The organism is Stenotrophomonas sp. TWI809, from assembly GCF_039673205.1.
In the GTDB taxonomy this organism is placed as follows: Bacteria; Pseudomonadota; Gammaproteobacteria; order Xanthomonadales; family Xanthomonadaceae; genus Stenotrophomonas.
Map to the genome: position 1 here is coordinate 1 of NZ_JBDJLE010000007.1, position 115,343 is coordinate 115,343.

Here is a 115,343-nt window from a genome sequence, read left to right on the forward strand (position 1 = left end):
CTCCTCCACATGCCGATCGACACTGTGCAGAGCCGGCCAGCGGCCGGCACTACCGACACGTGTCGATCGAGATGGTGCAGAGCCGGCCAGCGGCCGGCACTACCGATGCGGGCGGGGGTAGCCGGGCAGATCCGGCTTTACTTCAACCGGTTCAACACCTCGACCAGCTCCTCGGCCAGCGGTGCATTGATCAGATACGGCGTCTTGCCTGCATCCAGCGCGAACTCCAGCGAGGCGGCGTGCAGGAACAGTCGTTTCAGGCCGATCTGCTCACGAAGCCGCTTGTTGACGTCCGGATCGCCGTACTTGTCGTCACCGGCCACCGGGTGACCCAGATGCTGGGCATGCACGCGGATCTGGTGGGTACGGCCGGTTTCGATGCGGACCTCGCAGTACGAATGCCCACCCTTGCGCTCCAGCACCTTGAAGTGGCTGATCGATTCCTTGCCGATCGGATTGACCTGCACGTGGCGCTCGCCGCCCTGGCGCAGACCCACGTGCAGCGGGGCATCCACGGTCATCGTGCCATCGGGCATGCGGCCGGCCAGCAGGGTCAGGTAGCGCTTGCGGATGCCGGCGCCGTGGTCTTCGCGCAGCAGTGCCTGCAGCTCGCTCAGCGCCGAGCGCTTCTTGGCCACGATCAGCAGGCCCGAGGTATCCCGGTCCAGCCGATGCACCAGCTCCAGGGTCTTGCCCGGGCGCAGGGCACGCAGCGTTTCGATGGCGCCGAAGCTGATGCCGCTGCCGCCGTGGCTGGCCACGCCCGACGGTTTGTTCAGGGCCAGCAGCCGATCGTCTTCGAACACGATGGCATCTTCCAGCCTTTTCATGAACGCCGCGGGCGGACCGGCCTTGTCGCCTTCCTCGTTGAGACGGACCGGCGGGACCCGGACTTCGTCGCCGCCCTCGAGCTTGCGCTCGGCCTTGGCGCGGCCGCCATTGACGCGGACCTGGCCACTGCGGACAAGCTTGTAGATCAGGCTGCGCGGTGCACCCTTGAGCTGGCCGAGCAGGAAGTTGTCCAGGCGTTGCCCGGCGCGGTCGGCCGGGACAGTGATGATACGTACGCTGGTCATGGCTTCAGCGGCTTTGGGGGTGGGCTCGGTAACGGTCATTGGCCTTTTATTCTGTTACACTCGGCGGGCGAGATAAGGGATTGATTTCGTTGGAAGTTGTTCTGGGCCAGAAGCCCGACTTCCCGCGATTCCGGCACAGTGCGCAGCCACCGCCCCCGGGGCGGCCATGTTAGCGGCTCACCGGCGGTCCCGGCCATCGCCGGATGTCTGACACGCATTCGCGCTGAACATGTCCCTGTGGCGCTCCAGCCTGGCTGAAAGCTGCCTCCGGCCCCGTTACACCCAAACCAAAACAAATGAAGCGCTCCCGCGGCCTGCCGTGGTGTTGTAGCGCTGGAAACCCAAACCGCCCTCCCCGCGCATGCGCGATGGGCGGTGAAGCGTGACCAGAAGCGAAACCCCATGGCGTTCCGCGCGGTAGCAGCGCGCGAGGAACGCAAGAATGAAGCGAATGCTGATCAATGCCACGCAGGCTGAAGAGCTGCGGGTAGCCATCGTGGATGGCCAGACGCTGTACGACATCGACATCGAACAGCCGTCCAAGGAACAGAAGAAGTCGAACATCTACAAGGGCCGCATCACGCGCCTTGAGCCTTCGCTGGAGGCCGCTTTCGTCGAATACGGCGGCGAGCGCCATGGCTTCCTGCCGCTGAAGGAAATCTCCCGCGATTACTTCCAGGCCGGCGTCGACCACAACAAGGCCGGCATCCGCGAGCTGCTGCGTGAGGGCCAGGAAGTCGTGGTCCAGGTGGACAAGGAAGAGCGCGGCAACAAGGGCGCTGCCCTGACCACGTTCATCTCGCTGGCCGGCCGTTACATGGTCCTGATGCCGAACTCGCCGAGCGCCGGTGGCGTCTCGCGTCGCATCGAGGGCGAAGACCGCGCCGCGCTGAAGGAAGCGCTGGACAAGCTGAACATCCCCGACGACATGGGCGTGATCATCCGCACCGCCGGCGTCGGCCGCGATGCCGAAGAGCTGCAGTGGGATCTGGATTACCTGCTGCAGGTCTGGAAGTCGATCGCCGAAGCGGCGCTGACCAAGCCGGCCTCGTTCCTGATCTACCAGGAATCGCGCCTGATCGTGCGCGCCCTGCGTGACTACCTGCGCGCCGATGTCGGCGAGATCCTGGTGGACACCGAAGAGCTGTACGAGACCGCCCAGGAGTTCATGCAGCAGGTGATGCCGCAGACCCTGCGCAAGCTCAAGCATTACAAGGACGACATCCCGCTGTTCAACCGCTTCCAGATCGAATCGCAGATCGAAGGCGCGTATGAACGTAACGTCCGCCTGCCGTCGGGCGGCTCGATCGTGGTCGACCAGACCGAAGCGCTGACCGCCATCGACGTCAACTCCTCGCGCGCCACCAAGGGCAGCGACATCGAGGACACCGCCTTCCAGACCAACCTGGAAGCGGCCGAAGAAGTGGCCCGCCAGCTGCGCCTGCGCGATCTGGGTGGCCTGGTGGTCATCGATTTCATCGACATGGCCTCCAACAAGCACCAGCGCGAAGTCGAGAACCGCCTGCAGAACGCGCTCAAGTACGACCGTGCGCGCGTGCAGCTGGGCCGCATCTCGCGCTTCGGCCTGATGGAAATGAGCCGCCAGCGCCTGCGTCCGAGCCTGGGCGAATCCAGCCAGATCGTCTGCCCGCGTTGCGACGGCCATGGCCGCATGCGCAGCGTCGAGTCGCTGTCGCTGTCGATCATCCGCGTGGCTGAAGAGCATGCGATGAAGGAGAACACCGGGCAGGTGCTGGTCCAGGCCCCGGTCGAGATCGCCAACTACCTGCTCAACGAAAAGCGCAGCGCGCTGCGCGAGATCGAACAGCGCCATGACGCGCCGATCGTGATCGTCGCCGACGAGCAGCTGCACACCCCGCATTACGAAGTGACCCGCCTGCGTGAGAACGAGCTGGGCGAAGAAAGCGGCAAGCCGAGCTACCAGCGCGGCACCCCGCGCAAGCTGCCGGTGCACGCGCTGACCAAGGCCCAGCTGAACATCCCGGTCGCCCCGGTGGTGACCCAGGTCAAGCACAGCCAGCCAGCCCCGGTGCGTGAAGCGCCGGAACCGGAAGCCGCACCGGCCCCGGTCGCCACCCCCGTGGCCGCCCCGGCGGCAACCGGCGTGGTGGGTTGGCTCAAGCGCATCTTCGGTGGCGAACCGGCCCCGGCCGCCGCACCGCAGCCGGGCAACCGCCCGGGCCAGGACGGCAACCGCAACGGTCGCAACAAGGACCGCAACGGCAAGGACCGCAACGGTCGCCGCGATGAGCGTGGCGAGCGTGGTGGCAACGGCAATGCGCAGGCTCAGGGCCGTGGCAAGGACCGTGGTGAGCGCGGCGAACGCGGCCCGAAGGGCGAGCGTCGCGACGAGCGCCGCCAGGACACCGCCGCACCGGCCAACGGCAATGCGGCACAGGTGCAGGCACCCGCCCAGGGCAAGCCGCGCAACGAGCAGCAGCCGGCCAAGCCGCGCAATGAAGCGCGCAATGACCAGCAGCAGCCGAAGCTGAAGCAGAAGCAGGGCCAGAACGGCCAGGCCAAGCCGCAGCAGAACGACGGCGACAAGCCGGCCGTGAGCGAGAAGCCCGCGCGTCAGCCACAGGCCGATGCACCGAAGCCGACCACCACTGCACCGGTCGCTGCCGACGCCGCCGTGATCGCTGCGGCTGCCGTGGTCGCCACCGATGCCGCCGCGCCGGCCGCCCACGTCCAGGAAACGGCCAAGGCCGCTCCGGCCGAGGACGCACAGCTGGGCGACACCGACGCCACCGAACAGGGTGACGCGCCGGCCAATGCCGAAGACGGTACCGGTGAAGGCGCTTCGCGTCGTCGTCGCGGCCGTCGCGGTGGCCGCCGTCGTCGTCGTGGCAATGGTGAGCAGGCTGCCGGCAGCGATGGCCTGAACGGTGACGACAACGGTCTGGATGACGAGGGCGACGACCAGGACGGCGATCAGGACGGCGATACCGCCGCCCCGGCCGAGCGCCAGGTCGCCAACAACGGTCAGCCGCAGCCGGAGTTCGAGTTCGACGACGAATCCGGCAACGCGCCGGCCGCCGCGCCTGCGCCGGTCCAGGCCCCGCGCCCGGCCCCGGTGGCGGCAGTGGCTGCCGCCGCTCCGGTCGCCGTGGTCAGCAGCCCGGTCGTGACCGCGGGTCATGCCGAGCCGACCCCGGCACCGGTGGCCGACAAGGCCCCGACCCCGGTCGTCGAGAAGGCTGCTTCCCCGGCCGTCGAGCCGGTCGCCGAGAAGGCCCCGGCCTCCTACAACGACCCGGTGCCGTTCGTGGAAAGCCCGAAGCCGACCCCCGCCGCTGCCCGGCCGGCTGCGCCGGTGGAAGCCGCGCGTCCGGTTGAACCGGTCGCTGCTCCGGCAGCCCCGGCCCCGGTCGCTGCTCCGGTGGCGCCGGCTCCGGTCGCGGCTCCGGCGCCGGTCGCTGCTCCAGTGGCGCCGGCCCCGGTTGCTGCTCCGGCGGCCCCAGCCCCGGTCGCTGCTCCGGCGGCGCCGGCCCCGGTTGCTGCTCCGGCGGCTCCGGCTCCGGTTGCTGCTCCGGCGGCTCCGGCTCCGGTCGCTGCTCCGGCGGCTCCGGTCGTTGAGACCACCCCGCAGGAAGTGAAAGAGCCGACCGTCGCACCGGTGCAGACCAGCATGCTGGATGCCGTGGATGCGACCCAGGCCCCGGCACAGCCGGCAGCCCCGCAGGCCCGCACCGAATCGGCCCCGGCAGGCCCGGTCGTGCACAACGGTCAGCTGTTCGGTTCGGCCGCCAGCGAAACCCCGGCGGCGACCAACGCTGCCGAACAGGCCGCGCAGGCCGAAGCCCGCGAGGACATCCCGACCGATGCCCCGCAGGCCGAGGAAGGCGACAAGGCCGACCAGGAAAAGAAAGACACGCTCTGATCCTGAGTGACTGACGCAACAAACAGACAGCGGCCTTCGGGCCGCTGTCTGCGTTTGGGTTGTTGGATGGCGCAGCAAGCGGCGTGCGTCACGCGGTCATGAGGGCGGCACTGAGAGCAATCCACGCATGGCGTGGATCTACACACGCCATCGGACGCAACAAGGGTAGACCCACGCCACGCGTGGATCCTGCACGGGATACATCAAATGCAGATCCACGCCATGCGTGGATGCGGCCGTTTGCGTGCTACGCCGTCACCGACGACGCGGCGCGCACCTCAGGGCGTCGTCGCGCCGGCGTTTCCGGTGCCCGGCGCGAACTGCAGCCGGGTCCACACGCCGTAATGATCCGACGCCCAGCGGCCGTCTGCGTACGGTTGGTCGAACAGGATCTTCGCCTCACGGGCGAGCAGTCGATCCTGCTGGAAGAAGATGTGGTCGATGCGCGAGGGCGCGTCGTAGTAGTGCCGGTTGAGCGTGCTGACCTGGGCCAGTTCGTTGTTGACGTGCACGCTGCCGTAGCTGTCCCCGTAGTGGTTGCGCAGCTCGCTCAGGTCACCGGCATCCACCAGTGCATTGAAGTCCCCCGCCACGACCACCGGCGCGTCACCTGCGCTCTGCGCGACGAAGGCCAGCAGATCCGCCACCTGCTCTCCACGGATGCGGCTGCCCACCTCGTCCGAACGCTCATTCAAGTGCGTTGCGTAGACGTTGACCGGGCGACCCTCCACATCGATGCGCAGATGCGCCACGGTGCGGTAATCGCCCAGCGGCGCCAGCAGATGGTCGTTGCGCGACAGCACCGGCCGCCGGGTCAGGAGGGCATTGCCGTAACGTTTGAAACGCCCCGGCGGATCGGTCGAGACGAACTGATACTCATAGCCCAGCTTGCGCGCCAACCATGCGGCCTGGTTACGCACATGGGGTTTCTGGATCACTTCCTGCAGCGCGATCGCATCGGGCTGCAGTGCCTGCAGTTCACGCAGGATCACCTGGCGGCGGGCCGGCCAGTTCTCGCGATCGTGGTGAAGATTGAAGGTGACCATGGTCATCTCCTGCGCGGGTGCCGCCACGGCGCTCTGCGCCGGCGCAACCAGGGGCGCGGACGCCAGCACCGCGGCCAGCAGGCCGCGCATCATCATCTTCCTCATTACGGTGCCTTGCGTTCCGCCCGGCGTACCGACGCCGGAATCTCGATCTCGACCTTGGCCGGCACCTGCATCACGCGCAGTTCGCCGCCCACCCATTCCGCCGGCTCACCATTGACGGTGGTGGCGCCCGGCTCGCCGCTGTACGGCCAGGGCAGCACCACGCCACCGACCGGCGGCACCAGGCCGGCCGACACGGTCAGGGTGAGCTGCTTGTCGTTGCGGATCAGCGCGTAGTTGAGCTGCCCGTTCGGGGTGCGCAGGCCCTGCACGCCGACCCCCTTGCCTTCCAGCCAGCGCGACGGCACGCCCGCGGCCAGCACCAGGCTGTCGTCGATATCGCGGCTGTAGGCGAACATGTCCAATGCCGAACGCACGAAGTCCGAGGCCACCCACGCATGGGGCAGGTCCCCCAGGAAGAACGGTTTGCGCGGCGTGCGCGAGACCACTTCGGCCCACTGGTTCCACGGCTGCGGTGCACGGTCCTTGAAGAAGAACTCGGTCGCCTGCCAGGCGCGGTCGCGCCAGCCCAGGCGCACGAAGGCGGCCACGTTGCGCCACTCGTACGGGGTGTAGTCCTTCCACTCGCGCTTGCCATCGCGGCGCGCTTCGAACTCGCTCCAGTAGCGCTCGAACGTGTTGTTCAGGTAGGGCTGCGGCAGGCGCCCCTGCTCACCGGCCGGCGCCAGTGCGATGGTGGTCGATGTGGCATCGAAATCACCCAGCTCGGCCGAGCCGGGCAGGTAGTCGATCTTGTGCTGCGCGGTCGCCGCCAGCAGCGAAGCCTGCAGGTCGTCACGGAACTGATCGCGCGACTCACTGATCTGCATCGCTTCGGCCTTGCCGAGCGTGCTGGCGATGATCGCCGCGTCCTTGTAGCCGCGCAGCGCCCAGAAGTTGTCCCAGTACGAATGCATCGGCTTGGCCGAATAGCCTTCGTGGCTGATCGAGACCGGCATCATCCCGTAGAAGGCGGGGTTGCGCGCCCGATTTTCTTCGGTGCGTTCGCTCAGGCGCAACTGCTCCATGTACTGGTAGGCGCCCTGCACGTGCGGCCACATCACCTCCAGGAAGGTGGTGTCACCGGTGTAGCGCCAGTACTCGGCGATGTTGAAAATGAGCTCGCCATGGCTGTCGTTCTCCGGCACCGGATCGCTGCCGCGCGAATCGACGCAGCACGGCACCTTGCCATTGTCGAACTGATACGGCGCATACCAGTTCACGTACTGCCGCACCGCATCGCTGCGGCCCATGCGCAGAAGCCCTTCGGAGATCATTGCGCCATCGCGGATCCAGCTGCGCGAATAGGAACGCGTGCCCGGCTGCAGGCTGGGGCCGATGCGCGAGATCAGCATGTGCGCCAGCGCGGTGCGCAGCGTATCGGCCAGCGGCTTGCCGGCCGCCGGGACCTGCAGCGTCACCTGGTCCAGCTTGGTCCGCCACATCGAGGCGACCTGCTGCTGCGCCTTGGCCGCATCGAAGGCCTTGGGCATCACCCAGTTGCCGGTCTGCGGCAGCACGATGGCGACCTCGCGGCTCTGGCCAGGCTCCAGCTTCCAGCGGTACAGCAGCGCGCCCGAGGCCAGGCCGGTGCTGTCCTTCACTTCGGTGGTGCCCGGCAGCTTGCCGCTGGCCAGGTGGACCACGTCGAACTTGCTGTCGAACGCGGTGGCGAAGGCCGCGTCCGGTGCCTGTGCCGGGTACAGGCGCGGCGTGCCGTTGACGTCGACATGGGTCGGGTCGAAGGACAGGTTGTTGATCGGGCTGACGCCGCCGACGGTGTTGAGGAACTGGGTCGGCGGGTTCACCTGCCACGGGCGCACGGCCAGGGCCAGGGTGTACTCGTGGGCGACCTTGTCGGGGTTGCGCAGGGTGTAACGACCGACCAGCTGCGCGTTGTCCGGCGTGCCCTGCACGAAGCCGGTCACCTGCAGGCCAGCCTTGTCGTGGGTCCAGCCGACGTTGGCGATCGGCAGGTAATCGTCCTGCAGCGACTGGTCGGTCTTGACGTCGGCCCAGCTCAGCAGTTTGTTGTCCACCAGCACGAACGGTTCGACGCTGAAGCTGGCCTTGGCCACTTCCAGCGCACCGTCTTCGCCGATCAGGGCCTGCTCGCGGCCGCCATCCAGACCCAGCAGCGTCCAGTACGGCTGCTCGCCGGTGAAGCCGCGCGGCACCGAACCGCGCGGCAGGTCGGCACCGACCGAACGGACGAAATCATTCGGGGTATCGGCGAACTCGAGCGGCTTGAGCGTGATATCGCGGATACCATAGCGCCAGCTCGGGCCGCCCTTGAGGTCGAAGCGCAGATAGCGCGCGTCCGTATCCGGCAGCGCCAGCCAGTCGCGGCCACCGCCGCCGGCGGTCACCTCACGCAGCGTATTCCAGCTGCGCCCATCGGCCGAGGAACGCACCACGTAGCGGGTGGCCTCCAGTCCGGGCAGCCATTCGATCACCGCCCCGCCAAACTCGCGCACCTTGTGCAGGTCCAGGCTGATGGTCTGTTCGGCCACGCCGCCGCTGATCCAGACCGTGTCCGGCTTGCCATCGACGATGCGGTTCTGCAGCGCGGTGGCGGTATCGGCGATCACCGACGGGCTCAGTGAAGACGTATCGGCCGGCGGCAGTCCCTGCAGCGTGAGCCGGTCGAAACAGACCGTGCCCTTGCCGCCGACCTTGCTGTAGATCGTGAATTCCACGGCCGCGCTGCGCTTGAGCGTCTTGTCGGTCTCCGGGCCCCAGGCCTTGTCGATCTGGCGCTTGCGGTACTGCACCGGCGTCCAGGTTTTGGGGAACGCATAGCCGGGGCGGTTGACCCACCACACGTTGTCGCCGCTGGCGTCGATCAGCTTGAACTGCAGATCGTTGGCAGGGGAATCGCCGCGCAGCTGGAAGCCGAACTGGTAATTCTCCGGGTACTGGATGCCCAGCTCGCGGCGGATGCCGACATAGCCGGACACGTTGTGGAAGTCGTAATCCACGCACAGCGCGCGGCCACCCCCACTACCGGCCACGCTGCGCAGCGAGCCGCTGACCTGGTCGGAGACGACCAGCTTCCACGGCGACATGTCATCGAAGCTGTCCAGCACCTTGGGTGCGGGCAACACCGGCGTCGCCGGCGGTGCGGCTGAGGCCGCCAGTGACCAGACCAGACCCAGACCCACCGCGACGACGGCATGCTTCACCCTTTGACACTCCCCAGCAACAGACCTTGGATGTAATAACGCTGCAATGCCAGGAACAGCAGCAGCACCGGAACCACCGTGACCACCGCGCCGGCCATCATCATTTCAACGTCCATGATGTGCTCGCGCGAGAGCGTGGCCAGGGCCACCGGGAGAGTGTAGTGCTCCTGGTCGGTCAACACGATCAAGGGCCACATGAAATCGTTCCAGGCAGCCATGAAGGTGAAGATCGACAGGGTCACCAAAACCGGCTTGAGCATCGGCAGCACGATCTGGAAGAAGATCCGCAGCTCCCCTGCCCCGTCGATGCGGGCCGCTTCGAGCAGCTCGTCCGGGATCGAACGGGCGTACTGGCGGACCAGGAAGATGCCGAACACCGTCGCCAGCGCCGGCACGATCACGCCACCGAAGTTGTTGACCAGGCCCAGCTGCTTCATCAGCAGGAACAGCGGCAGCATCGCCACCTGCGCCGGGATCACCAGCGCGGCCAGCAGCAGCTGGAAGATGCGCTCGCGGCCGGCAAAGCGCAGCTTGGCGAACGCATAGCCGGCCATGGTGTTGAGCAGCAGCGAGCCGAAGGTGATGGCCAGCGACACCATCAGGCTGTTGACGAAGTTGTTGGCCATGCCGGTGCGCGCGAACAACTCATGGTAGTTCGCGGTGGTCAGCGAGGACGGCAGCAGCGGCGGCGGAAAATGCGCCGCTTCGCCGGTCGGCATGAACGACACCGACAGCATCCACAACAGCGGCGCCAGGCTCAGGACCGCCAGCACCACCAGGCCACCATTGACCCACCAGGCATGCCAGCGCGATTGACCGATTTCACGACTCATACCAACTGCCTCTTGCGGCCGAAACGCAGCATGATGCTGGTCACGCCCAGGATGATCAGGAACAGCAGGAACGCCACCGCGGAGGCGCGCCCCAGGTTCCACCACTTGAAGCCTTCTTCAAACATGAAATACAGCACGCTGACGGTGCTCTGCAGTGGGTCGCCACGCGTCATCACGTAGGGCTCTGCAAACAGCTGGAAGTAGCCGGACACCGTGATCACGCCGACTACCAGCAGCACCGGGCCGAGCATCGGCAGGGTGATGTGCAGGAACTGCTTCCAGCGCGAGGCACCGTCGATACGCGCGGCCTCGTACAGGTCATGCGGAATCGCCTGCAGGCCGGCCAGGAAGATCACCATGTTGTAGCCGAAGTTCTTCCACACCGCGAACAGCATGATGGTCGGCATCGCCCAGTTCGGGTCGCCCAGCCAGTCGATCGGGCTGATGCCCAGATGGCCCAGGCCGTAGTTCACCAGGCCGTAGCTGGTATGGAACAGGTAACGCCAGATCACCGCCACCGCGACCAGGGTGGTCACCACCGGAGCGAACAGCGCGGTACGGAACAACGCTTTGAAACGGGCGGCCGGTGCATTGAGCAGGATCGCCGCACCCAACGACACCGCGATCGACAGCGGCACACCGACGATCACGAAGTACGTGGTATTCCACAGCGACTTCCAGAACATCGGGGTCTGCAGCAGATCGATGTAGTTGCCCAGGCCGACGAAGCGCAGGTTGTCACCGTCGGCCAGTGCGTACAGATCGAAATCGGTGATGCTCAGCGCCAGCGCCGAGAACACCGGCAGGCCGAAGAACACCGCAATGACCAGAATGGCCGGACCGGCGAACATCCAGCCGGCAAGCGAACGCTGCTTCATGGTGCCGCCTCCGTGGCCACCGCACTGGAGTGCGCCGTGTCGCTCGCCCCGGAGGATTCCTGCCGGTGCTGCTCATGCATCCAGCGGCGTTTGGCGAGGACCTTGTCCACGCGTTCGTCCAGCTCTTTCACTGCTTGATCCTGGTCTAGGCCACCACGCACCACCTGTTCGGTGGTGATCCGCATTTCCTGGGCGATCCGCTCCCACTCCAGCACCTTCGGGGTCGGCTTGACCCGCTCGAGCTGGTCGCGGAACGGCTGCGCCAATGGGTCGTTGGCCAGCGAGGGGTATTCCCAGGTGCTGCGCCGCGGCGGCAGGTCGCCGATGATCGAATGGAAGCGCTCCTGGATCGCCGGGCGCGACAGGAACTCGATCAGTTTCCACGAGGCTTCTTTCTGCTTCGAATCGCGGAAGATCACCAGGCTGGTCCCGCCGGCGATGCCCGCGCCCGGGCCATCCGGACCCGGCAGTGCGGCGGTGCCCCACTGCCCTTCCAGTTCCTTGGGCTGCAGCTTCTTGAACTCGCGGATGTTCCAGGGGCCGGACACGTAGAACACATTGAAGCCGCGGAAGAACTCGTCCCAGACGTTGGAGATCTGCGTCTCGGACATGCGCGGGGCCCAGCCCTGCGCGAACATGTTCTCGTAGAAGCCCAGCGTCCTGCGGAAGCCCGGGCTGCTGAAATTGCCACGGGTGTCTTCATCGCGCAGCAACGGATCGGGCTGCTGCAGCGCGAAGGACAGCTGCTGCTCGAACTCGTTGATCGGCATCAGTACCGCGTAGCGGTTCGGGCCCTGCATGGCCTTGATCGCCGCCATCATCTCGTTCCACTCGGCCCAGCTGCGCGGCGGGTGGTCGTAGCCGGCCTTGGCAAGCAAGTCCTTGCGGTAATACAGCAGGCGCGTATCCACGTACCACGGCACCCCGACCAGTTCGTCGTGGATGACGTTGGTATCCCAGATGCCCTGGAAGTAGTCGGCCGGGTCCACCACCTTGGACTGCGCCACGTAGGGCTGCAGCGGGGTCAGGGTATTGAGTTCGGCGAACTCGGGGATCCAGGTATTGCCCAGCTGGCACACGTCCGGCAGCCCTTCGGCGGCGAACGCGGTCAGCAGCTTTTCATGCGCGGCCGTCCACGGGATGTTCTGCACATCGACATGGATGCCGGGATTTTCCGCTTCGAACTCACGGACCAGGCCGGTGACGACTTCGGCCTCGCGGCCCATCGCCCAGAAACGCACGGTGACCCCTTCCGGTTCTTTCCGGCAGGCACTCAACAACAGACTGCCGGCAATCAGCAGCAACAGACTCAACCCCAGCTTCGGGCGCGACGACAATGGCACTGCTTACTTCCCCTGCTGCTGGTTGCGGTTCGAATTGGAATTGTTCTTCTGTTCCTGGGCGGCCGCCGCGCGCGATTCGGCGATGCCGACCGAGCGGGCCGAGGCCGCCTTTTCATCTTTCTGCAGTTCCATCGGCTGATCCTCGCCTTCCGGGGTCAACCAGCCACCGCTGAAGCCGGCACGCTCCAGACCCTTGCGGATATGGGCGTTCTTCTTCATCACATCCCAGACGAAATCGTTCCGGTAGTTGGCGATCATGGTCAGGATCGGGCCCTGGTCGATACCGATGTAATCGCTGGCCACCCAGCCGCGATCCGGCACCAGGCGACCGGTCTTGATCGGAATGTCGTAGTTGAAACTCGGGTTGAACGAATCCAGGAAGCCGTAGCTGGAATAGATGTAGTCGCCGTAGCGCTTGTGCATCTCCACCGCGGCCGGGATGACTTCTTCCGGCGCGAACACGATCGAGGCGATCGCCGCGGTCGGCGCGATGGTGCCGTCATCGAAATTCTCGCGCAGGCCCGCGCCGCGCGAGGAGTAATGGCGGAACTGGCGCTGCTCGCCGCGGTATTCCTGGGTGGTGTTCTGCGGGCCATCGCTGGCGGTCAGGCCCCACACGTTCTGGCCGTAATCCTTCCAGTTCATCGGGTTGGCGATCGCGTACTCGCGCTGCGCCAGGGCAGCCGAACGGCTGTTGAGGAAGTAGGTGCTGCCCCGCTCGCGCATGTAGGCATCCTGGATGTCGCGGAAGTCCACCCAAACATGCGTGTACTGGTGCCCGAACAGCGGGCCGAAGGACAGGTATTCCTGGCCCTGGTAGACGCCCCAGTCGTTGTCGTAGGTACGCGTCCAGACCGTCCAGGCGTCCGGGCTGACCGGGTGGGTCGGCGAGCCGAGCGCGAGGATGTAGACCATCATCGCCTCGTTGTAGCCCATCCAGTCGTGGTCGATGAAGCCGCTCTCCGGGAACCAGCCCATCGAGATCAGCGGCGCGCGCTGCTGCAGCCACGGCCAGTCCACGCGCTTGTACAGCGTATCGGCGATCTCGCGGATCTCTTTTTCGCGTGCGTCGTCACCATCGTAATAGGACTGCGCGAACAGCACGCCCATCATCAGCAGCGCGGTATCCACGCTGGACAGTTCCACCCAGCTGTCGTAGCGGCGGCCTTCCTGCATGTCCAGGAAGTGGTAGTAGAAGCCTTTGTAGCCGCCCTTGCCGGTGCGCTGCGGGCCCATCGGCAGGTCGCGGAAGAATTTCAACGTCAGCAGGGTGCGGTCGATCGCCTGGTTGCGGCTGACCCAGCCGTTCTCGATGCCGATCGGATAGGCGGTCAGCGCATAGCCCACCGAGGCGATGCTGGCGAACGGGCGCGACGGGTAACGGTCCGGGCTGAGCCCGTTGACCTCGTTGGTGGTATCCCAGAAGAACTGGAAGGTGCGGCGCTCGATATCGTCGAACAGCGGCGGCAGCTCCGGCTTCATCGGCCGCGGCGGCACATCCGCCTCGACCAGGATCACGGGCGGCTTGGGCTTGGCCGGCTCCTGCTGGGCCTGCGGCTGGCAGGCAGCGACGGCGAGACTGATCGTCGCAGCGGTCAACAGGTGGCGTGCCTGCATGGGCCAACTCCTTGTGCGTTGTTCGTGACTGGGAAGCATAACGTCCAATGACCTGAAATCGTTTACAGAACGCGTCCTTAAAAAACCACGCAGGCGTGGTCCAGAGCCGCGGGTCATTGCCCAGGCCGCTGCCACCCTCCGTGGCACCGGCCTGGACAATGGACTGGCCCGAAGGCCAGCCATTGCCATGAAACCGGCCCCGTCCGAAGACGGGGCCGTTGTTGCATCAGAAGCGGAAGCCGACTTCTGCCTTCACCTGACGCGGCGTACCGATGATGTCGCCGGTCTCGTTGTAGCTGGCCTGCAGCTTGCCGTTGGTCTTGACGTAGTTGTAGGTGGAGAAGTTGTCGAAGTTGAACACGTTGATGATGTCGATGCGCGCGTACAGCTCGGTCTCGCCCGGCATCTTGAACGTCTTCGTCGCCTGCAGATCGACCGAACGGTAGCCGAAGATCTTGCCACCCAGCAGGAACTTGCCATTGGCGTTGGGCACCGCGGCCTGCGGGGTCGGCAGGTTGTAGCCACTGGCCTGCGGCACGCCGTACCAGTCATTGACGGCAGTCGGGGTGGCCAGGGTGACCTTGCCACCGAAGGTGATGCCCCAGAAGCCCGCGTACGAACCGGTGACCACCAGGCGGTGGCGCGGCGCGCCGTTGGAACGGATGGTCGGGTAATCCTCGATCAGGCCGCGGTCGAACGCGTACTTCTCGTTGATGTCGCGGTTGTGGCGCGCGGTGGTCCAGGTGTAGGCCACCGAGGTACCCCAGCCGCTTTCCTGGGTGAACGGCTTCTGCGCCGACAGCAGGACCTGGGTCGCACGGGTCTTGATGCCCTGCTGACCGATGATCAGGCTGCCGAAGCCCGGCACGTTGCAGCTCCAGGCCTGGCTCAGGCCCGGGTCGGTGCCGCCGCACAGGCGCGGGTCATCGAAGAACTGGCCGGTCGGGTAACGGTTGCCCAGGGTGAAGGCGAAGCCGTCGTAGCTCAGGGTGCGGGAGATGGTGGCATCGGTCAGCCACTCACCCACCTGGTTGCTCATGCCGAAGCTGAACTGATCCGAGTACGGCACCTTGAGGTTGTTGTTCAGCAGATCGACTTCCAGACCGGCATTGCTGGTCGAGCCGACCAGGGTCTGCAGGTTGCCGATCCCGTTGAGCAGGTTCGGGTTCCAGTCGTAGCAGGCGGCCTGACCGTTGATGCAGGTGCCGGTCGACGGATTGCGGAAGTAGATGGTCGGCTGCGGCAGGGCCAGCTTGGTGGTTTCCAGCTGCAGGTTGTCGAACAGGTCGCGATCGTACGAACGACCGGCACCACCGTGGAACACGTGCTGCTCGTCGGCGTTGAGGTCATACGAGAAGCCCAGGCGCGGCTGCCAGGCATCCTTGAACGCCTTGCGGTTCTTGCCGGTGCTGATGTAATCGCCGATGTTCAGGCCACCCAGCGCCAGCGAATCGGCGTAGGTCTGGCCAGCGGCCGCACGCGGATCCTGCGAGTAGATCGCGTCGACCACCTGCTGCGGGGTGACGAAGTCCAGGTACGACGGGGTCTTCTCGTAGTCCCAGCGCAGGCCGAGGTTGAGCTGCAGGTGATCGTTGACCTGCCAGTCGTCCTGGATGAACAAGCCGATCTGCTTGGACTTCGAACGCACTTCGCCCGACACGCCCGACACGCCGGTCACCGGCTTGACGAACTGCGCCTTGTAGGGGATGGAATCCGGGAAGTCCGGATCGCCCAGGGTGTAGGTGAAGGTCGGGTTGATCTGCGCCGCGTCAGATGCGTACAGGTCGATCTGCTTGTACTTGGCGCCCATCTTGATGGTGTGATCGCCGGCCCACTGGATGCCATCCAGGGTCAGGTTGTCTTCGATCGACCAGCCCTTCTGGCCCTTCACCTGCGAATCCAGCGCCGATGCGCCACCGATCTTCACCACGGTGCGGTCTTCGGTGCCGTCCGGTGCGGTGTAGGTGATGCCGTTGGCCAGGGTCAGCGGGGTCGGGTTGTTGAACGAATCTTCATGGGTGACCATCAGTTCGTTGTAGTAACGCTCGCCGCTGTGGTTCCAGCGCAGGGCGTAACGACGGTCGGTGTTGACCACTTCACGGCCGGCTTCCGGCGCGGTCTGGCCGCTGAACTGCGACTGGGTTTCATCGCGATCCTGGAAGGTCAGCTCGATGCGATCGTTGTCGGTCGGCTCGAAGTCGACCTTGGCGAAGATCAGATCCTGCTGGAACGGCTGGCTGGCCGGGCCGAGACCGGCGGCGCCTTCCGGCGGCAGCAGGGCGGCAGCACGGCCGACCGCGCCGTCAGGCGCGATGGTGACCGGCAGGTCGAAGCGCTTGGCTTCATAGGTCACGAAGAAGTGGGCCTTGTCCTGGATGATCGGACCTCCCAATGCAAACCCGTATTCCTTCTCGGCCGATGCCTCCTTCGTCTGGCCAGCCTGACGCTCGGCCGGGGTCTTGGCGCGCATGTCTTCGTTGGTGTAACGGTAGAAGGTTTCACCCTTGAACTCGTTGGTGCCGGACTTGGTGGCCGCGGTCACGGCCGCGCTCGACACCTGGCCGTATTCGGCCTTGTAGTTGCCGCTGATGACCTTGTATTCGCCGATCGCCAGCTGCGGGAACGGGTTGCCGGCGCTGCCGGACTGGCCGGCCACGCCGCCGCCCTTGACGTAGCTCTTCTGGCCCACGCCGTCGATGTAGACGTTGGTGCCGTCGGAGTTGGTGGCACCGCCACGCAGGGAGGTGTTGCCCTTGGCATCACGGGTGAAGATCAGGCCCGGCACCGCATCGGCGAATTCCAGGAAGTTGCGCGACACCTGCGGGGTGGTCTGGATCTGCTGCAGGCTGACGGTCTTGCCCACTTCGGAGGTACGCACTTCCTGCAGCAGGGTCGGTGCAATGACGTTGACCGTGTCCAGGTTGGTGGCGTTGGCGGTGCTGCCGTTGGCCGGCGCGCCGCTGAAGTTCAGGGTCGCGGTCGAGGCCACGGTGACGGTCACCTTCTGCGTCTGGCCATTGGCCACGACGTTGTAGGTGCCCGGGTCCAGGCCCATCAGCGAGTAGCTGCCATCGGCACGGGTGGTGGCGCGGCGCACGGTGCCGCTGGCCACGTTGGTGGCGGTGACTTCGGTGCCGGCGGCAGCCTCGGCGACCTGGCCGCGCAGCGACGAGGTGGCCGACTGCGCCATCACGCTCGGGGCGGCGCCCAGCATCAGGCAGGTGACCAGCGCGCTGGACAACAGACTGCGGGCGGGCGCGCGGTTGCGGTGATTGGAATACGTCATGTAACTCTCCGGGTGGTGGTGGCCGTCTTTGCGGCCCCTGTCGTTTTATGTGGTGCGTTGTTTTAGGGCGTCACGACCAACGGTCGTGACCTACTGCTAGGTTCTGGCTTTGCTCGAATCACGCACGATCAGGGTCGGCACGAGCGTCTGCTTGTCGCCGGCCCCTTCTGTGTTGTTGCCATCCATCAACTGCAACAGGCGCGTCGCGGCCTTATCGCCGAGGTCGGCGATACTCACCTGCATCGTTGTCAACGATGGGTGAACGAAACGTGCCAGCGGAATGTCATCGAAACCCGCCAAGGCGACATCGGTCGGCACACGGACACCTGCCTGCGCGAACGCATACAGACACCCCAGCGCCATCATGTCGTTGGCGGCGAACACCGCATCGGGCAGCGTGCCGGCTGCCAGCAACTCCTGTCCGGCGCGATGGCCGGAAGCTTCGTCAAAGTCACCGGGCAACTCGATCCCTTCGGCAGCATCGCCGAAGGCCGCCAGCGCATCGCGGAAACCGCGCAGGCGCTCACGGGCGTCGTAGTTGAGATCCGGACCGGAAATGAAGGCGATGCGCCGATGCCCGACGTCCAGCAGGTGACGGGTCATGGCCATCGCGCCGGCATGGTCATCGATGCTCAGCACCGGATGATCCTGCTCGGGCAGGTACGTGTTGATCAGCACCGTGGGCAACGACTGCGGCAGGTTGTCGGTCAGGAAGCCCGGGCTCTCGGCATACGGCGAAAGCACCAGCAACCCATCGACACGGCCGCGCATGGCCCGCAGGGCCGCGCCCTGCTGCTCCTGGTCACCGTGGTAACTGGACACGAGCAGATGCTGGCGACGCTCGCGGGCCACCCCGTCGATGCCACGCATCAGTTCGGAAAAGAATTCGCCATAGAGATCGGGCAACACCACGCCAATGGTGTTGGTCCGCCGGCTGCTCAGGCTCCGGGCCGCTGCATGCGGGGTGTAGCGCAGTCGCGCTGCCACCTCCAGCACCAGCTTGCGCACGGGCTCGGCAACATTTTCATGGCCATTGAGTGCGCGCGAGACCGTGGCAACAGAGACACGGGCCTCACGGGCGACATCTTTGATAGTGATCGCTGCCTTGTTCACTTCGCCGCCCTCCACGGCTTAGAGATCTGGGCTTGGCGCGGAATGTAAGCGTTTTCAAACCCGGATGTAAACACTACGTTAGCCTCATGTCGTACGGCGGTAACCAAAAGCTGTCCATGGCGGCCCCTTTCGGGACTGGCCAGGACAAGGCGGGACAAGGGTTTCAGCGGTTTTTGACCGGTGTCTCGGCTCGGATGGACAACGCATGGATATCGGTCTCCATCATCGTCCCCAGGGCCGCATAGACGGCCCGGTGGCGCGCCAGCGGGAGCTTTCCCTCGAAGGCGGCGCTGACCACGTGCACCTTGAAGTGCCCCCGGCCGTCACGCGCGCCCTCATGGCCGGCGTGGCGGTGGCTGTCGTCCTTGACCTCCAGCAGCTCCGGATCCAGTGCCTGCTGCAGCGCCTCGCGGATGCGCTCGACCCGGTTCACGGCAGGACCTTGCGGAACGGACGCACCTGGACGCGAACATAGACGCCCACCTCTACATAAGGATCGGCGGCGGCCCAGTCCTGGGCGTGGGTCAGCGAATCGAACGCGGCGATCACCACGCTGCCACTGAAGCCGGCCGGGCCGGGATCTTCGCTGTCGATGGCCGGGCACGGGCCGGCCAGCAGCAGCCGCCCCTCGTCCTGCAGGGCCTGCAGCCGGGCCAGGTGAGCCGGGCGCGACGCCAGACGGGCCGCCAGCACATCCGTGCCGTCATAGCCTTCAATCACATACCACACGGGCAACTCCGAGGTCTTGTTGAATCAATCCCGGGCATTCTAGCGGGCTGGCTGGACACTGGCGCGGCAACCCCGTAGTCTTATGTCCATTGCACGTGGCTGGATGCAGCGCCCCGTCGGCAACCGGCTCCACCGCCAGCCGACGACCGATCCACTGCCCCACACCAGCACACGTAGACGACCTCCCCGTAGTTCTGTCGCTGCCCATCGCGGCGCGCCTTGCTGTTTGAAGTGTGGAATCGCGCCGACCCAGGCGTGTCATGGCTTGCCATCCTGCCGCCCGGGACCGTTCCGGACGCTGGCATGGTGCGGCGACCGGTCCGTTGCAATACTGACGTCTATTTGATGACTGCCGAACTCGCGCCCGACGCGAACCCGCCAATCCGAGTGCCCGCCCCACAGCAGCAGGAAATGCCGCTGGCCGTGGTGCATGGACAGCCGGTCCTGCAGATTCCGCAGGACCTGTACATCCCGCCGGACGCGCTGGAAGTCATCCTGGATGCGTTCGAGGGTCCGCTGGACCTGCTGCTGTACCTGATCCGCCGGCAGAACCTGGACATCCTGGATATCCCGGTCGCCGAGATCACCCGCCAGTACGTCGAATACATCAACGTCATGCAGGAGCTGCGCTTCGAACTGGCGGCCGAGTACCTGGTGATGGCGGCGATCCTGGCCGAAGTGAAGTCGCGGATGCTGTTGCCGCGGCCGCCCAGCATCGAGGGCGAGGAAGCCGATCCGCGCGCCGAGCTGGTGCGCCGGCTGCAGGAGTACGAACGTTTCAAGCAGGCCGCCGAGGACATCGACAGCCTGCCCCGCCAGGACCGCGACACCACCGTGGTCCACGCCTTCGTCCCCGACCGCGCGGCCGTCAAGCTGCCGCCGCCGGTGGATCTGAAGGAAATGCTGATGGCGCTGCACGACGTGCTCAAGCGCGCCGAGCTGTTCACCGGCCACGCGATCAAACGCGAGGCACTGAGCGTGCGCCAGCGGATGGGCGACGTGCTGGGTCGTCTGGAAGACGGCAGGTTCTACCGGTTTGAAACGCTGTTCACCGCCGAAGAAGGCAAGCTGGGGGTGCTGGTCACCTTCCTCGCCCTGCTGGAACTGGCCAAGGAACAGCTGCTGGACATCGTCCAGGAAGCTCCGCTGGCGCCGATCTATGTCAAGTCCCTGGCCGCCGGCAACACCAACGAACCGCTGCAGTTCAACAGCGAGTTCGACGACAACGACGCCGCCAACGCATCCGACTGAGCACCCGACCCACGTATGGATCAACCGCTGATCAACCGTATTGTCGAAGGCGCCCTGCTGGCGGCCAGTGAGCCGTTGACGCTGGCGCAGCTGCAGGGCCTGTTCCCGGAAGAGGAGCCGGCACCGCCGGGCAGCATCGAACGCGCGCTGGAACTGCTGCGCGAGGGCTGTCAGGACCGTGGCGTGGAACTGGTCGAGGTGGCCTCCGGCTTCCGCTTCCAGGTCACCAGCGAAGTGCATGGTTACATCACCCGGCTGTGGACGGAGCGCAAGACCCGCTACACCCGTGCCACGCTGGAAACGCTGGCATTGATCGCCTACCGCCAGCCGATCACCCGCGGCGAGATCGAACAGGTCCGCGGCGTGGCGGTCAGCAGCAACATCATCCAGGCCCTGGAAGAGCGCGAATGGATCCGCGTGATCGGCCACCGCGACGTGCCCGGCAAGCCGGCGCTGTTCGGGACCACCAAGGGCTTCCTGGATTATTTCGGTCTCAAGCGCCTGGACGAACTGCCGCCGCTGTCCGAGCTGCGCGACCTGGGTGAGCTGGAACCGCAGCTGCCGCTGGACAGCGAAGGCCAGCCGGCTGGTCGCCTGCCCGCCGGCGCGGCGACCCCGGAGGCCGAGCGGGATACGGACGCGGCCATTGACGACGCCACTCCGGCGCCGTCAGGTCCGTCAGACCCGGCAGACCCGCCAGGCCCGATGGACCCTGTTGCCGCCCGGCTGGCCGCCCGCGTGGCGCTGGCCTCGGCGAGACTGGCGGAGCAACCGGCAGAACCGGACAATAGCGAGGCGGCCGATGCTTCGGACGCCTCCGACACCCCATCCCATGCGCCGTTGCCGCTTGCCGACGACGACGCGGATACGACCGCCAGCGATGGCGAACCCGATACCGCGCCGGGAGAGCGCGCGGCGCCCCAGAACGAAACCGAAAACAACGCCGTCGCGAAGACGACCGTGGCTGTTGACGAAGCCGATCCCGAACCAGAGGCCGACGCATCCGTTGCCGGCCGGAGCCAAGTAAATGAGTGACACCCCCCGCAAGCCATCGTTGAACAAGCTTTCGCTCAAGCGCGAAACCGCCTCCGAACAGCCCAAGCTCGAAGAGCGCCTGCACAAAGTGCTGGCGCAGGCCGGCCTGGGTTCGCGCCGCGCGCTGGAACAGCGCATCGCCGATGGCCTGGTCAAGGTCAACGGTGAAGTCGCGCAGACCGGCCAGTCGATCAAGAGCGGCGACAAAGTCGAACTGGACGGCCGTGGCTTCGTCGCCACCGCGCTGACCGAAACCTCCCGCGTGCTGGCCTACAACAAGCCGGAAGGCGAAGTGACCACGCGCGAAGATCCCGAAGGTCGCCCGACCGTGTTCGAAGCGCTGCCTGCCCTCAAGGGCGCGCGCTGGATCGCGATCGGCCGCCTGGACATCAACACCACCGGCCTGCTGCTGGCGACCACCGATGGTGAGCTGGCCAACGCGATGATGCACCCCTCCTACGAGGTCGAGCGCGAGTACGTGGTGCGCGTGCGCGCCCCGGAAGGCGAAGAGAAGGTGCCCGACAACATCGTTGACCGCCTCGCGCGTGGCGTGGCGCTGGAAGACGGCCCGGCCAAGTTCGACGAGATCGAACGCATCGGCGGCACCGATTCGCACGACTGGTTCCGCGTGGTGGTCAAGGAAGGCCGCAACCGCGAAGTGCGCCGCCTGTGGGAATCCCAGGGCTGCCAGGTCAGCCGACTGAAGCGCACCCGCTACGGCAAGGTCAGCCTGCCGCGCGAACTGCTGCGTGGCCAGTCGGTCGAACTGCCGGCCAAGCAGGTTGAAGCGCTGCGCGCCGAACTGAAGCTGGAAGAAGGTGCCCCGTCGGCACTGACCCTGCAGCCGGTGATCGGCCAGCGTCGTGCCGCCAAGACCACCGTGCGCGTGTCGCGCGACGGCGGCCGTGGCAACGCCTACGTCAACGGCCACAACTCGGCCGATGAAGGCCGCGAACTGCGTCGTTTCGACAATGTGCGCGAAGAGCGTGGCCGTGGCCGCGGTGGCAAGGGCGGCGGCTTCAAGGGTGGCCTGACGGTCAGCGGTGAAGCGGCGGCCAAGCAGTCGCAGCGCCCGTTCAAGGCGCGCCCGGACAAGGGCAACCGCGCGCTTCCGGAAGGCAACCCGGCCGCGTTCCGCAGCTGGTACGTGCCGGACGGTGTCAGCACCGGCCCGAGCGGCCACCGCAATGCCGGCCCGGGCGCAGCCCGCGGCCCGGGCGCGCGTGGTCCGGGCGCTGGCGCAGGCGCCGGTGGCCAGGGCCGTCCGTACGGCAAGCCGAAGGGTCCGGGTGGCGCAGGCGGCCCGGGGCGCGGCAGCTACGGCGGCGGTGCTGAAGGGCGTGGCGGTTACGCCGGCGGTGGCGGTGGTTACGGCGGCGAGAACCGCGGTGGCGAAAGCCGTGGCGGCTACGGCGGCCAGGGCCGTCCGGCCGGCGCCGGTGCCGGTGGCAACCGCGGTGGCCAGAGCGGCCAGGGTCCGTCGCGTCATCCGTACGGCCATCCGGGCAATGCCCCGAGCTTCCCGTCCGACCACGCCAATCCGGGCAGCAGCCCGTACGGCAGCGCGCGTCCGGCGGGTAACCGCGGTCCGGGTGGTCCGGGTGGTCCGGGTGGCAATCGTGGTCCGGGTGGTCCCGGTGCGCGTGGCCCGGGCGCCAATGCGCGCGGCCCCGGCGGCCCCGGTGGCAACCGCGGTCCCGGTGGCCCGGGCGGCAACCGTGGCCCGGGTGGCCCCGGCGGTCGTGGTCCCGGCGGTCCGGGCGGTCGCCCGGGTGGCAACCGCGGCCCGGGTGGCGGCGGTCACCGTGGTGGCGGCCCGCGCGGCGGCTGATCAGTGAGATAAAAAAACCCCGGCTTCGGCCGGGGTTTTTTGTTGGGGCTGAGCGGTGCAGCCACGCAAGGCGTGGCCCTACCCCCTCAACGGCGTTCGATGGTGAACCGCCCCACGCCCACGCCCAGATCCCAGCCCTTGCCGGTTCCGGCCAGGGCCAGCGATACATCGCCCTTGGTCATCACCTGCGCATTGCTGGATTTGTCGGCGCCGGCGTGCGCTTCAACAGCCGCGTAGGAACCGATCAGGTCGTTGACCGAGTAGGCGCCGGAGAACTTGCCCTTGCCGTCGACGATCTTCGACTTGCCCACGGTGAGCCCGCCGCCCTTGGCGGTGATCTTGACCGGGATGCGGGTGCCGTTGTCGCACTGGATGGTGCCGGTACCCGAGGCGGTCTTGTACAGCACCGACCAGCCGGCCAGGTTGTAGTGCAGCTCGCAGTCAATGTTGCCGGCGGCCTGCGCGGCCGGGACGGCCGAGATGCCGGCCAGTGCGATCAATGCCAGGGAGAACTTCTTCATGCGGGTCCGCTCGTACTGAAGGGGTAACAAGCCAAATCTAGCAGCGCGCGCGTGTGGCGCGGATGATGCGCATCGCGCGCATCCGGCATCCGTTCAGCACGAGCGGCCCGGGTAGTAGTGCCGGCCGCTGGCCGGCTCCAGGCAATCCTGCAACGCCCATGAGTGCCGGCCGCTGGCCGGCTCCAGGCAATCCTGCAACGCCCATGAGTGCCGGCCGCTGGCCGGCGATGCGCACCGCCAGCAACGTGCAGAGCCGGCCAGCGGCCGGCACTACCGTTTCAGCTGCGTTCCTGCAGGCTGAAACTGTCGGCATCGAGCATCGCCGGGAAGCGCGCGCGGTGGGCGGCGAGTGCCGCGGCCGAGATCGTGGTGGTGACCACCTGCTCGGTTTCGCGCACTTCCACCTGCGGCTGGCCGAGGAAATCGATCACCGCACTGTCGCCGGCGTAATGCAGATCGTTGCCGTCCACACCGATCCGGTTCACCGCCGCCACAAAGCAGAGGTTCTCGATCGCACGCGCACGCAGCAGCGTCTTCCACGCATAGGCGCGGGCCGATGGCCAGTTGGCCACGAAAATCTGCAGATCGAAATCCAGCTGATCGGCGCGCTCGACGTTGTAGCGGTTGCGGCAGAACACCGGGAAACGCAGGTCGTAGCAGACCTGCGGATTGATCCGCCAGCCTTTCCACTCCACGCACAGGCGCTCGCGGCCGGCGGCGTAGCGCTCGTGCTCGCCGCCGTAACGGAACAGGTGGCGCTTGTCGTAGTACTGCAGCTCGCCCTCCGGCGTGGCCCACAGCAGGCGGTTGTAGACGCCCTCGCCCACCCGCAGCTGCACGCTGCCGGTGACCGCCGCGCCCAGCCGCACGGCCTGCTCCCGGATCCAGGCGACGGTGGGGCCGTCCATGCCCTCTGCCTTGTCGATGGCATCGTTGGAGAAGCCGCTGGTGAAGGTCTCCGGCAGGATCACCAGATCGGTCTGCCCGGCCAGCGGCGCCAACAGCGCACCGTAATGCGCGCGGTTACCCGCCGGGTCGTGCCAGCGGGTGTCGCCCTGGATCAGGGAAATGCGCAGATCCTGCAGCTCGGTCACGGCACCCATCACAGTGCCCGCAGGCGGTCGATCGCCGCGTCCATCGTGGCGTCGTTCTTGGCAAAGCACAGGCGGACCAGACGCTGGCCGGCCGGGGCGGTCTCATAGAACGGCGACAGCGGGATCGCCGCCACGCCCTTCTCGATCGTCAGCCATTTCACGAATTCGTGGTCCGGCAGATCGCTGACGGCCGCGTAATCCACCAGCTGGAAGTAGCCACCCGGCACCGGCAGCGGTGTCAGGCGCGTGGTCAGCAGCTGCTCGCGGAAGCGGTCGCGCTTGGCCTGGTAGAACGCGCCCAGTTCCAGATGGTGTTCGGGCTCGTCACGGATCATCGCGGCGAAACCATACTGCGCCGGGCCGAAGCTGGTGAAGGTGTTGTACTGGTGCACCTTGCGGAACTCGGCGGTCATCGCCGGCGGCGCGATCGCGTAGCCGATCTTCCAGCCGGTGCAGTGGTAGGTCTTGCCGAAGCTGGAAATCACGAACGCACGCTCGCGCAGCTCCGGATGGCGCAGCGAGGATTCGTGGCGGCGGCCGTCATAGATGATGTGCTCGTACACCTCATCGGAGATCAGGTAGATGTCGGTGCCGCGCAACACATCGGCCAGCGCCTGCATGTCCTCGGCGGTCAGCATCGCGCCGGACGGGTTGTGCGGGGTGTTGACCATCAGCAGGCGGGTGCGCGGGGTGATCGCGGCACGCACGCGGTCCCAGTCGACCGCGAAGGTCTGCGGGTCCAGCGGCACGTGCACGGCACGCGCGCCGGCCAGGTCGATCGCCGGCTCGTAGCAGTCGTAGGCCGGGTCGAGCACGATCACCTCCTCGCCGGGGCGGACCACGGCGTGGATGGCGTTGAAGATCGCCTCGGTGGCGCCGCTGGTGACGGTGATCTCGGTATCCGGATCCACCTGGGCGCCGTACAGATCCAGTGACTTCTGCGCGATGGCCTGGCGCAGCGGCGCCACGCCGGTCATTGGCGGGTATTGATTCAGACCGCCCTGCATCGCGGCGACGGTTTCATCGATCAGCCGCTGCGGTGCGGAGAAATCCGGGAACCCCTGGCCCAGGTTGACCGCGCCGTGTTCGGCGGCGAGCTGGGACATCACGGTGAAGATGGTGGTGCCCACCTTGGGCAGCTTGGTTTGCGGTTGCATCGGCAGCAGGGAAAGAACCGGGGGAACTCCCAGTGTACGCAAATCATCCTGCCCGTTCCCCCGATACAATGGCGGCCCATTCCGGTGCAAAGATCCCGCCCCTTGAACGCCCCTCCGTTGCTGGCCGCGCATGGCCTTGGCTTCAGTCGCAACGACGAACCCGTCTTCGGCCCGCTGGACCTGCACGTGGATGCCGGCGAAGCCCTGCTGGTGCAGGGCGACAATGGCGCGGGCAAGACCACCCTGCTGCGGGTGCTGGCGGGCCTGCTGCGCGCCGGCAGCGGCCAGGTCGAGATCGATGGCAAGCGTGCCGGGCACAAGGAGCGCGCGAACTATGTGGCCTACCTGAGCCACCTGCCCGCACTGAAGCCGGACCTGGACACGCTGGAGAACCTGCATTTCCTGTGCGGACTGCACGGCCGCCGCGCCCGCCAGATGCCCGGCAACGCGCTGGCCATCGTCGGCCTGGCCGGCTATGAGGACACCTTGGTGCGACAGCTGTCGGCCGGGCAGAAGCGACGCCTGGCGCTGGCCCGCATCTGGCTCTCGCCCGCGCCGCTGTGGCTGCTTGACGAGCCGTACGCCAATCTCGATCTGGACGGCATCAACCTGGTGAACCGCATGATTTCCGCGCACCTGCGCAGCGGCGGTGCCGCCCTGGTCACCACCCACGGCGCGTACGCCGCGCCACCGGTGCGCACGCGCCTGCTGACCCTCGGAGCGGCGGCATGATCGCGCCGGGTACCGAACCGGGTCTATGGCAGACCGCGCGGGCGCTGGTCGCCCGCGACATGCGCCTGCTCTGGCGCCGCCGCGGCGATGCGCTGCAGCCCTTGCTGTTCGCGTTGCTGGTGGTGGTGCTGTTCGCATTGGCCTTGGGCCGCGATCCCGAGGCGATGGCACGCGTGGCCGCAGCCGTGATGTGGCTGGCGGTGCTGCTGGCCGGCCAGCTGGCCCTGGATTCGCTGTTCCGCAGCGACGCCGAAGATGGCTCGCTGGAGCAATGGTTGCTGGCCCCCGTCCCGCTGGCCTGGCTGGTGCTGGTGCGGGTACTGGTGCACTGGGTCACCACCGCCCTGCCGCTGATCGTGATGTCGCCGTTGCTGGCGGAAATGCTGCATCTGCCGCATGACCAGCTGCCGATGTTGCTGGCATCGTTGCTGCTGGGAACGCCGCTGCTGAGCTTGATCGGCGGGGTGGTCGCCGCGCTGACGGTCGGCATCCGGCGCTCTGGTATTCTCGTGGCGCTGCTGGCCCTGCCGTTGTATGTGCCGGTGCTGGTGTTCGGTGCGGGCAGTGTGGCGGCGGTCGCCCGCGGCCAGGACCCGATCGGTGCGCTGCTGATGCTGGGCGCCGGGCTGGTGGTGGCGCTGGTGCTGGCCCCGCTGGCGACGGCCGCGGCGATCCGCATCTCGCTGAGTTGAGCGGTATGGCGTACTGTCGGTGGCGTGAACTGCGTTGTGAGCGTCACCTGCCTCCGCGTCAACCGTTGCCGAGCCACTCCACGTCCGTTCCATCGTCGCCCTTCGTTGGATAGCCACTGCCGCATGCACCCGATCGTCCGCTGGTTCCACCAACTCGGTTCGCCGCCCACCTTCGACCGCTTTGCCGCGCGCTGGTCGCGGGTGTTCTACCTGGCGGCGGTGCCGGTGCTGCTGGTCGGCATCTGGCAGGCGCTGGCGGTGGTGCCGGCCGACTCCAAGCAGCTGGACAGCTTCCGCATTCTCTATATCCACGTGCCGAGCGCGTGGATGAGCCTGTTCGTGTTCGCGCTGATGGCGCTGTACGCCGCGATCGCGCTGATCTGGCGGATCAAGACCTGCGAAATCCTGGCGATGGCCTGTGCCCCGCTCGGCGCAGGCTTCACCCTGATCACCCTGCTCACCGGCAGCATCTGGGGCAAGCCGACCTGGGGCACCTGGTGGGACTGGGACCCGCGCATGACCACCGAGCTGATCCTGCTGTTCCTGTACCTGGGCGTGATCGGCCTGTACCACGCCATCGAGGACCGTCGCAGCGCCGCGCGCGCAGCGGGCCTGCTGTCCATCGTCGGGGTGAGCCTGCTGCCGGTGATCCGCTATTCCGTGGAATGGTGGGGCAGCCTGCACCAGGGCCAGACCATCCGCCTGTTCGGCGAGTCGACGCTGGATGCCAGCATGGCGCTGCCACTGTGGCTGATGGTGATCGGCACCAAGCTGTGGTTCGCCGGCTCGCTGCTGGCCAAGGCCCGCGCCGACAACCTGCTGCGCGAAGCCGGCAAGGCCTGGGTCGCCGCCGGCCCCCGTGCCCCACGGGAGGACAGCCGCCCATGACCCACCTGCCCTATGTGATTGCCGCCTATGCCGTGTTCGTGCTGGTGCTGGGCAGCGATGCCATCGGCTCCTGGCTGCGCCTGCGCTGGGTGCGCCGCCTGGCCGCGCGCCGCCAGCAGCGCCAGCAGGCCCGCGCTGCCGCCGGCAGCGCACCGCCGCTGGCACCGGAGCTGACCCGATGAATCCGGTCAGGCGTCGCCGCCTGCTCTGGGTGATGCTGCTCGTGCTGGCCTCCGGCCTGGCGACCGCGCTGGTCGCGATGGCCCTGCAGCGCAATATCGCCTACCTCTACACCCCCTCCGAAGTGCTGCGTGGCGATGCCGGCGATCACGCCCGGTTCCGTCTGGGCGGCATGGTGGTCAAAGGCTCGCTGCAGCGCGCACCCGGTTCGCTGGATGCGCACTTCGTGGTCACCGATGGTGACGCGACATTGCCGGTGATCACCTCGCGGATCCTGCCGGACCTGTTCGCCGAGGGCACCGCCGTGGTCGCCACCGGACGCCTGCAGGACGGCCGTTTCGTTGCCGAAGAAGTGCTGGCCAAGCACGACGAGACCTACATGCCCAAGGAAGTGGCCGACAAGATGGGTCAGGCACATATCAAACACGATGTGCCCGTGCCGGCGCCGGAGACGTACTGAGTGCTGCCGGAACTGGGGCAGATCCTGCTGGTCACCGCACTGTTGATGGCCGTGCTGCAGACCGTGCTGCCGCTGTGGGGCGCCCATCGCGGCCGCGCCACGTGGATGGCGGTGGCGCGACCGGCGGCGTACGCGCAGCTGGCGCTCCTGCTTGGGGCATTCGGCGTGCTGACAGCGGCGTTCGTCACCCAGGATTTCTCGGTGCGCTATGTGGCGGAGAACTCCAACTCGCTGCTACCGCTGGCCTACCGCTATTCGGCGGTGTGGGGCGCGCATGAAGGCTCCCTGCTGCTGTGGGCGCTGGTGCTGGCGCTGTGGTGCGGCGCCGTGGCGCTGTGGTCCAAACGCCTGCCGGCCGAGGTGTCCGCCCGCGTGCTGGGCGTGCTCGGCATCATCAGCATCGGCTTCCTCGCCTTCCTGATCTTCACCTCCAACCCGTTCGCGCGGCTGCTCCCGGCGCCGCTGGAAGGGCGCGACCTCAATCCGCTGCTGCAGGATCCCGGGCTGATCATCCACCCGCCGATGCTGTACATCGGGTACGTGGGCTTTGCGGTGCCGTTCGCATTCGCGATCGCCGCCCTGCTGGAAGGCCGCGTGGATGCACGCTGGCTGCGCTGGACGCGACCATGGACCAACGTGGCCTGGGGCTTCCTGACCATCGGCATCGCACTGGGCAGCTGGTGGGCGTATTACGAACTGGGCTGGGGCGGGTGGTGGTTCTGGGATCCGGTCGAAAACGCCAGCTTCATGCCGTGGCTGGCCGGTGCGGCGCTGATCCACTCGCAGGCGGTCACTGAAAAGCGCGGCAGCTTCGCCAGCTGGACGCTGCTGCTGGCCATCGCCGCATTCGCGCTGTCACTGCTCGGCACCTTCCTGGTGCGCTCGGGCGTGCTGACCAGCGTGCATTCGTTCGCGGCCGATCCTTCGCGCGGCACCTTCATCCTGATTTTCCTGGCCCTGGTGATCGGCGGCGCGCTGCTGCTGTACGCGCTGCGGGCCGGCGCGCTGACCAGCGAGGATCCGCGCCGCGGCTTCCTGCCGACCTCGCGCGAGACCCTGCTGCTGGCCAACAACCTGCTGCTCGCCGCCGCCTGCGGCATGGTTCTGCTGGGCACGCTGTATCCCCTGCTGGCCGATGCCTTGGGCCTGGGCAAGGTCTCGGTCGGGCCGCCCTACTTCGGCACGCTGTTCGTGGTGCTGATGGCACCGCTGGTAGCACTGCTGCCGTTCGGGCCGCTGGTCAACTGGCAGCGCGACCAGGCCTCGCGGCGGTTGGCGATGCTGGCACCGTGGGCCGGGCTGGCCCTGCTGCTGGGCGTGATCGCGTACTTCATGGCGCCGCAGGGCGCGTTGAAGACCGCCGCCGGCGTGACCGGTGCGGCCTGGGTCGCGTTCGGTACCGGGCGTTTCGTCTGGACCCGCCTGCGCGGCAATGGCAGGTTCACTGCCGAGATGGTCGGCATGCTGCTGGCCCATGGTGGGGTGGCCGTGTTCCTGGCCGGCGCGCTGCTGGTCGAAGCCTTGAACGTGCAGCGCGAAGTCGCGCTCGCCCCCGGGCAGTCGCTGGTGGTGGGCACCTATGAAGTGCGCTTCGAAGGCGTGGACCATCAACAGGGCCCGAATTACGTCGCCGATCGCGGGCACCTGCGCGTGCTCCAGCACGACCGCGAACTGGCCCTGCTGCATCCGGAAAAACGCCTGTACGCCAGTGGCGGACAGGTGATGACCGAGGCCGGCATCCACGCCCGCCTCAACGGCGATGTTTACGTGGCACTCGGCGAGTCGCTGGGCAACAATGCATGGGCCGTGCGCGTGCACATCAAACCGTTCGTCCGCTGGATCTGGCTGGGCGCGCTGCTGATGGCACTGGGTGGCTTCGTCACCGCCGCCGATCGTCGTTTCCGTCGTCCCTAGGAGTTTCCCGTGTCCGATCCCCGCCCCGCCTCCCGTCCGCTGCCGCCCGTGGCCATCGTCATCGGGGTGCTGTTCTTCTTCGGGCTGTTGGGGCTGATGATCTACGGGGTGATGAAATCCGGTGCGCCGGACCGCGATGTCCTGCCCTCGGCACTGATCGGCAAGCCCGCACCGGCCTTCGAACTGCCGGTGCTGCACGATCCGCACATCAAGGTCAGCAGCACCGAACTGCGCGGCGCCCCCTACGTGCTCAACGTCTGGGGCAGCTGGTGCGCGGCCTGCCGCGACGAACATCCGATCCTGACCAGATTCGCCGAAACCAAGCGCGTGCGCGTGATCGGCTACAACTGGAAGGACGAGCCGGCTGATGCCCTGCGTTGGCTGGAACAACTTGGCAATCCGTTCGTGCTGGTGCTGAGCGACATCGAAGGCCGCACCGCGATCGACTGGGGCGTCACCGCCGCGCCGGAGACCTTCCTGGTTGACGCCAGTGGCGTGGTGCGCTGGAAGTACAGTGGCGCGCTCAGCCAGCGCGTCATCGATACCCAGCTGATTCCGGAACTGGAAAAGGTGGAGCGTGCCAATGCCCAGCCGCAGCTGCCCGCCTCGCCGTAACCGGATGCTCCGCCAGGTCGGCGTGGCGCTGATCGCGCTGACGCTGTCCATGGCCTCGCCGGTGATGGCGCAGGCCGTCTCCGACCCGACCCCGTTGCAGTATCGCGATGCCGCCGAGGAAGCCCGCTTCCACGCGCTGGCCGCCGAGCTGCGCTGCGTGCAATGCCAGAACCAGTCGCTGGCCGATTCCAATGCGCAGATCGCACATGACCTGCGCCGCGAGGTGCTGGTGCTGATGCAGCAGGGCAACAGCGACGCACAGATCAAGCAGTTCCTGGTCGACCGTTATGGCGAGTTCGTGCTGTACCGGCCACCGATGGAGGCACGCAATGCGCTGCTCTGGTTCGGCCCACCGGTGGCGCTGCTGCTCGGCGCGGGCGTGCTGATCTGGGTGGTGCGTCGGCGCAGCCGCGGGATCGAACCGATGGACAAGAGCGAGGAGCGCTGGTGAGCCTTTGGATGGCCCTGAGTGCCGCGGTGGTCGCGGCGGCCGTTGCGGCATGCGTACTGTGGCCGCTGCGTGCGGGCGGCCAACACCGTCCCTTCGTGATCGCGATGCTGGTCCTTGGGTTGGCCGGTGGCGCGTTGTACCTGCTGGTCGGCACGCCGGATGCCGCCGAGCGGACGGCGGCCAGTAACGAACCCGCCACACTGGAAGATGGCGTGCAGGCGCTGGAAGAGGCGCTGGCGAAAGACCCACAACGCGCCGATGGCTGGGCCCTGCTCGGCCGCTCGCAACTGGCACTGGGCAAGCTGGCCGAGGCCACGGCCGCGTTCGACCGCGCGGTGCAACTCGCCCCGGACGACCCCGGCGTGCTGGTCGAAGCGGCACAGGCGCGCGCCCAGGCCGCACCCGGCAAACAGTTCGACGACCAGGCCCTGCAATGGCTGCGCCACGCCAACGCACTCGCGCCGGAGAGCGAACGCGCCGGCTGGCTGATCGGCATTGCCCTGCGCCAGCGCGGGCAGGACGCCGAGGCGGTAGCCGCCTGGGAAGCACTGCTGCCCCGCCTGGAGCCGGGTGCGGCGCGCGCGTTGCGCGAGCAGATCGCCATCGCCCGCGGCGCTGCCGGTCTGCCGCCGCTGGTGGAAACGCCTGCCCCTGCGGCGGCTGGCGACCACGCCCTCGCCGTGCAGGTGCGCTTCGCGCCCGGAACCGCAATGGATCCGGCCTGGGCCAACGCCACGGTCTTCGTGATCGCACGCGCGCCGGACGGCCCGCCGATGCCGGTCGCGGTGCAGAAGCATCCGGCCAGCCGGCTGCCGCTGCTGGTGACGCTCGGCGATGGCGACAGCCCGATGCCAACCAGCACGCTGTCCCAGCTGCAGGAGGTCGAGGTAGTGGCACGGCTGTCGCGCTCGGGCCAGGCCAACCGCCAGCCGGACGATGTGGAAACCGCGCCGGTACGGGTGCGCCTGCCCCACGCCGGGCCGGTGTCCCTGGTGTTTGATCGCCCCTGACCGATGCGCGGCCGCGACGCAGCGTGCCGCTCACCACTACGGCGCCATCGCGGCGCCCGGCTAAACTGCGTGCATGACTGAATTCATTCCCCCCGGCACCCGTTATCACGCCCTGCCCTCGCCGTTCGCGTTCAAGCGCGGCGGTGAACTGCACGATGCGCACGTTGCCTACGAAACCTGGGGCACGCTCGCTGCCGATGCCGGCAATGCGGTATTGATCGTCACCGGGCTCTCGCCCGATGCGCATGCCGCGGCCAACGCCAACAACCCGGCCGCCGGCTGGTGGGAGGCGATGGTCGGCCCGGGCAAGCCGATCGATACGGATCGCTGGTTCGTGATCTGCGTGAACTCGCTGGGCAGCTGCAAGGGCTCGACCGGTCCGGCCAGCATCGACCCGGCCACCGGGGAGCTGTACGGCCTGCGCTTCCCCGAACTGTCGATCGAAGATGGCGCACGCGCAGCGGTCGAGGTGGTGCGCGCATTGGGCGTGACCGAGCTGGCCTGCGTGATCGGCAACTCGATGGGCGGGATGACCGCGCTGGCGCTGCTGATGCTGCACCCGGGCATCGCGCGCAGCCATATCAATATTTCCGGCAGTGCCCAGGCGTTGCCGTTCTCGATCGCGATCCGCTCGCTGCAACGCGAGGCGATCCGGCTTGATCCGCAGTGGAATGGCGGTCGCTACACCGACCAGGCCTATCCGGAATCGGGCATGCGCATGGCCCGCAAGCTCGGCGTGATCACCTATCGCTCCGCACTGGAATGGGATGGCCGCTTTGGCCGCGTGCGCCTGGATTCGGACCAGGCCGATGACGATCCGTTCGGTCTGGAGTTCCAGGTCGAAAGCTATCTGGAAGGCCATGCCCGCCGCTTCGTGCGCTTCTTCGATCCCAACTGCTATCTGTACCTGAGCCGCTCGATGGACTGGTTCGACCTGGCCGAATATGCCGACGGCGACGTGATGGCCGGGCTGGCCCGCATCCAGGTGGGCAAGGCACTGGCGATCGGCGCCAACACCGACATCCTGTTCCCGGTGCAGCAGCAACAGCAGATCGCCGACGGTCTGCGCGCCGGCGGTGCCGATGCGCAGTTCATCGGGCTGGATTCACCGCAGGGGCACGATGCGTTCCTGGTGGATTTCGCACGGTTCGGGCCGGCGGTCAGCGGCTTCCTGTCCTCGCTCTGAGTTTACCCATGCGCCTTCAAGGAAAGATCAGCGAGTGGAACGACGCGCGCGGCTTCGGCTTCGTGCAGCCCAATGGCGGTGGCGAGCGATGCTTCGTGCATATCCGCGCCTTCGCTGCACGTGATCGCCGCCCGGTGCTGGGCGATGTGATCACCTATGACGTGCAGGCGGATGCACAGGGACGCCGCAATGCGGTGGCGGTGCGGTTCGCGCTGGCTCGGGATGGTGGTCGTCCTGCTGCACGCACTGCGGTGCGTGGTGCGGGGCCGGATCGACTGCCGCGCACCGCCATCGCACTGGTGTTCCTCGCAGGCCTCATTGCCGTGGCGATTTGGCAGCACTGGCCGACGTGGGTACCGGGTGCGTACCTGGGCCTGAGCGTGGTGACCTTTGCCTGGTACTGGTATGACAAATCCGCCGCCCAGAATGATCGCCAGCGCACACCGGAAAGCACGCTGCAGGGCCTGGCCCTGCTCGGCGGTTGGCCGGGTGCGTTGATGGCACAGGCCATGCTGCGGCACAAGAACCGTAAAGCCGCCTTCCAGCAGGTGTTCTGGGCGGCCGTAGTGATCAACATCGTGGCGCTGGGAGGGTTGATCCGCGACGGCAGGTTCTTCGGGTAGATCCACGCCATACGTGGATGCTGTGCACGTAGTGTGCGGATCGCCTTCGGCGCTACCCTTCCAACCTTCCATCCCGCAACCGGTAACTCCGATGCACGATGCCCTCGGGCAGTGCGTCGTGGGTGATCATCAACAGACTGCGATTGCCCAGCGCCGCCACCATGTCCTGCAGCAATGCATGCGCGGTATCCACATCCAGGCCTTCGGTGGGTTCATCCAGCAACAGGATCGGTGCGTCACGCAGCAGCGCGCGCGCCAGCGCCAGGCGCCGCGCCTGCCCGGCTGACATCGTGGCGCCGTTCTCGCCCACCCACGCCGCCAACCCGCCGATCTGCTCGGCCCAGGCATGCAGACGGACCTCCGCGAGCACCTGCCACAGGCGCGCATCGCTGGCCGCCATGTCGCCGAGCCGCAGGTTGTCCGCCACGGTGCCAGCAAACACCGGCGCATTCTGCGGCAGCCAGGCGATCTGACGGTGCCAGTCGGCCTGCGCGAAACTGCGGATATCGGCATCACCGTAACGCACGCTGCCGGCCTCCGGATCCCACAGCCGCAACAGCAGCGAGGACAGCGTGGTCTTGCCACTGCCGCTGTCACCGCGGATCGCGATCCGTTCGCCCGGGGCGAGGTGCAGCTGCACCTGGTCCAGCAGCACCCGCGCCTGGCCGGGCCAACGGAACACCACCTGATCGAAGCGCAGCGTTGCAGGCACGGATGGCACGGTCACCGGCGCGGCGGCTTCCACCACGCCAGGCGCCTGGTCCACGATGGCCTCCAGCCGCACCGCGGCGACGCGGCCGGACAACCACGATTGCCAGGCCAAGCCGATCCCGGCCCACAGCTCCAGCAGTGCGACGGTCAGGAATACCAGTGCGGCCGCCAGCGCGGCATCCACGCTGCCGCGCTCGAAGGCATGCAGGGCCAGCCACAGCATCGCGACCAGGCCACCCGCGCCGCACAGACCGTGCAATGTATTGCCACTGATCAGCCGCCAGCGGCGACGCTTGTCACGCGACTTCAGCTGTTTGGCTGCCACCCGCACGCGCTGGTTCCAATGCTCGCGCGCCTGCAGGGCGGCAAGATCGGCCGCGCCTTCCAGCCCTTCGAAGGATTGGGTACGCAGCTGTGCCCGGTGCAGCGCGCGGTCGCGCTCCTGGTCGGCGGCGCCACGCACGGTCAGCCACGGCACCCCCAGCCCGATCAGCAAGGCGAGCATCGCCAGCAGAGCGGCCGCTGGCAGATAGATGATGCCCGCCGACACCACCGCGACCAGCGAGATGCCACCCAGCGCCAACAGCGGGCCGATCGCGCGTACCAGCAGGCCATCGACCTCGCCGATATCCGACATCAGCCGCGCCAGCAGTTCACCGGTGCGTACACCGGCCAGACGGGCCGGTGCCAGCGGCAGCGCACGACGGAAGAACCACACGCGCAGGTCACGTGCGATGCGCAGGGTGACATCGTGGCCGACCAGCTTTTCGAAATAGCGCGACACGATGCGCGCCATGGTCAGCCCGCGGATGCCCGCCGAGGGCGAGAAAAAGTTGAACCCATTGCCGAGCCCGGCGGCACCGGCCAAGGCGGCGGCGGTGAGGAAACCACCGGACAGGCCGAGCAGCGCGGTGCCGGCCAGCATCGTCGTCCACAGCAGCAGCACGGTCAGCAGCAGGCGGCCACGGTGCCGGGCGAACACGCCCTTCAGCGAATCGATGTGCGCCGCCTTCATGGCGTTACCTCCGAGGCCAGGCGCGCACCACCGGCGGTCAGGGTCAGGCGGGTATCTGCCCAGCGCATCGCGGTCTCGCTGTGGGTGGCGATCACCACGCTGCGCCCGCGCGCGAACGCCGCCAGGGTACGCAGCAGATCGGCTTCGGTGTCCGGATCGAGGAAGGCGGTCGGCTCGTCGAGCAGCAGCAGCTGCGGATCGCGCAGCAGCAACCGGGCCAGGCCGATGCGACGCGCTTCGCCACCGGACAATCCGAAGCCGCGCTCACCGATCACGGTGTCCAGCCCCTGTGGCAGTGCGGCAGCGAAGCGCATCACCTGGGCGGCCTCGGCCACGGCGCGCAGGTGCGCATCGGTCGCGCCCGGTGCGGCCAGGCGCAGGTTGTCGGCGATCGTGCCGTGGAACAGATAGGGGCGCTGCCCGGCGTAGCCCACGTCCAACCCCGGGCGCAGCACGATGCTGCCCTCGCGCGGGGGCAGCCACCCGGCCAGTGCTTCCAGCAACGTGCTTTTGCCACTGCCGCTGGGGCCGATCAGCGCCACGCGCTGCCCGGGCTCGATCTGGAACGAAAGCTGCTGCACCACATCGTGATGCGCACCCAGTGGTCGCAGGCTCACCCCACTTACGATGACCGGCGGGGCGTGCTGTTCGAGCAGTTCCGGAGCGCGCGCGGTGGCCGGCGATGCGTCCTCGGCCACGGGGGCGTCCGGCAACTCGCCAAGCAGGCGCTCCACTTCGGCCGCCGCGGCCAGCGCGTTGGCGCGGTCGTGGTAATGCGCGGCCAAGCGCCGCAGCGGTGCATAGAACTCCGGTGCCAGCAGCAGGCAGAACATGCCCACGCCGAGCGTCGGCACCTGTGCATGCAGCGACATCAGGCCGAGATAGCTCAGGCCCAGATAGAGCGCCACCATCGCCACGCTGACCGACGCGAAGAACTCCAGCACCGTCGAAGAGAGGAAGGCGATCCGCAGCACTTTCAAGGTGCGCTCGCGCACACCTTCTGCCGCCGTGGCCACACCGTCCAGCTCGGCCTCGCCTCGCCCGTACAGGCGCAGCAGACCGAGCCCCTTGATGCGATCGGCGAAGTGGCCGCTCATCCGCGCCAGTTCGCCCAGCTGCGCACGGCCGGCGGCTTCAGCGCCCCAACCCACCAGCATCATGAAGAACGGCACCAGCGGCGCGGTGAACAAGAGAATCAGTGCGATCACCCAATCGGTCCAGGCCACGGCGATGGCGATCAGCAGCGGGACCACGACCACTTCGATGCGGACGGGCTGGTAGCCGGCGTAATAATTCTCAATCGCATCGGCATGGGCGAGCATCAGTTCACCGAGTTCACCGGTGCGCTGCTGGCGCAGCCACAGCGGGCCACGCCCGAGCAGCCGCTGGTAAACCCGTTCACGCAGCGCCAGCCGCGCCGCATCGGCGACGTCACCGGCTGCCGCCTGGGTCGCGCTCCCCAGCAGGGTGCGGATGCCCAGCACCGCCAGCAAGCCCAGCAGCACGGGCGTGGCGTCGGCCAGTGGGCGGTGATCCACCAGCACCGCCTGGATCAACCAGGCGATGGCAGCCGCCTGCCCGATCAACAAGGCGCCGGACAGGCAGATGCAGATCGCCGCCAGCCGCTGCTTGCCGCGGGCGGCCGCCGCCAGCCCGCCCAGCCAGTGCAGGCGACGGCGGCGCAGGGCGGTTGTCTCAACAATGGACGCGTCGGGGGGTATGCTCAAAACAAGTCACTGGCGGCCACAGGGAGGTTCCGTCGATTGTAGTAGGTGCTGGCCCCGCCCCCGTGCGGCCAGCGGTCGCAGGGGTGGGATGCATACGATCCCCGCGCAGGTCTGTTTGTACATTGATCTGAATCAAGGCTGTTTGAAGTTGCTGGTCACAGAATTCACCCCGTAGACCCCCCCTTCCCGCCACCTGAAACGGCAAAACCCAACGAGGTAGCCAGGCCATGATTGATCAGACAGTCGTAGAACTGTCGCGGCTGCAATTCGCTCTGACCGCGATGTACCACTTCCTTTTCGTTCCCCTCACGCTTGGCCTGTCCTTCATGGTGGCCATCATGGAGAGCGTCTACGTCATGACCCGCAAACAGGTCTGGCGCCAGATGACGCTGTTCTGGGGCACGTTGTTCGGCATCAACTTCGCCATCGGCGTCGCCACCGGCATCGTGATGGAATTCCAGTTCGGCATGAACTGGTCGTATTACAGCCACTACGTGGGGGACATCTTCGGCGCACCGCTGGCGATCGAAGGCCTGATGGCGTTCTTCCTGGAAGCGACCTTCATCGGTCTGTTCTTCTTCGGCTGGAAGCGCCTGAGCCCGGTCAAGCATCTCACCGTGACCTGGCTGATGGCCCTGGGCACCAACCTGTCGGCGGTGTGGATCCTGATCGCCAACGGCTGGATGCAGAATCCGACCGGCGCGATCTTCAATCCGGAAACGATGCGCATGGAGGTGGTGGATTTCGCCGCCGTGCTGTTCAACCCGGTGGCCCAGGCCAAGTTCGTGCATACGGTCAGTGCCGGCTACGTGACCGGTGCGGTGTTCGTGATGTCGATCAGCGCCCTGTTCCTGCTGCGCAACAAGCACAAGGACATGGCACGCCGTTCCTTCGCGGTGGCGGCCGCCTTCGGCCTGCTGTCCTCGCTGTCGGTGGTGGTGCTGGGTGACGAAAGCGGTTATGCCGCCAGCGAACACCAGAAGATGAAGCTGGCCGCGATCGAAGCCATGTGGGAAACCGAGCGTGCGCCGGCCGACTTCACCGCCTTCGGCATTCCCAACCAGACCACCCAGCAGAACGATTACGCGATCAAGATCCCGTACCTGATGGGCCTGATCGCCACCCGTTCGCTGGACCAGCCGATCCCGGGCATCCTGGAACTGGTGGGGCGCGCCGAGAACCGCATCCGCGGTGGCCAGCTGGCCTACGGTGCACTGGAACGCGTGCGCAAGGACAAGAACGACGTCGAAGCGCGCGAGATGTTCGACCGCCATTGGCAGGATCTGGGCCACGGCCTGCTGCTCAAGCGCTATCGCGAGGACATCCTCAACGCCACCCCGGAAGAAATCTCCAAGGCCGCGATGGATACCGTGCCGCGGGTCGCCCCGCTGTTCTGGACCTTCCGCATCATGGCCGGGCTGGGCTTCTACCTGATCGCCTTCTTCGCACTGGCCTTCTACTACTCGTGCCGCCACAACTTCCAGGACAAGCGCTGGTTCCTCAAGCTCGCCCTGTGGTCGCTGCCGGCGCCGTGGATCGCGATCGAATGCGGTTGGTTCGTGGCCGAGTACGGTCGCCAGCCGTGGGCGGTGGACGGCGTGCTGCCGACCTTCTACGCCGCCTCGGGCCTGGCCCTGCATGAAATCCTGACCACGCTGGCGGTATTCACCGCGCTGTACACGGTGCTGCTGGTCATCGAAGTGAAGCTGATGCTCAAGGCGATCCGCAAGGGCCCGGACGACATCCTGCCGTCGCTGCAGGCTGCAGCCACGTCCCTTTCCCCCAATGCCGCTGCGCCGACCCACGGTCGGGCGTAAGGCAGGAGAACCCAGATGGAATTCATTGGACTCGATTACACCACGCTCCGCGTGATCTGGTGGCTGCTGCTCGGCATCCTGCTGATCGCCTGGGCGGTGATGGACGGTTTCGACCTCGGCGTCGGCACGTTGCTGCCGTTCGTGGCCAGAACCGATGACGAACGCCGGCTGGTGATCAACACCGTCGGCCCGGTGTGGGAAGGCAACCAGGTGTGGCTGGTGCTCGGTGGCGGCGCGATCTTCGCCGCCTGGCCGCCGCTGTACGCGGTCAGCTTCTCCGGCTTCTACCTGGCGGTGTTCCTGATGCTGTTCGGGCTGATCCTGCGCCCGGTCGCCTTCAAGTACCGCAGCAAGATGCCCGGCAAGCGCTGGCGCGAGAACTGGGACCGTGCGCTGTTCGTCGGCGGCCTGCTGCCGGCACTGATCGCCGGCGTGGCGGTGGGCAACGTGCTGGTCGGCGTGCCGTTCCACTTCGATGACAGCATGCGCATCTTCTACACCGGCACCCTGATCGGCCTGCTCAACCCGTTCGCGCTGGTGGCTGGGTTGGTCAGCGTGGCGATGGTGGTCTCGCACGGTGCCGCGATGCTGGTGCTCAAGACCGATGGCCCGGTGGCCGAGCGCTCGGCCCGCTACGGCAGCGTCGCGGCAATGCTGACCTTCGTGCTGTTCGCCCTGGCCGGCGTCTGGGTGGCCTTTGGCCTGCCGGGCTACCAGATCACCTCCCAGGTGGTCACCGATGGCCCGACCAACCCGCTGCTCAAGACCGCTGCCGTCGGTGCGGTCGCCGGTGGCTGGCTGCGCAACTACCAGAGCATGCCGCTGACCCTGCTGGCCCCGATCCTCGGGCTGGTTGGTGCACTGGCCAGCGCGGTGCTGCTGCGGGCCCGCCGTGGTGGCCTGGCCTTCCTGGCCTCGGGGGCCTCGATCACCGGCATCATCCTGACCGTCGGCTTTGCGATCTTCCCGTTCCTGCTGCCCTCCTCCAGCCAGCCGGGCTCCAGCCTGACCGTCTGGGACAGCTCCTCCAGCCACCTGACCCTGGGGATCATGCTCATCGCCACGGCCATCTTCCTGCCGATCATCATCGCCTACACCTCCTGGGTCTACCGCGTGATGAAGGGCAAGACCACGGCCGAAGAGATGGGCGACAACCCCAACGCTTACTGACGCGCCCCACGGCGCCATAGGAGACTTACCATGTGGTACTTCGCTTGGATTCTGGGTGCAGGGCTGGCTTCGGTCGTGGCCATTCTCAATGGCATGTGGTTCGAAGCCCGCGAGCAGAGCCGTACGGATCACGAAGAAGGCTAAAAAAAGGTTGCCGATCGGGTCTTCACACCGTATCCTTGTCGGCTCCTTCGGGGTGTAGCTCAGTCTGGTAGAGCGCTACGTTCGGGACGTAGAGGTCGCAGGTTCGAATCCTGTCTCCCCGACCACTTCGGTGGTCGTATTGAAGCCTGGGAACACGTTTCCAGGCTTCTTTATCAAGGGCCGTGGCAACACGGCACCGAAGGTGAAAAACGCGATCCCCCCTTGCCGCCGACCGGCGGGATCGATACAATAGGCGGCTCCTTACGGGGTGTAGCTCAGTCTGGTAGAGCGCTACGTTCGGGACGTAGAGGTCGCAGGTTCGAATCCTGTCTCCCCGACCATTTGATGGTCACAATCAAGCCTGGAAGACGTCACTGTCCTCCGGGTTTTTTTGTGCCTGGCGATTGGCAGGCCGGGTAGCGGCTGCGGATCTCCCCTTCGCAGCTGCCGGTGTAGCGGTACCCGCTGCGCATCATGCAGTGCTGCAGATCATCGAACGTGCGGCCCAGGGCCTGCTGGATCACCGCCGCGCTGGACTTCTGAGGCGTGGAGACGTGGTAACCACCATTGGCGGCCCCACCACATTCGCGCCAGTCGGCATCGCGGGCCGCGCCGTCATTGCCCATCTTCTGCCAGGTGTCGCGTGGCGGCACGAGGGTACGGCTGACCGATGGATCGCCATTCATCCACATGCCGCCGATGCCGCAGGCGCCGAGGCTGAGGGCCAGGCACAGGGCGGTGACGGCGCGTGGGTGCAGCTCAATCACACACGCCCCGAAGATACGCATCCGCCCGTGCCTCGGGGGATGCGGCCGAGCGTTCAGGGGTCGCCGCGCGGAAAGTGATGCCAAGCTGCTCGGCGCTGCGTTGCAGCCCTTGCATCTTCGGCGACTGGCCTGCGACCGTGAGGGTCAGATAGGAAAGGCGCTGCTGCTTGAAACTGCCGAGCGCCGACTGGACTGCTTTTCGTGTGACATCTTCGCTCTCACCGGCGACGACCAGGCGGGTCATCGGTGGCTCGGCACCCCGGGCCATGAGCGCCTTCAACTGATCCATCCATGCAGCCTTGCTCACCACCGAGCCCAGCATGAGGTTGGCCACGGGATTGCCTGCCGAGGGAACATCAATGTAGAAGGCCGCGCATCGCACCGCTTGTGCCGACTGCGGCGATTCGAGCAGCTCAGGATCAGCGCACGCTGCGCCGGCGATGCCCAGGAGAGTCAAACCAAGCGCGAGGCGGGCAGACGATCCAGATAGTGGACGAAAGAACGACTGCATGTTCTGGCTCCCAAGGATAGTGATACGCACTGGATGGAGGACCGCATACGCCTCGGCGCATCAGCGCTGCGGCACGGACCCCTCCGCGCGCTGGCATGCAGGGAAACGACTGGGAATCTCACCCTGGCAGGTACCGGTGTACTGATACTGTTTACCCAACATGCAACGTTGCATCTGATCGAATTTCGCACCGGAGCGCGCGGCCGTCTCAGCACCTGTAGTGCCTGGCAACACCGCATAGCTCCCCTTCTCCGTACCCCCGCAGGACACCCAGTCGAGCTGACGCGCTTCAGGTGTATTGGACGGGTGCTGCCAGCTTTCCATCAATGAAGGTGGGTTGGCCAGCCGCTCATACGCCGCTTTATCGCAGTAGATCATCGGTGTCTGCGGCCCACAGATGCGGCCATTGCCAATCACGCAACCGGACAGCAACGCGACTGCCAATGCAGCTCCAGCCGCTCTGATCTGTCGTTGCGCAGACGGCTCAATCAAGCAGCAATCTCCCCGAACCGGACTGGCAGGCGGGATAGCGGCCCGGAATATCGCCTTCGCAGGAACCGATGTAGTGATACTCCTTTCCCAACATGCAACGTTGCGCAGCGTAGAGTTTCTCGCGCGAAAGCTCGGCATCCTCTTGAGGAGTAGCCCCTCGCCGGTCTGCCGAAATGTTCCCACTTCGTTGGCCACCGCACGCCTGCCAATCCATGTCGCGTACCAGGACGCTGGCATCCGGCCGGGTCCACTCGTGGCCCGGGGGGCTGAGGTGCCGGGTCGCAGCGGGATTGCCGTTCATCCACAACCCGCCTGCGCCGCAAGCGGTCACGCCCGACAGCACGGCCAGCACGGCCAGCACGGCCAGCACGGTCATTGTGCGACAAATGCGCAACGCGAAATGATTGCGGGCGATGAACGGCCTGGGGTAAAGCAGCATCCTGGTCACCGCACTCAGTCCACCGGGAACCCACCAGGCACGAACTCGAATCCTTTCCCGGTCATGCACGCATCACTCAGCTGACTCAGCCGCGTACCAATTTCCTTGCGCCGCTTTTTCTGCGCAGCGGTACGATCAGCGTGCCAGATCTTGGTAATCACCGAGCTCTCCTTCAGCAGCCCGGCGTATTCTTCATTGTTCCGCAATTCCTGACTGCATTGCTGCCGAGCCTGGTCCGCGTCGGCTTTGCTGGCACCTGCCTTACGCCAATGCTGTTTGGTGGGCATGACGCGAACGGAACCGGCCGGAACGGGTCCAATGTCCGTTGTGGCCACCCGGCCCGGCGCCGCAGGTGCCGTGGCACATCCGGCAACAGTGATAAGCGCGGCCGCCGCCAGCATCGAGGTGTACTTCCTGATCATCGTTTTTCAGCCTCACGTTTGGGGACCTGCCTGACAGGTTGATTGATCTTACCGATGCCCCACACCTTGTCCGTGATGGACCGCAGCTCCGTACCGTCCGCGGGCAGGTAACCCACGTAGGCACTGTGCGACCCCGGGAAGCTGCCCTGATTCTTCTCGGAGGTCGCCGGGTTTCCGCCAAGAATGACGCGCCAGCTGCCTACGATGTCCGTCGGATGAGTGTTCTGCCATACCTCTCCCCTGGCGTCACCAATCAATCCGACCAACCCCAGCGCTTGTTGTGCATTGGCTGCAGCCCCGTTGTAGAGGATGTAGCCGATGGGGAACATCTTCTGGTCGTCGCCTCGAAGCTGCAACATCGCATTGGTGAAGGTCATGCTGCCGCGGCTGTGATTGACGGCATTGAACTCCCATCCCTCCTCCCTGGCACGCTCCAACAGCGCAATGTTGGCCTGCGATGCGGCCGTCACAGGCAGCATGACGCCCGTAAGGCTGCCCAGGATGCCATTGGCTTTGTCGTACATCGCATACAGCCCTTCGGCCACCTTGTTGCCGGTGTAAGGGTTCAGGATGTAATACACCCCGGACGCGTTGGCTTCATTGGTGTTCTGCTTCGCGCCTGTGGCAAGCGCGTAGGGCTCAGCGTTGAAAATGCCGTTGTTGAAGATGTACAGCTTGCCGTCAATGGCCTGGACATCCTCCAACGCCAGTTCGGTCTGACGGCAGTTGGTCCCGCCCGCTTCACAGGTCTGCAGGACAATGCGACTTTGCTCCGTCGCTGCTTTATGCACCAGATCCGTCGTCCAGGCAGTGCCTTGGCGGAAGGCTTCGCCGGTGATCGCGTGCTCCGCAGCGGCACGCTCTTCGAGACGCTCAAGATCGATCAGCGCGGCAGATTGATGGGCGTTCAGCGTGTCGCGATTCAGCCCGGCCACCTGTTCTTCTGCCCCCTTGCCAGTCAGCGCGCGCTGGAGCTCATCATCCGTGATCAACACAGCGCCATCGCTGATCGCCGCACGGGTTGTCCCCTGCGAGCCGTCACTGGCGTCGCCATGGATCAGCTTGTTGCCGATGATCGTCTTGGTGGCGCCGTACAAGCCGGAGAAGGTTTCATCGGTGACACCGATTCCGCCGCTACTGGCCTTCGCGCTCGAAGCGTTCTCTATGTCGCTGACCACCAGTGCAGCTGTCTGAAGTCGATTCCTGCCGGCATCAATTGCTGCATCGCTGGAGCTGATCGCACCACCGACAAGCTGTGTCGTCCCATCCACATTGATCTGGAAGCCGCCGTCACCCGCACGAATGGCCGACTGCTCGGTGACACTGGCAAATTCACTGTCGCTCTTCTGGTTGAGCATGTAGGCACTGCCACTGAAACCCGCACCGAAAGTGACGCTGCCCCCGACGGTTCTGTCCTTGCTGTGGAAGCTGTGGGTATCCTGCAGACTCTCCACCGCCAGGTTGCCACCGACGTTCATTGCCACCTGCTCACCTGAAACTACCGCGCCACGCAGCGTGGTGTCGCCGCCCGATTCGATGACCAACGACTCTCCTGCAGTCAGGTGCGTCGTGTTCCAGTAGACGTCCTCGCCCTTGCCGCTGCCCCGCGAAGCACTGGCATTGGCCGTGATGCCGGCACTGGCACCGCCCGAGCCCACAGCGATGGCCACGCCTACGCCGCCACTGGCGCTGCTGCTCTTGCGCTCCATCTCGATCACGTCACGGGACGCAAGAAGCGCGACGTCTCCGTCCGCCTTGAGGCGGATGTTGCCGTCTGCCGTTACGTCACTGCCCTGAATCGTGATATCCGACGCGTTGCCAGCGCCCGTGGCACTGATCCGGACGTCGCCGCCGGCCCGGATCGATGACGCTGCCGCCGTGTCGCTCTGCGTTGTCGTCCGGCTGTCGCTCTTGCTGGCCCCCACGGTGATGGAAATGTTCAACCCGCCAGCCGCGCCTGGATCCGCGCCGACCGCATCGACGCCTTCCTTCACCGCACCCGCTGCTGTTGCAGCACCCATCGCCTGCTTACGCCAGTCAGAGGTCTTGCTGGTCGCACTTGCCATGTTGCCGGCGGTCTGCAGTGCAGTGATCACCGGCGCAGTGACCGCAACAGTGAGACCGGCCTGCCTGAACTTGCTCTCCTGCGCCGTCGTCTGCGTTTCGCGGGCCTCCAGAATCGCGACCTCACGCGCGTGGATGTCCACATCGCCCTCCGGCGCGAGGACGTCACTGCCAATCTGGCGATACGCCCCGCCCGCCAGCAGCACGACATCGCCTGCGAGCGAGCCGACGGTCGACCCCGCCGCGGTGTTGCGCGTGGCCTTGTTGTCGTCGCTCTGCATCTGCGTGCCGGCCGTGATCGCAGCGCCACCGTTGTAGATAAGGCCACTCTGCTCCTTCTTCTTGAAGTGGCTTTCCGTCGCCGATTCGCGAGCGGCCTGGATCACCAGATCCTGGTCGGCGGCAATCGTGGTGCCGACATCGGAGATCACATCGCTGCCGGTGATGGTGACGTTGCGTCCTTGGATGGCCACTGTGTTCCCGCCAACCGTGCTGCCCTGGGCAACGGTTTCATCGAGGCTGTCGCGGGTGGTGCGGGTCGTGGTGTTGAGCAGGCCGCTATGCCGGTGCTTTCGACCCTCGCTCCAGTTGTAACTGTCTTCGGACACCCCGATGTTGAGGTTGCCGGTCGCCACCGCGACCAGGGCACCCTCGGCGCTGTTGACCGTCGCTGCCTGCAACTCCATGTCCCGACCTGCCTGCAGCTGGACATCGCCGACAGTCCGGACATTGGTACCAACGCCACGGCTGTACCCGCTGCGCAGATAGTTGTCGGCATTGCGCACGTTGTTCTCCTGCCGCGCCTCCCGTACGGTGCCCAGTGACAGGTCGCGGCCGGCGGCGATCACGGTTTGCCCACCGGAGCCCGCGTTGACGATCTCGGCTCCGTCAAGACGAACATCACGCACCGCGCTCGCCAGCAGCGTGCCCCCAGCCTCACTCACGAACAACCCGGCCACGCGGTCGATGTTGGTCCGGCTGAAGTCGCTCAACCCCGCGGTGTTCTGACCGCTGCGGGTGGTGGTGACCAGGTTCAGATCACGGCCGGCGCTGGCGACCAGCACGCTGCGCGCATCGATCAGGCCGCCGAGGTTGTCCAGATCGGTACGCGCGTTGGCACTGACCGTGTCACCGCTGATGCGGCCGTCCAGGTTGCGCAGGTTCTGCGCGTCAATCTTCACCGCGGTACGGCCGGCGATGGTCCCGCTGTTGACCAGGTCGCCGCGCAGGTTCAGCTCCACCGAGCGGCCGGCCAGCAGCGTGCCGGTGCCGTCGATATCACCGGGGCGCACGCGAACGTACACCTGCGGAACCAGTGCGGTGGTGGTGCTGCCATCGGCCAGGGTCACGCGCTGCTCGACCAGCCAGACGATGTCGCTGGTGAGCTGGGCCATCTGTGCCGGGGTCAGCGCCACGCCGGGGCGCAGGCCCCACGCGTCGGCGATGGTGGCCGCGTTGTCGAGCAGCGCGCGGTATTGCGCTTCATCGTCGGCATAGCCATCCAGGAAGCGGCGGCCGGTGAGCTGGGCGACCTGATCGCGGACCAGCTTCTGTTCGTAGAACCCATCGCCCAACCGCTTCTGCACGTTGGCCGGGTCCACGCCCATCTTCTGCAGCAGGTATTCCGAACCGAGCCAGTTGCGGTAATCGGCAAAACGCGGATCGGTTTCGACCAGGTATTGGCCGGCATTCGGCCCGCTCTGGAACAGGCTGGTCTGCGGCAGTTCGGCATCCACGCCGATGGTGCGGATCACGGTCGGCTGGTTGCCCGCCGCGCCCTGTGCACCGGTGCCCGCCGTGCTGCCGGGACCGGCCAGCGAGGCGACGCTGGCGCTGACTTCGGTCACCTGGCGCTGTCCACCGATGGCGCCGGCGTCGGCTGCGCCGCCGACCTGCCCACCGACGGTACCGGTACTGACCCCGCCCACCTGGTAGCCGCTGCCACCATCGCGCGTGTTCTGTTCGGTGCGGGTCACGCCCAGATTGATGGTGCGCACTTCGTCGGCCGGGCGATAGGCGATCTTCCGGTCCCACTTGCGCTCGTGATAGCGCTTGAAACCACCGCGCCAGCGGCTGTAGGTGTATTGGCTGGTGCCTTCCTCGTGCACGCGGTACTCGCCGAATGCATCGATGTTGCGCAGGTTGCCGAGATCGCCCAGCAACGCGCCGCCGGCCAGGATCTGGCTCTTGTCGTTGATCAGCTCATCGCCACGCAGCGTCATGTTACCGCCGGAAATGATGCGACCCGGCGCGCTGGAGGTGACCTGGGTTTCGTACTCGGTGTGGGTGACGTCGTACTGCGTCCAATCCTTGACGTCGCCGTTGCCGTTCTTCCACCAGTACTTGCCGGCACGGCTCCAGCTGGACCAGGTGAACTCGCTGGCATCATGCATGCCGGGCGTGCCCTTGGGCTGGATGTACAGCTTCTTGGTCGGGCCCACCACCATCACTTCGGTGGTGGCGAAATGCTCGTTGCTGTTGAGCAGGCGCGTGGCATCGATACTCAAGCCACCCAGCGATTCGATGGTCGCGCTGGCGTTGTGCACCGAGCCGGCGCGACCGACTGCATGGCCCTGCGCATCCAGCGCACCGCCGATGTTGAGTGCGCTCTCGCCACCGCCAGCACTGAAGATCAGCGCCTGCTCGCGGTTGACCACGGTGCCGGCGCCGATGTCCAGGCGCTCACGCGCAGCAATGGTGGCCGCGCGGGTGACGCCCTCCAGCGTTTCATCACTGTTGACCAGGGTCGTGGCACCGATCGACAGGCGGTCGCCATAGATGCGGCCGGTGCCAACATTGAGGATCACATCGGCATCGATGCGGGTATCCACGCCGTCGATCAGCCCCCGGTTGCCAAGCACGCCATCGGCGCGCACCTGGGTGCGGAGGCCGCTGATCTCGCCGGTGGCGAGGTTGTCGATCTGGCGTGCATGCAGGTCCAGATCGCCGGCCTGCACTTTGCCTGCATTGGTCCACAGCCCCTGCGTGGAGACCGTGGCCTTGCCATTGGCGGTGATCTGGCCATCGTTGCGGTAATCCTGCTGCAAGGCCAGCACCAGATCGCCCTGCGACAACACCCGGCCGGTGCCATTGAGTGCGTTGGCATGCAGCGTCTGGTTGCCCGCGGACAGCAGCGTGCCGTCGGTGTTGCCGACCTGGCCGGCGCGCACGTCCAGACTGCCCGCCGAGGACACCAGGCCTTGCTGGTTGAACAGTGCATCGGTCGCCTGCAGCGCGATGCGCTGGTCGGCAGCGATCATGCCGCTGCTGTTGTCGATCTGCGCGGCGGTGAGGTCCACGTTGCGACCCTGCAGGCCGAGCGCGGTGCCGCCGCCGCTCGTGGCGCGGTTGTCGATGCGCGCGGCATGGGCGACCAGATCGCCACCGGCCACGGCCAGCCCGGCCTGGTTGACCAGCTCACCGCTCAGAGCGAGGGTCAGATTCTGGGCAGCCTGCAGGCGGCCGCCGCTGTTATCCAGGTGCTGCGCCTGCAGCAGCAGCGAGGAGCCGCTGCCGACCTGCCCGCCGCTGCGGTTGTCCAGCGAGGCCAGCCGCGCGTCCAGCGCCGTCTGCGCCTGGACAAGGCCGGCACGGTTGTCCAGTCCACCGGCACGCAGGGTCAGCCCGGCACCGCTGACGATGCCGCCACGCGCGCCCGCGTCGGTATTGCCCAGCCGCTGGCCGTGCGTATCGATGCTCATCCCACCACTGGACTGCAGCAGGCCCGCGCGGTTATCCAGCGCACCACTGCGGAGATCCAGGGTGCCGGCGGTGGCGGCGATGATGCCTTCACTGTTGTCCACGCCGCCCAGACGCGTATCCAAGGCGACGGAGGCGCCGGCCAGCGTGCCACGCACGTTGGTCAGCCCTTGGCTGGTCACCGACAGCGCACGCTCGGCCTGGATCACGCCGGCGCTGTTGTCGATGTCCGTCGCGCTGGCGAGGGTGACATCGCCCTCGACCGACGCCAGCGTGCCGGCATCGCGGTTGACGATGCGGCCGGCCTGCACGCGCAGCGCATCATTGGCGGCGATCGTGCCGGCACTGTTGTCCAGGGTCTGCGCGATCTCCACGTCGAGCATGTCGCCCGCGTTGACCGTACCGCCGCGGTTGTCGACGCTGCCCGCACGCAGCTGCTGCGCGCCACCGGAGGCGATCAGGCCGCCCTGGCGGTTGTCGAGCAGGCTACCCACGCCGAGTTGAAGCGCACTGTCGCCCGCCGCCTGGACGGTACCGGCCTGGTTGTCCAGCTGGCCTGCCTGCAGGTCCAGATCGCCCGCGCTGGCCAGCGTGCCGCGCTGGTTGTCGATCGTGCCGGTCACCTGCAGCGCGGAGGCCGCATCACCTGCTGCCAGAATCTTGCCGTCGCGGTTGGAAAGGTTGCCTGCCTGCACGGCCAGCGCGCCGTTGCCGACGATGCTGCCAGTGTCGTTGTACAGCGCGTTGGCCACGCGCAGGCCCAGCGCGTCGGAACCGGTGGCGATCAGTTCGCCACGGCGGTTGTCCAATTGGCCCGCATCGATCTCCATGCGGACGGCGGACGTCACACCACCGGAGACATCGAGGTTCTGGCCCTGCAGGTGCAGGGCGCCATTGCTGAGCAGCTTGCCGCCCGCGCCGGCCAGCGTCGCCGCGTTGATGTCCAGCCGCCCGCTGCCGGCCTGCTGCACCTGCCCGCCCGCGTTGTTCAACAGCGCTGTGGCGATCGCCAGGTCACCGTTGCTGGCGAGCGTGCCGCCACTGTTGTCGAGCGCGGTTGCCGCCTCGATCCGGTTGGCCTGGTTGCCGGTGGCCAGCACTTGGCTACCGCGGTTGTCCATCGTATCCACCTGGAGGTCGAGCGTGCCCGCCTGCAGATCGGCTTGGCGATGATCGACCTGGCCGGCGCGCAGAGTGAGCGTACCGGCGGTGGCGATCTCGCCGCGCTGGCCCTCCAGCGTGCCGGTGGTGAGCTGCAGCCCATCGCTGCCGGCGTGCAGCAGCGCGCCATCGGTGTTGACCAGCACCGCGCTGGCCAGCGCCAGCGATGCCGCGTTGCTGGCAAGACTGCCGCCGGTGTTGTCGAGCGTGCCTGCCACCTGCAGCTGGGCCGGCGCGCTGCCGCTGTGGGCGATCCTGCCGCCGTGGTTGGACAGCTGCGCCGCGCGCACATCAAGCGCACCGCCGACATTCAGCACCCCAGTGTCGTTGCGCAGTGCCTCGCCCTGCACGCGCAGGTCACGCTGCGTGGTCAGCTCGCCCTGCCGGTTGGAGAGCGTGCCACCCTCCACGGCCAGATCGCGCACCCCGAGGCGACCGCCGTCGTTGTCCAGGTCGCTGGCACGCAGGTCGATGTCGCCCCCGGCCAGCACGGCGCCGCCATCATTGTCGAGCAGTCCCGCGATCACCACGCGGCCCTGCGCGAGCGGCGCGCTCGTCGGTGGAGTGATGACGGACGTGCCGCCGTCGGTGCCCCCCGTGCCGGTCCCGGGCGTGCCGGGGCCGCCCGGGCCCGCCCCTTCGCCCGGCGTGGTCGGCGCGGTGCCGTCCTGTTGGGCCAGCGCCCCGATACTGCCCTTGTCACGGTTCTGCAGCCGCGCGCTCTGTACCGCCAGTGCCTGCACGCCCGCCTGTTCGATGCGCCCGTCGCGGTTGGCCAGCGAGGCGGCCTCCACATCCAGGCGGGTGCCGTTGAGCTGGCCGCCGCTGTTGTCCACGTCCTGGCCGGTGCGCAGGTTCAGTTCACGCCCGGCGCTGACCAGCCCTTCGTTGCGTACACCGCCGGTGGCAGCGATGCGCGTATCGTCGCGCGCCTGCAGTTTGCCGGTGTTTTCCAGCCGGCCATCGACAGTCACGACCAGCTCCCCGTTCTGCGCCCCGAGGTTGCCCGCATTGCGCACGCCCACGCCGTGCTCGGTGCCCATGAGCAGGATCTTGTTGGCGTACATGCCGCCCAGCTGGGCCACATCGAGCGCGTACTGCGGCGCATTGCCTTCGGCGGCCTGCGCCTGCACACGGCTCAGATCGGCGCTCACCGTATTGGCGCCGGTGGTGACCTGCAGCTGCTGTGCCCACAGGCCCGCGTTGAGCTGCACCGAGCGCGCGATCAGATCGGTGTAGTCGACCCGGCTGGCATCCATGCCGGCGCCGAAGATATGGATCGCACCGCCTTGCACGCGGTATCCCTCCAGCGCGCCGCCGTTGAACATCGGGGTGCCGGTGGTCAGGGTGATGCGGTTGGCGTTGATGAAGCCGCAGCCGTCGCAATCGATACCAGCGGGGTTGGCGATCACCACCTGCGCGCGGTCGCCGGCCACTTCCACGTAGCCGCGCAGCTGGCTCGGGTTCGCGCCATTGACCTCGTTGAGGATCACCCGCGCAGTGCCGCCGGCCAGCCACGGATTGCCCTGCACCCAACCGCCGAGCTGGGACTGCGTGTTGCCGCGCGAATTGTTGAGGATAACGCCCTGCTGGTCGACATCGAAGCGCTGGTAGGTATTGCGCGAGACACCGGCCGCACTCGGGGTCTGGATGTTGATCTGCGGCGTGCCGTTGGCGGTCTCCAGCACGGTCGGGCGCTGGTTGCCGGGCGCATTCGGATCGGCCACCACCTGCGCCGCGGCCAGGCCGCTCACGCCGACCCAGCCCAGCATCACCCACAGCGCGAACGCCATCGGGCGCAGTGCCGCCGTGCGATCGCCATCCTGCCCGGTACCGGCGCCGCCGGGGCGCGGCGTGATTTCCGCGGCGACCTGCCAGAGCATGAGGGCGTGGTTGAACACGAGGCGGTACAGATGCTTGTTCATGACAATTCCTTTGTGTGCGTGCGGTCGGTGCGGCGCGAACGCGCCCGCACTGAAATCAGAACGACCAGCTCAGGGTGAATCCGGTGACGGTATAGGCGTTCTGGAAACCAGAGGGCTTGTTCAACGGGGCGCCGACGAAGCCGTCCCAGTACAGGCCGCGATACGACCCGCGCAGGCCGATCACGCTGCCCGCCAGGTCATTGCCTACCTGCCATTGCGTGGCGCTGCCGCCGACATGGCCGTAATCGGCGCCAACGTAGAATTCCTGCCCGCCGCCCAGGGCCAGGCCGATGTCGTTGCGGATGAGCCAGCCGCGCTCACCCATCAAGGACATCTCGCCATCGAAGCCGCGCACGGTGTAGCGCCCGCCGATCGCGAAGCGGTCCTGCGGCACCAGCCCGCCACGGTTCCATTGCGCTCGCCAGCTGCCGGTGTAACGCAGGCGCTGCTGGCCGAGCTGGAACGGGACGCTCAGCTGTGCGTCGGCGAAGTAGATCTTCGGGTGCGAGGTGGCTTCACCGAACAGCTCCTCGGGCGCTGCGATCGAACCGAACGCCCCGGTGCCGCGGCGGAAGCCGACGGTGCCATCGAGCGTGGCCTGGCCGATGAAATGACGGTGGTTCAGGCCGAGCTCCCAGCCGCCCATGCGCCGGCGCTGGACCAGGATTTCGGTGTCGTCGATGAAGTTGCGCGAATCGCGCTCCCACGCACGCAGGTACATGCTGGTCTTGCTGTCCGCATTGCGGAACAGCAGGCGCGTGGCGCGCACTTCGGCGTTGTAACTCTCGCCGCTGTAGAGATACGACTGCTGGTTGCCGGCCACGGTCTGCTCGTACTCGTAGCCACTGCGCGTCGCGCCGAACAGCCAGTAGCCGACGGGAATCGAGTAGTGGAAGGTGAAGCCCTTGGTACCGCGCTTGCCGCCACTGAACACGTCGTGGTTGAGGTTGACGTAGAACAGGTCGTTCTGGCGCAGCGCGTGGTCCAGCGACATCGTCGCACCGGCCTGGGTCTTGCCGGTGGCCTTGCTGCCGGAATCGTCCAGGCTGAGGTTGAAACGGACCAGCCGCTGCTGCGACCACTGCACCACCAGGTCACTCTGGCCAGGTGCGGCGTCGTCACCTTCGGCCGGGCTGATCTGGATGTCGGCCTCGGCGGTCGGCACGCGCTTGAAATTCTCCAGCCCCTGTTCGATATCGCGCAGGTTGAGCAGGTCGCCACTGCGTGCCGGGATCGCGTTCCACAGGGTGGCGTCACGATGGGTGCCCTCGGCGAAACGGATCTGGCGGAGCGTGCCGGGCACCACGGTCAGTGCCAGGGTGCCGGTGGTGAGGTCCTGCGGCTGGGCCAACACGCGCGTGGTGACGAAGCCGCGCTCGACGATCGCGTTCTGTACCCGCGACATCACCACGTTGATACCGGCGGTGCCCAGGCAGCGGCCGAGCGCCGGATCGCCTTTGACGTTGGCTGCGGGCAACGCCCACTGGAAACGGTCGGCCTGCTCGCCCTCCAGGGTGATGCGGTCGATCACGAAGCAGGGTGCTTCGTCTTGGGGCAGCCGCTCCGGTGCGGCCACCGGCGCGTCCTGCAGACGTGCATCGGGCCGGGTTTCAAGCTGCTCGCGCAGGGCGCGTTCGCGCTCCTGCTGGCGGAGCAGCTCCTGATCCGGGGCGGGCAGCTGCTGGGCACTGGCCGGCAGATAGACCAGGGCCAGCGCGGCCGCCAGCGGGGCCAGAAGGAGGGTGCGCCGGGAAGCGCCATGGGAACCGGCGCGAGCCGGGGTGGGTAGTACGGTGTTTGGCATGCAGGATCTCGAACGTGGGCTGGCACGAACCATCGTTCGCTATAGACCGCCCCTATGGAGGCCCGCCAATTTAAGAGCTATTCGCGACATGAGAACCGTCAAAAACCCCACCCTTCCGGTAAGACAACCACCCGCTCGCTTGTAGGAATTTTCCTAAATAGTCATTTTTTTGACGCAGCGCACATGGAAGGGGACCGCGCGGCCCTTGTTGTGAAGGCGTTTTCACACGTAGCACGGCGCGCGGCGGGGCATCGTGCCCGCGGCCGGTCCCCTCGCCTCCGAGCCGCACCACCGCGCCCCACCCCGCGCGACCTGCCGGGGTCTAACCCGTACAATGGCCGGTCCTGGCCCCGCCTTCGGCGGCGGCCAGTCCCCTACCCCGCAGACGCCGGCCACTGGCCGGTCTCTGCCGTTGCACCCGCGCGCCCGCATGGCCGCGGTGCGCCACCTGTCAGGAAACATGCTGATGACTCACCCCACCCCACCGTCCCAGTCCCTGCTGCACGGGCGCCTTCTCGCCTTCGCTGCGATCCTGCTGGCCGCGTTGAACCTGCGCACCGCGGTCACCTCGCTGACCCCGCTGCTGGATGTGCTCGGCCAGACCTTCGGCTTCGGCACCACCATGACGGGCGTATTCGGCATGCTGCCGACGGCGGCCTTCGCGTTGTTCGGGGTGACCACCCCGGCCGTCGCGCGTCGCGTGGGCCTGGAGCGCACCGCGCTGCTGGCGATGAGCCTGGCCACCGTGGGCCTGCTGCTGCGCTCGATGGCCGGCGGCGTGGGCAGCCTGCTGTTCGGCTCGGTGGTGGCGCTGGCGGGTATGGGCATCGGCAACGTGGTGGTGCCACCGCTGGTGAAGCGTTACTTCGCCAACCGCGTGGGCACCATGAGCACGCTCTACATCACGGTGCTGCAGATCGGCACGATGATGCCGGCCCTGTTGGCGGTGCCGGTCGCGCAGCAGGCGGGCTGGCGCGTATCGCTGGGCATCTGGGCGCTGATGTCGCTGGCTGCGGCACTGCCGTGGCTGATGCTCTCGCGCGCACGTCCGCACCCGGACACGATCAGCGCCGCCAACGATCCCTCCAGCGCGCCGCACGGCAAGGTCTGGAAGACGCCGCTGGCGTGGGGCATGACCCTGATGTTCGGCATGACCTCGTTGATGACCTATTCGATGTTCACCTGGCTGCCGCGGATCGTGGTCGAGGCCGGTGCAACACCGGCGTTCGGCGGCATCATGGTGGCGATCTTCGCGGCCTGCGGCCTGCTGCCATCGCTGACCATGCCGGCCCTGGCCGTGCGCCTGCGCAATCCCTTCGGGCTGGTGTTGATCGGCTTCAGCGCGTTCCTGATCGCCTTCGCCGGCCTGTTGTTCGCCCCGATGAAGGCCCCGTGGCTGTGGGCGGTGCTGCTCGGCATCGGGCCGTCCACGTTCCCGCTGGCCCTGACCCTGATCAACCTGCGGACCCGCACCCCCGCCGGTTCGGCCGCGTTGTCCGGCTTCATGCAGGGCGTGGGCTATGCCTTCAGCTGCCTGGGCCCGTTCCTGTTCGGCTGGCTGCACGCGGTCAGCGGCGGCTGGCACCTGCCGTTCGGCTTCCTGGTCCTGTGCGCGGTGGTGCTGTTGTGCGCCTCGTGGGTCGCCTGCAAACCGCAGAAGCTCGAAGACCAGTGGTAGGCGCCCCGCCGCGTCCATCTACACGCGTTGTGCGCAACTGCTGACGTAGCGTGTCGCTAACTGACCCGGTGGGCTGCACCGGGCAGCGTTCGGAGCCTCTGGCGTCGCCAGCCGGCTGAACAGCTTCATCGCGATGGAGTGCGCCGTCCTTGGCTGCGACATGGCCTGAATCTGTAGCGATTCAATGACTTGCCCCTCCCCTCCGGGTTCCACCCGGGGGCTGATGGGTCGTACCCGCGTCTTAACGATTTGGCAACAACTGCGCAGTCAGGCACGATTGGCATGTGATGTGCGTCACACTTTTGACGCAACACACCTTTGAAAGGATGCTCCAAGGGGGGTTCCATGTACGACCATCGGCCGCTGGCGCTCTGCGTCGGCCTGGCATGCGCGACACTCGCTTTTTCCGCTCCGGCGGCTGCAGCCACTGCGCGGGACAACGCATTGGCCGAGATCGGCCAGTTCCGGGACCATGCCCAATGGCTGGATGCACTGGCGGCGATCGAGCGGGCACGGGTGCAGTCGCCCGACGACGCATTGCTGTATCGCCTGCGGGTGCTGACCTTGGCGGACATCGGCAACGCGCACCGCGCCTGGCAGCTGTACCTGGCGCGCCCCACCCTGTTCGATGCGGCACAGAAAGAACGGCTGGAAGGCAATTATCTGGCCAAGCTGGTGGGCTGGAGCCTGGCGTATGGCCCCAGCGAGGACACCCGCCTGGATGAAGCCGATGCCGCGCTGGTGCAGATGCAGCAGTACCTCGAACGCGATGGCACCACCGTGCAGCAGGCGCCGCTGCGGATCCGCCATGACCGGCTGATCCTGCTCAACCGGCTGGGCCGCCATGCGCAGGTTCGCGAGGAGTACCGCACGCTGCTCGCCGAGGGCCACCCGGTGCCGAACTATCTGCTGGCCGCCGTCGGCGATTCGCTGATGGCCACGCAGCATCCGGCCGAGGCGATCCCGGTGCTGGAAGCCGCACTCAAGGCTGACCCGTCGCTGCCGCAGGCGCGTTCGGAACTGGCCTATGCGTATCTGGAGGACGAGCAGGCGGACACCGCGATCGCCCTGCTGAAGAAGTGGCAGGCCGATGAGCCCGCGTGGCGCTGGGCCAACGGTGCCAAGGCACCCTATCCGAACTGGCCGCGCTACGAGGCCGACCTCAACCTGGCCATGGTGCGTGCCTACAGTGGCGACCTGCCCACTGCGCAGCGCGATCTGGAGAAGATGGTCGAGATCGGGCCAGGCAATACCGGCTCGCAATCCTCGCTGGGCAACATCTACCTGATGCGTGGCTGGCCACGGCGGGCGCTGGAGCGCTACAGCATGGCCAACACGCTGGACCCGCGCGACGTACCGGCGCGGCTGGGCCAGTACGACGCCTACGTGCAGGTGCAGCGCGATGACCTCGCGCGCCCCATCCACGACACGCTGCTCGCTGCCTACCCCAACCAGCCCTCCGTGCAGCGCATGGACCGCAGCTGGCGCGCGCACCGTGGCTGGCAGTGGCATGCCTACGCCGAAGGCGGACGCAGCTCCGGCGGTGGCGGTGCATCACCGCTGGGCAACGATGACGGCCGCTACGGCGTTGAAGTGCAGTCGCCGGTGCTGGACGACCGCTGGCGCCTGGTCGCGTTCGCCGATCGGCGCAGTGTGGATTTCCAGGACCAGACCATCGACCCGCTGCGGATCGGCGTGGGCACCCGTTACCGCTACGGGCGTGCCGATGCCGAAGCCTTCGTCAACCGCGCCAACGACCACATCGGCGATACCGGCCTCAGTGCCGGGTTCGGCTGGCAGTTCAGCGATCAATGGCATGCCGGCATCACCGCCGCACGCAATGACCCGGATGCCTCGATGCAGGCGCGCGTCTCAGGCATCACCGCCGACAGCATTGCGCTGACAGCCGACTATCGCCGCGATGAACGTACTCACTGGAGCCTGGGCGCCAGTCAGTTCCGCTACGACGACGGTAATCGCCGCGATACCGTCAGCACCGCCATCGAACAACGCCTGATGACCCGGCCGACCGTGTTCGTGGATGGCCTGGGCAGCCTGTACGCCAGCCGCGGCAGCCGCGACGACGTGCCCTACTTCAACCCATCCGAGGACCACTCGGTGGAGATCGGGCTGCGCGTGGACCAACAACTGTGGCGTCACTACGAACGCCACTTCCGCCATCGCCTGACGGTCTCGGTGGGGCAGTACTGGCAGCAGGGCTATGGCAGCGCGATCGTGCCTTCGGCCGAGTACCGCCACGAGTGGCAGCTCGGCGAAGGCCGCATTTTCGAGTACGGCATCCGCTGGTCGCTACCGGTCTATGACGGACAGCGTGAACGACATATCGGCCTGGATGCCGGCCTGCGGTGGGGAGAATGACATGCGGCACATGGACTTGAAGCGTTGGACCCACTGGCTGTTGCTGGCCCTGCTCACCGTGGTCCTGCCGGCCCAGGCACAGCAACCGCCGGCCGTACTTGATGCGGCCGACAACGGGCTGCTGGTGCTCAGCTACCACGACATCCGCGACGAGGTGGCCGAACGCGGCGACCCGGATGCCTATGCCGTCAGCACGCAGAACTTCGCCGCGCATCTGGACTGGCTGTCGGCCCACGGGTATCACCCGGTCTCGCTGTCGCAGCTGATCACCGCCTCGCAGGGCGGCACGCCGCTGCCGCCCAAGCCGGTGCTGCTTACCTTCGATGATGGCCTGCGCAGCGTGTACAGCAAGGTGTTTCCGTTGCTGCGCGCCTACAACTATCCGGCGCTGGTGGCGGTGATCACCGACTACGTGGATATGCCGGCCGGGCGCCAGATCGATTACGGCTACCGCCCGTTCACCCGCGAGGATTTCCTCACCTGGGCGCAGCTGCGTGAGATGCAGAAAAGCGGGCTGATCGAACTGGCCAGCCATACCGACAACCTGCACCACGGCGTACAGTCCAACCCACAGGGCAACTCGACGCCGGCGGTGATCACGCGCATCTACGATCCTGCCCGCAAGACCTATGAAACCGCAGGCGAGTACGAGGCCCGCCTGCGCGCCGATCTGGGCCGCAGCGTGGAGCGCATCCAGCGCAATGTCGGCGTCAGCCCCAAGGCGATCGTGTGGCCGTACGCCGCCTACAACGCGCTGAGCAACGACATCGCCGAGCAGCTGGGCATGCCGGTCTCGTTCGATCTGGAAGGCCGCAGCACGCCGGTCAAGCGTGATCTTCACGGCCTGGCGCGCCTGCTGGTGACCAACAACCCGACCGTGGTGCAGCTGGCCTACGAGCTGCGCCGCGATGTCGAGCGCGATGGCATGCGGGCGCTGCAGATCGACCTGGATGCGGTCTACGATGCCGACCCGGTGCAGCTGGCCAAGAACCTGGATGCGCTGATCGAGCGGGTCAAGAAGATCGGCCCCACCCACGTCTTCCTGCAGGCCTTCGCCGATCCGGACGGCAACGGCTCGGCCGACGCGCTGTACTTCCCCAACCGCCATCTGCCGATGCGTGCGGACCTGTTCAACCGGGTGGCGTGGCAGCTCAAGACGCGCGCCGGGGTGAAGGTGTTCGCGTGGCTGCCGGTGCTGGGCTACGAGCTCAAGGACCCGGCCATCCGCAAGGCGCTGGCCATCGAGAGCCCGGAAAGCGACGGCATCTTCCGGCTGGACTTCACCCGGCCGCAGGTCCGCAGGATCATCGATGACATCTACGAAGACCTGGCGATCAACGCCTACTTCGAGGGCCTGCTCTTCCACGATGACGCCTACCTGCGCGACACCGAGCTGACCCAGTTGCCGCCCGAAGACGATGACGGTGCACGCACCCAGGCGCTGATCGACTTCACCCTGGAGCTGCGCACCGCGGCGCAGCGCTGGCGGCCGAAGCTGGGCACCGTGCGCAACCTGTATGCCCAGCCCGTGCTGGAACCGCAGAGCGCGAGCTGGTTCGCCCAGCGTCTGGACCTGTTCAACAAGGCCTACGACCACACCGCCCTGATGGCGATGCCGTGGATGGAAGGCAGCCGCAGCCCGGAACGCTGGCTGGACCGGCTGGTGGTGGCAGTGAAGCAGCACGATCCGCAGTTGTCGCAGACGATGTTCGAGCTGCAGACGCTGGACTGGCGCACCGGCAAGCCGATCCCCGGCGACCGCCTGCGCGCGCAGATCCGCCGTCTACAGGCGCAGGGCGTGCGTCATTTCGCCTGGTATCCGGATGACTTCATCGCCGGACGTCCCTCCACGTATGACGCGCGCGCGGCCATGTCGGCCCGCAGCTTCCCGTACGAGGAAAAGTGAGGTCGCCATGCATCCTCTTCTCTACACCTTGTTCCAGTTCGCCTTCTTCTACCCGATGGTGATGGCGTTCTTCTGGATGTCCGGCGGCCTGTATTACTTCTTCCGGCGCGAACGCAAGGCACGCGACCGCGATGATCCGCCGCCGATGGCTGAGTATCCGTTCGCGTCGATCCTGATCCCGTGCCACAACGAAGCGGAGAACCTGGAAGACACCCTCGGTTCGGCGCTGAAGCAGAACTACCCGGACTTCGAAGTCATCGCCATCAACGATGGCAGCAGCGACGATACCGGGGCACGGCTGGATGCCCTGGCCGCCCTGCACCCACGCCTGCGCGTGGTGCATCTGGACCGCAACCTGGGCAAGGCCAATGCGCTGCGCATGGGCGCGCTGGCGGCACGCTCGGAGTTCCTGGTGTGCATCGATGGCGATGCGATGCTGGAGGAGTACGCCACCCACTGGATGGTCTGGCACCTCACCTCGGGCCCGCGCGTGGGCGCGGTCACCGGCAACCCGCGCATCCGCAACCGTTCCACCCTGCTGGGCCGGCTGCAGGTCGCCGAGTTCTCTTCGATCATCGGCATGATCAAGCGCGCGCAGCGGGTGTATGGGCGCATCTTCACCATCTCCGGGGTGATCGCCGCGTTCCGCCGTACTGCGCTGCATCGGATCGGGTACTGGTCCGACGACATGGTCACCGAGGACATCGACATCAGCTGGCGCCTGCAGATGGATCATTGGGACATCCGCTACGAGCCCAATGCGCTGTGCTTCATCCTGATGCCGGAAACGCTGAAGGGGCTGTGGCGGCAGCGCCTGCGCTGGGCCCAAGGGGGCGTGGAAGTGCTGCTGCGGCACGGTGGCTCGCTGTTCCATTGGCGCAAGCGCCGCATGTGGGGCGTGCTGCTGGAGTACATCCTCAGCGTGCTGTGGGCGTACACGATGCTGGCCATCATCGTGCTGTGGGCACTGGGCAAATTCATGACACTGCCGCCCGAGCTGTACATCGCCACGCTGCTGCCGCAGTGGCATGGCGTGATCCTGGCGCTGGTCTGCCTGCTGCAGTTCGCCAGCAGCCTGATCATCGACCGCCGTTACGAAACGCATATTGGACGTAATTACTTCTGGGTGATCTGGTACCCGATGGCGTACTGGCTCATCAGTCTGTTCACGACCCTGGTGGCGTTCCCCAAGACGATCTTCAAGCGTCGTGGCAAGCGCGCGGTCTGGGTCAGTCCTGACCGGGGTATCCGATGAACACTGTCAAATCCACCCGCCGCTTCGACTCGCGGCTGATCCAGAAACCGCGCCAGCAGCCACGCCTGCAGCGTACTGCCTGGGGCTTTGTGACCATCGCCTTCTGGGCGTTCTACTTCTACCTGTGGGCACCGCTGGTCACGTTGGTTTCCTGGCTGCTGGGCGGGCAGATGGCCTGGACGCAGCTGTACGAACAGAAGCAGATGATCGACCCGTTCGTGGTGATCGCCCTGCCGGTCATGCTGCTCTGCTGCGCGGCGCTGCTGATCGCCTGGGCCGAGTACAACCGCATGCGCTTCACGGGCAAGGAACGTCGGCTGCCGCATGACGATGTTACCCGCGCCGAGATCGCGCACGACCTCGGCGCGAGTGCCTCAGTGGCCGCGTCGCTGGCCGATGGCAAGTCGGTGACCCTGCACATGGATGAGCACGCGCGGCCGGTACGGGTCACCGCGCAGGCATTGGCGGGCGCGTACAGGTAATCGCGCGGGTGTTGCCAGACCGGTAGTGCCGGCCGCTGGCCGGCTCCACGGGTTGCCACGATGGGAAGGAGCCGGCCAGCGGCCGGCTCTACCGGGTCACGCGCGCGTCTGGCCTTCGCCGCGGACGACGAAGCGCTCCACGGTGAGCGCTTCCAGCCCCATCGGGCCATAGGCGTGCAGGCGAGTGGTGGAGATGCCGATCTCCGCACCCAGGCCGAGCTCGCCACCATCGGAGAAGCGCGAGGAGGCGTTGACCATCACCACCGCCGAACGCAACGCGTGCACGAAGCGCTCTGCCGCTGCGGCATCGTCGGTAGCAATCACCTCGGTGTGGTCCGAGCTGTACTGCTGGATATGCGCCAGTGCCTGATCGAGGTCCTTCACCACGCGCACCGCGATGATCAGGTCCAGGTACTCGGCGGCGTAATCGTCGTCGCTGGCCACGTCAGCATCGGGCAGCCACTGGCGTGCCACCGCATCGGCGCGTAGCTGCACACCACGTTCGGCCAGCGCCTTCGCCGCCAACGGCAGGAAGGTCGGCGCGAGGTCGGCATGCACCAGCAGCGTCTCCAGCGAATTGCAGGCCGACGGCCGGCTGCACTTGCCGTCCACCAGCAGGCGCAGCGCCAGCGCAGGATCGGCGGCGCGGTCCACGTACAGATGGCAGACGCCTTTGTAATGCTTGATCACCGGTACGCGGGCATGCTCGGCCACGAACCGGATCAGCCCCTCCCCGCCGCGCGGAATCGCCAGGTCGATCAGGTCGTTGAGCTGCAGCAGCGCCAGCATGGTCTCGCGGCGCAGATCCTCGACCAGCGTCAGCGCTGCATCGGCAATGCCGGCCTCGCGCAGCGCCCGCTTGAGCGACGCGGCAATCGCGGCATTGGACTGGATCGCCTCCGAGCCACCGCGCAGGATCACGCCGTTGCCGGCCTTGATGCACAGCGCCGCCGCATCGGCGGTCACGTTCGGGCGCGCTTCGTAGATCATCGCGATCACGCCCAGCGGCACGCGCACCTTCTGCACGCGGATGCCATTGGGACGCACGTCATCGCGGGTCACCTGCCCGACGGGATCGGGCAACGCGGCGACCTCGCGCAGCGCGGCGGCGATACCGGCCAGCCGCTGCGGGTTCAGGGCCAGGCGATCCAGCATCGCCGTGCCGACGCCCTTCTCCGTGGCGGCGGCCAGGTCGCGTGCGTTGGCGGCGAGAATCGCATCGGTATCCGCGCCCAGCGCCGCGGCCATCGCTTCGAGCAGATCGGCCTTGGCGGCGGAGGACAGCTGAGCAAGTTGCTGGGCAGCCTCGCGGCAGGCCAGCGCCTGGGTGCGGATGTCGGTAGTGGAACTGGCGACCATCTCAATATCCTTGAAAAAACACGGTAGAGCCACGCCATGCGTGGCTGGGGGAGGTCGAACGGCCCAGGCTGCGCAGCCACGCATGGCGTGGCTCTCCCGTGGATGTTCTTACGCTTTACAGCAACACCAGATCGTCACGGTGGATGACGTTGCCACCGTAGTTGTAGCCGAGCACGCTTTCGATGTCGCGCGAGTGGCGCCCGGCGACGCGGCGGATATCGCTGGCTGAGTACTGGCTGACACCACGGGCCAGGCAGACCTCGCCGGCCTCGGTGCGTTGCCGGATCTCGACCATGTCACCGCGGCGGAAGTCCCCTTCCGCGCCGACCACGCCGCCGGGCAGCAGCGAGGCGCCCTTGCCACGCAGCGCATCGGCCGCACCGGTATCGACCAGGATCGCGCCCGGTTCCAGCGGCGCGTGCCGCAGCCAGTACTTGCGCGCGGCCACGCGGGTCTGCGCGGCGTGGATGCGGGTGCCGAAGAGGCGGCCTTGGCTGAGCGCGCGCACCACCTCGGCGCTGCGCCCGTTGAACAGGCAGGTCTCGATGCCGACACGCCCGGCCTTGGCCGCGGCCTCCAGCTTGGTATGCATGCCGCCGGTGCCCGCGCCGCTGCCGGCCCCCCCGGCCATCGCCAGCACCTCGACGGTCAGCTCGGGCACATCGTGGATCGGCCGTGCCTGTGGATCACGCCGCGGATCGGCGCTGTACAGGCCGTCGATGTCGGTGGCGATGAACAGCACGTCGGCGTCGATCAGCGCAGCGACGGTCGCAGCCAGATTGTCGTTGTCGCCGAGCTTGAGCTCATCCACCGAAACGGTGTCGTTCTCGTTGACCACCGGCAGCGCGCCCAGCCGCAGCAGTTCGTTGAGCGTGGCGCGGGCATTGAGATAGCGGCGACGGTTGCGCAGGTCGTCATGGGTCAGCAGCACCTGCGCCACCGGGCGTTCGAAGAAGCGCTGCCACAGCCCGATCAACTGCGCCTGGCCCAGCGCCGCCAGTGCCTGCCGTGCGGCCATCGCCGCCCCGGCTTCCAGCGCGCGCGGCACGATCGCCCGACCCGCGGCAACCGCGCCGGAGGACACGATCACCACTTCACGCCCGGCCAGGACATTGGCCGAGACGAACTGGGCCAGCCCCAGTGCGTGGCGGGGCGAGAGGCCGCCGCCATCGGCCGCGAGCAGGCTGCTGCCCACTTTGAGGACGGCGCGTTTCCACTGCGGAACGGCTTGTTCGGTGAACGGCGAAGGCACGGACTGGTTCATGGGGTCGGTGCGCTCAGCGCGTACTCCATTCGTGGATACGGGCGGTGGCACTGCCCTGCACCAGCAGTGGATCGGTGTCGACCAGCGCCTGTGCAGCGGCCAGATCGGCGATGTCCTGCAGCACGTAGGCGCCACCGCTCTTGTCGGTGAAGCCACCGGTCAGCAGCAGCTGCCCGCGGGCCCGCACCTCATCGAGAAAGCGCACGTGCTCGGCACCGACCTCATCGCGGAAGTCCGGCGTGCGGGTGACCATCACCAGATAACAGATTTTCATGTGAGTCCTTTTCCCGGGCGCGCCCGGCAAGACGTTACAAAAACGGCGGCCTTGCGGCCGCCGTCGTGATCACACCAGTGCGGCCCAGCGGGCGCGCAGCTCATCCAGCCGCAGGTCGGCGGCCGCGCCGGGCGACACGCGCGCGGCCAGGCTGCCTTCGGGGGTCCGCCCCTGCCCGGCCGTATCCGCCGCCGCGGCGGCGGCCTTGTAGGCCTCGCGGAACGGCACACCGGCCACCGCCGCTTCCACGGCGACATCGGTGGCGTACATGCCCGAATCGATCGCCGCACGCAGCTTGTCGTCGCGCCATTCCAGGTTGGCCAGCAGCGCCGGCAGCAGTTCCAGCGCGGCCAGACCGCGGCCGAAGCCATGGAAGATCGCGCCCTTGCTGCTCTGCAGATCGCGGTGATAGCCCGACGGCAGCGACAGCAGCTGCTCGATCTCGGTGCGGGCCGCGGCCACGCTGGCGTGGGTGGCCCGCATCAGTTCGATCACGTCCGGGTTGCGTTTGTTGGGCATGATCGAACTGCCGGTGGTGTACTGCGCCGGCAGCGCGACAAAGCCGAACTCGCCGCTGGTGAACAGCGACAGGTCCCAGGCGATGCGGCGCAGATCCAGCGTGGCGCCGCCAAGCGCTTCCAGGGCGGCCAGCTCGAACTTCCCGCGCGACAGCTGGGCATAGATCGGCGAGATCTGCATCCGCGCGAAACCGAGTGCCTCGGTGGTGTGCGCGCGGTCCAGCGGCAGGTTCACGCCATAACCGGCGGCCGTGCCGAGCGGATTGGCGTCGACCAGGTTGAAGGTGTCGTGCGCGCGGATCGCGTTGTCGATGAAGGCTTCGGCCCAGCCGGCCCACCACATGCCCGCCGAGGACACGACGGCGCGCTGGATGTGGGTATAGCCCGGCACCGGCAGGTCTTTTTCGGCCTCGGCACGGTCCAGCGCCACCTTGGCGATCTCGCGGCTCAGCTCGGCCACGCGCAGCAGCTTGTCCTTCAGCCACAACCGGGTCGCCACCAGGATCTGGTCGTTGCGGCTGCGCCCGGTGTGGATCTTGCGACCGGCATCGCCGAGGCGCTCGGTCAGGCGCGCTTCGATCGCCGAGTGGCAATCCTCGAAGCGCTCATCCAGCACGAACGCACCACTGCGGAAATCCTCGGCCAGCACATCCAGCTCGCGCTGCAGGCCGACGCGTTCGTCGTCGCCGAGAATGCCGATGTTCTCCAGGCCCTGCGCATGCGCCTTGCTGGCTGCCACGTCGTACAGGAAGAACTCGCGGTCCAGGATCACATCATCGCCGGCCAGGAAGGTCTGGATCTTGGCGTCTACCGCCACGCCGGGCTTCTGCCACAGAAGGTCTGCCATGTCTTGCTCCGTAGGCGGATTCGCTCCGCCGGGTTGTCAGGGCGCGCGCAGGGGGCCGCGCGGCGCCGTGGGAATTCAGTGCGGGATCGAGGCCAGTTCGTCCAGGCCCAGTGCCAGGTTGAGGTTCTGCATCGCCTGGGTGGCCGCGCCCTTGAGCAGGTTGTCCAGGGTGGCCACCACCACCACGCGCTTGCCGCCCGGGGCCACGTCGAAGCCGCCGATCTGCACGCCGTGCCGGCCCGCAATCTGGCTTACCCAGGGCGCTTCGTCGATCACGTCGATCAACGCTTCGTTGGCGTAGTACTTCTGATAGAGCGCGATCACGTCCTCGCGCTTGACCACCGTGTTGAGCCACAGGTTCACGGTCATGGTGATGCCGCGGAAGTGCGGCGCCACATGCGGCATGAACTCGACCGGCACGCGCAGGTGCGCAGTGACTTCGCGCTCGTGCACATGGTTGGTCAGCGCATACGGCATGAGGTTGTCACGCAGCAGTTCCGGATTGTTCTTGTCCGAGGGCGTGGTGCCCGCGCCGGAGTAGCCGGACACACCAAAACACTGCGGCGGGCCGGCCAGCTGCTGCAGCAGCGGGCTGATCGCCAGCTGCATCGCGGTGGCGTAGCAGCCCGGATTGCTGATGTGCTTCTGGCCCAGGTAGTCGCCCCGGGTCAGCTCCGGCAGGCCGTAATACCAGCTCGGCTCGAAGCGGTGATCGGCCGACAGATCGACGATCACCGTGTCCGGCCTGGCCGCATCCAGCGCGGTGACGAACGGCGCGGACAGGCCATTGGGCAGTGCCAGGATCACCGCATCCATGCCCTTGGCGGCGACAGCGTCGGCGTCGAGGTTCTCGAACTGCAGTTCACCGTGCCAGTCGCTGTGGTGATCGCTCACGCGCTGCCCGGCCAGTTCGCGCGAGGACACGAAGCCCAGCTGAAGGTGCGGGTGGGCGGCGATCAGCTTGATCAGCTCGGCGCCGGTGTGCCCGCGGGCGCCGACGATGCCGACGGTGAAGGTCTTGGTGCTCATGCGTGTGCGTCCAGGCGGTGCTGCAGGTGGCGTTTCACCCCCTGCCATTCCGCATCGATGATGGAGAAGATGACGGTGTCGCGCGGGGTGCCATCCGGGTGACGTTTGTGGTTGCGCAGCACGCCGTCCTGCTTGGCCCCCAACCGCGCGATAGCGGTGCGCGAGGTGAGGTTGAACCAGCTGGTCTCGAACACCACGCTCAGGCATTCCAGCCGCTCGAAGGCATGCGTGAGCAGCATCAGCTTGGTTTCGGTATTGATGCCGGTGCGCTGGGCGGCCTCGCCGTACCAGGTGTAGCCGATGCTCAGGCGCGGCACCTCGGCGTCCAGATCGTAGTAGCGGGTGGTGCCGACCACTTCATCGGCCTCGTTGAGGACCGCGAACGGCAACACCTTGCCCTCCGCCTGCGCCTGCAGCGCGGCCTGGACGTAGGCGGTCATGGTCTTCGCACTGGGCACCTGGGTGTACCAGAGCTTGGACAAGGTGCCATCCCCCAGTGCACCGCGCAGGCCATCGATATGCGCCATCTGCAGCGGCTCCAGCCGGGCGTGTGTGCCGGCCAGTGTGGGGACCTTGGTCCAATCGGCGAGATTCATGAGGTTCAGCCCTCCAGGCTGGGGGTGCGTGCGGCGCAATGCTCGACGTACGCTTTGATGCGGTCGAAGCCATCGGCGCCGAACCAGAAGACCTTCCAGTGGCCCTGCTTGTAGCAGCCATCGGATTCGGCGTAGTAGAAGTGATTGATCGGGTTGCCGTTGCGTGAGCGCCAGAACAGCTGCGGGGTTTCGTCCAGCATGACATTCCAGACCGCGCGGCCCAGGCCCTCGCCCTGCGCATCGTCGAGCACCGCGAACTTGTCCAGGTAGACGCCTTCGGGCTCGTCGGTGAGGATCACCGCGGTGCGATAGTTCTCGCTCACATAGGCGCGCAGCAGCTTGGTTTTCTGGAAATAGTCCGGCACCAGGGTGCGGCCGAAGCTGGATTCGATCAGCTGCTTCAGGCGCGGCAGGTCCAGTTCGTCCCAGGCGGTGGCGCGCAGCACTTTCTCGCCCTTGCGCACCAGCGTGCCCGAACCCTTGTGGGTGAACAGCTCCTTGGCCAGGTCCGCCGGGCGCGTGATCGACACCGAGGACTCCAGTGGCAGGCGATCCAGCAGGTCCTTGATCTGTTCGATCTTGACCCGCATGCCGCCATGGATCCACGGCTGCTGCATCAGCTGGTCGTACTCGGTGGACAGGTTGATCGAGTCGATCACCTTGCCCTCTTCGTCAAGCAGGCCGCCGGTGCCGGTCAGGAAGATGATCTTGTACGGCTGCAGTTCCTGCACCAGCTCGTTGGCGGCGAAATCGGCGTTGACGTTGAGGATCTGCCCGCAGCGGGTTTCGCCCAGGCTGGTGATCACCGGGATCGAGCCGGCGCGCAGGCTGGCTTCGATCGGAGCCAGGTTGACCTTCTTGACCTCACCGACCAGGCCGTAGGTGGCCTGGTCCAGATACTCGGCTTCGAACACGCCGCCGGTGATCGAGGTTGCGCGCGCACCGTTCTGCTGCAGGGCTTCGACCAGTTGCAGATTGGAGGCCTGGAACACCCGGCGCACGATCGCCAGCCCTTCGGCCGAGGTCACGCGCAGGCCGTTGACGGTCTGCTTCTCGATGCCGGCCGCCGACAGTTCGGCATCCAACTGCGGACCGGCGCCATGCAGCACGATCGGGGTCAGGCCGACTTCCTGCAGGAACGACAGTGAGGAGGTCAGCGCCTCCAGGTCATCGCGCAGCACCGCGCCGCCGACTTTGACCACGGCGAAGCGTTTGGCGTCCAGCTGCGAGAAACGCTTGAGGTACTGGCTGATCTCCTTCGCGCTGGCCATGCTCGAGAGCAGGCGCACGATGGTCTGACGGGTCTGGCGGTGGGGCTGGGAAGAAGGCATTTCGATATCGTCGCAGGCGGCCGGGGCCGCGATGGGAGTTCCGTCAGTGGGGGACCACGACGGCGTCATTCGATCAGGCGCCGTGCGCGATGATGCGGTGCACGGATTCGGCGTAACGCTGCAACTGCTCCAGCGTCACGAACTCATCGGCGGTGTGGGCCTGGGCGATGTCGCCCGGGCCATACACCAGCGTGGTGTAGCCGCCGGCCGAGAACAGTGACGCCTCGGTCCAGAAGTCCACCGCGTTGCCGATCGGAATATCCAGCGCATCGGCCACGTCGCGCGCGGCCAGGCGGCGGTTTTCCGCTTCGGCGATGTCGCCGGCCGGGAAACTGGGGCCCCGGAAGGTCTCGGTGAACTGCGCCGCGGCCGGTTCGGCAAAACCGGCGAAGGTCGCCAGCAACGCATCGATATCCATCGACGGCAGCGGACGGAAGCCGAAGCGCACCTCGGCGGCGGGCGCGATCATGTTGGCCTTGATGCCGCCTTCCACGCGCCCGATGTTGAAGCGCAGGCCGGTCAGCCCGCCGAAGCGCGCATGCGACAACGAATCGACATGGTCCAACGCGCGGTTGCCCCAGCGCATCGCCTGATGCAGTGCACTGGCCGCCGCGTCCTGCTTGCCCGAGGCATGCCCGGCGCGGCCGGTGAACTGCATCAGCACCGAGCTGATGCCACGGTGCGCGAGCACCGCTTCGCTCATGGTCGGCTCGGCCACCAGCACCGCTTCATACGGAATGCCACGGGCCAGGAAGGCGGCGATGCAACGCGGATCGTTGGCTTCCTCGTCGCTGGAGAACAGGAACGCGGCATCGCCATCGCTGGCGTTGGCAGCAGCCACCAAGGCCGCCGCAGCGCCCTTGATGTCACACACGCCCAGCCCGATCACGCGGTCCTCGGCGCGCCGCATCACGTGTGGGTCGGCCGTCCAATGCGGCGAGTCCGGCACGGTATCCAGGTGCACGTTGAACAGGTACTTCGGGGTGCCACGCACCGCATACAGGCTGACCGCACCGTCGCCATGGTCGATCACCTCCACGTTGAACCCGGGCAGGTTCGCACGCAGGTAATCGAAGATGCCGCCGGTGGTGATCGCCCGCGGCGGATTGCGCGTGTCGAAGGACACGAGCTGCTGCAGATGATCGAGTGTCTGTTCCAACATGTGTCTGAGTATCCGTAGGGTTCAAAATCGGTAGTGCCGCCCGTGGGCGGGCTCTCCATTGAGCGGGCGGTCCCAGCCGCGGGCCTGCGCCGGGCACTACCCCTCCATCGGCTTTGCGAGGCGCCGGCCAGCGGCCGTCACCCCGGTGAATCGCCTTAGCGGTTGACCTGCGCGTACAAGGTCGAGCTCATACCAAACAGCTTGATGAAGCCTTCGGCCTCTTCCACGCCCCAGTCGGCCGACTGTGCATAGGTGGCGCCCTTGGCATTGAGCAGGTGCGGCGACTTCACGGCCACGGCATCGACACGGCCACCGCGGGTTTCCAGCACCACTTCACCGTTGACCTTGGCCTGCGAGGACTTCAGGAAGGCTTCGATGTCGGTCTTGAGCGGGTCGTGGTAGAAGCCTTCGTACACCAGCTCCACCCACTTGCGCGCCACGTCCGGCTTGAAGCGGTTCTGCTGCTTGGTCAGCACGGCGTCTTCCAGCGCGCGGTGCGCGGCCAGCAGCGAGACCAGGCCCGGCGCTTCGAACACGATGCGGCCCTTCAGGCCGATCACGGTGTCACCGGTGTAGACGCCACGGCCCACGCCGTACGGGGCGAACAGCTTGTTGAGCTTGGCCAGGATCTGCTCACCCGGCAGCGCCTTGCCGTCCAGCTCGACGGCTTCGCCCTCGACGAACTTCAAGGTGACCGTCAGTGCCTGTTCCGGCCATTCGCTGCGCGGTGCGCACCAGCCCCGGGCACCCTCGCCCGGGGCTTCCCAACGGTCGATCTCGCCGCCGGACATGGTCAGGCCCAGCAGGTTCTCGTTGATGGTGTAGGCCTGCTGCTTGGCGCGCACGCCGAAGCCGCGCTCTTCCAGGTACTTCTGCTCGTAGGCGCGGGTCTGGGTGTGTTCCTTCTGGATTTCGCGGATCGGCGCGACGATCTGGTAGTCGCCCAGCGCCTTCACGGCCAGGTCGAAGCGGACCTGGTCATTGCCCATGCCGGTGCAGCCGTGGGCGATGATGTTGGTACCCAGCTCGGCGGCGCGCTTGAGCGCGGCATCCACGATCAGGTAACGGTCGGACACCAGCAGCGGGTACTGGCCCTGGTAGCCCTCACCGGCCCACACGAACGGCTTGACGAAGCCGCTCCAGATCGCCGGGCCACCATCGACGGTGACGTGGCTGGTGACGCCCAGTTCGGCCGCACGCTTCTCGATGAAATCGCGCTCTTCGTCATCCACGCCGCCGGTGTCGGCGAACACGGTATGCACGTTGTAGCCGCGCTCCTGCAGGTACGGCACGCAGAAGCTGGTGTCGAGTCCACCGGAGAAGGCCAGGACGATGTCTTTGTTGCTCATGGGGGTCAGGTCCAATAGGGAAAAAAGTTGGGTAGAGCCGACCGTTGGTCGGCTGCAATGTTCAATACCCGTTGATGGCGTTACCGGCCGATCAACGCCGACATGATCGCCTTCTGCACATGCAGGCGGTTTTCAGCTTCGTCGATCGCGATGCACTGCGCCGAGTCCATGACGCCGTCGGTGGCCTTCACGTTGCGGCGCAGCGGCAGGCAGTGGCTGAAGACGCCGTTGTTGGTCAGCGCCATCTTGGCTTCGTCCACGATGAAGTGCTTGTACTGGTCGCGGATCGGCTTTTCCGGTTCCCAGTTGCCGAAGAACGGCAGCGCGCCCCAGCTCTTGGCGTACACCACGTCCGCGCCGGCGTAGGCGCTGGCGATGTCATGGCTGACCTGGAGCGAGCCGCCGCTCTCGGCCACGTTCTGCTCGGCCCAGCCCATGTAGCGCTCATCCAGGATGTAATCCGGGGTCGGGCACAGCAGGGTCACGTCCATGCCCATGCGGGTGGCGATGGTCAGCGCCGAGTTGGCCACCGCGGTGTTCAGCGGCTTGGGGTGATAGGTCCAGGTCAGCACGTACTTCTTGCCGCGCAGGTCCTGGGTACCGAAGTGTTCCTGCAGCGCCATCACGTGGGCCAGTTCCTGGCACGGGTGGGTGATGGTTTCCATGTTGATCACCGGCACCGGCGAGTACTTGGCGAAGCTCTTGAGCACTTCGTCTTCGCGGTCCTTGGTCCAGTCGATGAACTTCGGGAAGGCACGCACGCCAATCAGGTCGACATAGCGGCCGAGCACTTTGGCCACTTCGGCGATGTGCTCCTCGGTGTCCCCGTCCATCACCGAGCCCAGATTGAACTCGATCGGCCAGGCGTCCTTGCCCGGCTGCAGCACGATCGCGTGCCCGCCCAGCTGGAACGCACCCAGCTCGAAGCTGGTGCGGGTACGCATGGAGGGGTTGAAGAACACCAGGGCAATCGACTTGCCCTTGAGCTCGTCACCCAGTTTGTTGCGCTTGAACAACGCGGCCTGGGTCAACAGGGCATCCAGGTCGGTGCGGCTCCAATCCTGGGTGTTCAGGAAGTGCTTCAGGGACATCGATCGATCCTTTGCGGCTGGTTTTCCACCGTCACCGGTGGAGGTTGGGGGCGCCGGGGCGCGTTCAGGGCTCAACAAAACGTATACAGATGAAACTTTTCAGATCGTAGAAACGAAAAAACCCAGCGCGGGGGCTGGGTTTTCCAAACAGGCAGCACGAAGCTCCGGTTACCCAGCGAAAATGTGGGGTTCCGGTCGGCGGGCACGCGACGTCATGCCCGTAGCCATACGGGCGGCGCTGGTGTCGTGCTGGAAGTCGGTGAGTTTCATGGCCGCCCATCTTTGCATGCACCCGGAGTGCGTGCAAGGCCTGAATGACAATTCAGGTTGAAGGCATCCACGCCCGGGGCGATGCCGGGAGTCACGGGTTGGCGCCACCGGCCTGATCGTTGCCCACCCAGGGGGTGATCGAGACCCGGATCTTGAGGCGGTTGCCCGGGTCTTCCGGCAGGCGGGAACGGTACTTGGTGCCCTTGTAGACGTAGTCCACGTCGTAGGCGATCGGGCGGCGGAACTCACGGCCGACCGGGATGATCTTGCAGTCCCGGGTCAACAACGGCCCGGTGTTGGCCGGCGTGGCCTCGACCACCACCGTCTCGGCGTAGCCGCTTTCGTCGGTGCTGCCGTCTTCCCGGCGGAAGATCGAGCGTACCGAATCCATGAAGCGGCCGAAGCGGCCTTTGTCTTCCTGCGGCTCCTCGCCGGTGACATTGACCGGCGCGAGCGTGCGGGTGGAGACCGGCTCGCAGTGCTCTTCGGTGCGGGTGGCGCGCAGGGTCTGGAAGACCGGCTCGACGTTGAGCACCTGGGCGTAGTCGAACTTGACGTTCTCCACGATCACCACCCGGTTGCGCACCTCACCCTCCTGGGCGCACGCCCCGAAGGCGGCACTTCCGAGCAGGCAGACCAGCGTCAACAACGAAGCGGATTTCATTGGCAACAGGGAAAAGGACAAGAGGGATAGTTTAGGCAGTGCCAAGCACAAGGGGCTGAACATTACCCTTCCGTGACGTTTCTGCCCATAGGCCGACCCCACCCGCGGGGCCGGAAGCCCGCCACGACGGGCCGGAACGCCTGAAGCCTTCAGCCACACCGCCAGCGGCCGAGGCCGCCGGCCTGCCGTGCCCCACATCCCCCCAAAGCCCCCGACACGTTCTAAAATCGACCGCTTACCCCCGCTCCCGACCCCCATGACCCTGCGCCTGCACAACAACCTGACACGCCAGCTCGAACCGTTCACCCCGCTCGATCCGACCTGTCCGACCCTGTATGTGTGTGGCCCCACGGTCTACAACTACGTCCACATCGGCAATGCCCGTGGGCCGGTGGTGTTCGGCGTGCTGGCCGACCTGCTGCGTCGCCGCTTCGGCGGCCTGCGCTATGCGCGCAACATCACCGACGTGGATGACAAGATCAACACGGCCGCGCGCGAGCAGAACGTGCCGATCAGCACCATTACCGACCGTTTCGCCGCCGCCTACCGCGAGGACATGGCCGCACTGGGCGTGGTGCCGCCGGATATCGAGCCGGAAGCCACCGCGCATATCCCCCAGATCGTGACCATGATCGAGCAGCTGATCGCCAACGGGCATGCCTATGCGGCCGAAGGCCACGTGCTGTTCTCGGTGAGCTCCTACACCGACTACGGCAAGCTCTCGCGCCGCGACCCGGACGAGATGCTGGCCGGTGCCCGCGTGGATGTCGCCCCGTACAAGCGCGACCCGGGCGATTTCGTGCTGTGGAAGCCCTCCAGCGACGACCTGCCGGGCTGGGCATCGCCGTGGGGCCGTGGCCGCCCGGGCTGGCACATCGAGTGCTCGGCGATGGCCGCCGCGCACCTGGGGCCGACCATCGATATCCATGCCGGCGGCGTGGACCTGCAGTTCCCGCACCACGAGAACGAGATCGCCCAGAGCGAGTGCGCGCACGGCGGGCAGACCTTCGCCCGGTTCTGGCTGCACAACGGCATGCTCAACTTCGGCGGCGCCAAGATGAGCAAGTCGATCGGCAACATCGAGCGCGTGCACGATCTGGTCCGCCAGCATGCCCCCGAGGCGCTGCGCTATGCGCTGCTGTCGGCCCACTACCGGCAGCCGCTGGACTGGTCCGATGCGCTGATCGAGCAGTCGGTGCGCACCCTGGACCGCCTGTACGGCACGCTGCGCGATCTGGTCGAGGTGGACGCCGCTGCGGTGATTCCGACCGAGATCGAGGCCGCACTGGATGACGACCTCAATACGCCGCAGGCGCTGGCCGAGCTGGCCCGTATCGCCGGTGAGGCACGCAAGGCTGCCGACGCCGACAAGGCGCACTGGAAGTCCGCGCTGCTCGGTGCCGGCCTGGCGCTGGGCCTGCTGCAGCAGGATCCCGCGGCCTGGTTTGGCACCGCAGGCGGCAACGACGACGATGCGGCCATCCAGGCCCTGATCGATGAACGCGCCGCGGCCAAGCAGGCCCGCGACTTCGCCCGCGCCGATGCGATCCGCGACCAGTTGGCCGCCGAGGGCATCGTGCTGGAAGACACCGCCCAGGGCGTGCGCTGGTCGCGCAAGCGCTGAAAGACCGCCCGGCTGACCGTCGGGCGCTACCGGACACCGCCCGATCCACTGGGCACTGCCATGACATCGCCCCGGCCACGGACGGCCGGGCTGCCTCCCCCCGCAACTGCACGGTCACCCACGGACGGCGAACACCGACCCGGAGCCCCCATGACCCCCACCTCCCCGTTCCCGCTCGAACCCACCGCTGCTGAAGCCCAGGCCGCCATCGCCGAGGAATTCGCCTTCTTCGGCGACTGGTCCGAGCGTTACCAGTACCTGATCGACCTCGGCCGCAAACTGCCCACCTTCCCGGAAGCGTGGAAGACCGAGGAGCATCGTCTGCTTGGCTGCCAGTCCATGGTCTGGATCGTGCCGGAGGGCAATGCCGAGGCGCTGCGCTTCCACGCCATCAGTGATTCGGCGATCGTCTCCGGGCTGATCTACCTGGCCCTGCGCGTCTATTCGGGCCGTTCGGCGGCCGAGATTCTGGCCACCGAGCCGAGCTACATCCAGGACATCGGGCTGTCGCGCCACCTGTCCCCGACCCGCAGCAACGGCGTGGCGGCAATGCTGGCCTTCATCCGCGACACTGCCCAAGCGCAGTCGTGACGCTCTCCGCCGATCCACAGGAGCCGGACAGCGCCCTGCAGCTGCTGGCCCGCCCGGGCTTTTCGCTGGTGCTGGCCTACCGCATCTTCGCGATGCTCTCCTACCAGATCGTCGCGGTGACGGTCGGCTGGCATATCTACGAAGTCACCCGCAATCCGTTCTCGCTGGGCCTGGTCGGCCTGGCCGAAGTGCTCCCGTTCTTCTGCGTGGCGCCGTTTGCCGGCTATCTGGTCGACCACCTTCCCCGCCGCCGACTGGGCATGGTCGCCTGCAGCGGGCTGGTGATGACCGCACTGGTGCTGACCGCGGTCGCCCAGGGCTGGCTGCCGTTCCACGGGGTGTGGCCGATCTATGCGGCGATCGCACTGACCGGCATGGTCCGCGCGTTCCTCTCGCCGATCTACAACGCACTGTTCGCCCGCGTGCTGGAGCGCACGCAGTACGCGCGTGGCGCGGGACTGGGCGCGGTGGTGTTCCAGACCGGCATGGTGGTCGGCCCGGCACTGGGCGGCGCCCTGGTGGCGTGGGGCGGCAAGGGCGTCGCCTATGGCGTGGCGGTCGGCGTGTCGCTGATCGCGCTGGGCTGCCTGGCGGCGCTGCGCGTCTCCGAGCCGGTGCATACGGGCCCGGCGGCGCCGATCTTCAAGAGCATCGCCGAGGGCGGCCGTTTCGTGCTCGGCAACAGGATCATGGTCGGGGCGATGGCGCTGGACATGTTCTCGGTGCTGCTCGGCGGCGTGGTGGCGATGCTGCCGGCGTTCCTGCACGAAATCCTGCACCACGGGCCGGAGGGGCTGGGCGTGCTGCGGGCGGCGCCGGCGCTGGGCTCGGTGTGCGTGGGGCTGTGGCTGGCGCGTCGGCCGTTGCAGCGCAATGCGGGGCGTGTGCTGTTGTTCGCGGTGGCCGGCTTTGGTCTGTGCGTGATCGGGTTCGGCCTGTCATCGAATTTCTGGCTGTCGGCGGCGATTCTGTTGTTCTACGGTGCGTTCGACGGTGTGTCGGTAGTGGTGCGTTCGACGATTCTGCAGTTGGCGACGCCGGAGGAGATGCGTGGTCGGGTGTCGTCGATCAATGGCATTTTCATCAGTTCGTCCAATGAGTTGGGCGCGTTCTATGCGGGCACGATGGCGAAGCTGTTGGGGCTGGTCCCGGCGGTGGTGCTGGGGGGCTTTGCGGTGTTGAGCGTGGCGGGCATTACGGCCTGGAAGAATCCGACGCTGCGGCGGTTGAATCTGCGCGATCTGCATTGAGGATTTGGCCGGCCGGCCGCTTGGGGCTCCCCAGCTGGACACCGGGCCGGTTGGCTCGCGCTGCGCGGCTGGGGCTGCCGGGGCCGCGGGTTCGGCGCCTGCTTGTTCCTGCGGTTGGGCGGCCGGGCAGCGCAGTGCAGGACCCGGACCGGGCTGCCCGACCCACTCGAGCACCAGACAGCAAGGCGCCAACGCCCTTCGCGACCAACGCGAACCCACCCGAACCAAAAACAGCCAGCCAAAAAAAACCCGGCCGAAGCCGGGGTTTTTCGTAGAACAGCATGACCAACAGCGCGATCAGTCGCCCTGCTGCTTCTGCAGATGCTCCCAACGCTCCTGCGCATCGATCGTGCGCTCAGCAGTCAGGCGGGCTTCCAGACGATCCAGGCCAATCTCTTCGCCCGTATCCACACAGAAACCGTAATCGCCATCTTCCAGACGCTTCAGCGTGCTGTTGATCTTGCCGATCAGCTTGCGATAACGATCGCGGGTACGCAGTTCCAGCGAGTTCTCGGTCTCGCGGGTGGCGCGCTCGGCCTCATCGCCGATATCACGCACTTCTTCCTGCAGGTTCGCGATGGTCTGCTTGGATTCCTCCACCAGATCATTGCGCCAGTGCTGCAGGCGCTGGCGGAAGTACTCCAGCTGCAGCGGGCTCATGTATTCCTCTTCCGCGCTCGGCTTGTAACCGTCGGGCAGGATCGGACGACCGGTGGCTTCGTCAGTCTTGTATTCCACCACCTTCACCTTGGTGCGAGGGGCCGGGGCGGCCGAACGCGCTGCCACGGCAACGGCGACCTTGCCGACCGGACGGGACACGGGCTTGGGGGCGGACTCGGACTTGGCGGGGGTTTTTGCAGGCGATTTCGAAACGGGCACGGGATTCTTGTTTTGCGGGGCCTTGGAGGCGGCGACAGGGGCGACCGGCGCCGGCGTGGACGCCGGAGAAGGTGCCGCCTTGGCCGGGCTCTTGGCCGGGACAGACTTGGCCGGCGCCGGCGATGCCGGCTTCGGTGCGGACTTCACTACGGGTGCTGCAACCGGCTTGGTGGCCGGCTTGGATGCCACGGGCTTGCTGGCGGTCTTGCTGGCCTTTACCGGCGTGGCCGGTGCCTGCTTGACTGCGGTCTTCTTCGCCGGTGCCGGCTTGGACGCCGGTTTGGCGACAGCAGGCGTCACGGTCTTCTTGGCTGCCGTCTTGCTGGCAGCGGCTTTCTTGACGGGCGCCTTGCTCACCGGCTTGCCTGCCGCGCGCTTGGCGGGCTTGGCAACCGGCTTGGCGACCGTCGACTTCTTGGCAACGACCTTCTTGGCGACGGTCTTCTTGGCCACCACCGTCTTGGCAGCAGGCTTCTTGGCGACAGCCTTCTTGACGGTCTTGGCCGGCGACGTGCTGGCCGCCTTTTTAACGGGTGCCGTCCTGGCCGCCGGTTGTTTGGATGCAGGCTTGCCAGCCGGCTTGGCGGCCGGCTTCTTGGCAACGGACTTGGCCGCCAACTTCTTTACAACAGGCTTGGCGGTTTTCTTGGCGGCCTTGACGGCCTTCTTTGCAGTTTTTTTAGCAGCCACGAAACGCTCTTCCTTGGATTCCCCGGGGCCCGGGAAAGCGGGCCTTTATAGCCTACCCGACCAGCAGCAGCAACCACACCGCCTACTCCGTTCAGCCCCGGAGTCGCAAGGCGTGCGACCGGCCCGCCTGGCAGGCGGGCCAACGTGCGCAGTTCGGTACCTGACCCGGCGACACCGCCGGGGCGGCCCGTCGCGCGCGTGGGTGCGGACGGGTCCAACGCCCCATCCTGCGACAAATGCGCCCTTCATGCCAACTGGAATAAGATTGGGGGGTGATCTCACGCCTGCTCATCGCCCTGCTGCGCTTCTACAAGCGCTTCATCAGCCCGCTGCTGGGGCCGCGTTGCCGCTTCATGCCCAGCTGTTCTGAATACGCCATGCAAGCCATCGCCACCCATGGCCCCGCGCGCGGCAGCTGGCTGGCCGCGCGCCGGCTGGGCCGCTGCCATCCCTTCCATCCCGGTGGCATCGACGAGGTGCCCCCGCGCGCCGCGCACGACGCCACCTGCCGCTGCACAGGAAAACACTGAATGTCCTCCACGCTCATCGTCAACGCCCGCCTGGTCAACGAAGGCACCGTCACCCAGGGTGACCTGCGCATCGAAGATGGCCGCATCGCGCAGATCGGCCCCGGCCTGGACGCCCGTCCCGGCGAAACCGTGGTCGACGCCGCCGGCCGCTGGCTGCTGCCGGGCATGATCGACGACCAGGTCCATTTCCGTGAGCCCGGCCTGACCCACAAGGGCGACATCGCGACCGAATCGGCCGCGGCCGTCGCCGGGGGCCTGACCAGCTTCATGGACATGCCCAACACCAACCCGCCCACGCTCAACGCCGAAATCCTGCAGGCCAAGTACGATGCCGCCGCCGGCCGCGCGCGCGCCAACTACGGCTTCTACATGGGCGCCAGCAACGACAACCTGGCACACATCCAGTCGCTGGATCCCAAGACCGCGCCGGGCATCAAGGTGTTCATGGGCGCGTCCACCGGCAACATGCTGGTGGACAACCCGGAAACGCTCGATGCGATCTTCCGCGACGCGCCCACACCGATCATCACGCACTGCGAAGACACGCCGATGATCGATGCCAAGGCCAAGGAGTACGCCGAGAAATATGGCGATGCACTGAGCGCCGAGCAGCACCCGGACATCCGCTCGCGCGAGGCCTGTTTGAAGTCCTCCGAGCTGGCCGTGTCGCTGGCCAAAAAGCATGGCACCCGCCTGCACGTGCTGCATATCTCCACCGCCGATGAGCTGGCCCTGTTCGAACGCGGCCCGCTGATCCGCGCCGATGGCAGCCGCAAGCAGATCACCGCCGAAACCTGCATCCACTTCCTGCGCTTCGACCGCAGCGATTACGCGCGGCTGGGCAACCTGATCAAGTGCAACCCGGCGATCAAGGAAGCCAGCGACCGCGAAGCGCTGACCCGCGCCGTGGCCGATGACGTGATCGACGTGCTCGCCACCGATCATGCGCCGCACACCTGGGAAGAAAAGCAGAAGCCCTATGCACAGGCGCCGTCCGGCCTGCCGCTGGTGCAGTACGCACTGGTCGCCGCGCTGGAACTGGTGCACGAAGGCAAGCTGGAGATCACCCAGGTCGTGCAGAAGTTCGCGCACGCACCGGCGCAGCTGTTCGACGTGAGCCAGCGCGGCTACCTGCGCGAAGGCTACTTCGCCGATCTGGTGCTGGTCGAAGATGTGCCCTTCACCGTCAAGCGCGAAGACGTGCTGTCCAAGTGCGGCTGGTCGCCGTTTGAGGGCACCACCTTCCGTTCGCGCATCGCCTCGACCTGGGTCAACGGGCAGCTGGCGTGGGATGGCGAGAAACTGGTGGGTTCGCCGAACGGCCAGCGCATGAGCTTCGACCGCTGATGCGGGCACGGGTGTTGAGCGCGGCCCTGGCGGCCGCAGGCGTCGTAGCGATGGGCAGTCTGCTGCCCTCGCCCGCCGTGGCCCAGGCCGATGCGCGTGTGGTGTTTCCGGCCAGCGCCTCGCAGGGCGCGATGGTGATCGGCAAGGTGCCGGCCGGCAGCGTCGTGCAATACGGCGGCCGCACCCTGCGCGTGAGCGGGTACGGCAGCGTGGTGTTCGGCATCGGCCGCGATGAGAAAGGTCCGCTGCAGGTGCAGGTGACGCGCCCGGACGGCGGCAGCGAAACGGCCAGCATCGCGGTCACCCCGCGTGACTGGCCGACCGAGCGCGTCAACGGCGTGCCCCCCAAGACGGTCAATCCGCCGCCGGCGATTGCCGAGCGGATCAAGCGTGAGCAGGCGCAGGTCACCGCCGCGCGTGCCCGCGATGACAATCGCGCCGACTTCGCACAGGCCTTCATCTGGCCGGTGCAGGGCCGCATCAGCGGCCGCTTCGGCAATGCGCGCGTCTATAACGGCCAACCCGGTTCGGGCCACTCCGGCATGGACATCGCGGTGCCGACCGGCACCCCGGTGAAGGCACCGGCCGCAGGCGTGGTCACCTTTGCTGGCCCGGACCTGTACCTGACCGGCGGCACGCTGCTGCTGGATCACGGCTTCGGGATCAGTTCGAATTTCCTGCACCTGTCGCGCATCGACGTGAACGTCGGCGACCGCGTCGAGCAGGGTCAGGTGATCGCCGCCGTCGGTGCGACCGGTCGCGCGACCGGCCCGCATCTGCATTGGGGCATGAACTGGTTCGATACCCGTATCGACCCGCTGCTGGTGCTGGAACGCGGGAAATAACGAAGTGCCGGCCGCTGGCCGGCAAGCACGCTCAGCCTCGCGCAGCCCACCAGGTAAGCCACAGCGTCCGCATCGGCGTGGCCTGGTACTGGCGGTCCTGCGCCCAGGTCTGCTGGCGGGCACGGGCCAACACGGCATACAGCCGGCGGGGCCGCGGGCCGGCAACCCGCGCCGGCCACTTGGCCAGCAGCTGCTGCGCCCACCGGCCCGGCGCGGCAGTGTCATCCTCGGCCAGCAGCGAACGCGGAATCGCCGCGACGCCACTCTCATGCAGGCGCTGGGCCAGGGTCTGCACCAGCACCGGGGTGGCGACATCGCCACGCGCCGGGGTATCGAACATCACCGCCTCGACCGCGGCCACAGCGGCCGCATACGCCTGCAGCGAGCGCAGCGCCTGCGCCGGATCGACCGGCACCGCACGCGCGTCGATCAGATCCGGCAGCGTCTCGGCCAGCTGCGCCCACGGCGCGCGCACCGGCTCGAGCACGCGGCCCAGCGGATGACGCGAGCGCTGTGCGGACCAGCTGCGCAGCTCTTCGCCCCACCACGCCAGTTTGGCATCGGAGGGCATCGGGTCGCCGGCGGTATTGAGGATGTCGTCGAACTCCTGCAGCAGCGAGAACCACGCCACCACCAGGGTGCGCTGGTTCTCGGGCACGAAGCGTTCGGCCACCTGCCACTCGGGCCAGCGGGTCCGCCACTTGTCCAGGAAACTGTCCAGGGCGCTTGGAGTACTCACGGTGTATTCCTTGAAAGGCTAGAGCGTGCGCGGAAGCGGCCACGCCTTGGCATGTTGCAGGTGTTCGGGAAGTGCGATCAGCGTATCGGCGCCCCAGGCCACGGGATCGTCGGCGTCGAGCCGGTAACCCCACAGCGCGGCGACCGAGGCCATGCCGGCGGCGTTGGCGGCGACGATGTCGCGCTCGTCATCGCCCACGTAGATGCAGGTGCCCGGGGCGATGCCCATGCGCTCGGCGGCGGCCAACAGCGGCAGTGGATTCGGCTTGCGCTGGGCCAGGGTGTCGCCGCCGATCAGCACCTTGCAGCGCTGTTGCCAGCCCAGCTGCGGCACGATCAGCCGGGCCAGATACTCGGGCTTGTTGGTCACGATGCCCCACGCGCAGCCGGCCGCATCGAGCGCGTCGAGCATGCCGGCGATGCCATCGAACAGCACGGCATGCTGGCCGATCAGGCCTTCGTAGCGCGCAAGGAACTCCGGCACCAGCGCATCACGCTCGGCCTGCCCCAGCTCGGGAAAGGCCACCGATACCATCGCGCGCGAGCCCTTGGAGACCACCGGGCGCAACGCCCCCAGGGTGATCGGCGCGCGCCCGCGAGCGGCCAGCATCGCGTTGGCGGTGGCCAGCATGTCCGGTGCGCTGTCCAGCAGGGTGCCGTCCAGATCGAACAGCACCGCCGGCGGGAAACCGAACTCAGACACGTGCCGCGTCGTCCGGCTTGACCGCGTGGGCCAGGTAGTTGATGTCGGTGCGCATGCTCAGGCGGGCACGGTTGCGCCACGGCTCATAGGCCATGCCACTGACATCGCGCAGGTTGAAATCAGCCTCACGCAGCCACTTGCCCAGCTCGGCCGGCTTGATGAAATCCTGGTAGTGGTGCGTGCCCTTGGGCAGCAGCCGTGCCACGTACTCGGCACCGACGATCGCCACGGCGAACGCGGCCGGGGTGCGGTTCACGGTGGACAGGAACAGCTGCCCGCCCGGCTTGAGCAGACGGTGGCAGGCGGCGATGATCGCGCCCGGGTCCGGCACGTGCTCGAGCATTTCCATGCAGGTGACCACATCGAAGCTGCCCGGCTGTTCGGCGGCCAGGTCTTCAGCGGCCTGCACGCGGTAGTCGACCGTGACGCCCGACTCCAGCCCGTGCAGGCGGGCGACCTTGACCAGTTCCGGGGCCAGATCGATCGCGGTGACGTCCGCGCCTTCCTTGGCCAGCGCTTCGCTGAGCAGGCCGCCACCGCAGCCGATATCGAGCACGCGGGCGCCGCGCAGGGTGACGCGCTGGGCGACGTACTGCAGGCGCACCGGGTTCAACGCGTGCAGCGGCTTCTGCGGGCCATCGACGTCCCACCAGCGGTTGGCGAGCGCGGCGAACTTGTCCAGTTCGGCCTGATCGAAATTGGTGGAAGCATGGGGGGTGTTCATGGGGATCCTTGATGCATCAAGCACGGATGTGTCGGATACGCTCGCGCCACTGGCGGGCGTTGGCGACGATCGCGGCGGTGTCCATGCCGACCAGTTCGCGCTGGACCAGCTTGGGCTGGCCGGCGATCCAGACATCGCTGACCTGGTGGCGGCCGGCGGCGTAGACAAGCTGCGAAAGCACATGGTGCAGCGGTTGGGTTTCCAGCGCGGAGAGATCCACGCAGACCAGGTCGGCCTGCTTGCCGACCTCGATCGAGCCGATGCGGTCGCCGAAGCCCAGCGCGCGTGCGCCGCCCAGGGTGGCCGCACGCAGCGTGGTGGCCGCGTCCAGCGCGGTGGCGTCATTGGCCACGGCCTTGGCCAGGATCGCCGCGGTGCGGTTCTCGCTGAACATGTCCAGGTCATTGTTGCTGGCGCAGCCGTCGGTGCCGATCGCCAGGTTCACACCGGCGCGCTGCAGCGCGCAGGCCGGGCAGAACCCGGAGGCCAGCTTGAGGTTGGATTCCGGGCAGTGCACCACGCTGACGCCGCGCTCGGCGCACAGGTGGATTTCGGCCTCGGTCAGCTGGGTCATGTGCACCGCGATCAGGCGGTCGTTGACCAGGCCGAGCCGATCCAGACGCGCCAGCGGACGCTGGCCATGCAGCTTGATCGAGTCGCTGATCTCCTGCGCGGTTTCATGCGTGTGCAGGTGCACCTGCATGTCCAGCTGGTCGGACAGCATGCGCACGCGTTCGAAGTTCGCGTCGTTGACGGTGTACGGCGCGTGCGGGGCGAACGAGGTGCCGATCAGCGGATCGTTGCGCCACTGGTCGTGCAGCTCGCCGGCCTTGGCGAAGTACTCGTCGTCGGTCTTGGCCCAGGCGGTCGGGAAATCGATGATCACCGCACCGACCAGCGCACGGAACCCGTGCTGCTTGTAGACGGCGGCCTGGACGTCGGAGAAGAAGTAGTTTTCGTTGGCGCAGGTGGTACCGCCGCGCAGCATTTCGGCGATCGCCAGGGTGGTGCCGTCGGCCACGAACTCCGGGCCGATCACCGCCGCTTCCACCGGCCAGATGTGCTGCTGCAGCCAGACCATCAGCGGCAGGTCGTCGGCGACGCCCCGCAGCAGGGTCATGGGATTGTGGGTATGCGCATTGACCAGGCCCGGCATCAGCGCCGCCTCCGGGCGCGAGACGGTCTGCTTGGGCGCAAAGCGCTCGCGCGCGTCGGCACGCGGCAGGATCGCGATGATCTCGCCGCCACGCACGGCCACGGCATGGTCTTCCAGCACCACCGCATGCGGCTCGATCGGGACCACGTAACCGGCTTCGATCAACAGGTCACAGGCTTCGGGAATGCGGGCGGTGTCGGTCATGCGGGCTCACTTGTCTGGGCGGACGACCCGAGGGTGTGGGCGACCGGGACGCTTGGAGGTGGAGCCGACCGTTGGTCGGCTCTACCGGGTGCGGTGTCGGCCGGTGCTGCAGCCGACCAACGGTCGGCTCTACCGGGTGCGGTGTCGGCCGGTGCTGCAGCCGACCAACGGTCGGCTCTACCGGGTGCGGTGTCGGCCGGTGCCGCAGCCGACCAACGGTCGGCTCTACCGTAATCCGGCTTTGCCGGATTACTTGCCTGCGCGTGCGGAGTATTCGCCCGAGCGGGTGTCGACCTTGATGATTTCATCCTGGTTGACGAACAGCGGCACGCGGACCACGGCGCCGGTTTCCAGGGTGGCCGGCTTGCCGCCGCCGCCCGAGGTGTCGCCACGGACGCCCGGATCGGTTTCGGTGATCTTCAGTTCCACGAAGTTCGGCGGCTGGACGAAGATCGGCTCGCCGTTCCACAGGGTGACGATGCAGGACTCTTCGCCCTTCAGCCACTTCTCGGCGCCGCCCATGCCGGCCTTGGTGGCCTGGACCTGCTCGAAGGATTCGGGGTCCATGAAGTGCCAGAACTCGCCGTCGCTGTACATGAAGTCCATGTTGGTATCCACAACGTCGGCCTTCTCCACGTCATCGGTGGCCTTCATGGTCATTTCGACCACGCGGCCCGACTTGATGAAGCGGTACTTCATGCGGGTGAAGGCCTGGCCCTTGCCCGGCTTGACGTATTCGGTCTCGGTGATGACCGCTGGTTCATTGTTGACCAGGATCTTCATCCCGTTCTTGACGTCGTTCATGCCAACAGTGGCCATGCTGAAACTCCTGAATGGGCAAACGCCGCGCAGGCGCGGCGAGCCGGATAGAATGGGAAATCCCACCGACACCGGTGGGGTGACTCGATATTTCTGACCCACATGATAACCGCAGGCCCCCATTCCATGCAGCTTTCCGCCACGCCCCTGGCCGCCCCCGTCCGCTGGCAGCAACGGTGGCGCGAGGCGATCCGCGACCCGCGCGAGCTGCTGCGCCAGTTGGGGCTGGATCCGGCGGAACTGGGCGTTTCGGACGAGGCGGCCGGCCAGTTCGCGGTGCGTGTGCCGCAAGGCTTTGCAGCCCGGATGCGTCATGGCGACCGGCATGACCCCCTGCTCCGCCAGGTCCTGCCGATCACCGACGAACTGAAGGTCGTGCCCGGCTTCAGCCTGGATGCGGTGGGCGACGGGGCGGCCAAGAAGGCCACCGGGGTCATCCAGAAGTACCGCGGCCGCGCCCTGCTGGTCACCACCGGCAGCTGCGCGATCAACTGCCGGTACTGTTTCCGCCGCCATTTCGACTACGGCACCGAGAACGCGGCCCGCGAGGGCTGGCGCGATGCCGTGGATGCGATCGCGCAGGACCCGGACATCGACGAGGTGATCCTGTCCGGCGGCGACCCGCTCTCGCTGGCCACCCACAAGCTGGTGGAGCTGACCCAGGCCCTGACGCAGATTCCGCACCTGCGCCGCCTGCGCATCCACAGCCGCCTGCCGGTGGTGCTGCCCGAGCGCGTGGACGACGCGCTGGTGCAGTGGATCGGCTCGCTGCCGTGGCCGGTGGCGTTCGTGATCCATGCCAACCACGCCAATGAGTTCGACGCATCGGTGGACGCCGCGATGGCGCGCCTGCGTGAGGCCGGTGCCACCCTGCTCAACCAGGCGGTGCTGCTGCGCGGGGTCAACGATTCGATCGAGGCGCTGCAGGCGCTGAGCGAGCGCAGTTTCGCGGCGGGCGTGCTGCCCTATTACCTGTATCAGGTGGACCGGGTCGAAGGCGTGGCCCATTTCGAAGTGGCCGACGACACCGCCAAGGACCTGCATGCGCAGCTGACCGCGCGCCTGTCCGGCTACCTGGTTCCCAAGCTGGTCCGCGAGATCTCCGGCGACAGCAGCAAGCGCCCGGTCTGATCAGCTGCCGGCCTCGAGCAGCTGCACCACGTCCGTGGCACTGACCGGGTGGCTCAACCAGTAGCCCTGGGCCAGGTCGCAGCCGCGCTGGGCCAGCAGATCGAACTGCACTTCCTGCTCGATGCCTTCGGCCACCACGGTGATCCCCAGTGCATGGGCCATGGCGATGATCGCCGTGGTCAAGGCCAGATCGTCCGGGTCACGCTGCATGTCGGCCACGAAGCTCTTGTCGATCTTGACCCCGTCCACCGGCACCTGGCGCAGGTGGCTCAGGCCGGAGAAGCCGGTGCCGAAGTCGTCCAGCCAGACTTTGACGCCCGTCCGGTGCAGCTTGTCCAGCAGCGCGGCAGCCAGCATTTCATCGCCGATCACGGCGGTTTCGGTCAGCTCCAGGTGCAGGCGCGAGGCCGGAAGGCCGGTGTCGCGCAGGCAGTCGGCGACCAGCGTCGGCAGCTCGCCACCGCGCAGCTGGCGCGGTGACACGTTGACCGAGACGAACAGGCCTTCGCCATCGGCACCCGGCGGCCACTGCACCGCCTCGGTACAGGCCGCGCGCAGCACCTTGGGGCCGATCACTTCGATCAGGCCACTCTGCTCGGCCACTTCGATGAACACCGAGGGCGGAATCGTGCCCAGGGTGGGGTGTTGCCAGCGCAGCAGCACCTCCACGCCGACCATGCGGCGGTCGCGGGTCCGGTAGATCGGCTGATAGGCCAGCCGCAGCTCGCCGCGCTCCCAGGCGCCGCGCAGCTCCTGTTCCATGTGCACGCGGCGCTCGACCGCGTGATCCATGGCCCGGCTGTAGTACCGGTAGCAGTTCTTGCCCGCCATCTTGGCCTGGTACATGGCGATGTCGCCGTTCTTGAGCAGCGTAGTGGCATCGGCGGCATCATCGGGAAACAGGGTCACGCCGATCGAGGCGCCCAGGAACAGCTCACGGCCCTGCACCACCAGCGGCTTGCCCAGTTCACGCACGAGAATCTCGGCCAGCTCACGGGCGCCGGCAGGAACATCGCCGTCACCGATCAGGATCACGAACTCATCGCCACCGAAACGCGCCAGCAGCGCTTCATCGCCACCGGCCTGGGCCACCGCCGCGCTGATCCGCTGCGCGAACTGCAGCAAGGCCTCGTCACCGGCCTCGTGGCCCAGCGTGTCGTTGACGCGCTTGAAATCGTCCATGTCAGCGAACAACAGCCCCAGCCGATGCCCGGAGGCCCGTGCCGCCATCAAGCGATGATCCAGCGCCTCGCGGAAGGCCAGCCGGTTGGTCAGCCCGGTCAGGGCGTCGGTATAGGCCATGTGCCGCACCTCACGGTCGTGCCGGGCAATCGCCTGGCTCATGCGACCGAACGCGCGCATCAGCTCCCCCACCTCATCCTCGCGCCGGATCTCCGGCATCTGCAGGGTGTAATCGCCGGCCTCGATCTGGCGGGCGGCGCCGGCCAGCCAGCGGATCGGCGTGACCAGGGTGCGCTGCACGTAGATGATCACCACGGAGCCGATTCCGACCAGCAGGCCGAGCATCAGCAGCAGCCAGCCCAGGTGCCGCTTGCCGACCTGCTGCAGGCGGTCGCCCAGGGTCTGGTTGGCCTGCTGCTCCATGGCCTGCACATCGTCCAGCGCCATGCCCACGCGCACGCCGCCGATCCGCTGGTTGCCGATCATGATCGGCATCGCGTTGTCGAGCACCTTGGGCGACTGCTGCACCACCAGCCCGCGCGCGCCGGCCGCGCCCGCCGCGAGCGGATCGGTCATCGGCTGGCCAAACTCGAGCACGTCCAGCGTGCCGTCGTGGATCAGCCTGCCGTTGTCATCGAACACCAGCACATAGCGCACCACCTGCTGCCGCGAGGTATTGCGCACCAGCGCACCGACCTGCTCCAGGTCGTTGTAATAGAGCGGATTGGCCAGCGCATCGGACAGCTCCCGCGCCAGCGCTTCGCCCCGGCTGCGCACACTGCGATCGAACAGGTCATGGATGACCGTCCCGCTGAGGTGCTGCACCTCATCCTGCATCGTCGCCTGGCGCCCCAGCACCACGGCCACGATCGCCACCACGACCAGCATCGCGCCGCCCATCGCCAGCACGAAGCGGGCCTGCATTCCAGAACCCAAGCGACTCATTCCACTTCCATCCGCACGCGCGTCAAGCCTTGTTTCAATTCATCCAGCCGGTGCTGCATCTGCGCATCCACCCGGTGGAACCCGGACGTACCAAAAAATATTTTCAATGCCGGCTGCGCCTGCGGATCCGATGCGGCATCCAGCAGAACCTGCTGCAACCGGTCGCGCACCTTCGGATCCAGGTCGTCACGCACCATTTCGACCGCACGCGGATACGGTTCGGTGCGATGGATGATGCGGAAATCGCGCAGGAAATTGGCCGGAATGCGTTTGGCATCGGACCAGTCCACGCTGCTCACCGCACCGGCATCGACCAGCCCCTTGTGGACGAACGTGGCGATGTTCGATTCCGACCGCGCGAACACGTAACCCACCGTATCCGGTGCGGCGACATCGCCGATCGAGGCCAGGATTTCCGGCGTCTCGCCGTGCTGCAGCAGGGTCATCACCGGCACCAGATACGCGCTGGTGGAGGCCACGTTCTGCAACGCCAGGGTGTGCCCACGCAGGTCTTCCAGTGTCTGGATGGCGCTGTCGCGGCGCACGAAAAACACGGTGTGGTAGTCGCGAACGCCGCTGCGCTCGGTCAGCAGCAGCGGCCTGGCGCCGCTGCGCAACCCCAGCGCGACGGCAGTACCGGAGGTCTCGGTCACCCAGTCGACCCGGCCGCGGCGCAGGTAACTGCCCATCTGCTGGGTGTCGCGCGCCATCAGGATGCGGCCTTCGGTGATACCAACATCGTGCATGCGCGGAATCACGTAATCGAGCAGGGGCTGCAGTTGCGCATAGTGTGACCTGGGGTCGTCGCTGATCCGGCCCAGCACCAGCACCTGCGCGGGGCCGGCCCACACCGGGCCGGTCATCGCGGCGATCGCCAGACACAGCACTACGCTCTGCAGCAGCCTTCGCAGTCCCGACAAGCCCATCACTCCCCCCAAGGAATCGAGACAGACTACCCGAAAAAATGAGAACTGCGTCAGCTTACAGGGGCTTATTCGTCGCCAATCGCGCCATGCGCTGTGCGTCGGAGAGGATGCCGCGCAGCAGGCGCACTTCCTGTTCGCTCAATTCGGTGCGCAGGAACAGACGGCGCAGCTTGCGCATCGCCGATTCGGGGGCACGGCCCTTGTGGAAATCGATCTCATCCAAGGTGTCACCCAGCTGGCCGAACAGGCCTTCCACCTGGGCATGACTGGCCGGCGCTTCGCCGAAGCCGGGGTCGGCCGGGACGGCGACCGGGGCATCGGCCGCGCCGAGAATGGCCATGCGCACTTCATAGGCCAGCACCTGGACAGCGGCGGCCAGGTTCAATGAACTGAAGTCCGGGTTGGACGGAATATGCACGGCGGCGTGGCAGAGCTGCAGCTCTTCGTTGGTCAGGCCGGTGCGTTCACGGCCGAACACGAAGGCCACTTCGGCCGGCTCGGCGGCCTTGGCCAGGACGCGCTGGGCAGCCACGGCCGGCAGCAGCTCTTCCAGCTGGACCCGGCGCGAGCGGGCGGTACAGCCCAGCACGAAGCGGCAGTCGGCCACGGCCTCGGCCAGGGTCGCCACCACCGGCGCGTCGCCCAGGACGTCTTCGGCACCGGCCGAGCGGCGGAAGGCCTCTTCATCCAGCGGTTTTTCAGGGGCGACCAGGACCAGGCGGCCCAGGCCCATGGTTTTCATGGCGCGTGCGGCCGCCCCCATGTTTCCGGGGTGCTGGGTGCCGACCAGGACGAAGCGGATGCGGGCGGGAGCGGTTTCTACGGACATGAACAGGCCAAATGCGAGCAGGACAGCGACAAATGGTAAACTGTGCGACCGGCCTCTGCGCCGGGACCGCTCTTTTCCCCCGCCAAACCCCTACTCTGCCTTTACGGGAGCTTTTCGCCATGCAGAAACCCGCCGTCACCGTCATGGTCAAGGCCGCCCGCCTCGCCGGCAACGTCCTGTTGCGCAACATCAACAAGCTCGAGGCGTTGAACGTCGTGCAGAAGGGCCGCATGGACTATGCCAGTGAAGTCGATGCAGATGCGGAAAAGGTCATCGTCAAGGAACTCAAGCGCGCCTATCCCGAGTACGGGATCATGGGTGAAGAAGGTGGCGTGCAGTCGGTCAACCGTTACATGTGGGTCATCGATCCGCTGGACGGCACCAGCAACTACCTGCGCGGCTTCCCCCATTACTGCGTGTCCATCGCCCTGGTCGAGAACGGTGAGCCGATCGACGCGGTGATCTTCGATCCGCTTCGCAATGAGCTGTTCACCGCCAGCCGTGGTGCGGGCGCGGTGTTCAATGACCGCCGTATCCGGATTGCCGAGCGCAAGGATCTGGGCGGCGCGATGATCCATACCGGTTTTGCCCCGCGTGAGCGTCAGCGCACGAGCGCGCAGCTGAAGGCGGTGGACGCGCTGCTGGTGCAGGCCGAAGACGTGCGCCGCACCGGTTCGGCGGCACTGGACCTGGCCTATGTGGCCTGTGGCCGTGCCGATGCGTACTTCGAGGCCGGTGTGAAGGCCTGGGACATCGCCGCCGGTGTGCTGCTGGTCCGCGAGGCCGGTGGCCGCGTCTGTGATTTCAAGGGCGCTACGCCGGCCCGTATGGACAGCCGTGGTCCGGAGACGCAGCAGATCGTGGCTGGCAATGTGAAAATCAGCGATGCGCTGCAGAAGGTGCTGGTCAATACGGGCTACGCGGCGGAGTTCGACGCGAAGTTCTGATCGGGCTGGATCTGATCTGCATGATGACGGCGCCTTCGGGCGCCGTTGTTGTTTGTGGGCCGTCATCGTGCGCCCTGCTGGACACGTCGTCGTGCACCCTGCTCGGCGTGCCACGGTAGTGCCGACCGTTGGTCGGCTGCTGTTGAATTGCTGCCAACAGCAGCGGCAACAGCAACAGCAACGGCAGCGCTTCCATTGCTGAGGGCGAGAGGCCGGTGGGTAGCCTGGGCCAAGACGCGCCGTAAACCCATCCCTGGGGGCTCGTGGGCGCCCTCCATGGCGCCCTGACGGTCTTGGCCCAGGCTACCCACCGGACTCTCGACAGATCTTGATGTGGCGGATGGAAGCGCTCGTGCTGCTGAGTCCACTCGGGGCACCTGCTCGCCCAACAAAAACGCCCGGCGGAAGCCGGGCGTTCTGGTCAGCGCACTGCGGTGGGTTACACCACGGTGTTGTTGGCGGCGCGCAGGGCGGCGATGCGCTCGTCCAGCGGGGGGTGGCTCATGAACAGCTTCTTGGCAGCGCCGCCGGCGATGCCGAAGGCGGCGATCTGGGTCGGCAGGGTGCTCTGGCCGTGGTTGACCTTGAGGCGTTCCAGGGCGGCGATCATTTTCTGGCGGCCAGCCAGGTGGGCGCCACCGGCGTCGGCGCGGAATTCGCGGTGACGGGAGAACCACATGGAGATCATGGTGGCGAACAGGCCGAACACCATTTCCAGGACGAACACGATGATGTAGTACGCAAAGCCGCGGCCGCCGCCTTCGCGGTTGCCGGACAGGGCGCTGTCGATGAAGCCGCCGACGATGCGGGCCAGGACGATCACGAAGGTGTTGAGTACGCCCTGCAGTAGGGCCATGGTGATCATGTCACCGTTGGCGACGTGGGCGATTTCATGGCCGAGCACGGCTTCGGCTTCGTCTTCGCTCATGTTGTGCAGCAGGCCGGTGGACACCGCGACCAGGGCCTTGTTGCGGTTGGCGCCGGTGGCGAAGGCGTTGATCTCCGGGCCTTCGTACACGGCCACTTCGGGCATGCCGATGCCGGCTTCACGGGCCTGGCGCTCCACGGTGGCCAGCAGCCAGCGCTCGGTCGGGTTGCGCGGCTCGGTAATCACGACGGCGCCGGTGGAGCGCTTGGCCATGAACTTGGAGAGCAGCAGGGAAATGAACGAGCCGCCGAAACCAAAGATGGCCGCGAAGACCAGCAGGCCGCTCATCTTGTTGGGATCGACGCCCACTACCGACATCACGATGCCGGCCAGGATCAGCACCGCAAAGTTGGTCAGCAGGAAGAGAGCAATGCGACTGAACATGGGAAAAGGACGCTCATGGGAGGTTGATGAGTGCAAATCTGCGGGGACTTCAGCTTGAATTCAAGTCGCAAACTGACCGACGATTCATAGTCCATGTCTGATTCCTCCTATTACGGGCGCTTTGCGCCCTCCCCTACCGGCCCCCTGCACCCCGGCTCGCTGCTGGCGGCGCTCGGCAGCTGGCTGCTCGCCCGCCACGCCGGCGGCCAGTGGCTGGTGCGGGTGGAGGACGTCGATCCTCCTCGAACGGTGCCTGGCGCGGTGAGCGGCCAACTGGCCGCACTGGCCGCCTTCGGGTTGCGCAGTGACGGGCCGATCGTCCATCAGAGCCAGCGCGATGCGCTGTACCAGGGCGCGCTGGACCGCCTGCTGCGCGAGGGCAAGGCATTTGCCTGCCATTGCAGCCGCAGCGAGCTGGCTGCGCAGGGCGGCATCCATCACCACTGCGTGGCCCGCGCCGCGCGTGCGCAACCGGCGGTGCGGCTGCGGGTAGCGCCGGGCAGCGTGGTGCGGTTCGACGACGGCTTGCAGGGCCGGATCGTGCAGGACGTGCACGCCGAGGTCGGCGACTTCGTGCTGCGCCGGGCCGACGGTTACTGGGCGTATCAGCTGGCAGTGGTGGTCGACGATGGCGCGCAGCATGTGACCGACGTAGTGCGCGGGGCGGACCTGCTCGATTCCACGCCGCGCCAGATCCTGCTGCAGCAGGCCCTGGATTTGCCGACACCGCGCTACCTGCATCTGCCGCTGCTGCTCGGTCCGGAGGGGCGCAAGCTCTCCAAGTCCGAGGCGGCGCTGCCGGTGGATCCCGCCCAGCCGCTGCCAGCGCTGCGGCGGGCGTGGGCGCAGCTGGGCCAGGATCCGGCGGTCGGTGCAGGGGCCGATGAGGTGGGCGGGTGGCTTCAGCAGGCGGCCGATGGCTTCGATCCGGCGAGATTGCCACCGGGCGACATTCCGCTGCCGCACGGTGCCGGCGCGGGCGCCCCTTTTGCCCGCTGATGTTGCAGAATCCTGTTCCCCCTTGTTCGCCCTGCCTTTCGGAGTAGCTGCTCATGACATCTCGCGTCGCACTGGTCACCGGTGGTACCGGCGGTATCGGTACTGCCATCTGCCAACGCCTGGCCGACCAGGGCCATCGGGTCGCCACCAACTACCGTGACGAAGCCAAAGCCAAGGCCTGGCGCGAGAAGATGCTGGCGCGCGGCTGCGATGTGGCGATCTTCCCGGGCGATGTGTCCGACCCCGGCACCGCCGAAAGCATGGTGCAGGCTGTCGAAGCGGCGCTGGGCCCGGTCGAGATCCTGATCAACAACGCCGGCATCACCCGCGACACCACCTTCCACCGCATGCGTGCGGACCAGTGGCACGACGTGATCAACACCAACCTCAATTCGGTGTTCAACGTCACCCGCCCGGTCATCGAGGGCATGCGCCGCCGCGGCTGGGGCCGGGTCATCCAGATCAGCTCGATCAACGGCCTGAAGGGCCAGTACGGCCAGGCCAACTACGCCGCCGCCAAGGCCGGCATGCACGGCTTCACCATTTCGCTGGCCCGTGAGAATGCCGGCTTCGGCATCACCGTGAACACGATTTCGCCGGGCTATGTGGCCACCGACATGGTGATGGCCGTGCCGGACGAAGTGCGCGCCAAGATCATCGCCGACATCCCCACCGGCCGCCTCGGCAAGCCGGAAGAGATCGCCTACGCAGTGGCCTTCCTGGTCAACGAGGAAGCGTCCTGGATCACCGGCTCCAACCTGGACATCAACGGCGGCCACCACATGGGGTGGTAAGCGCCGAAAATGCTGCACTCCATGTTGCGCAACATAAATGCGGCCCCTTGCTACCTATGGCGGTTGCATAGGCTGCTGCACTGCGCCATGCTGCGCGCCTACTGTGATGAGTGACTGCTTCATGGCTGCGACCCGCATTATCAAGAAGTACCCGAACCGCCGGCTCTACGACACGGAAATCTCCAGCTACATCACCATAGAGGATGTGCGCCAGCTGATCCTGGACGGTGAGGACTTCGAGGTGCGTGACGCCAAGAGCGGCGATGACCTGACCCGCTCGGTGCTGCTGCAGATCATCGCCGACCAGGAGCAGGACGGCGAACCGATGCTGTCCACCCAGCTGCTCAGCCAGCTGATCCGCTTCTATGGCGACTCGCTGCAGGGCTTCATGGGCAACTATCTGGAGCGCAGCATGCAGGTCTTCCTGGACCAGCAGCAGCAGTTCCGCCAGCAGATGGGCAATCTGCTCGGCCAGACCCCCTGGGCGATGATGAACCAGCTGACCGAGCGCAACATGGAGATGTGGCAGGACTTCCAGCGCAACATGGGCGCCGGCTTCGGCGGCCGCCCGGGTGGCACCGGGACGGGTACCGGCACGGGCACGGGCACGGGTACCGGCAAGAAGCCGGAAACGCCGCCACCGGGCGCAGGCAAGACCCGCCGCTGAGCCCACGCTCGGCGCAATAAAGAAAAAGGCGCTGCCCTCGGGCCGCGCCTTTTCTCGTTTCAGGGTCCGGCGACGTCATCGACGCCGTGCGGTCGGCCCTATCGCCGTCCAGCCGCGCGCATCAGCGCTTGGGCTTGGCGCAGCCGGTGCAGACGCGCTCCACCTTGTAGCCCTTGGCGTGCAGCTTTTCGACCACACCGTCGTTGCCGAGCAGGTGCAACGTGCCCACCACCACCATCGTGCCGCCCTGCCCGGCCTGCAGATGCTGCTGCAGCTTGGGCACCCAGGCATCGTTGCGGTCGGTGTTGATGCGCTTGTACAGCTGCGGGTACTGGCCGCGCATTTCGGTGGCCATCGAGGTCCACAGCAGCTTGTCGTCGCCGCGGCGCCAGGCGTCATGCAGCTTGCGCCCCATCTCGTCGCCCTTGCCGGCCTGCTCCAGCGCTTCGGCCACCATCTGCTGCTGCTCCTTGGCCGACATCCCCGACAGCACCGCGATCTGGGTATCGATGTCTTCCAGCCCGGCGGTCGCCTTGCCGGCACTCGCGGCGCGGGTCATGAAATGTCGATCCAGGCCGAGCGCGGGGTCCAGCCCCATTTTGGTGAACTGACTCAGGGTGATCGTCAGGCCGACGAACCACGGCTTCATGCCCTGCAGCTGGGCCAGCGGCAGCTTGTTCTCCTGCGCATAGGCCTGCAGCCTGGTCCAGGTCGCGGCGTCCAGATCGCGTTTCAGCTCCGAGCCATCGGTGCGCATCGCGGCCTGCACCATTTTCTGTGCCAGCTGCGGCGATTCCATGTCCTGCGGCGACAGCTCGAACACCACCCGCTGGGACGCCGTGAACGCCTGATCGACATCGGCAGAGAGCGGGTAATCGCTCGGCTGCAGCAGATGGAACGACCCCAGCAGATACAGGCGGCTGTCGCCCGGGCCGGTCACCTTCCACAACAGCGGGACCGGCGGGGTGGCTTTCGCCGCTGCCGGCGCGCTCGGCGGCGCGGGGCGCGCTTCGGCGCCGCCCGTACCGACCAACAGGCTCGCCGCGATCAGCAACGGGGACACGACACGCGACAACATCAAGATCATCAAGCCTCTCCTTCAGGGGCGTGGTACGCCTGCTCACCGGCGTCCACACGCAGGTCCAGGCGGTTTTCAGGGGGGGTCAGCGGACAGGTCGCGAACGGGGTGAACGCGCACGGCGGGTTGTAGGCGTGATTGAAATCGATCACCACCCGGCCCTGCGCGTCGGGCGCGGGCAGATCCAGATAGCGGCCGGCCGGATAGCTGCCGTGGCCGCTGGTGCGATCGCCAAAGATCACGAACAACTCGCGGCCAGGCTCGCCGATCGCCTCCAGCCGCCAGGTGCGGCCAGCGCGCTCGAATTCCAGCGTGCCGGCATTGGGCAGGTTCGTGGTCAGTCCGGTGATGTCCACGATCGGCAGCGTCTTGCCGGCCGGATGTGGCACGAAGCGCGCAGTGATGCGCCAGGACGGCCCCCCCGGCCAGTACGTCAGGCCGGTGAAGTTCGTTCGCGAGGGGGCATCGGCGTGCTTGACCCGCAGCGCGAAGCGCTCACCGCGATGGATCAGGCTGAGCCGGCCCTTGTCGTCATCGAAGGCGATGACTGTCGGCGTTGGATCGCGATCACTGAAGAAGCGGATGCGGCCGGTGACCGGCTTGCCCTCCACGCGCATCGGCACGCCACGCTCCGGCGTGAACCAGACGGTGCTGCCCTCGCGCGCGACCATGCCGAGCTTGTCGGGGCCGACCGCCAAACGGATGCCGCTGCCCGGCCCACGCCCGATGTAGTGCGCCTTGTACTCCAGCCAGTGCAGGCCAACCAGGCTGGTCCAGCCATCGGCGGCGTGCAGCGCTTCATAGCGCTGTTGGCGCCACTGCTGCTGTTCGGCCTCGAAGGCCGGATCGACCGCCACGTTCGCCGGTGTCGCCTCATTCTTTTCGCCGCATCCCGACACGCTCACTGCCAGCAGCAACGCGGCGGCCCACACTCCCCAGTGCTTCATGACCTTCCTCTCAACGTCCGCGCAGGAACCAGCGGTCGATTTCCGCCAGCGAAAAACGCGCCCAGGTCGGTCGGCCGTGATTGCACTGACCCGAGCGTTCGGTAATTTCCATGTCGCGCAGCAGGCCGTTCATTTCCGGCACGGTCAGCCGCCGGTTGGCGCGCACCGCGCCGTGGCAGGCCATGGTGGACAGCAGTTCGTCGCGGGCACTGGCAATGCGTCGGCTCTGCCCATGCTCGCGCAGGTCGGTGAGCACGTCGCGCAGCAGCGCTTCGGGTTCGGCATTGGCCAGCAACGCCGGAATGCTGCGTACGTGCAGTGAACCGGGGCCGGCGCGGGTGATCTCAAAGCCCAGCGAGGTCAAGGTTTCGGCCTCGCGCTCGGCGGTGTCGGCATCGCGTTCGCCCACCGCCAGGGTGATCGGCACCAGCAGCGGCTGCGCATGCAGGCCCATGCCATCGTGTGCGGTTTTCAGGCGTTCGTAGCCGATGCGTTCGTGCGCCGCGTGCATGTCCACCACGATCAGGCCTTCGGCGTTCTCGGCCAGGATGTAGATGCCATGCAACTGCGCGATCGCATAACCCAGCGGCGGCACGCCACTGTCGGCTGCGGTCATCGGCAGGCCGTTTTCGGTCGGCATGGGCGGCAGGCTGCCGGTCGCTGCGGTACCGCCCGGCGCGCCATACAGCGCTGCATAGGCGGACGGCGCATCGGCCACGCGCAGCCCCAAGGGGGATTGCTGCGGGCGCCAGTCGCCGCCCATGCCGCCGCCTGCTCCGTTGCCGGCGAGCGCATAGCCGGTGCTGCCGGCGGACGGCAGGCCGTAGGCCGGCGCCGCGGTAGCGGCACTCTCGGTGGCATGCACCTGGGGACCGGCCGCGGTCATGCCGGCACGGGTGTCGGCCAGCGCTTCCTTGAGCGTGCGGTAGACGAAATCGTGGATCAGGCGCGAGTCGCGGAAGCGAACCTCATGCTTGGCCGGGTGCACGTTGACGTCCACGCGGGTCGGATCGAGTTCCAGGAACAGCACGTACGCCGGCTGACGGCCATGGAACAGCACGTCGCCGTAGGCCATCTTCACCGCATGGGCGACACTGCGATCGCGCACCGAACGGCCGTTGACGTACAGGTACTGCTGATCGGTGCTGGCCCGCGAATAGTGCGGCTGCGCGATCCAGCCGTGCAGGCGCAGACCGGCCCCGCTGTGATCCACCCGCAGCGCCTGGTTGGCGAAGTCTTCGCCCAGTGTTTCGCCCAGGCGCGCATCCGAGTACAGGTCGCCGGGCTTGTAGCGGCGCGAGGGTTTGCCGTTGTGCGACACGCGCAGCTCGACATCCGGGCGCGCCAGCGCGAGCGAGCGCAGCCACTCTTCGATATGGCCCAGCTCGGTGCGCTCGGCGCGCAGGAACTTGCGGCGCGCCGGTACGTTGTAGAACAGCTCGCGCACTTCCACCGTGGTGCCGGGCGCATGCGCACGCGGCGTGACTTCGCCCAGCCGACCGCCTTCGATCTGCAGGGCCGAACCGTGCTCGTCGATGGCGCGGCGCGAGCTCAGGGTGAAGCGGCTGACCGAGGCGATCGACGGCAGCGCTTCGCCGCGGAAGCCGAGCGTCGCCACCGACTCCAGATCATCCAGGCTGGCGATCTTGCTGGTTGCATGCCGCGACACTGCCAGCGGCAGCTCTTCCGGGGCGATGCCGCCGCCGTCGTCGCGGATGCGGATCAGCCGCACACCGCCCTCTTCCAGGTCGATATCCACGCGGGTGGCGCCGGCGTCCAACGCGTTTTCGACCAGTTCCTTGACCACCGACGCCGGGCGTTCGACCACCTCGCCGGCGGCGATCTGGTTGATCAGGATCTCAGGGAGTTGGCGGATGCTCATGCGCACCTCCGGGCAGTGGAGGTGGCGGGCGTGGTGGCGCTGGGAATTCGGGAAACGGACGTCATCCCGTGATGATAGCGTGCGCCGGGCAGTGCAGCCCGGAGGGGTTACTTGCTGCCGCCCGCCACGGTGCCGGCGGCATCGATTTCCGCCTGGGCGCGCGCGGCGTACAGCGTGCCCGGCGGCGGCTGACGGCTGAAGAAGGTGTGCACACCGTCCAGCACCGCGCCGGCGATCTGGCGCTGGTACGCCGGATCGATCAGGCGGCGCTCTTCATCCGGGTTGGAGATGAAGGCGGTTTCGACCAGCATCGCCGGCATGTCCGAGGTGCGCAGTACCGCGAAGTTCGCACGCTCGATATTGGGCTTGTGGTTCTTGCCGATCCGCTTCAGGCCGCCCAGCACATGCCCGGCCGCGTCTTCGGAGGCCTTCATGTAACCGCTCTGGGCCAGATCCAGCAGCACGTTGGCCAGGGTGCCTTCGGTCTGCTGCAGGCGCACGCCACCGACCAGATCGGCGGCGTTTTCCTTGTCGGCCAGCCAGCGCGCACGCTGCGAGGAGGCGCCCTTGGTGGAGAGCACGTACACCGAGGAGCCGGTCGCGGCCCGGTTCTCGGCGGCATCGGCGTGGATCGAGATGAACATGTCGGCCTTGGCCGCACGCGCCTTCTGCGCGCGCATCGGCAGCGGAATGAACACGTCGCTGTCGCGGGTCAGGTAGGCCTTCAGCCCGGGCGTCGCATTGACCTGGCGGGCCAGTTCACGTGCCACCGCCAGGGTAATGTCTTTTTCGCGCTTGCCGGTCGGGCCGACGGCGCCGGGATCCTGGCCGCCATGGCCGGGATCGATCGCGATCACCAGTGGGCGCATACCGGCGCGCATCTTCACGCGCGAAGCGTCGCTGGGCATGGCCGGACGCGGGTTGTCCTGCAGCGCCGGGGTCGGCGCGGGCGCGGGAACCGGCGCACTGGCCACGACCGCCGGGGTCGACTGACCAGCCAGGATCGCGGCCGGCGACGCGCTGTTGCTGGCCGCGTTGGCGGTCCCAGCCGCAGCGACGTTGACGGTGGTGGCCGTCGCGGCAGCCGGGCCCGGCGCCGAGGTGGCGACCGTGGCGCTGGCCTGCTGGCGTACCGACGCGGTCAGCAAGGCGGTGGCGCGCGCGGCATCGCTGCGTGCCTGTGCAGTCTGGGCGGCGGTCGGTGCGGGGGTCGGTGCCGGCGCGGCGGCCGGCATCGACGCCGCTGGCGTGGGCGAAGGCGCTGCGGCCGCGGTGGGCGCGGGCGCACTGGCAACGGGGGGCGCGGCCGGCGCATCGCCCGGCCACTCGATCACCAAGCGCGACTCATTGCCCTGCTTGATCATCTGCGGGCGGAACGGCGCGACCGACTCGGCCAGATCGAACACCACGCGGAACGTACCTGGCACCGGCTGCCCGGTGCGGACAGCGGTGACCACGCCCTTGGGCGCAGGCAGTTTGAGGTTGCGGATCGCGCTGGAGTCCGGGAAATCCACCACCAGGCGGTTCGGACCGGCCAGCGACAGGGTCTTGTAGCCCCCGCTGCCGGCCAGCGAAATCTCCGCACGGGTACCGGTCGCACCGGTCTCCACGGCCACCTGGCGGACTTCGCCCGCCCACGACAGCGCGCTCGCCAGACAGAGTCCGACGGCAGTGCAGAGGGCGGCGAGTGATTTCCCCATTGGCATGGGTCTGGATTCAATCACCGCGCTGAATGAAATGCAACTCCTTTTCCCTTAATAATCCGTAACCTGCCGGTGTTTCCTAGTGTCAGCCGACAGAAAGGGCCTGCAAGTCACCCCCTTGGGGCAGCCGAGCGAGCCATTCACGACCGGCCGGACTGGTGGCGGTGAGCCGGGCGCGACGCCCCTGTCCCTGGATATCCAGGGCCACTTCGAGGTCGGTCGGCGGCAAGGCACCGGCACCGCGCTCGGGCCACTCGACCAGCCACAGCGAGGCGCTGCCCTCGTCCAGCCCGAGGAAATCCAGCTCCTGTGCGTTGCCGATCCGGTACAGATCCAGGTGCCAGGCCTCGTGGCCGTCGGCCAGCGGGTAGCGCTCCACCAGGGTGTAGGTCGGGCTGCGGATCGCCCCCTGCACGCCCAGCGCGCGCAGCAGTGCGCGGGCCAGGGTGGATTTACCGGCCCCCAGGTCGCCCTGCAGCTGCATCACCGCCTGCGGCGGCCGGGTCGCGGCCAGCCATTGCCCGAGCAGGTCGGTGTCTTCGGTCTGCGCGAGGAAAAACTCGATCATGTTCAAACGTCCGGATTGACCAGCCGGCGCAGCGGCGCCAGCAGATCGGTGGGAAGCAGGCCCCGCTGGCCGTCACTGGCGGCGGCATCGCCGGCCAGGCTGTGCAGCAATGCGCCGGTGCTGGCGGCATCGAAGGCGCCCAGCCCCTGCGCGCGCAGGGCGGCAATGATGCCGGTGAGCAGGTCGCCCATGCCACCCACGGCCATGCCGGGATTGCCGGCGGCCATCACCCGCGGCGGCGCATCGGGCGCGGCGACCACGGTGCCGGCGCCCTTGAGCACCACCACCGCGTGGAAACGCTCGGCCAGCGCTTTGGCCGCCGTGAAGCGGTCGGCCTGCACCTGCGCGGTGCTCAGCCCGAGCAGGCGCGCGGCCTCGCCCGGGTGCGGGGTCAGGATCGCGTCATGGAGCGGCTGCGGCGCCTTGGCCAGCAGGTTCAGGGCGTCGGCATCGACCACCAGCGGCTTGCCGCTGGCCAGCACCTGGCGCCAGAGTTCGTGCGCCCAGTCGTCCTGGCCCAGGCCAGGCCCGATCGCGATCACCCCCGCGCGGGGCAGCAGGGCCTGCAGTTCCTGCGCGTCCTGGACGGCATGCACCATCGCTTCGGGCAGGCGCGCCAGCAGCGGTGCCACATGCGGTGGCTGCGTCGCCACACTCACCAGCCCTGCGCCCGCGCGCAACGCCGATTCACTGGCCAGCATCACCGCGCCGCCGCTGCCGAGGTTGCCGCCCACGCACAGCACGTGGCCGGATTCGCCCTTGTGGGTGTTGGCGCGTCGCGCCGGCAGCTGCGCGCGCAGGCGCGGTTGCTGCCAGCACTCGGCGCTGTACTGCACGCCTTCGCCAGCGTCCGCGGGCAGGTCCAGCGCGGCCAGGCGGCGACCGCCGACATGCTCCAGCGCTGCGCCGGTATACAGCCCCTGGTGGCGCACGATGAACTGCAGGGTGACCGTGGCGCGGATGGCAATGCCCGGCACGTGACCGGTGCGCGCATCCACGCCGCTGGGCACGTCCAGCGACAGCACCGGCACGCCAGCGCCGTTGATGGCCATGATCAGATCCACCGCGGCACCGGCCGGCGCGCGGTTCAGGCCGATGCCGAACAGCGCGTCCACCAGCAGGTCTACCGGCGGGAGCGCCCCATCGAAGCGCGCCACCGCACCGCCGGTGGCGATGAACGCCTGCTCGGCCCGCTGCGCCAACGTCGTGGCTGGCGCATCGGCGTCCAGCCGCAGCGCCGTTACCAGGCGGCCGGCTTCACGGGCCAGACGGGCCAGCACGTAGCCATCGCCGCCGTTGTTGCCGGCCCCCACCACCACACCAATGCGCTGCGCCTGCGGCCAGCGCTCCAGCAGGCAGTGCCAGGCGGCCTGGCCGGCCTGCTCCATCAGCGAGGCACCCCCATCGCCCAGCAAGGCACTGGCCTGCGCATCCAGGCGGCGCGCAGCGGCGATATCGAACAGTTCAGCAAGCTCGGGCATGCCGGGATTCTATACTTGTCGCCCAGGCGCAGCCTTGTCGCGCCCTCCCCAGGCTCCGTTTCCGCCCAGGCCATGTCCGCCGTTCCCCTGCCCGCCCCCGTCCATCTGGCCCGTGCCGCCGAACGCATCCGTGCGATCGCGGGCGTGCACGGCTTCCAGCGCTGCGGGGTATCCGGCATCGATCTGCGCGAAGACGAGGCGCACCTGGCCGATTGGCTGGGCAAGGGCCTGTACGGCACGATGGAGTGGATGGCGCGCCACGGCACGCTGCGCGCCCGGCCGGACGAACTGCTGCCGGGCACGGTGCGGGTGATCTCGGTCGGCATGGATTACGGCCACAAGGACGACGCTGAAGCCTGGGCCACCCTGCACGATGGTGACCGCGCCTACGTGGCGCGATACGCGCTGGGCCGCGATTACCACAAGCTGATGCGCAACCGGCTGCAGAAGTTCGCCGACAGCATCGCCGCCGAGATCGGGCCGTTCGGCTACCGCGTGTTCGTTGATTCGGCCCCGGTGCTGGAGCGCGCGCTCGCCCGCAATGCCGGGCTGGGCTGGATCGGCAAGCACACCTGCCTGATCGACAAACAGGGCGGCTCGTGGTTCTTCATCGGCGAGATCTACGTCGACCTGCCGCTGCCGGTGGATACACCGGCCACCGCACACTGCGGCACCTGCACGCGCTGCATCGATGTCTGCCCGACCCAGGCGATCATCGCCCCGCACCGCCTGGATGCACGCCGCTGCATCTCCTACCTCACCATCGAACACGACGGCGCGATTCCCGAGGAAATGCGCACGGCGATGGGCAACCGCATCTACGGCTGCGACGACTGCCAGCTGGTCTGCCCCTGGAACAAGTTCGCCAAGCGCACCGACGAGCCGGATTTCCGCGCGCGCAACGATCTGGACACCGCCTCGCTCGCCCAGCTGTTCGCCTGGGAAGAAGACGAGTTCCTGCGCCGCACCGAGGGCAGCCCGATCCGCCGCAGCGGGCATGAACGCTGGCTGCGCAACATCGCCGTGGCGCTGGGCAATGCACCTGCCCATGCCGAGACGCTGGCCGCGCTGCAGGCACGACGCGAGCATCCTTCGGCGATCGTGCGCGAGCATGTGGCCTGGGCGCTGCAGCAGCACGCCGACCGCGCCGCCGCGGGATGAAGCATTGCCGCCGACGTGCGACCATGGCCCCCCGTTCGTACCGTTTGGCCTGATTCCTCCATGGACCGCAGCGCGCAGATTCTCACGCCCAGCCAGCTCAACATCCTGGCCCGCGACCTGCTGGAGGGCGCATTCCCGTTGATCTGGGTGGAGGCCGAGCTGGGCAGCGTGACGCGCCCGGCCTCGGGCCATATGTACTTCACGCTGAAGGACGCGCGGTCGCAGATCCGCGCGGCGTTGTTCAAGCCCAAGAGCCAGTGGCTGAAGTTCGTGCCGCGCGAAGGCATGCGCGTGCTCGCGCGTGGCCGGCTGACCCTGTACGAAGCCCGCGGCGAGTACCAGATGGTGCTCGACCACATGGAAGAAGCCGGCGAAGGCGCCCTGCGCCGCGCCTTCGAGCAGCTCAAGGCGCGCCTGGAGGCCGAGGGCCTGTTCGCGCCGGAGCGCAAACGCCCGCTGCCGGCGCATGTGCGTCGCCTAGCGGTGATCACCTCGCCCACCGGCGCGGCGGTACGCGACGTGCTGAGCGTCCTTGAACGGCGTTTCCCGATGCTCGAGGTCGATCTGCTGCCCAGCCTGGTGCAGGGCGACAGCGCTGCCGCGCAGATCACCTCGCTGCTGCGTGGCGCCGATGCCAGCGGCCGCTATGACGTGATCCTGCTGACCCGCGGTGGCGGCTCGATGGAAGATCTCTGGGCCTTCAACGATGAGCAGCTGACCCGCGCGATCGCGGCCAGCCAGACCCCGGTGGTGTCTGCCGTGGGTCACGAAACCGACTTCAGCCTGGCCGACTTCGCCGCCGATCTGCGCGCGCCGACGCCGTCGGTCGCGGCCGAACTGCTGGTGCCTGATCAGCGTGACCTGCTGCTGCGTGTGCGTCGCCTCGACGCGCGTCTGGCGCAGCTGCAGCGGCACAGCCTGGGACAGGCCATGCAGCGCGCGGACCGTGCCCTGCTCCGCCTCAACGCGCAGAGCCCGCAATCACGCCTGCAGCTGTTGCAGCGCCGCCAGCAGGACGTCGCGCGCCGTCTGCACGCGGCGTGGACGACACAGCATCAGGGCCGTCTGGCCCAGCTGCGCCACGCAGCGGCCGTGCTGCGCAGCGGTCATCCGCAGCGCCGGCTGGATGCCCTGCGTGAGCGCCTGCAACGCCTGCAGCCGCGTGCGGACAGTGCGATCGGCCGCCAGCTGCAGCGCGACGCCCTGCGCCTGCGTGCGCTCGCCCGTTCGATGGAGGCGGTCAGCCCGCTGGCCACCGTCGCGCGTGGCTACGCGATCCTGACCCGCGAGGACGATGGCAGTCTGGTGCGTTCGCCGTTGCAGGTGCGCCCGGGCGACACGCTCAAGGCACGCGTGCAGGACGGCGTGATCGACGTAACGGTCAACGAACCGGCGCGCTGATCCGCCACGCCTACACTGCTGCGCAGTTCGCCTTCAACGCCCTGCGCTTTCGCAGAATTTCTGCCGGTACTCCATCGCCTTGGGCATCAACGCCTGCAGGTTCTGGATGCGCGTGCCCGGGTTGGGATGCGTGGACGCGAATTCCGACGTTGACTGCCCCCCACTGACCTGCCCCATCCGCTCCCACAGCGGAATGGCTTCCTGCGGATCGAAACACGCGGCCGCGGCCAGCATCAGGCCCACTTCATCGGCCTGGGTCTCATGGCTGCGCGCGTACGGCAGCAGGTAGCCGTAGCCCATCGCCGACATCATCATCTGCTGCTGTTGCGGGTCCATGCCACTGGCGGCACCGGCCATCTGTCCGATCTGCGTCATCTTCTGCTGGGCCATCCGCTGGGCGCCATGGCGCAGCAACGCATGCGCGATTTCATGCCCCATCACCACCGCCATCGCGTCCACCGTCCGCGCCACCGGGATCAGCCCCGTGTAGACCGCCATCTTGCCGCCCGGCAGGCAGAACGCATTGGCCTGGTCGGACGGGATCACGTTGACCTCCCATTCGAACTCCCGCGCGAAGTGCGCAGGCTTCAGGCCATGCTCTTCGGCGAGCGCGGTTTCCACGACGTCCACCTTGGCGATCAGGCGCTGGGCGATCGCCTGGATTTCGCGTGACTGTGGCGCACTGGGATCCAGCGGTCGCTCCTGCGCCAGGATCTCCTTGTAGGCCTGCAGGCCCAGCGCCTTTTCCTGGGTCGCATCAAGCGAGCTGTCGATCAACACGCTTTCGCCGGTATACGGATCCACCGCACGGTTGGAGAACCAGTAGAACGCGGCATAGCCGGCAAACGCCAGCAGCACCCACCAGCGGATGTTGCCGAACAGGCCTGGCCGCCGGGCGCGGCCCTGCTGCTGACCGCCGAATGGATCGTTGCGCATGCGCGTGGTTCCTGAGATGGCCGCGGCACCCTGCCCGACACTGTGCCAATCCTAGAGCGCGCGCCGGGGGGCCGGGTGAAATCCCGTCACCTCACATCGGGGACATCCTCAGATGCCACGGACCAGCCGGAAGCCGATCCGTGCGCTGGTGGTGTCCGAATCCTGCGATTGCCGCCACGCCGCGCGGGTCTGTGCCGGCGCATTGGCCCAGTTGCCACCGCGGATCACGCGCTGCCGGCAGCCCGGGTTGAACCACGCGACGCCATCGGACGGCGCCCGCCGGTAGCTGGCATGCCAGCAGTCGGCCACCCATTCGCTGAGGTTGCCGGCAATGTCGTGCAGACCCCACGGATTGGGATCGAAGCTGGCCACCGGGGCCGGCCCCCAATACCCATCGCCATAGCCGACGAAGGCGTTGTACCAGTGCCGTCCGGAGGGCGAGACATCCTCGGCCCCGGTGAAATTGCCCGCGCGCGCGGGCGGCGTGCCCGCATCACCCCATGGATACCGGCCGCTGCTGCCGGCGCGGAGCGCGTACTCGAATTCGGCCTCGCTGGGCAACCGGTAGGAGCGCCCGGTCTGTTCGGACAGCCAGGTCGCGTAATTCTCGGCATCGCGCACGCTGACGTGCATCACCGGCAGGTTGGCGATCGCCTCGGCCCCGTTGTAATCGGACTGCCAGTCCACCCCGCTGCGCCGGACGAAGTTGCCGCTGCGCTCGTCATACACGATCGAATGGCCGCGCCGCGTGGCCCGGGGGCGGGCCTTGGTAGCCTGCACATAGCGGCGGAAATCGGCGACCGTCACTTCGGTGATCGACATCGCGAAGCCGCGCTCGAAGCGCACGTAGTGCGCGGGCTTCTCGGCATCGGTCGCGCCGAGCTCGTTCTCGGCCGCGCCCATCTGGAACCCGCCGTGCGGCACCACGATCATCTGCGGCCCGCGGCCGCCATCGCGCAGCGCGTCGCTGAACACCTGCCGCGGCCGGAAGCTGCCGTAATGGGTGACCAGTTCGATGCGCTCGCGCAGCTGCCCCACGACAGGATCACCGGGCAGCGCGATGCGCAGGGCATCTTCCAGCTTCTGCCGGGCCGGCTTGAGTCCCTGTGGCGTGGCCAGATCGCGCAGACCCTCGTTACGCAGCCGCACCAGGGTGTCGGAGCGGATCTTCTCGATACGTTCGAAGGCGTCGGCAATGGTGATGGAGGAGTCCCGGACCTTGGCCGCTTCGGCCAGCCAGGTACCGGCCGTCGCGAAATCGGCCGCCAGCGCCGCCGTCTCGGCACGCCGGATCAGCGCGCTCTCGGCCGCTGCCAGTCCTTGCCGGGCGCGGGGGTTGTCCGCGTCCAGTGCGAGTGCTTCACGGAAATTGGGAATGGCGCCATCGCCGTCTTCGCCGATGCGGTCCGCGCGCAGATCGTCTTCGCCGGCGCGGTTGTACGCCACCACGCGCTGGGCAATTTCCACCCGCGACTGCAGCTCGCGCACCTTGGGATCGTCCGGCGCCAGGGTCAGCAGTACCAGGGCCATCTCGCTGGCCTGGGCCAAGGCCTCGCGCTGCTTGAGCGGCCGCTGCAACAAGGCGGACGCCTCCTGCAGCAGGCGTTGCCGCGCGCGTTTCAGCCCGGCCTCGGCCACGCGGTCCTTGGGGTCGTGCTGCAGCAGGGCAAGCCAGATCGGGATCGCGTCCTCGGCGGTGCGGTACAGCCGGTCTTCCTCGAAGGCGCGTGCGGCGTCGCGGCGAGCCTGGACAACGTCGTCGTCAACGAGGGTGACGGCAGGTGGCTGCCAGCGCTCCACCGTCTCGGCAGCGTCCTCGCCTCCGATGGTGACCTGCGCCACCGGCGCGCTCGCTTTGGCCGGTGCGGCAGCCGGCTTGGCCGCCGGCGCTGCCGACGGTGCCGGCGCGGGCGCGGGAGAACATGCGGCCAGCATGCCCAACAGAGCAGTGAACAGCAGCGGCAATGGGCCTGACGGTCGCAAATGGGGGTCCTTGGGGCGTGTCATCGTCTTGCTGGTGCCCACGCCACGTCGCAAGCCGCCGCCCGGGGCGCGATGGCGATCCAGGGGGCATGCCGCAGGCGCAGGCAGGGGATCATCATAATCGCCACCGTCGCGGGGGGCGACCGTCCCCGGCCCGGGCGTTCATCACCGCACGGCGGGATGCCGGACATGGCATGGCATCGCATGGCGTTAGGCTATCCTCCCCGACCTGAGCACCCCTTTGCAGTACATGGAATCCCACGTGGCTTACTGGATCAAAACCCCGGCGGAACTGGACGAGCGCTACCGCCAGCGCCCCACCCGCATCGGCCTGGACACCGAATTCATCCGCGAACGCACCTACTGGCCGCAACTGGCGCTGGTGCAGATGGCGGTCGGTGATGAAATCCTGCTGATCGACCCGCTGATCCCCGGCATGAACGCGGCCCTGGCCCCGTGGCTGGCCGACACCTCGATCCTCAAGATCATGCATAGCGCCAGCGAAGACCTGGTCACCTTCAAGGTCGCCTGCGGCGTGCTGCCGCGGCCGCTGTTCGATACCCAGATCGGTGCGTCGCTGGCCGGCATCGGCGGCGGCATGGGCTACCAGAAACTGGTCACGGCAGTCACCGGCGTCACCTTGGCCAAGGGCGAAACCCGCTCGGACTGGATGCGCCGCCCGCTCTCGGAGGCGCAGCTGGAGTACGCCGCCGACGACGTGGAATACCTGTTCCAGATCCACGACACCATCGAGGCCCGCCTGGAAGAACTGGGCCGCCGCCAATGGCTGCAGGACGACGCCGAGCGCCTGCTCGCCAGTGTCGAACACGATGAAGAGCGCTGGCCGCACGTGGCGATGCGCTCGGCACAGTTCATGGATACCCCCGCGCAGCTGCGCCTGCTGCGGCTGCTGCGCTGGCGCGACGTGCAGGCGCGCGCCAGTGACAAGCCGCGCAGCTGGGTACTCGACAACGAACTGGCTGCCGTGCTCGCACGCACCCCGCCGGCCGATGTGGAGGCGTTGTCCAAGCTGATGGAAGGCTTCCCCAAGGCCCCGCGCAAACTGGCCGCCCAGGTGTGGCAGGCGCTGTCCACCCCACTGGCCGACGAAGCCGAGGCACCGCTGGCGCTGCCGGCCAACGATGCCAACAAGCAGGCGCTCAAGCGGCTGCAGGATGCCGTCAGCGCGCGCAGCGCCGAACTCGGCCTGCCTGATGGGGTGCTCGCCTCGCGCAAGCATCTGGAAAGCTATCTGGAAAGCCGCCAATGGCCGGCCGCGCTCGCGGGCTGGCGCCAGGCGCAGCTGGCGCCTATCCTCGGGCGGGTGTGGCGGCGGGGGGCCGGACGGTGGTGCATGGGTGCGTATCTCACCGCACCGATGCACCGCCTCGCCCAGCGTTTCAGTGCACTGACGACGGCGCAACGCCGTCGATTCCTGAACGGATCGCGTCACCCTTTTGACCTGCCGCCATCGGCATGACTGCAGACACATACGCGGGTCTGAAACGCATGCAAGAGTGAATCGCACGCACCGTTCCCCGCCTGCTCCAGGCGCGGTCCGGACACGGCATCCCGCAGGACCGTGCCGCCGGCGCAGGTTCTGCCCACGCGGCTGCGCAAAGGACTCCCATGCATCTGATCGCGACTCGAAGGAACGCCCCCACCCCTCGCCGCACCACGCGCCGCCTGCACCGCTGGCTCGGCATGACCCTGCTGCTGCCGGCCACCACGGCCAGCGCTGCCGATGATCTGAACGCACGGCTCGCGCAGGCCCTGCAGGGCACCGCCACACCGGCCATGGGCGTGCTGGTCATCCGCGATGGCAAGGTCGCTGAACATGCCGTGCGGGGCGTCCGCCGCAACGATGCGTCCACGCCGGTCACCACGGAGGATCAATGGATGATCGGCTCCACCGGCAAACCGATCACCGTGGCCATGATCGCGCGATTGGTCGAACAGGGCGTGTTGGGCTGGGATGCGCCGCTGTCGACATTGTTGCCCGACGTCGCCGCACAGATGCAGCCGGCCTACCGCAGCGTCACCCTCGTGCAGTTGCTCTCGCACCGCGCCGGCCTGCCGGAAAACCTCACCGACGCCGCCGCGCTGGACGCGTTCTTCGTCGATAGCCGGGCCCTGCCCGTGCAGCGCGAGGCTTACGTCAAGGCAGCCCTGGCCGAAGCGCCGGTGCATCCGCCCGGCACCGAATTCGCCTACAGCAACAGCGGCTTCCTGATCGCGGCGGTGATCGCCGAACGTGCCACGGGCAAGGACGTGGAAACGCTGATGCAGCGCGAAGTGTTCCAGCCGCTGGGCATGACCGGTGCCGGGTTCGGCCCCACTCCGGCCGGGCAACCGGTGGGCCATCGCGGCGGCAAGCCGGTGACCACCGCGCCGCAGAAGGCCGATGACGGGGTGCCGCCGCTCTACACTGCCGCCGGCAACCTGCATATGCGACTGCACGATCTGGCGCTGTTCGCCATCGATCAGCTCGCGGGCAGCCAGGGCAAAGGCAGGTTGCTGACAGCGGCGTCCTACGCGCTGATGCAGACCGTTCAGCCGGGCAGTGGCTCCGGGCTGGACTGGGGCGTGCAGCCGTCGATCGCCGGTCGCCAGGGGCCGGTGCTGGTGCACGGCGGCTCGGACGGCAACTGGCTGGCCTGGGTGGTGCTGTTCCCTGGCCAGAACAACGGCGTTATCGCCATCGCAAATGCCGCCGAAGACATGGGCGCCGACCAGGCCACCATGGGCGTGCTGGGCGGACTGTTCGCCGAGCTGGCGCCCGCTGCAGCCGGGGCGCCCGCCAAGTAGCAGAAACGACAACGCCCCGCAGGTGCGGGGCGTTGTCGGAACACGCATCACGCTCACCGGTGCCCTGCGGCACCGGCGATCGCGTGTCTTACCAGTTCATGTTGAGCGACACACCCACGGTGCGCGGTTCGTTGTAGACCGCGGCCATGTAGTTCTCGATCACACCCTTGAGGTTCTTCTCATTGGTGATGTTGCGCGCGAACAGCGCCACTTCCCAGGCACCGTAGTTGGCAGAGTAGCCCAGCTTCAGGCCGCCTTCGAAGCTGCCCTTGGAGTTGAACTCGGCCGAGTCGTACAGCACGAAGCTGGTATAGCCCTGCTTGTTCCAATCGGTGGAGACGAAGAACACATCGCTGTCATTGACCGGCATGTCGTAACGCGCGGCCAGGTTGATGTTGTACTTCGGTGCGTTCGGCAACGGGTTGCCGTTGATCTGCGCGAAGGTGTTGGCACCGACCTTGATGGTCGGGTCATTCACGGTGCACACCACGGCGCCGTTCAGGGCACAGACCTGCGCGTACACGCGGTCGTCCTGGATCTTGCTGTGCAGCAGGCTGACACCGGCGCTCAGGGCCAGGTTCGGGATCGGGCGCAGCTCCATGTCCGCTTCCAGACCGTAGGCCTTGGCCTTGTCGGCGTTGAACAGCACGCCGTTGCCGTCCGAATCGTTGCCGTTGAGCTGGATGTCATTGACCACGTAGGTGAACGCGGCGGCGTTCACGCGCAGGCGGTTGTCCCACAGGCTGCTCTTGATGCCGGCTTCCCAGGACAGGATGGTTTCCGAGTTCGCCGTGGTGAAATCGGCATTGAACACGGCCGAACGGCCCTGGATGGTCGGGCCACGGAAGCCGCGGGCCACGCGCGCATACACGCTCAGCTGCGGGTTGAACGCGTACATCGCGCTCAGGTCCCAGCTCGGCGTGGTGTCGGACATCTCCACGTAGGTGCGGCCCTTGTAGGTCACGGCACCGGCGGCGGTATCGGCGGTCTTGAGCAGACGGGTCTTCTTCTCGTCCTTGGTCTGGCGCAAGCCGGCGGTCAGGGTGAACTTGTCGGTCACGTCATAGCTGACCTGGCCGAAACCAGCCCAGGAGGTGTTGACGTTGCGCAGGCGCACCCAGTTGTTCGGATTGCGGGCATTGCCCTGCAGGAACCAGGCGCGCTGGTAGAAATCGGTGGTGTCGCGGCCGTCGAAGTAGAACGCGCCGACCTGCCACTTCAGGCGGTTGTCATCGGCGTTGGCCAGACGGAACTCCTGGGTCCACTGGTCCAGATCGCGGATCTGGCCCATCGACTGGCCGTAGCCGTTCGGCACGCCGTTGACCGGATAGTTCACGGCGGCGCCGCCGTCGGTGTCACCGCGGCTGTAGCCGGAGGTGGTTTCGTAGGCGGTGATCGAGGTCAGCGAGACGTTGCCGAAGTCGTAGATCGCCTTCACCGACCCGCCGTAGGTCTTGTAGGCCTGCGGGTTGTTGTCGGCTTCGTCGTAGGCGACCTGGTCGCGCGGCACGTCGGTCTTGTTGGAGCCCTTGGTCAGCGCGCTGCGCAGGAACAGGGTCGAGGTGCCGTCGTAATCGCGTGCGTGGGCCGAGGCCAGCAGCGAGAAGTTGTCGCTCGGCTGCAGCAGCAGCTGCGCGCGCACGTTGCGGTCGTCGAAGCCGCCCATCGCGTTCTTCTTCGGCGAGACCGTGCCATCGGCGCTCGGGCCGCGGTAGGTGTTGTCGACGTAATCATCGCGGTGCTGGTACAGCGCCGACACGCGGAACGAGGCGATGTCGTTGATCGGGCCGCCGAAGCCGCCATCGATGGCCACGCTGCCGTACGAGCCATAGCTGGCCTGCACGCGGCCGCTGTAGTCCTGGCTCGGCTTGATTGTGTCGAACTTGACGATGCCGGCGGTGGTGTTGCGGCCGAACAGCGTGCCCTGCGGGCCGCGCAGCACTTCGATCTGGTCCACGTCGTAGACCGGGTTGGACTTCAGCACCACGTGCTCAAGCACCACGTCGTCCTGGATGATCGACACCGGCTGCGAGGCACCCAGGTAGAAATCGATGTTGCCCAGGCCACGGATGTAGAAGCGCGGGAAGATGCGGCCGGTGGTGGTTTCAGCGTAGAAGCTGGGCACCTTGCCCGACAGCGCCAGCAGGGTGTCATCGCCGCCAGCGGTGTAGTCGCGGATCTTCTCGCCCTGCACCACGCCGACCGAGACCGGCACGTCCTGCAGGTTGCGCTCGCGGTGGTCGGCGGTGACGGTGATGGTGTCCAGCGAGGTGGCGCTGGCGGACTGCGCGTCCTGCGCCGAGGCGGCAGCGGACAGCATCAGCGCAGCGGACGCGCAGGCCAGCGCCAGCGCGCGGCGGCGCGGCAGCACGGCGGTGGTGGAGAGGGAACGGGAGAGAAGACGCGTCGACACAGGGGCGTGGCGTAGAGCGGGCATGCAGAGGTCTCGGGTAGTACAGATCGGGGCAGCCGGCGCGATGGCCGGGCACCATAGGAAATCGACATCGCTGTGGAGACAGCGATGCGGCACGGTATTGGCTGGATGTTGCAGATTGGTGTCAGGGCGTTGTGGGCGACGGCTGTCCGGCCCCCCTGGTCCACTGGCTATGCGGCCGCGTTTTCTGGCGCGGATTATGCCCGGCCAAGGCGCGCGCCGGAAGGGCGGGATTCGCGTGTGACGCTTTCCGGGCCATCGGTCACGTGTCGCCCGGCACTTGTCGCCCTGGCAGCGGCGGCGAACACTGAACCGGTCATCCACGAGATCTCCGCATGTCCTCTCGCCAACTGGCCTGCCTGCTCCTGTTGTTGTCCGCCTCGGCCGCCCACGCCGCCGAATCGCCCGCACAGTGGCTGGTCACCACCGACCTGTGGGGAAACCCGGCCTACCAGCTGCTCACCCTGCCCGACCAGCAGGGTCCGGTGGAGGGGCGCTTCGATGGGGACACCCTGCAGGGCAGCCGCCAGGGCAACGCGCTGGCGTTTGTCGTCACCGGCAGCGATGGCGCGACCTACCGCTTCCGCGGCGAGCAGACCGGCACGACCCTGCGCGGTACGGCCGATTATCCCGACACCAACGCCAGCGAGCGACGCGCGATGCACCCCTTCAGCGCGCGCCGTCTGCCCGAGCGGCCGGCCGACGGCCCCCGCCAGCATGACTTCGTGCCCACCTCCTATTCGAACGAGTTCTCACCCCACCGCGCACCCGTGCTGACGATCTGGCCGGGCGACAGCGTGCGCACCACGACGCTGGATTCCGGCGGCGTGGACGCCAAGGGCCAGACCCGGGCGCTGTTCGGCAATCCGCAGACGGGGCCGTTCTATGTGATGGAGGCCGAGCCCGGCGATGTGCTGGCGATCCACATCAAACGCCTGCGCTTAAACCGTGACTACGCCGACAGCCTGGACAGCATCGTGGGACGCGCGCTGACACCGGCCCTGGCGGCGAAGGCCACCGCGCTGGACAAACCGGTGCGCTGGACCCTGGACCGC

Annotated in this window: 90 protein-coding genes, 2 tRNA genes and 2 pseudogenes (1 of these 94 running past the window's edge); 41 read left to right on the forward strand and 53 right to left on the reverse strand. The window is 67.2% G+C overall.

Going from position 1 to position 115,343, the window contains the following annotated elements:
* Window positions 1-137 precede the first annotated feature (137 nt).
* On the reverse strand, window positions 138-1,076 hold the full coding sequence (locus tag ABE472_RS07340) for an RluA family pseudouridine synthase (protein ID WP_019182886.1): 939 nt from the start codon (window positions 1,074-1,076) through the stop codon (window positions 138-140).
* A gap of 442 nt (window positions 1,077-1,518) precedes the next feature.
* Between ABE472_RS07340 and ABE472_RS07345 the strand changes: the two genes are divergently transcribed.
* Window positions 1,519-4,980 (forward strand): Rne/Rng family ribonuclease, encoded by a 3,462-nt coding sequence (locus tag ABE472_RS07345; protein ID WP_346465966.1) that lies wholly within the window; start codon window positions 1,519-1,521, stop codon window positions 4,978-4,980.
* A gap of 278 nt (window positions 4,981-5,258) precedes the next feature.
* On the opposite strand, the gene ABE472_RS07350 is transcribed toward ABE472_RS07345, so the two are convergent.
* The 10 genes from ABE472_RS07350 to ABE472_RS07395 form a co-directional block, all read right to left on the reverse strand.
* Window positions 5,259-6,122, reverse strand: a complete 864-nt coding sequence (locus ABE472_RS07350) for an endonuclease/exonuclease/phosphatase family protein (RefSeq protein WP_346465994.1) — start codon at window positions 6,120-6,122, stop codon at window positions 5,259-5,261.
* A gap of 8 nt (window positions 6,123-6,130) precedes the next feature.
* On the reverse strand, window positions 6,131-9,313 hold the full coding sequence (locus ABE472_RS07355) for a discoidin domain-containing protein (protein ID WP_346464529.1): 3,183 nt from the start codon (window positions 9,311-9,313) through the stop codon (window positions 6,131-6,133).
* Entirely contained in the window at window positions 9,310-10,146 is an 837-nt protein-coding gene (locus ABE472_RS07360; RefSeq protein WP_123730759.1) for a carbohydrate ABC transporter permease, read from the reverse strand. Before ABE472_RS07360 ends, ABE472_RS07355 begins: the two co-directional genes overlap by 4 nt.
* On the reverse strand, window positions 10,143-11,024 hold the full coding sequence (locus ABE472_RS07365) for a sugar ABC transporter permease (RefSeq protein WP_123730758.1): 882 nt from the start codon (window positions 11,022-11,024) through the stop codon (window positions 10,143-10,145). The genes ABE472_RS07360 and ABE472_RS07365 overlap by 4 nt, the downstream gene beginning before the upstream one ends.
* Window positions 11,021-12,343, reverse strand: coding sequence for a sugar ABC transporter substrate-binding protein (locus tag ABE472_RS07370; protein WP_346465995.1), 1,323 nt, complete (start codon window positions 12,341-12,343; stop codon window positions 11,021-11,023). The genes ABE472_RS07365 and ABE472_RS07370 overlap by 4 nt, the downstream gene beginning before the upstream one ends.
* Window positions 12,344-12,370: 27 nt before the next feature.
* Entirely contained in the window at window positions 12,371-13,984 is a 1,614-nt protein-coding gene (locus ABE472_RS07375; protein ID WP_121038093.1) for a glucoamylase family protein, read from the reverse strand.
* A 226-nt stretch (window positions 13,985-14,210) separates the two neighbouring features.
* Window positions 14,211-17,270, reverse strand: coding sequence for a TonB-dependent receptor (locus ABE472_RS07380; protein ID WP_346464530.1), 3,060 nt, complete (start codon window positions 17,268-17,270; stop codon window positions 14,211-14,213).
* Window positions 17,271-17,366: 96 nt separating this feature from the next.
* The gene (locus ABE472_RS07385; RefSeq protein ID WP_313218863.1) at window positions 17,367-18,398 is read right to left on the reverse strand and encodes a LacI family DNA-binding transcriptional regulator; all 1,032 of its coding nucleotides are present in this window, start codon (window positions 18,396-18,398) and stop codon (window positions 17,367-17,369) included.
* A 148-nt stretch (window positions 18,399-18,546) separates the two neighbouring features.
* Complete coding sequence (locus ABE472_RS07390; RefSeq protein WP_070470362.1) at window positions 18,547-18,816, reverse strand: BolA family protein; 270 nt, start codon at window positions 18,814-18,816, stop codon at window positions 18,547-18,549.
* Window positions 18,813-19,112 carry a YciI family protein gene (locus ABE472_RS07395; RefSeq protein WP_346464531.1) on the reverse strand — a complete coding sequence of 100 codons (300 nt, stop codon included), beginning with the start codon at window positions 19,110-19,112 and terminating at the stop codon, window positions 18,813-18,815. Before ABE472_RS07395 ends, ABE472_RS07390 begins: the two co-directional genes overlap by 4 nt.
* 219 nt (window positions 19,113-19,331) lie before the next feature.
* Between ABE472_RS07395 and ABE472_RS07400 the strand changes: the two genes are divergently transcribed.
* The 3 genes from ABE472_RS07400 to ABE472_RS07410 are packed head-to-tail and all read left to right on the forward strand — an operon-like array spanning window position 19,332 to window position 23,229.
* Window positions 19,332-20,363: a ScpA family protein gene (locus tag ABE472_RS07400; protein WP_313218865.1), complete on the forward strand. Its 1,032-nt coding sequence runs from the start codon at window positions 19,332-19,334 to the stop codon at window positions 20,361-20,363.
* Window positions 20,364-20,378: 15 nt separating this feature from the next.
* Window positions 20,379-21,398 (forward strand): SMC-Scp complex subunit ScpB, encoded by a 1,020-nt coding sequence (gene scpB / locus ABE472_RS07405; RefSeq protein ID WP_346465967.1) that lies wholly within the window; start codon window positions 20,379-20,381, stop codon window positions 21,396-21,398.
* Window positions 21,391-23,229 (forward strand): pseudouridine synthase, encoded by a 1,839-nt coding sequence (locus ABE472_RS07410; protein ID WP_346464533.1) that lies wholly within the window; start codon window positions 21,391-21,393, stop codon window positions 23,227-23,229. The genes scpB and ABE472_RS07410 overlap by 8 nt, the downstream gene beginning before the upstream one ends.
* An 86-nt stretch (window positions 23,230-23,315) precedes the next feature.
* Here ABE472_RS07410 and ABE472_RS07415 read toward each other — a convergent pair whose 3' ends face one another.
* The 3 genes from ABE472_RS07415 to ABE472_RS07425 form a co-directional block, all read right to left on the reverse strand.
* Window positions 23,316-23,750 (reverse strand): hypothetical protein, encoded by a 435-nt coding sequence (locus ABE472_RS07415; protein WP_123730749.1) that lies wholly within the window; start codon window positions 23,748-23,750, stop codon window positions 23,316-23,318.
* Between the two features lie 278 nt (window positions 23,751-24,028).
* Window positions 24,029-24,835, reverse strand: a complete 807-nt coding sequence (locus ABE472_RS07420; protein ID WP_346464560.1) for an amidohydrolase — start codon at window positions 24,833-24,835, stop codon at window positions 24,029-24,031.
* Window positions 24,836-24,852: 17 nt separating this feature from the next.
* Window positions 24,853-26,001: a pyridoxal phosphate-dependent aminotransferase gene (locus ABE472_RS07425; protein ID WP_313210378.1), complete on the reverse strand. Its 1,149-nt coding sequence runs from the start codon at window positions 25,999-26,001 to the stop codon at window positions 24,853-24,855.
* Window positions 26,002-26,103: 102 nt separating this feature from the next.
* Here ABE472_RS07425 and ccmA point away from each other — a divergent pair, with 102 nt between their 5' ends.
* The 11 genes from ccmA to ABE472_RS07480 all read left to right on the forward strand — a co-directional run bounded on the left by ccmA (window position 26,104) and on the right by ABE472_RS07480 (window position 34,752).
* Complete coding sequence (gene ccmA / locus ABE472_RS07430; protein ID WP_088434712.1) at window positions 26,104-26,733, forward strand: heme ABC exporter ATP-binding protein CcmA; 630 nt, start codon at window positions 26,104-26,106, stop codon at window positions 26,731-26,733.
* Window positions 26,730-27,425, forward strand: a complete 696-nt coding sequence (gene ccmB / locus ABE472_RS07435) for a heme exporter protein CcmB (protein WP_313210382.1) — start codon at window positions 26,730-26,732, stop codon at window positions 27,423-27,425. The genes ccmA and ccmB overlap by 4 nt, the downstream gene beginning before the upstream one ends.
* Window positions 27,426-27,548: 123 nt before the next feature.
* The gene (ccmC, locus tag ABE472_RS07440; protein WP_346465968.1) at window positions 27,549-28,313 is read left to right on the forward strand and encodes a heme ABC transporter permease CcmC; all 765 of its coding nucleotides are present in this window, start codon (window positions 27,549-27,551) and stop codon (window positions 28,311-28,313) included.
* Window positions 28,310-28,495, forward strand: coding sequence for a heme exporter protein CcmD (gene ccmD, locus ABE472_RS07445; RefSeq protein WP_346465969.1), 186 nt, complete (start codon window positions 28,310-28,312; stop codon window positions 28,493-28,495). Before ccmC ends, ccmD begins: the two co-directional genes overlap by 4 nt.
* Entirely contained in the window at window positions 28,492-28,953 is a 462-nt protein-coding gene (gene ccmE / locus ABE472_RS07450; protein ID WP_121038127.1) for a cytochrome c maturation protein CcmE, read from the forward strand. Before ccmD ends, ccmE begins: the two co-directional genes overlap by 4 nt.
* Window positions 28,954-30,867: a heme lyase CcmF/NrfE family subunit gene (locus ABE472_RS07455; RefSeq protein ID WP_313212256.1), complete on the forward strand. Its 1,914-nt coding sequence runs from the start codon at window positions 28,954-28,956 to the stop codon at window positions 30,865-30,867.
* 9 nt (window positions 30,868-30,876) lie between these two features.
* A complete protein-coding gene (locus tag ABE472_RS07460) occupies window positions 30,877-31,482 on the forward strand; it encodes a DsbE family thiol:disulfide interchange protein (RefSeq protein ID WP_313212257.1) in 606 nt (201 codons plus the stop codon).
* Window positions 31,483-31,531: 49 nt separating this feature from the next.
* On the forward strand, window positions 31,532-31,933 hold the full coding sequence (locus tag ABE472_RS07465; protein ID WP_313212282.1) for a cytochrome c-type biogenesis protein: 402 nt from the start codon (window positions 31,532-31,534) through the stop codon (window positions 31,931-31,933).
* Window positions 31,927-32,943 (forward strand): tetratricopeptide repeat protein, encoded by a 1,017-nt coding sequence (locus tag ABE472_RS07470; RefSeq protein WP_346465996.1) that lies wholly within the window; start codon window positions 31,927-31,929, stop codon window positions 32,941-32,943. The genes ABE472_RS07465 and ABE472_RS07470 overlap by 7 nt, the downstream gene beginning before the upstream one ends.
* A 73-nt stretch (window positions 32,944-33,016) precedes the next feature.
* The gene (locus tag ABE472_RS07475) at window positions 33,017-34,129 is read left to right on the forward strand and encodes a homoserine O-acetyltransferase (RefSeq protein WP_346465970.1); all 1,113 of its coding nucleotides are present in this window, start codon (window positions 33,017-33,019) and stop codon (window positions 34,127-34,129) included.
* A gap of 8 nt (window positions 34,130-34,137) precedes the next feature.
* Window positions 34,138-34,752, forward strand: coding sequence for a cold shock and DUF1294 domain-containing protein (locus ABE472_RS07480; protein ID WP_346465971.1), 615 nt, complete (start codon window positions 34,138-34,140; stop codon window positions 34,750-34,752).
* 52 nt (window positions 34,753-34,804) lie between these two features.
* Here the strand turns inward: ABE472_RS07480 and cydC are convergent, their stop codons facing one another.
* Together cydC and cydD are read right to left on the reverse strand one after the other, a co-directional pair.
* The gene (gene cydC, locus ABE472_RS07485) at window positions 34,805-36,478 is read right to left on the reverse strand and encodes a thiol reductant ABC exporter subunit CydC (RefSeq protein ID WP_346464552.1); all 1,674 of its coding nucleotides are present in this window, start codon (window positions 36,476-36,478) and stop codon (window positions 34,805-34,807) included.
* Window positions 36,475-38,205, reverse strand: coding sequence for a thiol reductant ABC exporter subunit CydD (gene cydD / locus ABE472_RS07490; protein ID WP_346465972.1), 1,731 nt, complete (start codon window positions 38,203-38,205; stop codon window positions 36,475-36,477). The genes cydC and cydD overlap by 4 nt, the downstream gene beginning before the upstream one ends.
* A gap of 227 nt (window positions 38,206-38,432) precedes the next feature.
* Here cydD and ABE472_RS07495 point away from each other — a divergent pair, with 227 nt between their 5' ends.
* From ABE472_RS07495 to ABE472_RS07515, 5 genes are all read left to right on the forward strand, one after another.
* Window positions 38,433-40,022 (forward strand): cytochrome ubiquinol oxidase subunit I, encoded by a 1,590-nt coding sequence (locus tag ABE472_RS07495; RefSeq protein WP_313212262.1) that lies wholly within the window; start codon window positions 38,433-38,435, stop codon window positions 40,020-40,022.
* A 15-nt stretch (window positions 40,023-40,037) separates the two neighbouring features.
* Window positions 40,038-41,192, forward strand: coding sequence for a cytochrome d ubiquinol oxidase subunit II (cydB, locus tag ABE472_RS07500; RefSeq protein ID WP_313212263.1), 1,155 nt, complete (start codon window positions 40,038-40,040; stop codon window positions 41,190-41,192).
* 30 nt (window positions 41,193-41,222) lie between these two features.
* Window positions 41,223-41,336 (forward strand): cytochrome bd-I oxidase subunit CydX, encoded by a 114-nt coding sequence (gene cydX / locus ABE472_RS07505; protein ID WP_019182852.1) that lies wholly within the window; start codon window positions 41,223-41,225, stop codon window positions 41,334-41,336.
* Between the two features lie 48 nt (window positions 41,337-41,384).
* Window positions 41,385-41,461 (forward strand) — tRNA-Pro (locus ABE472_RS07510).
* 139 nt (window positions 41,462-41,600) lie between these two features.
* A tRNA-Pro gene (locus ABE472_RS07515) sits at window positions 41,601-41,677 on the forward strand.
* Between the two features lie 30 nt (window positions 41,678-41,707).
* Here the strand turns inward: ABE472_RS07515 and ABE472_RS07520 are convergent.
* From ABE472_RS07520 to ABE472_RS07550, 7 genes are read right to left on the reverse strand one after another with little or no spacing between them, the layout of a single operon-like run.
* Window positions 41,708-42,103, reverse strand: coding sequence for a hypothetical protein (locus ABE472_RS07520; RefSeq protein ID WP_346465973.1), 396 nt, complete (start codon window positions 42,101-42,103; stop codon window positions 41,708-41,710).
* Entirely contained in the window at window positions 42,096-42,614 is a 519-nt protein-coding gene (locus tag ABE472_RS07525) for a hypothetical protein (protein ID WP_313212265.1), read from the reverse strand. The genes ABE472_RS07520 and ABE472_RS07525 overlap by 8 nt, the downstream gene beginning before the upstream one ends.
* A gap of 60 nt (window positions 42,615-42,674) precedes the next feature.
* On the reverse strand, window positions 42,675-43,058 hold the full coding sequence (locus ABE472_RS07530) for a hypothetical protein (RefSeq protein ID WP_346464554.1): 384 nt from the start codon (window positions 43,056-43,058) through the stop codon (window positions 42,675-42,677).
* Window positions 43,059-43,098: 40 nt separating this feature from the next.
* Window positions 43,099-43,545, reverse strand: coding sequence for a hypothetical protein (locus ABE472_RS07535; protein ID WP_346464555.1), 447 nt, complete (start codon window positions 43,543-43,545; stop codon window positions 43,099-43,101).
* A 14-nt stretch (window positions 43,546-43,559) separates the two neighbouring features.
* Entirely contained in the window at window positions 43,560-43,967 is a 408-nt protein-coding gene (locus ABE472_RS07540) for a hypothetical protein (RefSeq protein ID WP_019182850.1), read from the reverse strand.
* Window positions 43,964-52,816, reverse strand: a complete 8,853-nt coding sequence (locus ABE472_RS07545) for a hemagglutinin repeat-containing protein (RefSeq protein ID WP_346465974.1) — start codon at window positions 52,814-52,816, stop codon at window positions 43,964-43,966. The genes ABE472_RS07540 and ABE472_RS07545 overlap by 4 nt, the downstream gene beginning before the upstream one ends.
* 55 nt (window positions 52,817-52,871) lie before the next feature.
* Window positions 52,872-54,620 carry a ShlB/FhaC/HecB family hemolysin secretion/activation protein gene (locus ABE472_RS07550; protein WP_346464557.1) on the reverse strand — a complete coding sequence of 583 codons (1,749 nt, stop codon included), beginning with the start codon at window positions 54,618-54,620 and terminating at the stop codon, window positions 52,872-52,874.
* A gap of 466 nt (window positions 54,621-55,086) precedes the next feature.
* Between ABE472_RS07550 and ABE472_RS07555 the strand changes: the two genes are divergently transcribed.
* The 5 genes from ABE472_RS07555 to pgaD all read left to right on the forward strand — a co-directional run bounded on the left by ABE472_RS07555 (window position 55,087) and on the right by pgaD (window position 62,320).
* Window positions 55,087-56,298, forward strand: a complete 1,212-nt coding sequence (locus ABE472_RS07555) for an MFS transporter (RefSeq protein ID WP_346464558.1) — start codon at window positions 55,087-55,089, stop codon at window positions 56,296-56,298.
* A gap of 345 nt (window positions 56,299-56,643) precedes the next feature.
* A complete protein-coding gene (gene pgaA, locus ABE472_RS07560; protein WP_346465975.1) occupies window positions 56,644-58,677 on the forward strand; it encodes a poly-beta-1,6 N-acetyl-D-glucosamine export porin PgaA in 2,034 nt (677 codons plus the stop codon).
* Window positions 58,678-58,687: 10 nt separating this feature from the next.
* Window positions 58,688-60,583, forward strand: coding sequence for a poly-beta-1,6-N-acetyl-D-glucosamine N-deacetylase PgaB (gene pgaB, locus ABE472_RS07565; protein ID WP_313212275.1), 1,896 nt, complete (start codon window positions 58,688-58,690; stop codon window positions 60,581-60,583).
* A 7-nt stretch (window positions 60,584-60,590) separates the two neighbouring features.
* Window positions 60,591-61,838 carry a poly-beta-1,6-N-acetyl-D-glucosamine synthase gene (gene pgaC / locus ABE472_RS07570; protein WP_313212276.1) on the forward strand — a complete coding sequence of 416 codons (1,248 nt, stop codon included), beginning with the start codon at window positions 60,591-60,593 and terminating at the stop codon, window positions 61,836-61,838.
* Complete coding sequence (pgaD, locus tag ABE472_RS07575; protein WP_313218891.1) at window positions 61,835-62,320, forward strand: poly-beta-1,6-N-acetyl-D-glucosamine biosynthesis protein PgaD; 486 nt, start codon at window positions 61,835-61,837, stop codon at window positions 62,318-62,320. Before pgaC ends, pgaD begins: the two co-directional genes overlap by 4 nt.
* A gap of 96 nt (window positions 62,321-62,416) precedes the next feature.
* Here the strand turns inward: pgaD and ABE472_RS07580 are convergent, their stop codons facing one another.
* From ABE472_RS07580 to ABE472_RS07630, 11 genes are all read right to left on the reverse strand, one after another.
* On the reverse strand, window positions 62,417-63,679 hold the full coding sequence (locus ABE472_RS07580) for a glutamate-5-semialdehyde dehydrogenase (RefSeq protein WP_346465976.1): 1,263 nt from the start codon (window positions 63,677-63,679) through the stop codon (window positions 62,417-62,419).
* Between the two features lie 115 nt (window positions 63,680-63,794).
* Window positions 63,795-64,943 (reverse strand): glutamate 5-kinase, encoded by a 1,149-nt coding sequence (proB, locus tag ABE472_RS07585; RefSeq protein WP_121038175.1) that lies wholly within the window; start codon window positions 64,941-64,943, stop codon window positions 63,795-63,797.
* 13 nt (window positions 64,944-64,956) lie between these two features.
* Window positions 64,957-65,217 carry a YciI family protein gene (locus tag ABE472_RS07590; RefSeq protein ID WP_313218896.1) on the reverse strand — a complete coding sequence of 87 codons (261 nt, stop codon included), beginning with the start codon at window positions 65,215-65,217 and terminating at the stop codon, window positions 64,957-64,959.
* Between the two features lie 69 nt (window positions 65,218-65,286).
* Complete coding sequence (gene argH / locus ABE472_RS07595; RefSeq protein WP_346465977.1) at window positions 65,287-66,582, reverse strand: argininosuccinate lyase; 1,296 nt, start codon at window positions 66,580-66,582, stop codon at window positions 65,287-65,289.
* Between the two features lie 75 nt (window positions 66,583-66,657).
* Entirely contained in the window at window positions 66,658-67,611 is a 954-nt protein-coding gene (argC, locus tag ABE472_RS07600) for an N-acetyl-gamma-glutamyl-phosphate reductase (protein WP_346464651.1), read from the reverse strand.
* Window positions 67,608-68,207: a GNAT family protein gene (locus tag ABE472_RS07605; RefSeq protein WP_259261505.1), complete on the reverse strand. Its 600-nt coding sequence runs from the start codon at window positions 68,205-68,207 to the stop codon at window positions 67,608-67,610. Before ABE472_RS07605 ends, argC begins: the two co-directional genes overlap by 4 nt.
* A gap of 5 nt (window positions 68,208-68,212) precedes the next feature.
* Window positions 68,213-69,538, reverse strand: coding sequence for an acetylglutamate kinase (locus ABE472_RS07610; protein WP_313212351.1), 1,326 nt, complete (start codon window positions 69,536-69,538; stop codon window positions 68,213-68,215).
* Window positions 69,539-69,611: 73 nt separating this feature from the next.
* Complete coding sequence (locus tag ABE472_RS07615) at window positions 69,612-70,700, reverse strand: acetylornithine deacetylase (RefSeq protein WP_346464652.1); 1,089 nt, start codon at window positions 70,698-70,700, stop codon at window positions 69,612-69,614.
* A gap of 155 nt (window positions 70,701-70,855) precedes the next feature.
* Window positions 70,856-72,049: an argininosuccinate synthase gene (locus ABE472_RS07620; protein WP_313212353.1), complete on the reverse strand. Its 1,194-nt coding sequence runs from the start codon at window positions 72,047-72,049 to the stop codon at window positions 70,856-70,858.
* 80 nt (window positions 72,050-72,129) lie between these two features.
* The gene (locus ABE472_RS07625; RefSeq protein WP_123730719.1) at window positions 72,130-73,140 is read right to left on the reverse strand and encodes an N-acetylornithine carbamoyltransferase; all 1,011 of its coding nucleotides are present in this window, start codon (window positions 73,138-73,140) and stop codon (window positions 72,130-72,132) included.
* A 361-nt stretch (window positions 73,141-73,501) separates the two neighbouring features.
* A complete protein-coding gene (locus ABE472_RS07630; RefSeq protein ID WP_313212372.1) occupies window positions 73,502-74,074 on the reverse strand; it encodes a hypothetical protein in 573 nt (190 codons plus the stop codon).
* Between the two features lie 256 nt (window positions 74,075-74,330).
* On the opposite strand from ABE472_RS07630, the gene cysS reads away from it, so the two are divergent.
* The 3 genes from cysS (at window position 74,331) to ABE472_RS07645 (ending at window position 77,539) form a co-directional block, all read left to right on the forward strand.
* Complete coding sequence (gene cysS / locus ABE472_RS07635; RefSeq protein ID WP_313212354.1) at window positions 74,331-75,698, forward strand: cysteine--tRNA ligase; 1,368 nt, start codon at window positions 74,331-74,333, stop codon at window positions 75,696-75,698.
* 150 nt (window positions 75,699-75,848) lie between these two features.
* Window positions 75,849-76,289, forward strand: a complete 441-nt coding sequence (locus ABE472_RS07640; protein ID WP_313212355.1) for a SufE family protein — start codon at window positions 75,849-75,851, stop codon at window positions 76,287-76,289.
* On the forward strand, window positions 76,286-77,539 hold the full coding sequence (locus tag ABE472_RS07645) for an MFS transporter (RefSeq protein ID WP_123730715.1): 1,254 nt from the start codon (window positions 76,286-76,288) through the stop codon (window positions 77,537-77,539). The genes ABE472_RS07640 and ABE472_RS07645 overlap by 4 nt, the downstream gene beginning before the upstream one ends.
* A 297-nt stretch (window positions 77,540-77,836) precedes the next feature.
* Here the strand turns inward: ABE472_RS07645 and dksA are convergent, their stop codons facing one another.
* Entirely contained in the window at window positions 77,837-79,108 is a 1,272-nt protein-coding gene (gene dksA / locus ABE472_RS07650) for an RNA polymerase-binding protein DksA (protein WP_313212357.1), read from the reverse strand.
* Window positions 79,109-79,380: 272 nt separating this feature from the next.
* On the opposite strand from dksA, the gene yidD reads away from it, so the two are divergent.
* Genes yidD through ABE472_RS07665 form a run of 3 tightly spaced genes read left to right on the forward strand, consistent with a single transcriptional unit; the run spans window position 79,381 to window position 81,830 of the window.
* The gene (gene yidD / locus ABE472_RS07655) at window positions 79,381-79,638 is read left to right on the forward strand and encodes a membrane protein insertion efficiency factor YidD (protein WP_121038212.1); all 258 of its coding nucleotides are present in this window, start codon (window positions 79,381-79,383) and stop codon (window positions 79,636-79,638) included.
* Window positions 79,639-80,985 carry a dihydroorotase gene (locus ABE472_RS07660; RefSeq protein ID WP_313212358.1) on the forward strand — a complete coding sequence of 449 codons (1,347 nt, stop codon included), beginning with the start codon at window positions 79,639-79,641 and terminating at the stop codon, window positions 80,983-80,985.
* Window positions 80,985-81,830: a M23 family metallopeptidase gene (locus tag ABE472_RS07665; RefSeq protein ID WP_313218910.1), complete on the forward strand. Its 846-nt coding sequence runs from the start codon at window positions 80,985-80,987 to the stop codon at window positions 81,828-81,830. The genes ABE472_RS07660 and ABE472_RS07665 overlap by 1 nt, the downstream gene beginning before the upstream one ends.
* 31 nt (window positions 81,831-81,861) lie before the next feature.
* On the opposite strand, the gene ABE472_RS07670 is transcribed toward ABE472_RS07665, so the two are convergent.
* The 5 genes from ABE472_RS07670 to efp form a co-directional block, all read right to left on the reverse strand.
* Complete coding sequence (locus ABE472_RS07670; RefSeq protein ID WP_346465978.1) at window positions 81,862-82,569, reverse strand: squalene/phytoene synthase family protein; 708 nt, start codon at window positions 82,567-82,569, stop codon at window positions 81,862-81,864.
* Window positions 82,570-82,587: 18 nt separating this feature from the next.
* Window positions 82,588-83,271, reverse strand: a complete 684-nt coding sequence (locus tag ABE472_RS07675; protein WP_346465979.1) for a phosphoglycolate phosphatase — start codon at window positions 83,269-83,271, stop codon at window positions 82,588-82,590.
* Window positions 83,264-83,995: a bifunctional 2-polyprenyl-6-hydroxyphenol methylase/3-demethylubiquinol 3-O-methyltransferase UbiG gene (gene ubiG / locus ABE472_RS07680; RefSeq protein WP_346465980.1), complete on the reverse strand. Its 732-nt coding sequence runs from the start codon at window positions 83,993-83,995 to the stop codon at window positions 83,264-83,266. Before ubiG ends, ABE472_RS07675 begins: the two co-directional genes overlap by 8 nt.
* Window positions 83,996-84,011: 16 nt before the next feature.
* On the reverse strand, window positions 84,012-85,355 hold the full coding sequence (locus ABE472_RS07685; protein ID WP_346465981.1) for a TRZ/ATZ family hydrolase: 1,344 nt from the start codon (window positions 85,353-85,355) through the stop codon (window positions 84,012-84,014).
* Window positions 85,356-85,604: 249 nt separating this feature from the next.
* Window positions 85,605-86,174, reverse strand: a complete 570-nt coding sequence (gene efp / locus ABE472_RS07690) for an elongation factor P (protein ID WP_019182820.1) — start codon at window positions 86,172-86,174, stop codon at window positions 85,605-85,607.
* A 126-nt stretch (window positions 86,175-86,300) separates the two neighbouring features.
* Between efp and epmB the strand changes: the two genes are divergently transcribed.
* Window positions 86,301-87,305, forward strand: coding sequence for an EF-P beta-lysylation protein EpmB (gene epmB / locus ABE472_RS07695; RefSeq protein ID WP_313212364.1), 1,005 nt, complete (start codon window positions 86,301-86,303; stop codon window positions 87,303-87,305).
* Here epmB and ABE472_RS07700 read toward each other — a convergent pair whose 3' ends face one another.
* Genes ABE472_RS07700 through ABE472_RS07710 form a run of 3 tightly spaced genes read right to left on the reverse strand, consistent with a single transcriptional unit; the run spans window position 87,306 to window position 91,187 of the window.
* Window positions 87,306-89,432 (reverse strand): EAL domain-containing protein, encoded by a 2,127-nt coding sequence (locus tag ABE472_RS07700; protein ID WP_346465982.1) that lies wholly within the window; start codon window positions 89,430-89,432, stop codon window positions 87,306-87,308.
* Window positions 89,429-90,361 (reverse strand): phosphate/phosphite/phosphonate ABC transporter substrate-binding protein, encoded by a 933-nt coding sequence (locus ABE472_RS07705; RefSeq protein WP_346465983.1) that lies wholly within the window; start codon window positions 90,359-90,361, stop codon window positions 89,429-89,431. The genes ABE472_RS07700 and ABE472_RS07705 overlap by 4 nt, the downstream gene beginning before the upstream one ends.
* Before the next feature lie 52 nt (window positions 90,362-90,413).
* Window positions 90,414-91,187 (reverse strand): RNA methyltransferase, encoded by a 774-nt coding sequence (locus tag ABE472_RS07710; RefSeq protein ID WP_313212367.1) that lies wholly within the window; start codon window positions 91,185-91,187, stop codon window positions 90,414-90,416.
* Window positions 91,188-91,306: 119 nt separating this feature from the next.
* Here ABE472_RS07710 and ABE472_RS07715 point away from each other — a divergent pair, with 119 nt between their 5' ends.
* The gene (locus tag ABE472_RS07715; RefSeq protein WP_019182815.1) at window positions 91,307-92,134 is read left to right on the forward strand and encodes an inositol monophosphatase family protein; all 828 of its coding nucleotides are present in this window, start codon (window positions 91,307-91,309) and stop codon (window positions 92,132-92,134) included.
* A 439-nt stretch (window positions 92,135-92,573) separates the two neighbouring features.
* On the opposite strand, the gene htpX is transcribed toward ABE472_RS07715, so the two are convergent.
* Window positions 92,574-93,446: a protease HtpX gene (gene htpX / locus ABE472_RS07720; protein ID WP_313212368.1), complete on the reverse strand. Its 873-nt coding sequence runs from the start codon at window positions 93,444-93,446 to the stop codon at window positions 92,574-92,576.
* Window positions 93,447-93,539: 93 nt separating this feature from the next.
* Between htpX and gluQRS the strand changes: the two are divergent.
* The 3 genes and pseudogenes from gluQRS to phaR form a co-directional block, all read left to right on the forward strand.
* Window positions 93,540-94,459 (forward strand): annotated as a pseudogene (gene gluQRS, locus ABE472_RS07725) (tRNA glutamyl-Q(34) synthetase GluQRS); the annotation flags it as partial.
* A 39-nt stretch (window positions 94,460-94,498) separates the two neighbouring features.
* Entirely contained in the window at window positions 94,499-95,239 is a 741-nt protein-coding gene (gene phbB / locus ABE472_RS07730; RefSeq protein WP_121038246.1) for an acetoacetyl-CoA reductase, read from the forward strand.
* Window positions 95,240-95,360: 121 nt separating this feature from the next.
* Entirely contained in the window at window positions 95,361-95,906 is a 546-nt protein-coding gene (gene phaR, locus ABE472_RS07735) for a polyhydroxyalkanoate synthesis repressor PhaR (RefSeq protein WP_313218920.1), read from the forward strand.
* Between the two features lie 121 nt (window positions 95,907-96,027).
* Here phaR and ABE472_RS07740 read toward each other — a convergent pair whose 3' ends face one another.
* The 6 genes from ABE472_RS07740 to ABE472_RS07765 all read right to left on the reverse strand — a co-directional run bounded on the left by ABE472_RS07740 (window position 96,028) and on the right by ABE472_RS07765 (window position 103,565).
* Window positions 96,028-96,990, reverse strand: a complete 963-nt coding sequence (locus ABE472_RS07740; protein ID WP_346465997.1) for a TraB/GumN family protein — start codon at window positions 96,988-96,990, stop codon at window positions 96,028-96,030.
* A gap of 2 nt (window positions 96,991-96,992) precedes the next feature.
* The gene (locus ABE472_RS07745; RefSeq protein ID WP_346463779.1) at window positions 96,993-97,931 is read right to left on the reverse strand and encodes a DUF1684 domain-containing protein; all 939 of its coding nucleotides are present in this window, start codon (window positions 97,929-97,931) and stop codon (window positions 96,993-96,995) included.
* Between the two features lie 10 nt (window positions 97,932-97,941).
* Entirely contained in the window at window positions 97,942-99,813 is a 1,872-nt protein-coding gene (gene mutL / locus ABE472_RS07750; protein ID WP_346465984.1) for a DNA mismatch repair endonuclease MutL, read from the reverse strand.
* Window positions 99,814-99,920: 107 nt separating this feature from the next.
* Window positions 99,921-101,513 (reverse strand): N-acetylmuramoyl-L-alanine amidase, encoded by a 1,593-nt coding sequence (locus ABE472_RS07755; protein WP_346465998.1) that lies wholly within the window; start codon window positions 101,511-101,513, stop codon window positions 99,921-99,923.
* A gap of 88 nt (window positions 101,514-101,601) precedes the next feature.
* Window positions 101,602-102,084 (reverse strand): tRNA (adenosine(37)-N6)-threonylcarbamoyltransferase complex ATPase subunit type 1 TsaE, encoded by a 483-nt coding sequence (gene tsaE, locus ABE472_RS07760; protein WP_259261485.1) that lies wholly within the window; start codon window positions 102,082-102,084, stop codon window positions 101,602-101,604.
* A gap of 2 nt (window positions 102,085-102,086) precedes the next feature.
* A complete protein-coding gene (locus ABE472_RS07765; protein WP_346465985.1) occupies window positions 102,087-103,565 on the reverse strand; it encodes an NAD(P)H-hydrate dehydratase in 1,479 nt (492 codons plus the stop codon).
* A 72-nt stretch (window positions 103,566-103,637) separates the two neighbouring features.
* Between ABE472_RS07765 and queG the strand changes: the two genes are divergently transcribed.
* Both queG and xseA read left to right on the forward strand, forming a co-directional pair.
* Entirely contained in the window at window positions 103,638-104,726 is a 1,089-nt protein-coding gene (gene queG, locus ABE472_RS07770) for a tRNA epoxyqueuosine(34) reductase QueG (protein ID WP_346465986.1), read from the forward strand.
* Window positions 104,727-104,786: 60 nt separating this feature from the next.
* Window positions 104,787-106,127: an exodeoxyribonuclease VII large subunit gene (gene xseA, locus ABE472_RS07775; protein WP_313209007.1), complete on the forward strand. Its 1,341-nt coding sequence runs from the start codon at window positions 104,787-104,789 to the stop codon at window positions 106,125-106,127.
* A 33-nt stretch (window positions 106,128-106,160) separates the two neighbouring features.
* Here the strand turns inward: xseA and ABE472_RS07780 are convergent, their stop codons facing one another.
* On the reverse strand, window positions 106,161-107,063 hold the full coding sequence (locus ABE472_RS07780; protein WP_346465987.1) for a M48 family metallopeptidase: 903 nt from the start codon (window positions 107,061-107,063) through the stop codon (window positions 106,161-106,163).
* Window positions 107,064-107,171: 108 nt separating this feature from the next.
* A complete protein-coding gene (locus ABE472_RS07785) occupies window positions 107,172-108,998 on the reverse strand; it encodes a formylglycine-generating enzyme family protein (RefSeq protein ID WP_313209018.1) in 1,827 nt (608 codons plus the stop codon).
* A 310-nt stretch (window positions 108,999-109,308) separates the two neighbouring features.
* Here ABE472_RS07785 and rnd point away from each other — a divergent pair.
* Window positions 109,309-110,352, forward strand: a pseudogene (gene rnd, locus ABE472_RS07790) (ribonuclease D); the annotation flags it as partial.
* A gap of 323 nt (window positions 110,353-110,675) precedes the next feature.
* Window positions 110,676-111,854, forward strand: coding sequence for a serine hydrolase domain-containing protein (locus ABE472_RS07795; RefSeq protein ID WP_346465988.1), 1,179 nt, complete (start codon window positions 110,676-110,678; stop codon window positions 111,852-111,854).
* Between the two features lie 88 nt (window positions 111,855-111,942).
* Here the strand turns inward: ABE472_RS07795 and ABE472_RS07800 are convergent, their stop codons facing one another.
* Complete coding sequence (locus tag ABE472_RS07800; protein ID WP_313209003.1) at window positions 111,943-114,291, reverse strand: TonB-dependent receptor; 2,349 nt, start codon at window positions 114,289-114,291, stop codon at window positions 111,943-111,945.
* 332 nt (window positions 114,292-114,623) lie between these two features.
* Here ABE472_RS07800 and ABE472_RS07805 point away from each other — a divergent pair, with 332 nt between their 5' ends.
* Window positions 114,624-115,343 carry the 5' portion of an acetamidase/formamidase family protein gene (locus tag ABE472_RS07805; RefSeq protein ID WP_346465989.1) on the forward strand. Its footprint extends 606 nt past the window's final position, so only the first 720 of its 1,326 coding nucleotides appear in the window; it begins with the start codon at window positions 114,624-114,626; the stop codon falls past the right edge of the window.

Bases quoted from the DNA above. Each gene is read 5' to 3' on its own strand.
- ABE472_RS07380 (WP_346464530.1), bottom strand. From the start codon at position 17,270: ATGACGTATTCCAATCACCGCAACCGCGCGCCCGCCCGCAGTCTGTTG.
- ABE472_RS07665 (WP_313218910.1), top strand. From the start codon at position 80,985: ATGCGGGCACGGGTGTTGAGCGCGGCCCTGGCGGCCGCAGGCGTCGTA.
- ABE472_RS07350 (WP_346465994.1), bottom strand. From the start codon at position 6,122: ATGATGATGCGCGGCCTGCTGGCCGCGGTGCTGGCGTCCGCGCCCCTG.
- scpB (WP_346465967.1), top strand. From the start codon at position 20,379: ATGGATCAACCGCTGATCAACCGTATTGTCGAAGGCGCCCTGCTGGCG.
- ABE472_RS07360 (WP_123730759.1), bottom strand. From the start codon at position 10,146: ATGAGTCGTGAAATCGGTCAATCGCGCTGGCATGCCTGGTGGGTCAAT.
- ABE472_RS07375 (WP_121038093.1), bottom strand. From the start codon at position 13,984: ATGCAGGCACGCCACCTGTTGACCGCTGCGACGATCAGTCTCGCCGTC.
- ABE472_RS07340 (WP_019182886.1), bottom strand. From the start codon at position 1,076: ATGACCAGCGTACGTATCATCACTGTCCCGGCCGACCGCGCCGGGCAA.
- proB (WP_121038175.1), bottom strand. From the start codon at position 64,943: ATGAACCAGTCCGTGCCTTCGCCGTTCACCGAACAAGCCGTTCCGCAG.
- ABE472_RS07685 (WP_346465981.1), bottom strand. From the start codon at position 85,355: ATGACCGACACCGCCCGCATTCCCGAAGCCTGTGACCTGTTGATCGAA.
- ABE472_RS07545 (WP_346465974.1), bottom strand. From the start codon at position 52,816: ATGAACAAGCATCTGTACCGCCTCGTGTTCAACCACGCCCTCATGCTC.
- ABE472_RS07540 (WP_019182850.1), bottom strand. From the start codon at position 43,967: ATGATCAGGAAGTACACCTCGATGCTGGCGGCGGCCGCGCTTATCACT.
- xseA (WP_313209007.1), top strand. From the start codon at position 104,787: ATGGACCGCAGCGCGCAGATTCTCACGCCCAGCCAGCTCAACATCCTG.
- ABE472_RS07550 (WP_346464557.1), bottom strand. From the start codon at position 54,620: ATGCCAAACACCGTACTACCCACCCCGGCTCGCGCCGGTTCCCATGGC.
- cydC (WP_346464552.1), bottom strand. From the start codon at position 36,478: ATGAAGGCGGCGCACATCGATTCGCTGAAGGGCGTGTTCGCCCGGCAC.
- ABE472_RS07615 (WP_346464652.1), bottom strand. From the start codon at position 70,700: ATGTTGGAACAGACACTCGATCATCTGCAGCAGCTCGTGTCCTTCGAC.
- ABE472_RS07610 (WP_313212351.1), bottom strand. From the start codon at position 69,538: ATGCCTTCTTCCCAGCCCCACCGCCAGACCCGTCAGACCATCGTGCGC.
- ABE472_RS07700 (WP_346465982.1), bottom strand. From the start codon at position 89,432: ATGAGTCGCTTGGGTTCTGGAATGCAGGCCCGCTTCGTGCTGGCGATG.
- ABE472_RS07525 (WP_313212265.1), bottom strand. From the start codon at position 42,614: ATGCAGTCGTTCTTTCGTCCACTATCTGGATCGTCTGCCCGCCTCGCG.
- pgaB (WP_313212275.1), top strand. From the start codon at position 58,688: ATGGACTTGAAGCGTTGGACCCACTGGCTGTTGCTGGCCCTGCTCACC.
- phbB (WP_121038246.1), top strand. From the start codon at position 94,499: ATGACATCTCGCGTCGCACTGGTCACCGGTGGTACCGGCGGTATCGGT.
- ABE472_RS07630 (WP_313212372.1), bottom strand. From the start codon at position 74,074: ATGAAATCCGCTTCGTTGTTGACGCTGGTCTGCCTGCTCGGAAGTGCC.
- ABE472_RS07660 (WP_313212358.1), top strand. From the start codon at position 79,639: ATGTCCTCCACGCTCATCGTCAACGCCCGCCTGGTCAACGAAGGCACC.
- ABE472_RS07745 (WP_346463779.1), bottom strand. From the start codon at position 97,931: ATGAAGCACTGGGGAGTGTGGGCCGCCGCGTTGCTGCTGGCAGTGAGC.
- ABE472_RS07715 (WP_019182815.1), top strand. From the start codon at position 91,307: ATGCAGAAACCCGCCGTCACCGTCATGGTCAAGGCCGCCCGCCTCGCC.
- ABE472_RS07480 (WP_346465971.1), top strand. From the start codon at position 34,138: ATGCGCCTTCAAGGAAAGATCAGCGAGTGGAACGACGCGCGCGGCTTC.
- ABE472_RS07495 (WP_313212262.1), top strand. From the start codon at position 38,433: ATGATTGATCAGACAGTCGTAGAACTGTCGCGGCTGCAATTCGCTCTG.
- ABE472_RS07785 (WP_313209018.1), bottom strand. From the start codon at position 108,998: ATGCTGGCCGCATGTTCTCCCGCGCCCGCGCCGGCACCGTCGGCAGCG.
- pgaD (WP_313218891.1), top strand. From the start codon at position 61,835: ATGAACACTGTCAAATCCACCCGCCGCTTCGACTCGCGGCTGATCCAG.
- ABE472_RS07625 (WP_123730719.1), bottom strand. From the start codon at position 73,140: ATGTCCCTGAAGCACTTCCTGAACACCCAGGATTGGAGCCGCACCGAC.
- queG (WP_346465986.1), top strand. From the start codon at position 103,638: ATGTCCGCCGTTCCCCTGCCCGCCCCCGTCCATCTGGCCCGTGCCGCC.
- cysS (WP_313212354.1), top strand. From the start codon at position 74,331: ATGACCCTGCGCCTGCACAACAACCTGACACGCCAGCTCGAACCGTTC.
- argC (WP_346464651.1), bottom strand. From the start codon at position 67,611: ATGAGCACCAAGACCTTCACCGTCGGCATCGTCGGCGCCCGCGGGCAC.
- ccmB (WP_313210382.1), top strand. From the start codon at position 26,730: ATGATCGCGCCGGGTACCGAACCGGGTCTATGGCAGACCGCGCGGGCG.
- ABE472_RS07640 (WP_313212355.1), top strand. From the start codon at position 75,849: ATGACCCCCACCTCCCCGTTCCCGCTCGAACCCACCGCTGCTGAAGCC.
- ABE472_RS07765 (WP_346465985.1), bottom strand. From the start codon at position 103,565: ATGCCCGAGCTTGCTGAACTGTTCGATATCGCCGCTGCGCGCCGCCTG.
- argH (WP_346465977.1), bottom strand. From the start codon at position 66,582: ATGGCAGACCTTCTGTGGCAGAAGCCCGGCGTGGCGGTAGACGCCAAG.
- ccmC (WP_346465968.1), top strand. From the start codon at position 27,549: ATGCACCCGATCGTCCGCTGGTTCCACCAACTCGGTTCGCCGCCCACC.
- pgaA (WP_346465975.1), top strand. From the start codon at position 56,644: ATGTACGACCATCGGCCGCTGGCGCTCTGCGTCGGCCTGGCATGCGCG.
- cydB (WP_313212263.1), top strand. From the start codon at position 40,038: ATGGAATTCATTGGACTCGATTACACCACGCTCCGCGTGATCTGGTGG.
- ubiG (WP_346465980.1), bottom strand. From the start codon at position 83,995: ATGAACACCCCCCATGCTTCCACCAATTTCGATCAGGCCGAACTGGAC.
- ABE472_RS07415 (WP_123730749.1), bottom strand. From the start codon at position 23,750: ATGAAGAAGTTCTCCCTGGCATTGATCGCACTGGCCGGCATCTCGGCC.
- ABE472_RS07800 (WP_313209003.1), bottom strand. From the start codon at position 114,291: ATGCCCGCTCTACGCCACGCCCCTGTGTCGACGCGTCTTCTCTCCCGT.
- ccmD (WP_346465969.1), top strand. From the start codon at position 28,310: ATGACCCACCTGCCCTATGTGATTGCCGCCTATGCCGTGTTCGTGCTG.
- ABE472_RS07795 (WP_346465988.1), top strand. From the start codon at position 110,676: ATGCATCTGATCGCGACTCGAAGGAACGCCCCCACCCCTCGCCGCACC.
- ABE472_RS07755 (WP_346465998.1), bottom strand. From the start codon at position 101,513: ATGGGGAAATCACTCGCCGCCCTCTGCACTGCCGTCGGACTCTGTCTG.
- tsaE (WP_259261485.1), bottom strand. From the start codon at position 102,084: ATGATCGAGTTTTTCCTCGCGCAGACCGAAGACACCGACCTGCTCGGG.
- ABE472_RS07590 (WP_313218896.1), bottom strand. From the start codon at position 65,217: ATGAAAATCTGTTATCTGGTGATGGTCACCCGCACGCCGGACTTCCGC.
- mutL (WP_346465984.1), bottom strand. From the start codon at position 99,813: ATGAGCATCCGCCAACTCCCTGAGATCCTGATCAACCAGATCGCCGCC.
- phaR (WP_313218920.1), top strand. From the start codon at position 95,361: ATGGCTGCGACCCGCATTATCAAGAAGTACCCGAACCGCCGGCTCTAC.
- ABE472_RS07475 (WP_346465970.1), top strand. From the start codon at position 33,017: ATGACTGAATTCATTCCCCCCGGCACCCGTTATCACGCCCTGCCCTCG.
- efp (WP_019182820.1), bottom strand. From the start codon at position 86,174: ATGGCCACTGTTGGCATGAACGACGTCAAGAACGGGATGAAGATCCTG.
- cydX (WP_019182852.1), top strand. From the start codon at position 41,223: ATGTGGTACTTCGCTTGGATTCTGGGTGCAGGGCTGGCTTCGGTCGTG.
- ABE472_RS07710 (WP_313212367.1), bottom strand. From the start codon at position 91,187: ATGTCCGTAGAAACCGCTCCCGCCCGCATCCGCTTCGTCCTGGTCGGC.
- ABE472_RS07345 (WP_346465966.1), top strand. From the start codon at position 1,519: ATGAAGCGAATGCTGATCAATGCCACGCAGGCTGAAGAGCTGCGGGTA.
- ABE472_RS07410 (WP_346464533.1), top strand. From the start codon at position 21,391: ATGAGTGACACCCCCCGCAAGCCATCGTTGAACAAGCTTTCGCTCAAG.
- ABE472_RS07365 (WP_123730758.1), bottom strand. From the start codon at position 11,024: ATGAAGCAGCGTTCGCTTGCCGGCTGGATGTTCGCCGGTCCGGCCATT.
- ABE472_RS07555 (WP_346464558.1), top strand. From the start codon at position 55,087: ATGACTCACCCCACCCCACCGTCCCAGTCCCTGCTGCACGGGCGCCTT.
- epmB (WP_313212364.1), top strand. From the start codon at position 86,301: ATGCAGCTTTCCGCCACGCCCCTGGCCGCCCCCGTCCGCTGGCAGCAA.
- ABE472_RS07580 (WP_346465976.1), bottom strand. From the start codon at position 63,679: ATGGTCGCCAGTTCCACTACCGACATCCGCACCCAGGCGCTGGCCTGC.
- ABE472_RS07620 (WP_313212353.1), bottom strand. From the start codon at position 72,049: ATGAGCAACAAAGACATCGTCCTGGCCTTCTCCGGTGGACTCGACACC.
- ABE472_RS07605 (WP_259261505.1), bottom strand. From the start codon at position 68,207: ATGAATCTCGCCGATTGGACCAAGGTCCCCACACTGGCCGGCACACAC.
- pgaC (WP_313212276.1), top strand. From the start codon at position 60,591: ATGCATCCTCTTCTCTACACCTTGTTCCAGTTCGCCTTCTTCTACCCG.
- ABE472_RS07425 (WP_313210378.1), bottom strand. From the start codon at position 26,001: ATGCAACCGCAAACCAAGCTGCCCAAGGTGGGCACCACCATCTTCACC.
- ABE472_RS07780 (WP_346465987.1), bottom strand. From the start codon at position 107,063: ATGCGCAACGATCCATTCGGCGGTCAGCAGCAGGGCCGCGCCCGGCGG.
- htpX (WP_313212368.1), bottom strand. From the start codon at position 93,446: ATGTTCAGTCGCATTGCTCTCTTCCTGCTGACCAACTTTGCGGTGCTG.
- ccmE (WP_121038127.1), top strand. From the start codon at position 28,492: ATGAATCCGGTCAGGCGTCGCCGCCTGCTCTGGGTGATGCTGCTCGTG.
- ABE472_RS07465 (WP_313212282.1), top strand. From the start codon at position 31,532: ATGGCCTCGCCGGTGATGGCGCAGGCCGTCTCCGACCCGACCCCGTTG.
- ABE472_RS07535 (WP_346464555.1), bottom strand. From the start codon at position 43,545: ATGCTGCTTTACCCCAGGCCGTTCATCGCCCGCAATCATTTCGCGTTG.